The sequence below is a fragment of the Chitinivorax tropicus genome, from assembly GCF_014202905.1.
Taxonomy (GTDB): domain Bacteria; phylum Pseudomonadota; class Gammaproteobacteria; order Burkholderiales; family SCOH01; genus Chitinivorax; species Chitinivorax tropicus.
Map to the genome: position 1 here is coordinate 1 of NZ_JACHHY010000010.1, position 115343 is coordinate 115343.

The following is a 115343-nucleotide window of genomic DNA, read 5'->3' on the forward strand; positions in this document are numbered from 1 at the left end:
TGAGTACTTTATTTCTTTGATTAACCAGACATCAGTCCGGCAACCCATCCACAAGCACCCACGCTTATCGACTGTATTTTTTGTTAAAGATCATTCAGTTACAGCAGCTAAACTATCTTCCGTTCCGCTGTGTCGCTGCGAGAGAGGCCGAACTATACTCACTCACCCACTGGCCGTCAACTACTCATTGCAGATTTTTGAAAGAAAATTCATAACACGCTGTTTTTACACAATTGAAAATTCGTATGCATCGCCGCGTCATTCAACTCCAGGCACGGTATTTTTTGTGGCGCGGATGAATCCCCAATCAACTTTCGAGCAGCCGCACCAAAGCAAGGCAGCAGCGGAGGCCTATAGCGGTGATAGAATCAGTGTTGCCTTACATAATCAGAATTCATTACAGAGGACAACACCATGGCCGCTAGCGAAGCACTCTGGTCACCGACACCCAAGCAGATTGAGCAATCCAATATCCAGCGCTTCATCAAACATGTCAACAAGTCACGCTCATTGAAGCTTGATGGCTATCAAGCCCTCTATGATTGGTCAATTGAGCAAATTGAAGCATTTTGGGCGGAGCTGTGGGATTTCTGTGATGTCAAAGCCAGCAAACGCTGGGAAATCACTCTGAAAAATGAAGGCCGGATGCCTGGTGCAGAGTGGTTTGTCGGCGCACGTCTGAATTTTGCCGAAAACTTGCTGCGTTACCGCGACCATCGAGCAGCTTTGCTTTTTCGGGGCGAAGACAAGCTGCAAGCCGAGTACAGTTTTTCTGAGTTGCACGGAGAGGTAGCCAAGGTTGCCCATGCACTGAAACAATTAGGAATCAAGCCGGGGGATCGCGTTGCTGGCTTTCTGCCTAATTTGCCACAAACCGTCATCGCGATGTTGGCAGCGACCAGCCTGGGAGCCATCTGGTCATCATGCTCACCAGATTTTGGCGCAGAAGCGGTCATTGATCGCTTCGGACAGATCGAACCTAAGGTGCTGTTTGCCGTAGATGGCTACTTCTATGCAGGCAAAACTATTTCCACCTTGGATCGGGTTGCTGAGATTGCCGACAGGCTGCCGAGCCTTGACAGGTTGGTAGTGGTGCCATATCTAGACCCCACGCCAGACTTGGAAGATCTACCCAATGCAATCAATTGGCTTGATTTTGCGGACAATAACGCAAAGGACATCCATTTCGAACAGCTTCCGTTCGACCATCCGCTTTATATTATGTATTCGAGCGGCACCACTGGTGCGCCAAAATGCATTGTCCATTCCGCTGGTGGCACGCTACTGCAACACCTGAAGGAACACGTCTTACACGGTGATCTGACTCGCCAGGATCGCCTGTTCTACTTCACCACCTGCGGATGGATGATGTGGAATTGGCAAGTTTCCGCACTGGCCGTTGGCGCGACCATTGCACTTTATGATGGCTCACCCTTCCACCCCAACGCAAATGTGCTTTGGGACTATGCAGAAGACGAATGCTTCACTGTTTTTGGCACAAGTGCAAAATATCTATCAGCCCTGGAAAAGGCTGGCGGGCAGCCAGCCAAGACACATGAAATCGATGATCTGAAGGTTGTGCTCTCCACCGGGTCACCTTTACTGCCAGAAAGCTTCAATTACGTCTATCGCGCCATCAAATCAGATATCCGCTTAAGCTCCATTTCCGGGGGAACAGATATCATCTCCTGCTTTGCCCTGGGCAACCCGGTACTGCCCGTATACCGTGGGGAATTGCAATGTCGGGGGCTTGGCATGGCCGTCGCCATCTTCAATGACGATGGCAAACCAATTCAAGGAGAAAAAGGGGAGTTAGTCTGCACCAAGCCTTTCCCATCCATGCCCATCGGCTTCTGGAATGATGCGGACGGCAGCAAGTATCGAAGCGCCTACTTTGAGCGCTTTACCAACACATGGTGCCATGGTGATTATGCAGAGCTAACTTCGCACAATGGAATCATCATCCACGGGCGATCAGATACCGTACTCAACCCAGGCGGAGTACGCATTGGCACCGCCGAAATCTACCGTCAGGTTGAAACCTTTCCGGAAATCATGGAATCGATGGCAGTCGGCCAGGAATGGGAAGGAGATGTGCGGGTGATTCTATTTGTGCGCATGCAGCCCAAACAGTCACTCAGACAAGAACTGATTGAGCGCATCAAATCAAGGATTCGCGAAGGCACCAGCCCACGCCATGTTCCGGCCAAAATCATCGAGATTGCCGACATCCCGCGCACCATCAATGGCAAGATTGTCGAGCTCGCCGTTCGCAACGTCATTCACGGGCTGCCCGTGAAGAATAAAGACGCTTTGGCCAACCCAGAAGCACTGGCTCTTTTTGAAAAATTAGCTGATCTACAAAGCTGATCATACAAGCCAGCGCACCCGCTTGGCTTGTTCAGATGACTCATGCCTTATGGCATTCACCCCAAACCAAACGACGACCTGCCCGAGGCGGGCAGCTGAGAATCTCAGCTTGATCAAAAAAACAAAAACGCCGGATTGATCCGGCGTTTTATATTTGGTGGGCCCTCCGGGACTCGAACCCGGGACCAAAGGATTATGAGTCCTCTGCTCTAACCGACTGAGCTAAAGGCCCGAAGCCCGCCATTATAGCAGGTTTTGCGGCAAATCCAAGCCGGATACGCCGCACAGGCCAAATTACTGCGAGCTCTCATTGTTATCCAAGAAACTCTTCAAGCGCTCGGAACGGGTTGGGTGGCGCAACTTCCGTAAGGCTTTGGCTTCGATCTGTCGAATTCGCTCACGCGTCACATCAAACTGCTTACCCACTTCCTCCAAGGTATGATCGGTATTCATTTCAATACCGAAACGCATGCGGAGAACTTTGGCCTCGCGTGGGGTGAGCGTATCCAAGACCTCTTTCGTCGCCTCGCGCAAGCCTGCGTAGACTGCCGCATCGCTCGGCGCCAACGTCACCGCATCCTCGATGAAATCGCCCAGGTGTGAATCATCATCATCACCAATTGGCGTCTCCATCGAAATGGGCTCCTTGGAGATTTTCATGATCTTACGGATCTTCTCCTCTGGCATTTCCATCTTGACCGCCAACAAGGCCGGATCGGGCTCCAAACCCGTTTCCTGCAGAATCTGCCGGGAAATACGGTTCATCTTGTTGATCGTTTCGATCATATGCACCGGAATACGGATGGTGCGGGCCTGATCCGCAATTGAGCGGGTGATCGCCTGCCTGATCCACCAGGTCGCATAGGTCGAGAATTTATAACCACGGCGATATTCGAACTTATCCACCGCTTTCATCAGGCCGATATTGCCCTCTTGGATCAAGTCCAGGAACTGCAGACCCCGGTTGGTATACTTCTTGGCAATGGAGATCACCAGTCGCAAGTTGGCCTCGATCATCTCACGCTTGGCGCGACGGGCACGGGCCTCACCCGTGGACATCTGACGATTGATTTCCTTGAGGTCTTTGATCGGGATCATCGCCTGCTCTTGAATCACAGCCAGTTTCTTCTGCGCCTCAAAAATGGCGTGTTTCTGCCGCTCGATTGATTCGCTATAGGGCTTGGCCAAGCCGATTTGATCCAATACCCAGTCGTGATCGACCTCATGCCCAGGAAAGCTCTTGATGAACATTTCTCTCGGCATGCCAGCTCGATTCACACAGATCTCCATGATTTCGCGCTCGAAACCACGAATTTCCTCAACCTGCCTGCGTAGCGCGTCGCACATGGCCTCAATCTGCTTGACCGTGAAGCGGATATTCAGCAGCTCAGCGGAAATAGCCACCTGAGCTTCGGTATACTGCTTACTGGCCGGGCCGGACTTCTGTAGCGCCTTGATCATCTTGTCATACAGCGGGCGAATGATCGCAAACTTGGCGAGCATATCGGCCTTCAGCTGTTCAAGGTTGGCGCTCATGGCGCCGCCGCCACCGCCCTCCTCGTCTTCCTCTTCTTCTTCGCCCGCGACCAGTTCTTCCTCTTCGCTAGGCTCTTTGAATTCCGCTTCTTCTTCCTCGACAGCATTCGGATCGACAATACCATCGATGAATTCGTCAACCCGCAGCTCATCCTTTTCCACTGCATCCGCCAAGCGCAGCATCTCGGCAATGGTCATCGGGCAGGCAGAGATCGCCTGAATCATGTGCTTCAGGCCCTCCTCAATGCGCTTGGCGATTTCGATTTCGCCTTCACGCGTCAGGAGCTCAACCGTCCCCATTTCCCGCATGTACATCCGGACAGGGTCGGTGGTTCGGCCAAATTCAGAATCGACAGTAGAAAGCGCAGCTTCGGCCTCTTCCACCGCATCATCATCAGCAACAGGCGGCGTTGCGTCCGACATCAACAGTTGTTCGGCATCGGGCGCTTCGTCATACACCTGAATGCCCATATCTGCGATCATACTGATGATGCCTTCGATCTGCTCGGCATCCAGCATGTCTTCTGGCAGATGGTCATTGATTTCGGCAAAGGTCAGGTAACCACGCTCTTTGCCCAGCACAATCAATGTCTTGAGGCGCGCACGACGTGCCTCGGCGTCAGCCGGCGACATCGGGCGACCACTCGGGGTGCTTTCCTTCTCGGGCTGAGGGATGTCAGGCTTGTCGAATTCTTGATCTGCCGCCATAGGTTCCGTTCCTGATTTCCAAACTGAAAAAGCTGTTGATTATACCCAAGTTATAGACCGATTTGTTAGCCATTGATTCAATGTACGCCAATATTTCAGCCCAACTTTGACAAAACATGTATCGATTTGCATCGATTACCGCTCTTTGCATGATGGGAAATACACGTTCATGCATCTCCACCACAGATTCACACCCTCCACCGACTCGATTTCAAGGCGGAATCAGGGGCAAAGCACCTCTCTTAATCAAGGTGGATGCAGAGGAGGACAGTCCACCGCACCCAACGGTGATCGGCTCGATCTCGTCAATGCGTGAAAGCTTATAGCGGAACAGTGACCCGCACCTACTCGCCTCAGTCGCTTGCAGGTTGCGATTTTGCCAAAGCAAGTTGTCGCAACAATTCTTTCTCTTCTTCGGACAGGCTGCTAGGCGAGAAATTCTTGTCGGTCATGACATGCGTCATCTGGCCACGCCATTGCTGCTTGGACACATACTCTATCAATCTGGTGACGGCATCGTTCAATTCAACCCACGCCTCTTCATCAGAAAACTCTTCATGCTCCTCCATAGCCGTGCTCAGCACCCGCCGAAGCACCCCTTCATGTTCGGACTCGCGAAAGCATTCCAAGACCTGTGCGGCAGTGGCCAGCCCTGGGTGTTCAATCAAATATTCATAAAGCGCATATAGCGCAGCCATCTCCGGATGCTCACCCGCCCATGCAGGCAGAGCAATATGCTGCGCCCATCCGGGCGCGCGCAAAAACCATTCAATGACTTTACGCTCGATTGAAGGCGCTTGCCGCCGCCCAGTGCGAAATGGCACAGGTTTGGATCTGGACTTGCCATAGCGGGACTGCGCAACGCGGATACCCAACAGACGATCGAGCTCATCGGATTCGATCCCCAGTATTTCCGCAAGCCGCTTTCTCAGCATCAAACTGAGCGCCTGCGCCGGAATCTGGGTGATCAACGGTTGAGCAAGTTTGATCATCCTTGCCCGACCCTCATCAGTCTGCAAGTCCACTTTTGCGGACAGCTCGCGCAGCATGAATGCCGTCAGGGGCAGCGCATCCCTGGCCATCACGTCTTCGAATGCCTCTTTGCCAAAATGCCTGACATAGCTATCTGGGTCTTCATCTTCCGGCAAAAACAGGAAATCCAGGCGCTTATCATCCTGCAGTTGGGGAAGCGCGTTTTCCAAAGCACGCCAGGCCGCTTTTCGCCCCGCCTTATCGCCGTCAAAACAGAACACCAGGTGATCGGTATGCCGCATCAGCTTTTGCAGGTGAATGGCTGTCGTAGCCGTCCCCAAGGTTGCTACTGCATAGCCAACACCATATTGGGCAAGGGATACCACATCCATATACCCCTCGACCACCAGCACCTTGCCAGCATCACGGATGGCCTGTCGGGCCTGATACAAGCCGTAAAGCTCTCGCCCCTTTTCAAACAACACGGTTTCTGGGGAGTTCAGATATTTGGGCTCCCCCTTATCCATCACCCGACCACCAAAGCCGATGATGGCCCCACGCTGATTCACAATTGGGAACATCACCCGATCATTGAAGAAATCGTAGCGGCGGCCATCTTTTTCCTTCACCAGACCTGACTCGATCAAAGCCGGGTTGGTGTCATAATCTGTAAACGCACCCTTCAATCCGCTCCAGCCATCTGGCGCAAAGCCCAAGCCAAAGCGCGCTGCGATTTCGCCCGACACACCACGCCTTTTCAAGTACTGGATTGCATGCGGTGCTTGCTTCAGCTGATTGCGGTAGTAGATGCAAGCCGCCCGCATCACGCCCGGCAAATCCAGCGCCTCTACTTCAGCACGCTTCTGTGCCGCTTGACGCGCCTCCGGCGTCCGCTCTTCTGCTGGAACCTGCATCCCCACCGACTGCGCCAATTCGGTGACCGCCTCAATAAAGTTGAGGCCCGCGTGCTCCATGACAAATGTGATGACCGTGCCATTTGCACCACAGCCAAAGCAGTGATAGAACTGCTTGACCGGGCTGACATAGAAGGAAGGTGTTTTTTCGTTATGAAAAGGACAGCAGGCTTTGTATTCGCTGCCAGATTTTTTGAGCGGGACGTAACGATCCACCACGTCGACAATGTCAACACGGTTGAGCAAATCCTGAATAAAACTATCGGGGATACGAGACACGTCAAGCCACACAGGTAAAGACAAGAAAATTGCGCAGCCATTATGCTGCGCAATTCATGGGCCAACTATGACACCGCTTGCCGAGCACCGCCACAGGCACCCTAAGCGACCCATACCATCTCATGACATGGGTCAGGCTCTATCACTAACAGCCGGAAAGGATATGAGCGAGCCGGGCCGAACCACCATCAGCCAGCCAGCTTGACCTTGACCAATTGCGACACCTTGGTCATATCCGCACGGCCCGCCAACTTGGGTTTCAACACCCCCATCAGCTTACCCATATCCTGCGGCCCGGCAGCGCCAACCTGCGCAATGGCGGAAACCACTTCAGCCTCGATCTCTACATCGGATAACTGCGTTGGCATGTAGGCTTGCAACACTGTCATTTCGAATTTCTCATTATCTGCCAGGTCCTGACGGCCAGCAGCTTCATACTGAGTGATCGAGTCCCGGCGTTGTTTGAGCATCTTGTCAATGATGGCAACAATATGCTCATCTGTCAGCTCGACGCGCTCATCGACCTCTTTTTGCTTCATCGCCGCAGTCAACAGACGAATAGCAGAGAGACGTTGGGCATTTTTTTCCCGCATCGCGTTCTTCATGTCATCTTGAATGCGTTGCTTCAAACTCATCGGTTTTCTCTCCATTTCCTAAAAACGAAAAAGGCCGCTAACAACTAGCGGCCTTTCCTGTGCCTTCAAGCGGCTGATCAGTACAGCTTCGGCGGCAGTTGTTGGCTGCGCAGGCGCTTGTAATGACGCTTGACGGCCGCAGCAAGTTTGCGCTTACGTTCAGCGGTCGGCTTCTCGTAGAACTCACGAGCACGCAACTCGGTCAACAGACCGGTTTTCTCGACAGTACGCTTGAAACGACGCAGAGCCACTTCGAAAGGCTCGTTTTCCTTGACGCGGACGCTAGGCATTGATATCGACCTCAATTCTAAAGGTATGGTTAATCGGGGGTAAAACGGCATTATGCCAGCTTGCTCAAGCTTTTCAAAGCAAAACTTGCGCGCCATTGCAAGCTCATCCAGAAAGTGTTGTTTGTGCGCCATGCGCTCAGCACGGTAAAATCGACGGTTAGCCATGACACAGTGAATTGGATGACAGCATGTTGGTTTTGGGTATTGAGACTTCTTGTGATGAGAGCGGCGTTGCGTTATATGACTCAGAGCAAGGGTTGCTCGCACATCAGTTACACACCCAGATGGCCATGCATGCCGAATATGGCGGCGTCGTACCTGAGTTGGCATCACGCGACCACATCCGTCGAATCCTTCCACTAACCGAGGCCTGCCTGAAGTCTGCAGGAAAGACACTGCGGGACATCGATGCCATTGCCTACACCGAAGGCCCAGGACTGGCGGGGGCTTTGCTGGTTGGGGCCAGTGTCGCCAACGCCCTGGCTTTTGCACTCGACAAACCTGTTATTGGCATTCATCACCTGGAAGGTCATTTGTTATCCCCCTTGCTCGCCACGCCTGCGCCGACATTTCCATTCATTGCTCTATTGGTTTCTGGCGGCCACAGCCAACTGATGGAGGTCACCGGGGTAGGCCAATACACACTGCTTGGCGAAACATTGGATGACGCGGCGGGTGAGGCTTTTGATAAAACAGCCAAGCTGCTGGGCTTGGGCTACCCTGGCGGTCCAGCTCTGTCCAGATTGGCGGAGCAAGGCAATCCAAAGCGGTTTTCACTGCCACGCCCCATGTTGCACTCTCCTGACCTGGATTTCAGCTTCTCAGGTCTGAAAACGGCTGTATTGACATTGGTACGCGAACAGAAACAGCTGGATGACTCAACGCGAGCAGATATCTGCGCCGCCTTCCAGGAGGCGATGGTGGAAGTGCTGGTTGCCAAATCACTGAAGGCGCTGAAGCAAACTGGGCACCGCCAGCTGGTCATCGCCGGTGGTGTAGGTGCAAACAAGCAACTGCGACAGCACCTGGATGCCGCTGCCAGCAGGAAAAGGTTCTCCGTGTTCTATCCACCATTGGAATTTTGTACCGACAATGGTGCCATGATCGCCTTTGCTGGCGCGCTACGGCTGAGCCAGGCGCAGAGAGGATCGGGAAGCTTTGGCGTCCGGCCCCGGTGGGATCTTGGCAGCCTGTGCGCTGTCGATCCAACCTGAATACAGGCTACCGATACACAGCCATCTGGGCTGGCCAGCACACATCTGCCGGTGCGCCGACATTGGTGGCTGGTTGATTCCTACATGGGCCTCACACCGGCGCCTCGGCGCAGGCTGGGAGAAGCTGCTATTCAGCCGTGCCACCCAGCCATATCGAGTGGAAGCTGATCACTCAGCCACGCGTGTTCATCATACATTCTGGCAGTCGGGGTTCTTCCCGGTGATCCCTTTGTAAAATGCCTGAATCTCCGCCATATCCTTTTCAATATTGCCAGTTGGATAAAAAACCGGCCCAAATCCGCCTATTTTTTTCTTGAAATCCAGAAAGGCCAAGACAATCGGTACCTGCGCCCCGACTGCGATATGGTAGAAGCCGGTTTTCCAGTATCGCACCTTGCTACGGGTACCTTCTGGTGGGATGGTAATGACCAAGCGTTCAGACTGGTTATATACATCCACAATCTGCTGAACCAAGTTATTGGATTTAGAACGATCCACCGCGATGCCGCCCAGCCAACGCATGATCGGCCCCATTGGCCCGCGGAACAGGCTGCTCTTGCCCATCCAATAGATCTTGGCACGTGCAGCAAAGCAAATCCCCAGCGTCACCGGAAAATCCCAATTACTGGTGTGTGGCGCGGCAATCATCACGTATTTGGGCAAAGCCGGAAACGAACCTTCAAGGCGCCAACCCGTCATCTTGAGCATGATGATGGAGATCCAGGCAAATACCGAGCGGACAATAGGGGTATCGAAAATGGTGTAATGCATATCAATGAGTTGGTGGTTAATGAGGTGCAGGCAATCGCCATGCCTGCGGAGAGTTGCCTTCGGCATTTGCAACCATGTACTTCAGTCTACAAATCAGCCCAAGGAAAACATCGGAGGGAAATCAAGGCGTTGGACTATAACCGAAAAACCCTTGCCGGTAAATGCTTGTCTTGTAACCTTCATCATAGGAAATCGGCGCCCTCCATAACAAGAAAATGGTTCGCACTTTTCAAATCATGGATTGCATGGGATAAACGGATTGCAAGCTACAAATCCACACCACCGCACACCAACTGGCAATTCACCGAGACAGGGCTATATCCATCAGCCGGCTTGACCTTGTATCGGGCAGCGGTGGATTACTGGCAGCGCGATAAGTGAACACCAGTGAATATTTGACTTGTTGGGTTTGATTACGACCAGCAGCGTGAAACAGATTGCTGTGGAATAACAGTAGATCCCCCCGCTTCAGCTCAACAGGTACAACTGTTTTCAGCAAACGATCTGACGCAGGGTGGTCGATACGCAGGAATAGACGCTCATCCAGCTGATCGGTGGCAAGCTGTAATTGATGTGAGCCCGGCATCACCAGCAAACACCCGTTTTGCTCTCGTTCATCCCCCAGTGCCAGCCACGCGGAAATCAACTCCGGCCTGGGGTAATGCCAGTAGCGAATATCTCGATGCCAGCCCGTTTCACTGCTGAAACGCGGCTGTTTGGTCATCATGCAGTTATGGTGCGCCTGAACCAGCAGCGCATCTGTGCCGAGCAATTGCCGGATCGGCTCTGCCACCACTTCGCCTATGGCCCACTCTGCAAAAAGGTGATGCCGCTGATATGCCTGCAATAGGCGTCGGGCGGTTCTCCCACCCTCAACGTCCAATGAAGCGGGTGCACCCGGATAATGCGTCTCTGCTTCAAATTCGATGGGCATCACTTCTTGCGCCAACTCAGATTTGGCCAGCTCGACCATGGCCTGACATATCGCTGGTGACGCAGCCGCGTTCAGCACCAAGTAACCTTGTGTTGTGAATTCACTCAACTGCTGCGTAGTCAGCATCTCCAGCGCGCTCCCGTACATCGTTGTTTTTTGTTTCAGACTTGGTGAGGCATTTCAGTGAATCCCGTCCCACCTCACCGACAAGACCCTGGGTCATTTCAAACAAGTGGATCTTAGGCCGTTGTTTGATTTGGCGTGCCCACTCCAAATTCATGAAGCCCGTATAGTGAGCGACGCTCAATCGCGCCGCCTCAGATAACGTGCATCATCAAAAGTAACAGTCCACTGTGGGTAGTAAACCACGATCAAAGTCATCGCAATGCCAGTCGTAAATGCCTCTGCCCACCCCAACAAAACAAAATACAACATCGTTTCGCCAAAACGAAGGCCTGACGGCTCAATACCCAGCACTTGATACAAAGATGCTGTCACCAACCCGACCATCAACATGGACAATGCCGCACCGACAAAGGCATTGATGAAGATATACACGAAATAGTGAGCAGGGAGCCGCTGGCTGAATACAAGGAGCAGCTGACTGATGCAGACTGGCAGAACTGCCAATAGCAGCCAATGCAGACCCAAACAACCCCAATCCAACACACCCAAAGCACCCAGCGCCAAGATCACGATCAGCAATCCCAGCATCGCGAACCATGGGCCAACCATCAAAGTCAGGGCAGTGGCGCCCAGCAAATGCAGCGATAAGCCATCTTGTATGACAGCGCGAAGCACCCAAAGCATGGCCACTATGATACTACCCCCGAGCCAGGCATTGACTTTGGCACCCTCTCCCAGCACCCCCCAGGGCGCGGATCGATACGCTTTGACCAATACTGCGATTGCCAGCAGATTGATCAGCATCAAGTAGTCTGAGTGGAATGACAGGGCAGAGAAATGCATGGATTGATAGCGGATAAGATGGCAGAGATTACCATATTCAGGCGCTGATCGATTCCAGTCGCCTATCGTGGAAGTAAAAAAAACGGCATGGAAACCATGCCGTTTTTTCGCCAGACAGGCCGCAGATTGATCAATGTATCTTCATACCTTGACCAAACCGACACTCATTAAGATTCAGAGTCGACGCGCTCACGCAATTCTTTGCCTGCTTTAAAGTGAGGTACATATTTTTCAGGTACCTGAACCTTATCACCAGACTTGGGATTGCGGCCAACACGTGGCGGGCGGTAGTTCAAATCGAAACTACCAAAACCACGAATCTCGATACGCTGTCCACTAGCCAGCCCGGTCGCCATTGCATCAAGAATAGCCTTCACAGCCAATTCTGCATCTTTGACAACCAATTGTGGGTAGCGAGCAGCCAGTCTCGCAATCAGCTCCGACTTCGTCATGTTGCCTCTTACTCTGCAGACTTGTTGTCCAACTTAGCCTTCAACAACGCGCCCAGGTTGGTTGTACCTGCGCTGGCATCAGATTGAATGGAGCGCATCGCTTCATTCTCGTCGGCCATGTCCTTCGCTTTGATGGACAGGTTGATGCTACGATTCTTGCGATCGATGTTGATGATCATGGCTTCAACTTCGTCGCCTTCCTTCAACATGGCAGCAATGTTTTCAACGCGGTCACGAGAAACCTCTGTTGCGCGCAGGTAGCCCTCAACATCATCAGCCAGCAATACGGTTGCGCCCTTGGCATCGATTGCCTTCACTGTACCCTTGACGATGCTGTTCTTATCGTGAGTGGACACGTAGTTGCTGAACGGATCCCCTTCCAGCTGCTTGATGCCCATGGAAATACGCTCACGTTCGGTGTCGATCGACAAGACGACCGCCTCAACTTCATCGCCCTTCTTGTAGTTGCGAACAGCATCTTCGCCAGCCACATTCCAGGACAGGTCGGACAAGTGCACCAGACCATCGATACCGCCAGGCAGGCCGATGAACACGCCAAAGTCAGTGATCGACTTGATTGTGCCGCGCAGCTTGTCACCCTTCTTGAAGTTCTGGCTGAACTCTTCCCAAGGATTGGCTTGGCATTGCTTCATGCCCAGGCTGATACGACGACGATCTTCATCAATTTCGAGGATCATCACTTCGACCTCATCACCCAGTGCAACCACCTTCGATGGGTGGACGTTCTTGTTGGTCCAGTCCATTTCGGAAACGTGAACCAGACCTTCGATGCCTTGTTCGATTTCCACGAACGCACCGTAATCGGTCAGGTTGGTCACCTTGCCGAACAGGCGGGTGCCTTGCGGGTAGCGACGTGACAGACCCACCCACGGATCTTCGCCCAGCTGCTTCATGCCCAGGGATACACGGTTCTTCTCTTGATCGAACTTCAGAACCTTCGCTTCCACCTCATCACCCACAGCCAACACTTCGCTTGGGTGCTTGACACGACGCCAAGCCAGATCGGTAATGTGCAGCAGGCCATCGATGCCACCCAGGTCAACGAATGCACCGTAATCGGTGATGTTCTTGACGATACCCTTGACGACAGCGCCTTCTTGCAGTGTTTCCAGCAGTTTCTGACGCTCTTCGCCCAGGCTGGCTTCGAGCACAGCGCGGCGAGATACCACCACGTTGTTGCGCTTACGATCCAGTTTGATGACTTTGAATTCGATGGACTTGCCTTCGAACGGAGAAGTATCTTTGATCGGACGGACATCGACCAGCGAACCAGGCAGGAACGCGCGGATGCTGTTGACCATAACAGTCAAACCACCCTTGACCTTGCCATTGATCACGCCGGACAGCACGGTACCCTTCTCCAATGCTTCTTCCAGCTCAATCCAGGCAGCCAGACGCTTCGCTTTGTCGCGAGACAGCTTGGTTTCACCGTAGCCGTTTTCGAGGGTATCGATGGCAACAGTAACAAAGTCGCCGATTTTGATTTCGATCTCGCCGCGATCATTGCGGAATTCTTCGACCGGAATCAGGGACTCGGATTTGAGGCCTGCATTGACGGTAACGAAGTTCTGATCGACGCCAACCACCTCAGCGGTGATTACCTCGCCGGAACGCATTTCCTGACGCGTGAGGCTTTCTTCGAAGAGGGCGGCAAAACTTTCCATGGAAGCGGTAGTCATTGGATAAAGACCTTAGTGTGCTTAAGGCAGCACGGTAAGTTAATAAAACCGAACGGCCGGCTGAACAGCCCGGCCGTGTCGACCCTAATATTTTCGGGATGATTTACGGATTGCGGTGATGGAGGGCGAGTACCTGATTGACTGCTTCATCAATGCCAAGCTCGGTCGTATCGAGCAATGCAGCATCCGTAGACTGTTGCAAGGGAGCTACGGTGCGCGCCGAATCTCGCGCATCACGGTCGCGAATATCCTGCAAAATCCTGTCGAATATAGCATTATCCGCCTGTTCCAGCAAGCCTTTTTCCAATAATTGGCGATATCTCCGTTGAGCACGGATTTCCGCTGTCGCAGTCAGGTAGATTTTGGTTTTCGCATCAGTGAACACCACCGAGGCCATATCACGGCCATCAGCAACCAAACCAGGTGCTTGCCGGAAAGCGCGCTGGCGATCCAGCAGTGCTGCTCGCAATGCCGGCAAGGTTGCGATGGCGGAAGCCGCGTTGCCGGTTTCTTCTGCACGCACAGCATCATCGACAGTTTCACCATCGAGATAGATATGGTTGTGCGCGAAACTTATGTCGAGGTGACGCGCCAGCTTGGCCAACGCCGGCTCATCGGTCAGCGCCACGCCTTTCTGGATTGCAGCCAGTGCCGCCAGCCGATAGATGGCCCCACTGTCCAGATAGTGCCAACCCAGACGTTGGGCTACCCGCTGGGCCACTGTGCCTTTACCCGAGGCAGACGGGCCATCAATTGCGATGACCGGTACGGTATTCAATTACAGTCCTTCCTATTCGATCCTATTTCGAACTACCCCTGCAGCCCGATCCAAACACATCTATCGGCCAACAGATCAACCGGCTATGATACCGGTTTTCGCATGCCAATAGCCTTTTATCAAGACTGACATTATCAATGGAAACCCTACTGCTGCACCCGATTTCGCGAATTCAAGGATCTGTCGAACTGCCCGGCTCCAAAAGTATTTCCAATCGTACCCTGCTGCTTGCGGCACTGGCCGAGGGTCGTACCGAAGTGAAGGGCCTGCTGGATTCAGATGACGTACAACGTATGCTAGAGGCATTGACCACGCTGGGCATTCAATGGGAGCAACGCCCTGGAACACGTGATTTTGTTGTGCATGGCGCGGCAGGCCGGATTCCCGTCAATGAGGCCAAATTGTTCCTGGGCAATGCCGGCACTGCATTTCGCCCGTTGACTGCGGCACTGGCGCTGGCTGGTGGGCACTATGAGCTGTCTGGCGTTCCCCGCATGCATGAGCGACCCATTGGGGACTTGGTCGATGCGCTTCGACAGCTGGGTGGGCAGATCGATTACCTGGGTAATGATGGCTTTCCCCCGCTGGCCATCCACCCTGCCAAGGTCGGTGATCCAGTGGATGTGTCGGTGAAGGGCAATGTCTCCAGTCAATTTCTGACTGCTTTGTTGATGGCGTTGCCTTTGCTGGGTAAAGCAGCCACCGTCCGGGTGGTGGGGGAACTGATTTCGAAACCGTATATCGAAATCACCTTGAATCTGATGCGCCGCTTTGGGGTTGAGGTGACACGCCAGGATTGGGCGAGCTTTCATATTGCTGGCAATCAACGCTATGCCTCGCCCGGCACGGTGCATGTCGAGGGGGATGCAAGCTCCGCATCGTATTTCCTGGCAGCAGGTGCCATTGGCCGTGGCCCGGTTCGCGTGCTGGGGGTGGGTAACGACAGCATCCAAGGTGATGTGAAATTTGCAGACACGCTGGCCTTGATGGGCGCCACCATCACCAAAGGGGACAATTGGATCGAAGCCAGCGGCAACGGGCGGCTGCGCGCCATCGATGTGGATTTGAACCATATCCCGGATGCCGCCATGACCATTGCGGTGGCTGCGCTGTTTGCAGATGGCACGACGACGATCCGGAACATCGCCAGCTGGCGGGTCAAAGAAACCGATCGCTTGGCAGCCATGGCAACCGAGCTTCGCAAGGTGGGGGCGCAGGTCGAGGAAGGCGCGGACTATATCAGCGTCACGCCGCCTGACAGCTTGACACCCAACGCAGTCATCGATACCTATGATGATCATCGGATGGCCATGTGTTTCTCGCTGGTTGCGCTGGGCGGCATACCGGTTGTCATCAATGATCCGAAATGCGTCGGAAAAACCTTCCCGAACTATTTCTCTGTATTGGATAGTGTCAGCCTTCGCTGACCGAAGGCCCCAGAAGGGCCTTTAGGATTGTCTCTTCCTGACCGGGCCTGGCAGATGTCAGACCCGGCTCAGCCGGTCTGGTGGGACATACAGACCGCGTACCGTTTGAATTGAGCAGCAACACCATGCCTGGATATCAATGCAATACCTGTGGCGCCTACCACGCCACGCTCCCGACAAGCTATGGCGCCGTCGCACCCGATGTGTGGCTGGCGCTTCCCGAGGCCGAGCGAGAGGAACGCGCGGTGCTGTCCTCGGACCAATGCATTGTCGATGGACACTACTTCTTCATTCTCGGTCGGCTTGAAATCCCCTTGAATGGCGAAGCCGAACCCTTTTCCTGGCTGGTCTGGGTGTCATTGAGCAAAGCTGACTTTGGCAGGGCCAACGAGCTGTGGGAGACCGCAGGCCGCGAGGTCGAGCCCCCTTATGACGGCTGGCTGTGCACATCCCTGCCCTGCTACCCCAGTACCCTACGGCTGAAGGTCAAGGTGCACACCCGCCCTGTCGGGCACCGACCTTTTGTCGAATTGTTACCCTGCGATCATCCGTTGTATCTGGAACAACGTGATGGCGTTGACCTGACCAGGGTGCAAGCCCTGGCCGAAGCCTTGATGCATGCCGAAGGTGAAATGCCGTAGACCGGCGATGGTGCCCTGGCGATCTCCGTCCACGCTGTGTGGATGACCTCACGGGGCAACGCGTGCACCCACCGCACCAGGCAAGGTCAGGTTGATACGCAGCCCTGGCTGGGCATCGTCCAGCGACAGCTGCCCACCATGACTTTCCACAATGGCACGCACCAGTGTCAACCCAAGACCCGAGCCCGGCATGCTGCGGCTGTCATCCAGCCTGACAAAAGGCTGCAGCACCCGCTCACGATCCGCCTCGGGTATCCCCTCGCCATGATCGCGAACGCTGATATTGTGATGCGCCACGCTGACTTCAACGTCACCAGCGCCATAACGTAGGGCATTGTCGATCAGATTGGCCACGGCCTGGAAAATCAGATCCCGATCCACTGCGGTCCTGCCGGCCAAGGTCTGCAGCAGGATGGCACGCCCCTGCGCCTCGGCAATGGGCTCATAGAGCGAGACAGCATCGCTGACCAACTCTGCCAGATCGGTGTCCTCGAATTGCAAGGCGTAGGCACCCGCCTCCAGGCGACCCAGGCGCAATACGGCCTGAAAGACCTTCAAGATATGATCGATATCACCTTGCAACGACTCCAGCCGATCCCGCATTGGCGTCTCGCCCGCCTCGTCCGCCAATAGCTCCAGCTCGTTCCGCAGGCGGCTGATCGGGTGGCGCAGATCGTGTGCTATGGCACTGGATGTGGTCCTGGCATGTTGCATCAGGCTCTCGACCTGATCCAGCATGCGGTTCAACTGGCGTACCAGCCGTTCGATCTCATCATCGCTTCGAGTTTCGGGAATCCGCTCATTCATGTGCCCATGACGAATCCGCTCAGCGGTGGCGCTGATACGCCCCAGGCGCTGTCGCAAGCCGCTGGTAAAGGCCCAGCCACTCAATAACGACACCACCAGCGCAGAGGCCACCAGCAGCGCATAGTTTTCCCACAAATGGCGCCCCACATGCTCGAACAAGGCCCGCCGCCCCACCAACAGTCGCTGGTCGGCGTACAACAGGAACACCACGGCAACAACCGTATCGCCCGTCAACGGATCAACGAATTGCAAAGAGCTCTCATCCTGCGCCTGCGCCGTGGCGGGCCATGCAGCCAGATTGCCGGCCAGTTTCCTGCCTTTGGCATCCGTCAGCAGATACACCGCCACCGTCTCGTTGGGTGACTCGCCAGTATTGGCTTTGGCACGCGCCGTCACCACTTCGATCAAGGCTTTGTGGCCTTGTTGTTGGTAGATGGTTTCCAGCGCGGTGATCTCTTCACGCAAGGCCGCCTGGAATTCCGCAATCATCGCGTTGCGCGTCTCGCGGTAGCTCACCGACGCAAACAATGTCACACCAAGCAACAAAGTGGTCGGCAGCAGAATCACAAACCGGGTGAAAGGATTGATTCGAATCATGACCTGCCAGGGCGCAAAGGCATTATGGAGACAGCCATCGGATGCAGGAGATGGTGTCAGTGATCGGCCAACGCCAAGCGATAACCTGCGCCGCGTACCGTCTGCAGCAGGCTGGGCAGGCCCGCTTGATCGATCTTGGCGCGCAGCTTGCTGACGTGGACATCGATGACATTGGTGCCTGGGTCGAAATGGTAATCCCACACCGACTCCAGCAGCATGGTGCGGGTCACCACCTGCCCAGCATGGCGCATCAGGTACTCCAACAGCTGATATTCACGCTGTTGCAGCTCGATGACGCGACTCCCCCGCTTGACCACACGCGACAGGCGGTTCAGCTCAAGATCGGCCACCCGCAGCATGTGGCTGTCCGGCTCACCGGCAGGCGTCTGGCGACGGGTGATGGCATCCAGGCGCGCGATCAGCTCGATGGTGGAGAAAGGTTTGACCAGATAGTCATCACTACCAGCGCGTAAACCTTCCACCCGATCATCGATCTCGCCCAGCGCGGACAGGATCAAGACCGGCACGCCGATACCCGAGGCGCGCAGGGTGCGCAACACGGTCAGGCCGTCCACCTTGGGCAGCATGCGATCCAGAATGATGGCGTCGTAGGGCTCGGTCGTGGCCAGAAACAGACCCTCTTTGCCATCCTGCGCACAATCCGCAGCATGGCCTGCCTCGCGCAACGCCTTCAACACGAATTCAGCCGTGTCTGCTTGATCTTCGACCAGTAACAGCCGCATCGACTATTTGGACCCTTTCTGGTCGGCAGGGCTCTCGACGAACAAGGTGGCCATATACCCTTTTTTGGGTGTCGGGCGCTTTTTGTGCTCAGGGAAGTCCGGAAAGGCCAGCTCACGGATCAGGCACTCCTGGTCTTCAATCTGTACCCGATCCCGCCCCACCTTGATATGCCGACGATCAGCGGTGACAGTGATATGGCGGGCCCGCTCCAATGGTGGGCAGGGCGGCATCACAGCCAAGCGCCAGACCTCTTCCTTGCCCGTCCACAACAGCAGATGCTCACTGTCGATCGGTCGCCAGCCATATAGCTGCGCAGCACGGATCTGCGTCCGCTGGACGCCTTCGTCCGGGGCGGGCGGCTGGTCGGCCCAAGTCAGGCCCTGCACACTCATCATCAAGAATATCAGACGTTGTTTTACTTTCATGTACAACCATCTCGTGAACCACAAACAGGCAACAGGCTGCCAAAACCCGAGCATATGGCACAATCCTGCATGATTGTTCCAGCACTCCGATGCTTTATGCAATAGCTGATGCCGCAAGAACCGTCAATCGGGACAGCGCAGCCCAGGCGGATTCCGGACGAAAAAATGGGTGCTGGAACCCCAGACACCCAAAAAATATCGGACCTCGCTCTAGACTCCGACAGACTGAAGCCGCCACACACATAAATAGGCTGACGGCGGAATTCGATAGCTGTGCGGCCCGCTCCTCGGTGTCGCACAGCACCAACCCGGTCGCCCAAGATGGGGTTGATGGTTGGCAGTATGCCGCCGGGCAGATTGCCAAACGGTCAACGCAACATTAACAAATATTAACCATCCACCTCTTGACAGGCTGTCGCACGCACCAAAACCAAGCATCCCGCATCAGCACAACGTCATTTCATATGGCTGTCATCTGAAATCCGTTACCCTTGTATCAGCATCTTCACCACCCATCACGATAAAAATGAGCGAAATCCGCGCCAGCCGGCCTGCCGGCACACCGCTTTGGATCAGTATCGAAGCGGCATTGAATGACGATATCCTGCAAGGCCGACTTCAAGGGCGGCTGCCGAATGAGCAACAGCTGGCCGATCGTTTCCATGTCAACCGCCATACCGTCCGCCAGGCCGTGCAGTCGCTACAGGCCAAAGGCTTGGTGCGGGTCGAGCATGGGCGGGGCACTTTTGTGCAGGAGGACATGATCGACTATCGGCTGGGTCGCTCAAGCCGCTTTTCACACAGCCTGGCCCGTCAACATATGTTGGGCGATGTGGCCATCCAATCTTGCGCAACCGAGTTGGCCAGCGCCGATGTGGCTCACTTGCTTGACTTGCCGGTGGCGTCCCCGGTGCTGCGGGTGGAGTCACTGGATCTGGCCGATGACAAGGTGGTCAGCGTCTGCACACAGTATTTCCCGCTGCCTCGCTTTGAGGGTTTTGCCGACAACTACCGCACCCACACCAGCACAGCTGCGGCCTTTGCCGCCATCGGCATCGACCGTTTCTCCAGGGTATTGAGCCGGATCAGCGCCCGCCTGCCTTCCAGCCGCGTCGCCAAGGCGCTGCAACAGCCCAAGACCCAGCCGGTTCTCTATGTTGAAAGCGTTTACGCGGATGCCGATGGCGTACGCATCGAGTATGGCATCACACGATTCAATGGCCATGCGGTTCAGGTGGTGATTGAGCCGGACTGAGCGACCCTGCCCGACGATGTATATGTGATGGCCCACCCCGCCTGGGCCATCTGCTACCATTTCTATATACATCTGATTTTAAAATGAATTTAAAAGACATCTAGATGTCACAAAGCCGTCATCTTCGATCGATATACTGCCCACCATCCACTACCGATCAAGGATGACCGACATGCGCCTCTTGGCCCGCCTGTGTTCCGCTGCTGTCGCATTACTGGCCGCCGCCAGCCATGCCAACACCACGCTGACTGTATACACCGCATTGGAAGCCGATCAGATCAAGGCTTACCAACAGAAATTCGAAGAAACCTATCCGGACATCAAGCTGAAGTTTGTCCGCGAATCGACTGGCATCATCACCGCCAAGCTGCTGGCCGAAAAAGCCAACCCGCAAGCCGACGTGGTGATGGGTGTGGCAGCCTCATCGTTGCTGGTGTTGGAAAAGGAAGGCATGCTGCAAGGCTATTCGCCCAAAGATCTGGAAAAGCTCAGCAGTGGCTATGTGGATGATAGCCAGCCCCCTGCCTGGGTCGGCATGAATGTCTGGGCCAGTGCCATCTGCTTCAACACCGCTGAGGCAGCCAAGCTGGGCCTGAAAAAGCCGGAGAGCTGGCGGGATCTGCTCAAGCCTGAATACAAGGGCAAAATCGTGATGCCCAACCCGGCATCGAGCGGCACCGGTTATTTTGATGTCACTGCTTGGCTGAAGCTGTTTGGTGAAAAAGAGGGCTGGACCTATATGGACAAGCTGCATGAGAACATCGCGCAGTACACCCATTCTGGCTCCAAGCCATGCAAACAGGCTGCGGCGGGTGAGTTCCCGATCGGCATCTCTTTTGAATACCGGGCAGCCAAGCTGAAGGAAGGCGGCGCGCCGATCGATGTGATCTTCCCCAAGGAAGGGCTGGGGTGGGATGTAGAAGCCACCGCGATCATGAAAGGCAGCCGCAACATCGATGCCGCCAGGAAGTTGGCTGACTGGGCCGCGTCGCGCCCGGCCAATGAGCTATATGAGAAGAACTTTGCTGTGGTCGCCATGCCTGGCGTGGCCAAGCCCAACCCGCACATTCCCGCCAATTATGAACAACTGCTGATCAAGCAGGACCTGCGCTGGTCTGCCGGTCAACGCGACCGCATTCTGGCAGAGTGGGCCAAGCGTTACGACAGCAAATCCGAGCCCAAGAAGTAATTCAGACCTGCCCAGGCAGCATGGGGCCAGGTTCGACAGCCCGCCCCAGCTGTCCGGTCTTCATCATCCGCCGGAATTCGAATCATGTCAGACGCCAGTAGCATGACCACCACACCATCCTTTGTCTTCACCGACCTCGATGCCATCCGTACCTGCCTGATCACCCAGGGCAGCACAGCCTATGGCGGCGAAGCCATCAGCCAACTCGAACATGCCTTGCAGGCGGCCCATGCAGCGGAACAGGCGGATGCATCGCCAGAGGTGATCATCGCCGCCTTGTTGCACGACATCGGCCACCTGGTGGCAGGGCAGCAGGATGACGATCTGGCGAATGGCATCGATGACCATCATGAAGCCATCGGCGCCAATGCATTGAAGGCGTTGTTCGGCCCGGCGGTCTGGCAGCCGATTGCGCTGCATGTGGCCGCTAAGCGCTATCTGTGTGCGACCGAGCCAGGCTATCTGGCCGGGCTGTCATTGGCCTCGCAACAGTCGCTGGCACTGCAAGGCGGGCCGATGGATGACGAGGCGGCAAGCCGATTCCGCCAGCGCCCCCATGCTGAAGCGGCCATCCTGGTGCGCCGGTTCGATGATGAGGCCAAAGTGCCCAACCTGCCCACCCCCACATTGAAGCATTTCCTGGCCCTCGCCAAGCCCTTGTGCGCGGCTGATTCGATGTCATGACCCCATCCAGCCTGTTGCCACCCACCAGCCCTGTACCAAGACGCGATCCGGCACGCCCCCTGAAACATGTCAATGAAATCTGGTGATTCACCCATGAAAAATGATCTACTTGCCTGGATGAAACCTGCCCACAGCCAGGAAGCGGAAACACCACAAGCCCCGTTCCTGGCCATCGATCAGCTTTCCAAACGGTTTGGTGCGCTGACGGTGCTGGCCGGTATCGATCTGGTCGTCCACAAAGGGGAATTCGTCTGCCTGCTGGGCCCGTCCGGTTGCGGCAAGACCACGCTGCTGCGCCAGGTCGCCGGTCTGGATCGCCCCGACAGCGGGCGAATCGTCATGAATGGCCGTGATGTCACCCAGCTGCCACCTGGGCAGCGTGATTACGGAATCGTGTTCCAGTCCTATGCGCTGTTCCCGAATCTGACGGTGGCGGACAACATCGGCTATGGCCTGCAGGGGCCACGGGCCACCCGCCAGCAACGAATCCGCTCGCTGCTGTCACTGATCAATCTGGATGCCATAGCCGACCGCTACCCGGCGCAGCTATCCGGCGGCCAGCAGCAGCGCGTGGCCCTGGCCCGTGCGCTTGCCACTTCCCCCAGCCTGCTGTTGCTGGATGAACCGCTGTCAGCACTCGATGCGCAGGTTCGCCAGCACCTGCGGCAGGAAATCAAGGCCCTGCAACACACCTTGAACATCACCACCATCATGGTGACCCATGATCAGGAAGAAGCGTTGACCATGGCGGATCGTATCGTCGTCATGCATCAAGGCCGTATCGAACAGATCGGCACGCCAGCCGAGATTTATCACCAGCCCGCCACCCGCTTCGTGGCCAGCTTTGTCGGACAGGGGAATTGGCTGCACGCCCGGCCTGTCGGCAACGATCAGTTGCAGCTGGGTGAATTGACCTTGCCCCGCCCAGCGGTGCTGCCACCAATCAACGCGCAAGGGCAGATCGAGCTGTTCTGCCGCCCTGAGCATATCGTGCTGCACCCGAATTGGCCTGCCGCCGGCGTCGCGACCGCCCTTGCCGACATCCAGCGCATCGAGCTGCTGGGGCCGATCTACCGCCTGCACCTGCACGTACCGGCCTGGGGCCAACAGACGGTGCTGGCCGATATCGGGCACCAGACCTTTTTCACGCAGGCAATCGCCCGCCAGCAACGCGTCACCATCTCGCTGCCGGATGCCAGCCAACTGCTGTTCGAAAGCGAGCCACGGCCATGACCACCACGCTTTCACTGCCCGCCCCCCACAAGGCGCCGCGCTGGGATGGCGCCATGCTGGCCGCCCAAGGCACCAGCTGGCTGTGGGTCGGCTTGCTGGCGGTGGCAATCGGTCTGCCATTGGCCGCTATCCTCGGGCAGGCGTTCTTACCGCAGGATCAAGTCAGCCTGGCCGTATTCCAGTCGTTGTTCGAGCAACCTGGATTCGCCCAGGCCGCCCGCCAGAGCTTGATTGCAGCCACGGCCACCACGCTGGTGGTGATCCCGATCGCATTCGCCTTTGCAGCCTGTCTGCAGCGGGTGGCACTGCCCGGCAAAGCAGGCTTCCGCCTGGTCATGTTGCTGCCATTGCTGGCGCCATCGCTGCTGCCGGGCATCGCGCTGGTCTATCTGTTTGGTCATCAAGGCCTGCTGAAGAGCTGGTTGCCTGATGGCCAGGTCTACGGCCTGCCCGGCATCGTGCTGGGAGAGGTGTTCTACACCCTGCCCCATGCGCTGATGGTGCTGATGACCACGCTGGCCATCGGTGATCGGCGCCTGTACGAAGCGGCCACCACCCTCGGCGCGGGGCCGATCCGGCGCTTTCTGACCATCACCTTGCCCAGCGCCCGCTATGGCCTGATCTCGGCCAGCCTGCTGGTGTTCACGCTGGCCATCACCGATTTTGGCGTGCCCAAGGTAATTGGCGGGCAGTATGCGGTGCTGTCGGTCGATATCTACAAGCAGGTGGTTGGGCAACAGAATTTCCCACGTGGTGCAGCCATCGGCTTGTTGCTGTTGCTACCTGCCCTGCTGTCGTTTGTGATCGATCGGCTGGTGGCTCGCCGCCAACAGCTTGCCCTGGCCAATCGGGCCGAGCCGTTGCAAGCGATCCGCCATCCTGCACTGGTGGCCTTGGCCACGGGCTTTTGCCTGCTGGTCAGCCTGGCACTGTGCAGCATGCTGGGCACTGCCATTGGGGCGGCATTCATCAAGAGCTGGCCGTATCAGCTGACCCCGACCCTGGCGCATTTCGACTTCGACAATGTGGATGGCGAGGGCTGGCTGGCCTTCACCCAAAGCCTGACGCTGGCTGGCGTGGCCGCCGTGGTGGGCACCATGGTGGTCCTGATCGGCGCTTGGCTCACCGAGCGCCTGCCATTACCCCGCTTTGCCCGCCAGAGCATCCAGGCCCTGGCCATGTTGCCGATGGCGGTACCGGGCCTGGTGTTGGGGCTGGGGTACATCTTTTTCTTCAACGCCCCTGGCAACCCCCTGCATGGCCTGTATGGCACGCTGCCCTTGCTGGTGATCTGTACCATCGCCCATTTCTATACCACCGCCCACCTCACTGCTGTCACCAGCCTGAAGCAGCTGAATGGTGAGCTGGAAGCCGTGGCGGCATCGCTTGGCGTCAGCTGCTGGCGGACATTGTGGCGGGTCACACTACCAGCCTCTTTGCCCGCGTTGCTGGACATGGCCCGCTACTTCTTTGTATCCGCCATGACCACGGTGTCCGCCGTCGTGCTGCTGTATACCCCTGAGCACCCGCTGGCGGCCATTGCCGTGGTGCAGATGGATGACGCTGGCGATACCGCTGCCGCTGCCGCCATGGCGACCTTGATCGTGGCAGCCAACCTACTGGCCTGCCTGGTGTTCAACCTGCTGACACGCGGCGTTGCCCGCCGCTCGATGCGCTGGCGGCAGGCTGGCTGATCGATACCCATTGTTTACACAGGCCGGGCCTTGCCCGGTTTTTTTGAAAACCAAAACACATCTAGATGACTGGACGCATGATGAGAGAACCGATTCTGCTGACCCCCGGCCCGCTGACGACGAGCCTGACCACCAAAACAGCCATGCTGCATGATTGGGGATCATGGGATACCAGCTTCAACCAGCTCACCGCTTCGGTCTGCCACGATCTGCTGGCCATTGTGCATGGCGAAGCCAGCCATGTCTGCGTCCCCCTGCAGGGCTCGGGCACGTTTGCGGTCGAAGCGGCCATCGGCAATCTGGTGCCGCGCACCGGCAAGCTGCTGGTCTTGGTCAATGGCGCATATGGCAAACGCATGGCTCAAGCTGCAGAGGTGATTGGCCGCCAGGTGTGCGTGCTGGAGACAGCGGACGACACCCCCCCCAGCCCTGCCGATGTTGCCGGGAGGCTCGCTGCCGACCCGGCCATCACCCATGTCGGGCTGATCCATTGTGAAACCAGCACCGGCCTGCTGAACCCCTTGACCGAGATCGCCGAGGTGGTCGCCCAGGCTGGCAGACAGCTGATCGTCGATGCCATGTCCTCCTTCGGTGCACTGCCGATCGACCTGCGTAGCTTGTCCATCCAGGCGATCATCGCCTCCAGCAACAAATGCCTGGAAGGCGTGCCCGGCATGGGGTTCGTAATCGCCAACCGGGCGGCCTTGCTGGCCAGCAAGGGGCAGTCGCATTCGCTGGCGATGGATCTGTGTGATCAATATGAATACATGCAACGGACCGGCCAATGGCGCTACACCCCACCGACCCATGTGGTGGCGGCGCTGCGTGCCGCGTTGGATCAATACCTGCAGGCAGGCGGCCAGGCCGCGCGCCTGGCACGTTACCAGCACAATGCCGACTGCCTGCGCAATGGCCTGCGCAAGCTGGGCTTGCGCCCATTTCTGCCAGAGGCCGCCCAGGCGCCGATCATTTTGACCTTTCACGCCCCTGCACACCCAGGCTACCAATTCCGCCCATTCTATGAAGCCGTGCGTGCGCAAGGCTTCATTCTCTACCCTGGGAAGCTGACCCAGATCGAAACCTTCCGTGTCGGCTGCATCGGCGCCATCGACCAGGCGGAGATCGAACAGGCGGTGGCCGCCATCGGCCGCATTTTGCAACAGTTGGGCTGGATCAATCAGGAGACCACAGCATGAGCACACGTTATCAACAATTGGAAGCAGTGATTTTCGACTGGGCAGGAACCGTCGTGGATTTCGGCTCATTCGCGCCCACGCGCGTCTTGTTGGATGTCTTCGCCAGCGTCGGCGTGCCAGTCACCCTGGAGGAAGCACGGGTTCCGATGGGGCTGGCCAAGTGGGATCACATCCAGGCATTGGGCCAGCTGCCGACGGTTGCTGAACGCTGGCAGCAGCAGATGGGCCGCCCCATGACCGATGCCGATGTCGATCGGCTCTACCACCAATTCCTGCCGTTGCAGGTCAAGCAGGTCGGGGACTACTCCCAGCTGATCCCCGGTGCATTGGAAACCATCCAGACCTTGCGGCGTGAGGGCCTGAAGATCGGCAGTTGCTCGGGTTACCCACGTGTGGTGATGGATGCGCTGCTGCCCATTGCCGCCGCTCGTGGTTACCAGCCCGACCATACCGTCGCCACCGACGACCTGCCCGCCGGTGGCCGGCCTGGGCCATGGATGGCACTGGCGAACGTACTGGCGCTGGGCATCGGTGACGTCCGACACTGCGTGAAGGTGGATGACACCGTCCCCGGCATTGAAGAGGGGCTACGCGCCGGCATGTGGACAGTCGGGCTCGCGGCCAGCGGCAATGCGGTCGGGCTCACTGCCGAGGCATGGTTTGCGCTGACCCCGGCACAGCAGGCCGAGCGACGTGCCCCAGCAGTGGCGCAGTTGAAACAGGCGGGCGCTCATTTTGTGATCGACACACTGAATGACCTGCCCGAGGTGCTGGACTGGATCGACCAGCAGCTGCGCAAAGGTGCTGTCGTCACGGGCGCGTAGCCCACGCTGAATCAGGCGCTGGGGCAAGACCTGCATTGCACACGCCGCATGGCGCGCCATGCGGGCGGGGGCCGTACAGATTGCCCCAGAGTCGGCGCGGCCCAGCAGGGGCCTGCTTTGCCGGGCGCGTTGGCAGCCCATCCAGAGCCCCCACGATAGGAACCGTTTTTCACGAGGCACCCCCATGCAACGACCCTTCTGGCTCGCTGAGGCCCTGGCCATCCACCCCGGTGAAGCATGCCCGCCCCTACAAGGCGAATCCCACACCGACCTCTGCATCGTCGGTGGCGGCTTCACCGGGTTGTGGACGGCCATCCTGACCAAACAGGCCCGGCCTGATCTGCGTATCGTCATCATCGAACAGGACATCTGCGGTGGCGGAGCATCGGGCCGTAACGGCGGCTGCCTGCTGACCTGGTCCACCAAATACCCTTCACTGGCCGATCATGTCGGTGCCGCCGAGGCACGCAGGCTGATCTCGGCCTCTGAACAAGCAGTGTTCGACATCGCGCAATTCTGTGCCAGGCACCAGATCGATGCGGAGTTACGGCTGGGCGGGGCTATCTATGCCGCGAGCAACCCTGCGCAGACCGGTCGGCTGGACGAGGTGATGGCCAGCCTGAGTCGGCTGGATCTCAGTCATTGGCAGGCGCTGGATGACGCCCGCTGCCACCAGCTGACCGGCAGCACCCGCCTGCACCAGGGCTGGTATAGCGCCGCCGCCGGCAGCGTCCAACCGGCCAAGCTGGTGCGCGGGCTGCGGCGGGTTGCGCTGGCGATGGGCATCCGTATCCACGAGCACACACCGCTGAGGCGCTTGCATCGTGGCGACCCGATCCGGCTCGAAATCGGGCAGGGACAGATCACTGCACGGCAGGTGGTGCTGGCCGTCAACGCCCACCTGCCGAACCTGGTTCCCGGCTTGGCCCGCAGCATGGTGCTGGTGTCCTCCGACATGATCATCACCGAACCAGTACCAGATCTGATCACCAAGCTAGGCCTGCAGCATGGCCAGTCAGTCTGTGACCTGCGCACCTTTGTCCATTACTGGCGCAGCACGGCGGATGGTCGATTGATGCTGGGCAAAGGGGGCAATCGCATCGCATTTGGCAACCGCTATCTGGCTGCATTCGATCAACCCAGCCAATATCAACACCCGCTGCGCCAGCGCCTGCACCACTTTTTCCCTGAGCTGGCCCACACCACGGTGGCCGCCAGCTGGACAGGCGCGTCGGATCGCTCGGTCAGCGGCTTTCCCTTCTTCGGGCACCTGCCGGATCAGCCGAATGTGCTATATGGCGCTGGTTACTCGGGCAATGGCGTAGTGCAGAGCTATCTGGGCGGCACCCTGCTCAGCGCACGACTGCTAGGGCTGGACAATGCCTGGACACGCTCACCGCTGTTCGGGGGGCCGATTCGCCAGTATCCACCCGAGCCGATCCGCTGGGCTGGCGCCATGCTGATTCGCCAAGCCATCCGCCGTAAGGAGCGGGCAGAGGACAGGCAGCACCCGGTGGCATGGCTGGATGAACGCCTCTCTCGGCTGGCAGCCAGCGCGGGCAAGTCGGGCTGAACAGGCTCCCGCTGCCAGTAGCAATGATGTAGATGGCAAGCCGCGCTGATGGGTGCGGCACGCCCCCCAAGACCATCCTTGAAGGATGCAATGATCGGTGGGATCGGCATCCCTTGATTGGGGTCAAATCTGCATTTCAAATTTTTCTAGACGACCGGTCTAATTTTACGTATAGTGCCTCCCATCGCCACTTGCTGCAAGCCGGCGCAGATGCAATCGACTTGCCAGGGCCTATCACTTTCCGGTGTTGTCTGGGGTGCTGATCAGCATCGACATGAGCTACCACGCCATGTCAAACCACTCTAGACGACCGGTCTAATCAGGGAGTTGTATGATGCAGAATTTTGTGTTTCACAATCCGACCAAAGTTGTGTTTGGCCAAGACACCATTCAACAACTCGACCAGCTGATCCCAACCAATGCCCGGGTGCTGGTGCTGCTGGGCGGCCAAAGCGCCAAGACCAATGGCACGCTCGATCTGGTGCGCCAGGCGTTGGGCAACCGTCAGGTCAGTGAGTTCAATGGCATCGAGCCCAACCCGACCTATGAGACGTTGATGGAGGCTGTTGCGCAGGTCAAACGTGAGCAGATCGACTATCTGCTGGCCGTGGGCGGTGGCTCGGTGATCGATGGCACCAAATTCGTGGCAGCAGCAGCGGTGTTCGATGGTGATCCATGGGACATCCTCACCAGCTGGGGCAAAGCAGTCACCCGCGCCCTGCCGCTGGGGGTCGTGCTGACCCTGCCCGCCACGGGCTCGGAAACCAACTGCAACGCCGTGGTTACCCGTCGCGCCACGCATAGCAAGCGGCCCTTCAACAGCCCGCATGTCTATGCCCAATTCGCCGTTCTGGACCCGACCCGGACATACACCCTGCCCAAACGGCAGATCGCCAATGGCCTGGCCGATGCCTTTGTCCATATCATCGAGCAGTATCTGACCTATCCCGTGCAGGCCATGGCGCAGGACCGCTTCGCGGAAGGCCTGTTGCAGACCTTGATCGAGCTGGCACCAGGCGCACTGGCTGACCAGCCGGATTATCAACAGCGGGCCAATCTGATGTGGACGGCATCGCTGGCGCTGAATGGCCTGTTGGCCACCGGTGTCCCGCAGGACTGGGCGACCCATATGATCGGCCATGAGCTGACCGCACGCTATGGCATCGACCACGCCCGCACCTTGGCCATGGTGCTGCCCGCGCTGATGCAAGTGCAGCGCCATACCAAGCACGCCAAGCTGCTGCAGTATGCAGAGCGGGTCTGGCACATCACCACGGGTGACGATGCCGAGCGCATTGACGAAGCCATTGCCCGTACTCGCCAGTTCTTCGAATCATTGGGCATTGGCACTACGCTGCGGGACTATGACCTCGATGAGCGGGCCATCGACGAAGTCGTCGCCCAATTGATCCAGCACGGCATGGTGGCGCTGGGCGAACATCAGGACATCACACCCGACGTCAGCCGTCGCATTCTGAGCCTGGCGCTAGGCGCCGCAAACCAGGCTGCATGAGCTGACCCACAGGACAAACAGCGCCGATGGCAGGGTATGCCCACCCATCGGCCCACACCGACTCATTTGACAGGAACACCCGAATCATGACTGCCCTCGTAAACTACCAGATCGTATTGAACCGTCGCCCCGTGGGTGAGCCCACACCAGAAGATTTCCGCATGGTCGAACAGCCGATGCCCACCCCTGGGCCGGATGAAGTCCTGCTCAAAGTGCTGTACCTGTCGATCGACCCTTATATGCGTGGCCGCATGAGTGATGCAGAGTCGTATGCCACACCGGTTCCGCTGAATGGCGTGATGGTCGGCGGCACCGTAGCGCGGGTAGAGGTTTCCAATCACCCGAATTTCCAGGCAGGCGACCTGGTGCTGTCGATGAGCGGCTGGCAAAGCTACGCCGTTGCCCACGGCAGCCACCTGACCAAGCTCGGCAATACCCTGCCCCGCCCATCCTACGCGCTGGGCCTGCTGGGCATGCCCGGCATCACCGCCTATATGGGCTTGCTGGATATCGGCCAGCCCAAGGCTGGTGAGACAGTGGTCGTGGCTTCCGCCAGCGGCGCGGTGGGCTCCATGGTTGGCCAGATCGCCAAGCTGCAAGGCTGCCGCGTGGTAGGCATCGCGGGTGGCGACAAAAAGTGCCGCTATGTCACTGAAGAGCTGGGTTTCGATGTCTGCCTGGATCATCGCGCACCTGACTTTGCACAACAGCTGGCCCAAGCCTGCCCGGACGGGATCGATGTGTACTTCGAGAACGTCGGCGGGGCCGTATTCGATGCAGTGATGCCCCTGCTCAACCCCAAAGCGCGGATTCCAGTCTGCGGCCTGATCTCTCAATACAATGCCACCTCGCTGCCAGGCGGCCCGGACCGCCTGAGCCTGCTGGCCAGGACCATCCTGGTCAAACGCATCAGAATGCAAGGCTTCATCGTGTTCGATGATTACTGGCATCGCTATGGTGAATTCTTCCAACAGATGAGCCAATGGGTTGCCGAAGGCAAGGTCAAGTTGCTGGAAGACTGCGTGGAGGGCCTGGAGAACGCGCCACAAGCGCTGATCGGCCTGCTGAGAGGCGACAACTTCGGTAAGGTGGTGGTACAAGTCGCACGCGACCTGTAACCGATGACGACAAGGCTGGCGGCCCACAGGCCACCAGCCGTTTTCACTTAGGCAACACCTGCCAGCCAGGAAAGGTATCCAACTCGAAGCTGTTTGTGTAGAACAGCCCCAGATCGGCCTCTGGCGAGGGCAAGCCAGAATCCACCTCGATACGCTCGACCCGTCGCCCTGCCAACAACGAATTCGGCTTCCAACCCACAACCCAGCCGGTAGATGCCGCCCGACCCAACACCACGCCCACCTGTGGGCTGCGATCCAGCACCGCCCAGCGGGCTGCCGCTGCCGCCATCAACTGCTCCTGCAACGCGTCCGTCAGCTGATGCTGGAAGGGCGACTGCGCCAACCAGCGTCCCACCCATAGATAGAAATGCCACCCCATGCTCAGGTGCTGCTCGGCAGCCCAGGCCATGAATCCGTCAAAGATCTGCTCACCAGCCGGGTCGGCCATGTCCAGCAGATCCGGGCATACATCGAACAGCGTATGCCAATAGTTGCGCAGGCTCATGTCCACCCGCACGAAAGCACGACTGTCGCGGGGGAGCCGTTGCCGCGCCGTCGGGTCGATCAGTTGATCCAACAGCTCACGATCGCGGATCATCCGATCCGGCAAGGCGGTCAGGGAAGGGAAGCGCATGTCGGCACCTCGGCATAGATTTCACGTAGTTTCAACAGGTCTTCCAGCACGCTGTCGTAGTGGATGTTCTCATCCCGCTCATAGGTAAGCGTGGCCCCCGGCTTGTCCATCAGGTCGCGGTATGCCCGCAGACCGGCCAGCGTATCGGCAGCCATCAGGCCATCATGCGAATCCACAGTCACCCGGTCATCGGCAAAGGCCGTGTTGTAACTGGACACATGGAAGTGCCGAGCCTGTTTCATGACCTCGCGCCAGGCATGCAGCGAAGGCCCGCCATTGCGCCACGCACAGACGGCGTTGGACAGATCGAACAAGGTGCCGCAGCCGGTGTCGGCCATCAGCCGCTCGAAAAACATGGGCGCATCGTCGCTGCCATCCACAATCGACGGGTAGTTCTCGACATGCATCTGACACCCCAGTAGCGCCTGCCACTTCAGAATCCGCTCCCGCACCCGCTCGAAATCAGCCTGATAGTCGATCTCGCCCAGGTGGAACAAAGCCCGCCCCTGGTGGGTGAAATAGGCGATATGGTCGGACACATACAAGGGCTGCAAAGTGTCGATGAACGGCTTGAGCTGGGCGGCGAAGGTATCGAGCGTGGCATCGTCCACCTCGATGAAGCGCGAGAACATGATGTGAAACCCCACCGGCACATCAAAGGCGGCGGCCATCTCTGCCACCGGAACGTGCAGGAAGTTGTCGATCAACAACTCGACATAGTCGATGGCCCCCTCCCTTGCCAATTGCTGCACCATGGGGGTGGTTTCACCCAACGTAAAATTGAAGCCGATCTGCATGATATTTGAACACCCAAGTGTGGAAAGACTGTCGGAACCCCATCAGCCACCCCGGCATGTGGCCAGCATGCCAGGGCACTACCTTACATCTTGCTTACTGCTTGGTGCGGCACAAGCTGGCGCAACGGGCGCCGACGCGACCCAATACAGTGATTTCCTGCTTACGGACGATGACGATCTTCATGGTGTGCTCCTTGTTATCAGATTGAGAAAACAACACAAACAGCGGATACAGCGACCAACTGGTCATATCTATCGGGCGGCATGCTCCTTTCTCTTTGATGATTCAACAGCTTGAGTCGCAACAGACTGATCGATGAATCGCTGATCAGTCAGGCTTTCCAGAAAGGCCACCAGATCCGCCACCTCCTCATCGGTAATCTGGAACCCTTGAATGAACTGGCTGCGCAACGGGTTGGGCCCCGCCCCAGACTGCCCTGCCCGTCCCTTTTGTGCGTAATGCAGACGGACCACCGCCTGTAGCGTCGGCAACGAGCCGTCGTGCATATAAGGCGCAGTCAGGGCGATATTGCGCAGGCCCGGCGTGCGGAATTTGCCTTCGTCAGCCGCTTTCTGGGTGAACTCGCGCAGGCCGCTGGCCCCAGGTGGGTAGGCCCCCTGGCCGTCTTCGTTATACAAACCCGTGTTGTGAAACCCACGCTCGCCCAACGGCTGCATACGATGGATCTGGTTATCGGTGAAATTGATACCGCCATGGCAGTGATAACACTCCAACCGCTCGCCAAAAAACAATTGCTCACCCCGCTTGGCAGAGGGCGATATCGCATCCCGTTGCCCGCCATAGCGATAACGATCGTAAGGTGAGTCAAATGACAGCAGGCTGCGCTCGAAGCTGGCGATGGCGCGAGTGAGGGTCTTGAGTGAGATCTCCCCTTTCTGCGCCGGAAAAGCCTGCTTGAACAGTCTTGGATAGTCCGGATCGGCACGCAGCCGCTCGAACAGCAGCTGCTCCTTCCCGGCCATGCCCATCTCGATCGGGTGCTCACCGAACAAGGGGTTCAGGATCTGCTGTTCCAGCGAGGTGATGTTCGGATTGGCCCAGGTCAGCGTGGGCAGGTATGCGACATTCACCAGGGCCATCGCATTGCGCTTGCCCAGCTCGCCGGTGCTGCCTTTGGCCAACGACAGGCCATCGCTGAAAGACTTGTCCGGCAGGTGGCAACCCGCGCAGGCTTGTGTCTGATTGGCTGACAGGCGCTTGTCGTAGAACAACGCCCGCCCCAATGCCACTTTGGCAGGCGTCATCGGGTTGTCCTTGGGCACCAGCGGAGTGGGCGCCCAGGCCGGAATCGGCCAGTCATAACGCGTGCCCGCCACCGCAGCCAGCGCCATGCCCAGCCCCATGATCACGACCGGCCAGCGCTTCATCTGGGCCACACCTTGAATACCATCTGGCCAGCCGTACCCCGCAGGCCCAGCGCCGACAGGACGCCCTCGCAGTCCGGGTCATCCACAGCAGCCATGCAGCCTGGCGCGGTATGGGGTGCCTGGGTTTGCAAGCGGGTCTGCGCCAGCAGGGCAGACAGGTCGATCTGCACTTGATCCAGACGCGGGTCGAATCGTGCCAGCTTGACCGACACCCGGTTCGGCTGCAGGCAGTGTGTTGGTGGGGTGGTGGTGCTGTCCGACTGGCACCCCGTGCTGCCGATGTGGATGGGGAATCCATCTGCCTGTCCGGTTTTGTTCACATCCAGCTCCAGCTTGATGAAGCGGTACCCTGCCTGCCAGCTCCAGAACATCGCGGTCTGATTGAAAGGCGATGGCGCCAGGGTGGCATCCTGATGATTGATGCGGGCGGGCAGGCCGACTGTGAATTGCAGCCCCCTGTACCGCCCGGCGGGCACACGCCCCACGACGGCCCGATGCTGGGGCACAGTGCCATTGGCACAGTTGCCGGTGGCGTCTTCAAAATCCAGCATGGCGGCAGAGTCGGCCTGCCAGACTCCATCCGCCACCAGCTGCACCGGCACGGCCTTCCCTTTGTTATCGATCAAGGCCATATCGGACACGAACATGCGCAGATCGGCCAGGGTGATGACGGACTGATCCAGGCCCTGCCCCTCGACAGGGGCACCACAACTGGCGGGTTGACCTGCCAGTGTCGGCAGGAAACGGATGTTGACTGTCTGCAAGGCGGGGGCCGCCCCGCTGCACATGCCCCACCCCAAACCCCACCCCATCAATAGCCATCTGGCCATGTGCATCTGGTTCACCTTGTCCCTCCTGATTCAGAAACGATAACCCGCTGACAGCTTCCAGGCCCGCCCCGCCTCGACCGCGCGGGCGCTGGGGTTGTCGGTCTCATACACCACATAGCGCTTGTCACCCAGATTGGTAACACCCAGCGACAGGCTGGTGCCTGGCAGAGCCCCAGGCTGCCATTGCAGCCAGGCATCGTGCGTGCTGTACCCTGCTGTTCGACGCGCCACGGTGCTGTCGTAAGACTGTGCCGCCACCATGCGCGTGCGCCAATGCCCTTGCCAGTCGCCTTGTTGCCAGCCCAGGTTGGCGATCAGCTTGTCCGGCGGGGCGTACAGCTGCGCACCGGTGTTGGGGTTTTTCACCCGCAACCGCCCATATGCCACATCGATCTGCCACGGCGCATAACGCCAGGAGGCCTCCAGCTCGACCCCTTGCCGCTTGGCACGCGATTGGTTCTGGTACTGGAAGATCAGCCCTTCGCCATCAAACGGAAAGGCGCGATCATAGAACCCGACGATTTCGCTACTGATCAGATCCTGAGTGCGAGACTGGAACCAATTGGCCCGCAACAGCAGCCGATCACCGGTCGTCAGCCAATTACGCCCCCAATAATTGGCCCCCCATTCCATGCTGCGATCGGTTTCCGGCTTCAGATCGGGGTTGGCGGCGAAATTGAACAAGCAGTTATTGCAGCGCAGATGCTGATAGGTCTCGCTCAAAGTCGGGGCGCGATAGGCCTCGCCCACACTGGCCCACAGCCGCCAAGCCGGGCTGAGTTGCGCACCCAGCGTCAGCTTGGGCGACCAGTGATGATGGCTGACCGCCGCCTGCTGACCGCCCTGCACCTCAGTCTGATAGCGGTCATAGCGCACGCTGGGGGTCAGCGACCAGGTCGGGTCAAGCTGCCACTCGTCTTGCCAGAACAGCCCTGTCACTGTCTGCCGCCCTTTGGGCATCACTGGATTGGCCTGCCCGGCAAAGCTGGCCCGTTGCTGTTCACGATGGCCATCCACCCCCAGGCTGACCCGGTGACCGCCCCATAGCCAGACCTGCTGCACGCCCCCCCCTTGGGTCTGGACACGGCTGTCCGACGCTGGCAGGAACTGGTCTGGATTGGGTTCCGCCGCCTGCTCCAGGTAGGTTTGATACCACTGTGCCGACAAACCCGCCCCGCCCGCCAGCTGTTGCTGCAAACCGATACGGGTCTGCACCTGATCCACCTGCTGCCGCTGCACCGGCGCACCGGCATCCAGCGCGGTATCCACCTGCGGGTTGTTGGTGCGGGTTGCCCGCTCGTGATAGCGACGATGATTCAGCGAGATATGCCAGTCCGGCAGCAGCTGATAACCGATCTTCAGCAGGCTTTGCTGCGAGCGGTTGTCATTGGGTGCAAGACGCGTCCCCCCACCCTGACGGATATCCGAGCCATCCCGCCCACTGAACGCAGCCAGCACATCCCATTGCGCATGGCGTCCATAGCCTCTGACCTGTAGCTGTCGCCCACTGTCTGCCTGATCGCGCGCCAACCTTGCTTCGGCTCCCAATGCCTTGCCCGATGGCAGCAAGCTGGCCGCACTGGCCGTGCCAAGCGAAATCACCCCGCCTAACCCACCACTGCCGTATAGCGATGAACTGTTCCCCCGCAGCACTTCCGCCTGATCGAGCAACCAGGGGTCGATATAAGCCGGCGTGGTCAGATCCGACGCCGCCGTCATGCGCACACCATCCACCAGCAACGTCACCTCCCGGCCACTGAACCCGCGCAGGCTGGGCGTGCGCCCTGCCACCCGTGGCCCCCCGCCAAACGTGACATTCGGGACATCCTGCAGCGCATCCCCAATCGACTGCGCCTGCCGTGCCAACAGGTCATCGGCGTCAAAGCGGCTCAAGGCCGCAGCGGTGTTGTTGAGCGGCACGCGGGTGCGGGTCGCAGTCACCACGATCGATTCCCCCGCATCGGCGGCCCACCCCACTGGGGCCATCACCAGCATGGCCAGCACCAAGGGACGCAGGGAAAAGACAGGACGTACATGGCAGCAAGCTGCCGGTGGATTCAAAACAGATTTCATGATCAAACAACCAGTAAAACGGCCCAAGCCAGATAGCAGGCGCACAGGAAGGGGTTGCAATCAGCCCCGGCAACGGCACCACGCCATTCCGTCAACCGACCGCACACCGGCCCCGCGCCGGCAATAGCCCAGACACGACAGCCCATACGCGGGCTGCTGACCACCCGCCCGGCAGTTGTCTGCAGATCGCGGGGCAACCGTGACCTGGCAGCGGCCAGCATCCGGTCGCCGGAGCACGAGCCTATTGAACAACCACGCAGGAGCCGTCAGCACGCCCGCTCAGGCGCAACAACCACACAAGGAAACCAACAGGCGCACCCAAGCAAGGCACGCACCACCTATTTCAATGGAGGGAACAAAGATTCAAATCAATGACAGGAAGGCAGGCGGCGCCCGGGGTTGGCTGACAACCCAGGCTGACAAGGTGGCCGGTGCGGCCAAAAACAGGAAAGGTGTGATCGTTTGCGATGTCATCGCCTGCACCAACACCATGTCGGCAGCAGGCAACGCGGGCTGATCCGTGTGAAACTGACAGAAGGGACAATGCTTGACATGGTGATCCAAGCCCTGCGGCACATCAGGTTGATCGACCACCACCCCATCAGCACCCAACCATTTCATGCCTGTAGCCGTGCAGATCTCTACCCACCCAGTCTGGGCTGGCGAAGGCTGCATAGCCTGTGACAGGCTCGGCAACAATGCCCCCAGCAGGAAAGCCATCAGGGCGATCCAGCATGTGGCAAGCTGCGGAGGGCGACGATTGAGCATCATGTTTTCATGATACCGCGAGCCACATCATTTAAAAAGCCCCAGGATTTGATCATTCTCAAATCATGCACATTAAATATGCATTGTGGCATGACATAAAATCAATCAAGCAGATATGACAAGGCATTTGATCAGACCAGCCGCAAACCATTACCTGACGGACAGGGCCTGAAAAAGACATTTATGGAATCATTCATGCGCAATATTGAACATTATTGCTGCATATTCAATGCTGATATTCTCCAGTTTTGAACATTGTTATTTGCAGCCACATTCAAACAGAATAGAACACAGGCGCATTCGATGAGCCAGGCGCCCCCGCCAGCCACTCATCTCCCCCTCCCTTGCCGCCAGGCGTCATCAGCTTGACATATGAAGCTGTTTGAATAACGCCCCGTTGGGTCAGCACAGGGTAAACCCGTTGACTGTACATATAAACAGCCTTAACATAACGCCAAGACGCCGGGCCACATCCCACCCCAACCGACGCACCGCACCAGCCGTGGGCTCTGGCCACATCAACCGTGCAGACCCCGCTGCCACTTCACCGTACGTCAGGAGACCGTATGACCGCGATCGTTCCTTTCGCCAATGAAACCGACAGCTTACAGATCGGGGAATTGATCATCGAAAATCGCAAAGATCGGCTGGAATGCTATGGCAGTGTGATCATCACCCGGGACCAAATCGGCCTGGAGCTGGCACGGGCGTTGAAACGCCAACTGGATGCCACCATCCAGGCGCTGGAGGCTGAGCCGCTCCCTACACAGGTCATGACCGGTGCACGGGAGCGCGCATTACAGCCCCATCCCTGACTCAACCAGACCGGACCACCCGTGTTGCACCGGCTGCTGGCCTGTTTTCTCGGAGCTTCGCCCGGGGCAGGCCCGCACGCCCCCATGGTGGATTCGTGCGCAATGCCTCACGGCCTGCCCGGGTCAGGTTTGACAGCAGTCCATCATCGCTGCTCAATGCCTCGGCATCCCCACGGCGGATACCGTCGATCTCGCAGTCGGCTTGGCTGACGACTTGTCGCCAGAGAGATGCTGATGCAGAAAATGCTCGCGCAATTTGCGACGCAGAATCTTGCCGCTCGCGCTGCGAGGCCAGGTTTTCATATCGGCCAGCTGATTGATGATCACCACATGGCTGGGTTGCTTGAACCTCGCCAGGTGGGTGATCAGGTACTGCCGGATATCGGCCTCCATCCAGGTGGCGCCAGGCTGCAGCTCAACGTAGACGCAGATCTCCTGCCCGAGTATCGGGTCTGGCACCCCCAGCGCCACACAAGTCACCACCTGCTCGCAGGCGTGCAGAACATTTTCGATCTCAGCCGGATAGAAATGCTCGCCGCCACGCTCGATCAGATCGTCCAGCCGCATCGCGAAATAGAAATGACCGTCGCTGTTGCGGCAGCCATAGTCGCCAGTGTGCAGCCAGCCATCCCGGAATCGTTGCTCGGTAAGGGCGGGCTCATGGTGATAATGACTGGCCACATTGTCACCCCGCACCAGAATCTGCCCGGTCTGCCCATCCGGCAGCTCGTTCCCCTCCTCATCCACAACCCGCATTTCGCAGCCTGGCAAGGGCACCCCCATCGAGCCCGACTGCCGCAGGCCCGCCGGGTAGCGATTGATGCAGGCAAATGCGCAGGTTTCCGCCAACCCATAGGCTTGATAGACCGGCACCTGATACTCCGTCTCGAATTTCAGGCGGACGTCGTCGGGCAGCGCCTGGCCGGTGCTGATGATGCCCTTCAGGCTACGATCAAATCTTGGCAGGCGGAACGACTGTAACGCGGACAACATGGCCGGCTGCACGCTGGTCCAGTGCACTTGATAGACATCGATCATCTTCCAGAACGATGTCAACGCAGATTTGCTGTCCAAGACCACGGTACTGCCACCTGCAACCATCGGGGCCAACAGATTGGCCACCTGCGCATTGCCATGAAACAGCGGCAGCATACACAGCGTCCGGGACTGCCCGGTCAAGCCAAACCAGTTGACCAGGGCGCTGGCCGTCTGCAATAGATTGTGATGCGTCAACACCACCCCACGCGGGTAGCCCCCGCTGCCCGAAGTGTATTGCAGCACCGCACCGTCACCCTCTCGGGCCTTGGCTGTCGTCGGCAAGGTGGCCTCCCGCTGCTCGCGCAGCGCCTCGATCCCAAAGCCGGACACCACCCCGGCCAGCAGCATCTGCACATTGGGCAGCTGTTGTTGCAGTTGGGTATGCAGATAGACCAGCTGCCGGTCGAACAAGGTCAATCTGGGCTCGGCATGCGTGATCAAGTCAGCGATTTCACGTGGTGCCAGCGTCGGATTGATCGGCACCACTGCCACCCCCAGCAGCTGCGCCGCCAGAAAGCATGCGATCCACTCCGGGCCATTGGGCGCCAGCAGGCCAAGTCGATCCCCCGCGACCAATCCGCGTGCGGCCAGCTGCTGTGCCGCCGCGCAGACGATGGCATAGAACGATTGGTAGGTTTCGCTGGTGCCATCGCGCGGAAAGATCAGAAAGGGCGCCCCTGGCTGCCGTGCCACCTGATGCTGGAACAACTTGCCGATGGTGTCTGGCAGCATCGACGAGCCCGCCGCCGTGGCCACACCCACTTGCTGCCGAACCAAAGCCAGCAGGCGATGATAGGAGTCAAAGCGATAGGCATCCTCCAAAGGGATGTTGACCCCGAATTCGCGTGCCATCTCGTTCAACAGTTGAACATGCTTGAGGGAGCTCCACTCAGGCAAGCTGTCGATTGTGGCATCCGGGCCAAATCGTGTGCTTTCCAACACTGCATTTCCAAGTCTGATCAGCCTGTCCTGCAATGCATCCACACCGCTCTCCTTTTCAAAATCGGAAATAGGACATCCGCCAGCCGGTACGACACCGACTGCCAGATGACCACCATCAATAGATGAAACCTGTCGAAATATGAGAAATCACCTGACGCCCAGCAAGGCGGACATGCCTTGTGGCTTGGCACAGAGCCAGTCGCGGGAAATCGGCAAGGCCATGCCGACCAGCACATCCGGCGCCATGGACTGTGCCAACAGCGCATCCATCCACGCTGTCGGCGGCATGCCGATCAAACGCATGCCGCTGCCCACATCACACCGCAACCCGCCACTCATCGCATAGAGCGCATCGATCAGGCTGATCATTTCACGATTCGCACCATGATCGACGTATGACAATGACAGGCTTTCGAGCCCAGCCTGCCGGGCCGTCGCGGCCAAGGCGTACAATAGGCAATGCTCGATCTGCTTACCCAATACCGCTGTCTGCAACACCCATTCACTGATACAAGGCTCGGCGCCATGTCTGATCAGGATGAAACCACACTGCGGATAACGCCCGAAACGATCGGATGCATCGATCAACAGCCCGGTCAACCCACCCTCGGCCAAGCGCCGCGCCAAGGTGCTGGTCGCATGACCTCTTCCTGACAAGTGACAATGCGCCTGATGGCTCAATCGGGATGCCGCTTCGAAATGCGCGATCTCCTTCATTTCAGTACAACGGATCTGCAAATTCAAATATCGATAGAAGCGAGACTCGGCATCCGGCCTGAGCGTCGTCACCGGGTGAGGTGCCGGGGCGGGCCCGGCGATGGACGTGCGTTTCTGCTGCATCAGCCATGCGCCCAGTGCGGCAAAACCCTCCAGCGTGATGGGGACATGCCCCAGCCGATCCGCCATACTGTCGAACAGGCGCAGATCTCCGGTGGTCGCGATGAACGCCGACCATTTCAGGAGGTGAACGCAAGGCAGGGCGCGCAGCTTGCGTGCCAACGCATTGCAGGTGGCGGCAAGCTGCCCGCCTTGACGGGTGCAGGCCGGGGAAGGCACCACCACCAGGTAAGGGCGACGCGGCAACTGCGCACAATAGGTAGTGATGGCATCCAGCCAGATCGGCCCTTGCCGCCGCAGGGAGTGAGCAAGCTCACCCGCCGTGCCTTTTTCATCACGGATCAGATCTTCAAGACGGATCAACAGGATCAAGGTCAGGTCCGGGTTGATCGGGGCGGCCTGGCTCAGGAAGGATAACAAGGCGGAAGGCTGGACAAAGCTGACCTGTTCCGCACCATGTGCTTGCAACTGGTGTGCAAGTGGCTCTGCAGAAAAAGTGGCACCGACCAGGATGTCACGAGATGGCATGAGATGGCTCCTCTCCGAAATCAGCCACACATCACGTGCATGAATCCACACAATCAAAACAACACGATCCAGCTCAGTCGTTTTGATCGGTCGATTTGATTTTGCTACGTCTGCATATACTCCGCCAATCAACTGGAAACCACCGACCGACGAGTACTGCTGGATCAATTATGCAACACAAAATTTCGAACCCGCAACCATGACAACACCATTTCCATCGACATCTTGATGCGGCGCAACGTTCCACTTGAAAAATATTCAAAATATCGAATATTGAATGTTGAAATCAACTGATTGTTCCGGCAGGCAAGCAAGCCTTGCCAATGGCATCCGTGCGACACAGAAGGGAAATTCAAGGCACATATCGAGCAGATGACGCCCTGTAGCGGAAAACGCAACATTTGGCTTTTGACATACCAAGCCAAGGCCAATCCATCGTGATCAGCTGCACCATCCAGTCAAAATCCTCAATGCAAGACACCGCACATTTCATTGGTGCGAACCGCCCGGAGCCGATGAATGAATCATGATGCAATTCGCGCTGCAGCCTGTATATTCGCGCCCAGATGGCAGAGGGGAAAAATGTTATTTTCCGAAACATTATCGGCGCGAAATCGATTCCAGCCTGCCATCTGGCCAATGCGTTTCATCACTATATTCAAAAAAGACCCACCGGGCATGCCCAGCCAATTGGGCACTCCATGTCACCCAGGGCAGATAGGAATGGCCATCCTCAACAATCAGACCAATTCAACACCAATTTGCTCCGTGCGCTAGTTGGGGTTGCGCGTGAATTGGCATCGACCAGGCCTACTCCGTCACGGTGAAGCCAGCTTCCTCGATGGCATGGCGGATATCTTCCCTGGCCACCCGGGGCTGGTGATGAACCAGCAGCTGGCCCAGCGCCGCATCGAATTCGGCATGATCAATACAGGGCAGATCCTGGACGGCGTTCATCAGCAGACGCTCGTCGTGCACATTGCTGATGCCATTCACTTTCAACAGGGTTTCCATACCATGCCTTTCTGCCAGACCTGGTCGCGTGGCCATTAAGAATTGGAAGGGAGTGGTCGTCACTCACATGGCACATCCGCCATGATGGATGGCTGCTCCAAGAACCGGCCAGGCTCCCAGCAATGCCCATGTGGAAACCAATAGGCGGCGAACAGAAAAGGTGTCGTCACCAACGCCAGCACCAGCAGCAGCCAAATCCAGCGCCAACGTGGCCGGTAATACCAAACCAGTGCCGGCACCGCAATGGCGCTCAATAAAAAAGCCCTGCGCTGCCAATTGAACACCAGACGCTCGGTAAACGTATTCGGCACCCACTGGGCCAGCGCATAAAGCACGTCATGCAATGTGATCCATGTCAAGATAGGCAACAGGATGCAAATCGTCAGGGCCAAAGACCGCCAGACAGTGGCAGGACGCCGACTCATGAGTCACCCCGCCCGGTACGTCCAGCCGAGCCCCGAGTCAACCAGTGAACGGCCTGTGTCACCCCCCTCCAGCCATCTGCCGCAGGGGGGTCAATTCGGAACATATCGCTGTCCCATCTTGTCAAGTTACGCATGCTAAGATCAAACACCGCTGAAAAGCCATATCTTAACGCTTCATGACAAGGTGACGTCAAACCACTCCGCACTGCCCCAAGGCGGGTCAATGCAGAGCCAAATGGAGCCTAGTGCCGCCCCATCACATTGCCCGGCTGCAGGCGGCGAAGCGCCAGGCCATTTTTGTCAAAGACATGAAAAGCCTGGGGCGGTGCAGAGACTTGTACCCTGGCACCACGCCGGATGTCGCGATCACCCTGCCCTCTGACCACCATTTCCGCCCCGGAGTCGAGCGTCAGATACAGATAATTTGCCTCGCCCAGGTGCTCGACAATATTCACCACGCCATTGAACACCTCGCTATGCAGCGCCGCCTCGGCCAGCTGTTCGGCGCGAACACCCAATTTGATCTGCTCGCCCGGCAAATGCTGGCTGCCGTCCACGTCGGCCCGCACCTGTTGCCCATCCTGCAGACCCACGATGATATGGTCTTCCGCGACCCGGACAATCTGCCCATCGAGCAGATTCATGGTCGGAGAGCCGATGAAGGTGGCCACAAACAGGTTGGCAGGCTGTTGATACAAAGCCAGGGGTCTACCTGCCTGTTGGATCTGGCCATCATGCATGACGACGATCTTATCGCCCAGGGTCATCGCCTCGACCTGATCATGTGTGACATAGACAATGGTTGCGCCCAGATCACGATGTAGCTTGGCTATCTCCAGGCGGGTCTGCACTCGCAGGGCCGCATCCAGATTGGACAGTGGCTCATCGAACAGGAACAGCTTGGGCTCACGCACAATGGCACGGCCAATCGCCACGCGCTGCCGCTGGCCACCGGACAAAGCACGCGGCAGCCGATCCAGCAAGTGGTCGATCTTCAGGATCTGCGCGGCATGGCGGATACGCTGATCAATTTCGGTCTTGTCTGCCCCGGCCACCCGCAGGCCGAATGCCATGTTTTTATAGACCGTCATGTGCGGGTACAAGGCATAGCTTTGAAATACCATCGCAATGCCACGTTCAGCGGGGGCTAACTCGTTCACGCGACGTGCATCGATCTGCATCTCGCCGCCCGAGATCTCCTCCAACCCGCACAGCATGCGCAGCAAGGTGGATTTACCACAGCCAGATGGCCCCACCAGCACCACGAATTCGCCATGCTGGATGTCAAGATCGATGCCCGACAGCACCTGGTGTTTGCCGTCATAGGATTTGCTGAGATTGTTCAGGGTGACACTTGCCATGATTACGTCCTTCGGATTCGAACAGGAACGCGGCTTGGCGCCCTGCTATCTGGTTCTGCCGTGTAGCCGACTGCGGAAGTGATCATTTCACCGCTCCGGATGTCAGCCCTTTGATGAGTTGCCGCGAGAAGGCCATATACAGCACCAGCACCGGTAGCACCGCGAGCGACAGGGCAGCCAATACGGCATTCCAATCGGTGACGAACTGCCCCAGGAACTGCTGCACGCCCAGGGTAATGGTCTGGGTCTGATCACTGGGCGCCAGGATCAAGGGGAACCACAGGTCGTTCCAGACTGGGATCATAGTGAACACAGCCACGGTTGCCACCGCTGGCCGGATCAGGGGTAGGATGATCTGGAAGAAGATGCGGAATTCCCCCACGCCGTCACAGCGCGCGGCTTCTTTCAGCTCTTTAGGGATCTGCTGGATGAATTCGGACAGGATCATCACCGCCAAGGGCAGGCTCTGGGCGGTATACACCAGCACCAGCGCCGTCAGGGTATTGACCAGCTCCAGCTTGACCATCAGTGACAGGATGCTGACCGTCCCCAGGCGGATCGGCACCATGATGCCAAAAGCCAGGTACAGCATCAGCCAGCGGTTGATGCGCAGCTTGTATTCCGTCAGCGCCCAGGCCGCCATCGCGCCGAACAGCACGATGCAGAACAACGACACCACCGTGACGGTGGAGCTATTGCCGAAATACAGCCAGACATTGGCCTTGGACAGCACCTTGTCGTAACCGATCCAAGACAGCGTCTGGGCAGTGGGCAGAGCCAGCGGATCGTCGAAGATGGCCTCGCGGCTTTTCAACGAATTCATAATCACCAACGCAATCGGAAACAGCGCCAGTATGGTGTAGGCAATGAGCACGGCATGCAACAGGCCTGCCGACATCGGCTGGCGCACCTTGCCCAGCCAGGCGCGATGCGATTCGCTCGTGTGAGAGGCAGCGGGATTGGGCATGGCAGAATAGACCGTATGATTCATGTTCACTTCACAGCGCGTAACGCTGCAACTTGCGCTGCACCGCATAGAAATAGATGGCCACGCCACACAGGATGACCAGGAACATCATGGTGGCCACGGCAGCGCCCATGGTCGGGCTGCCGATCTGTGACTGATAGCCAAAGAAGGTGCGGTAGAAATAGCTGCCCAGAATGTCGGTGCTGTAGTTAGGCCCGGCCAGTGCCCCTTTGACTGAATAGATCAGATCAAAGGCGTTGAAATTGCCAACAAAGGTGAGAATGGTCACCAAGCCCAAGGTCGGGTAGATCAAGGGCAATTTGATCTCCCAGAAGATCCGCCAGCTGCTGGCCCCCTCCACCACCGCAGCATCGATCACCTCCTCCGGCACCGCCAGTAGAGCGGCATAGATCAGCATCATCGGCACCCCGATGAACTGCCACACGGAAATCAGCGACAACGTGATCAATGCTGAGCTTTCCTCCCCCAACCAAGGCTGGAAATGCTCAGCCAGGCCGACCCAATCCATCAGCCGTTCACCCACGCCCCATAACGGCGACAGGATCAACTGCCAGATGAAGCCGACGATGACCACTGACAACAAGGTCGGCAGGAAGATCAAGGTACGATAGGTACGGGCCCACTTCAGCCCTCGTACACTCAACAATGTCGCCAGCAACAGACCGATCGGGTTTTGCACCAACATGTGGATTCCGAAGAATTTCAGGTTGTTCCACATCGCGTTCCAGAACCCATCCGACCATTGCGGATCGAGTAACAGCAGTTTGAAATTGGCCAGACCGGCAAAGTGCTGGGCACCTGTTTCATCTGTGGCAAACAGGCCCAGCCGGAGGGTGTCCAGCAACGGAAACGCACTGAACACGGAATAGATCAGCAAAGCGGGGAGCAGAAACACCACCGCCTGCCAGGGTATCGCACGCTTCATGGTCATCTCGCAAACAGAAGCTTCAATCTGGCAAGGCACCCAGTTGGCGCCCTGCCACGTCAAGCCGGTCAGGATTTCTGCTGCGGCTTATACCACTTGGCGAAACCGGATTGCAGACGGCCTGCGGCATCCTTGGGTGCCAGCTTGCCGTTCAGCACCTGGCTGCCCACCGTCCACAGCTCGGTTTCCATATTGGGCTCGCCACGATTGAGCACCTGCGCATTGAGGCGGATCGTCGATTCGCAACGTTTGCGCCAATCCAGCATCTGCTTGGCAACCGGGTCTTTGACTGCGATCAGGTGATTGGACAGCGAGAAGAACCCTGTGACCTTATTGGTGTAGAGATCAGCGAACTCCTGCGAGCCCACCCAGGCCAGGAACTTATATGCATCATCCTTATTCTTCGATTTTGGGTTCACCCCCATGCCGATATCGGTGTGATCCGAGATATAGCACTTGTCACCCGCCTTCTGCACAGGGGGGGGGAAGGCACCGAATTCAAATTTGGCATTCTGGTTGAAATAGGCGATTTCCCAGGAGCCCGTCGGGAAGATCGCAGCGCGGCCCATTGCGAACAGGTTCTGGCTGTCTGCATAGGTCTGCGAGCTGAAGCCCTTGCCCAGATAAGGCGTCCACTTCGACATCTGTTCCAGCGCGGCGACAAACTGGGGGTCGGTGAATTTGGCCTGACCGGCAATCAATGCCTTGCGCCCTGTCTCACCATGCCAATAGTTGGGGCCGATACCAGTGAACACGATCTGGTTGGTTTCCCATTGATCATTGGTGCCCAGTGCAAGCGGGGTGATCTTGCCTGTCTGTTTGATCGTACCCAGCACTTTGAAGAATTCATCAACAGTATTGGGTGGGGTCAGGTTCAGCTCTTTGAAGATCTTCTTGTTATACAGAAAGCCGTGCATGACCGAAGCCATCGGCATGCAATAGGCATCCTTGCCATCGTCGGTCTGCCATGCCACTTTGGCTGCGGCGGGGAAATGTTCCATGCCAGGCTTGCCATCCAGCTTTTCGAGGTGTCCTTTTTTGAACAGATCCAATGATTTATCAAAGGGACGGCAGGTGATCAGATCGCCTGCCGTGCCGCCAGTCAGGCGAGCCGTCAGGCTGGAGTCGTATTCAGTCGGGGTGGTGGGCGAAAATTTCACGGTGATGCCAGGGTTGCGCTTCTGGAAGGCTGGGATCAAGACATCTTCCCATAGTGTCTTGTCATCCACCCGCCAACTCTCGATCGTCACAGTACCGGCTTGGGCGGCACCCCAGGCGCCGGCCAACAGCATGGCCAACAGGGTTTGGTTACGGCGTTGCATCTGTGTCTCCTCATGTGTTGCTTGACTCACGCCGCCTGCTCCCCCACAGAGCAGGCGCATGAAGCCAAGCTGGTATTTGATTTGAATCATCTCAAGTACAAATCCAACACCTGCACCTTATCACTCAACCCTCTGTGACACACGTTTACCCCAATACCACGTCAAAATCAATCAACTATTTGTTTTGTTTGATTTTTTTGAAAATAACAATTTTTCAGCTGTTACATTTCCTTACATAAGCCCTACCACCTTGACGACAAGGCCTTGTGACACAGCGCTCATGGGGCGTACATTCGCCACCCGCCTCGTTATCAGACGTGATAATTTGTTACAAATCCGTAGAAATGCTTACGTTATGCTTCGCACCCAGATCATGTGTCCTCTTCGCGCCATTGCACTTTCCGCCCTCCTGTCATGGATACCTTGCAGTCACGCCAGCGATGAATCGTTGGACGTCCTGCACTGGTGGACATCGCAAAGCGAGCGACGGGCGGCAGACTGGCTGGCCCGGCAAGCCATCGAGCAAGGCATTCCCTGGCAGGATGCCGTGATCCCCGGCGGTGGCGGTGGCGGTGCGATGCGGGTCTTGAAAAGCCGGGTGCTGTCCGGCAGGCCCCCCGCCAGTGCTCAGTTGAATGGCTACCCAGTCAGCGAATGGGCTGATCTGGGCTTACTGCTGGAGCTGAACACCCCCGCTCAGGACAATATGTGGCAAGACCATCTGTTCCCGGCGGTCATCGACACCATCCGTTTTCGGGATCATTGGGTGGCCGCGCCGCTCGGCGTCCATCGCATCAATACCATGCTGCTGAATCGCAAGCTGTTTGAGCGCGCCAAAGTCTCCCCACCCAAGACCTGGGACGCTTTTGAACAGGCCGCCACCGCACTCCAGCAGGCCGGCATCCGCCCCCTGGCCCAGAGCAGCGAACCTTGGCAGGTGGCGACCTTATTCGAAAGCCTGGTGCTGGCGGAAGGTGGCGCCCAGTTCTATGGTCAGGTATTCGTCAAACAAGCCCCCACAGCCTTTCAGGCCCCTCAATTCGCCCAGGCACTGACCAGACTGCGTAAATTGAAACAATGGATGGGGCCGATCAGCGATCAGCCATGGGATGTGCTGGCCAAGCGATTCGCCCGGGGCGAAGCCGCCATGTTCATCATGGGGGACTGGGCCAAAGGCGAAGTAATGGCCATGGGGCTGGAGCCGGAGCAGGACTTCTGGTGCCAGGCGGTGCCTGGGAGTGAATCCGCCCACCTGTACAGCATCGACACCCTGGTCATGTTCAACGGCAACTACGCCCGCCAATCCACGCAATGGGCGCTGGCCAGCCTGCTCACCACGCTGCCGGTGCAGCTTGGATTCAACCGTATCAAGGGGTCGGTGCCAGTGCTGCGCAATCTGAATGCCAATCTACTGGACAGCTGCGCCAGGCAATCGTGGATTGCATTCGGCAAAGGGCCACTGGCGCCCAGCCTGACCCACCGCATGGCCGCAGACGAGCAATTCAAGGCAACCGTCATCAACCAGATCCACCGCTTTTTCATCGATGATCGTGTCACCATCAGCGAAGTGCAACGCAAGCTGGCCGCCACGACCCGCTATTTGAGGCAGAACAGCCATGACACGCAGCATACTCGTCGTTGACGACGACCAGAAGACCCGTCAGCTTCTGAAGACCTATCTGGAAAAGAACCACTATATTGTCCGACTGGCGCAGGATGGCGCGACCTTCATGGCGGAATTCGAACGCCACCACGACGAGCTGTCGCTGGTGATTCTGGACGTGATGCTCCCGGACACCGACGGCTTTGCCCTATGTCAGACAGTGCGCCGCCGCTCCAAGGTACCGATCATCATGCTGACCGCCAGCTCGGACGACACCGACCGCATCGTCGGGCTGGAGCTGGGTGCCGATGACTACATCGCCAAGCCCTACAACCCGCGTGAGCTATTGGCCCGTATCAAGGCCATCCACCGCCGCACCGGCCTCGACCAGGCTGCACCGATCCGCCACTACCGCTTCAATGGCTATACCTTGGACACCCTTGAGCGCACCGTCATCGCGGCGGATGGCGAGCTGATCCGCCTGACAGGCATGGATTTCCAGCTGCTGCGTTTTCTGGTGGAACATGCAGGAGAGATCCTCGACCGCAGCCTGCTGGCCGAACAGACCCGAGGCCGTGACCTGGGCCCGCTGGATCGCTCCCTGGACGTGCAGATCAGCCGACTGCGGCAACGGCTGGGTGACGATGGCAAAGAGCCAGCCCTGATCAAGACAGTACGCGGGGCCGGGTATGTATTCGCTGCCGAGGTCGCAGTCATCAGCGACCCGGCTCAACCATAGCCGCCACGGAAAGCACCGATCAATGCCCTTCTCACTCCGCCCCCCCCGCTCTCTGCGTCATCGTCTGCTGCTGACCATGGCGGTAGGCGTGCTCGCCGTGCAATTGATCGGCAATCTGATCTGGGCTGTGCAGCTGCAACACCAGGCCCGGCAGGAGCTGACCGAAGCCGCCACCCAGATAGCCGGCAGCGCGGCAGAAGCCATCCGATTCTTCCGGGCACTGCCCCCCAATTACCGCCCGATCCTGTTGGAGCAACTGCGGGAAATGGGCGGCACCCGCTTTTTTGTGACGGTCAACCAACACCCCGTCACCCTCCGCCCGATTCAACACGAGCCGCTGCTTGATCTAGTCACTGAAACCGTGACCCACACCATTCAGCGTCAGTCCCCAGAGCGACTACAGGTCGCCTTTGCCTGGCCCGAGCGCCTGCCCGTCTCGGATGAAGGCGCCACCGTGGAAGACCTGCCAGAGAACTGGGTGGCCCACACCTTGCTGCTGCAGCCCCGCCCCGCCCCAGTGCTGGTGATCCAGACCGAAATCGAAAGTGGTGACTGGCTCTATCTCGCCAGCGTGATGCCCGACCCCTATTTTCTGGACAGCCACAACCCCTTCCCACCTGATCGACTATTGCTGCAAGTCCTGACACTGGTAGTGGTGCTGTTACTCTCTGCCTGGGTGGTTCGATGGCTGACCCAGCCCCTGGCCCAGCTGGCCGCGCATGCCGATGCATTCGGCAAAGGCGTCGGCATGGGGCCCCTGCCGGAGAACAGCAGCCAGGAGTTCCTGAAGACCGCTGCCGTGTTTCGGGAAATGCAAGAACGCATCCAACGCTTTCTCGATGACCGGGAACGGCTGTTCGCCTCGATCTCACACGACCTACGCACGCCGATCACCCGCCTGAAGCTGCGCACCGAGTTGCTGGACGACGAAACCCTGAAGGCGGACTATCACGAAGATCTGGACGAATTGGACATGATGGTCAAAGGTGCGCTGCAAAGCGTCAAGGATACGGATATCCACGAGAACCAGACCACTGTCCGGCTCGACACCCTGCTGGAACGCATGGCGCATGTGGCCAGACTGGCGGGCCATGAAGTCACGCTCGACCTGGCACCCACCACGCTGATCGCCCGTCCACTGGCCATCAAACGAGCCATTGGCAACCTGTTGGACAACGCATTACGCTACGGCGACCAAGTGGAAATCAGCCTATGTCGCCAAGCCGATCTTTTCCACCTTCAGCTACGCGACCATGGCCCTGGCATTCCCGAAGCCCAGCTGAATCAGTTGTTCAGCCCCTATACACGTTTGCCGCATGGTAAAGCACGTAACCAGCAGGGCATGGGACTGGGTCTGAGCATCGCCAAGAACATCATTCATGCGCATGGTGGCAAATTGGTATTACGCAATCACCCAGCAGGGGGCCTGATTGCGCATATCGAACTACCCGTACCGACAGATCACACGCTGACTGCGGCTTCCCAGGGTGGCGCATAACGCTCGCCAGGACAGATATATAGCCGACCCGCCCGCCGAAATCCCTTTCAATCCCGTGCCCCAATTTAATGTAAGCATATTAGACAATACCAATTTACGGAAAAGTATCAAAGTGGTATTTACATGGTTTTTCTTTGGTGTTACCGTTGTAACAACTTGATAACCAATTCAGGCCCACATGCTGTAGATGGGCTTGACGTGGGCAAACCCAGATATTGCGAGATATGGATAATTCAATCAAATTTCTAGCAGGGGTCGACGGGGGTGGAACCCGAACCCGTATCCGGATTGCCGATACCAATGGTCATGAATTGGGTTACGCAGAATCCGGCCCCTCAGCCCTCGGGCAAGGCATCGAACAGGCGTGGCGCCATATCAGCCAAGCGTTGTCGGATGCCTTCGCCCAAGCGGGCCACACAGCCGTGCCCTATGCCAATCTGGCACTGGCTGCCGGTCTGTCAGGCATCAACAATCCCAACTGGGCGAGACACTTCACGCAATCCGCCCCACCCTTGGCCAAGCTGGTCACCGAAACCGATTCCTTTACTGCCTTATTGGGCGCTCACGGTGGGTGCGCGGGTGCCATCATCATCATCGGCACCGGCAGCGTCGGCGTTGCGCATCGAGGCGACGGCCAACGGCAGGAAGTCGGCGGCTGGGGGTTCCCCTCTGGTGATGAGGCCAGCGGTGCATGGTTGGGTCTGCAGGCCATTCCCATCGCCCAGCAGGCATTGGATGGCCGTGGCGCGATGACGGATTTCGCCAGGGATCTGCTGGATTTCTGCGGCGGCTCGGCACCTTTGTTGCTGAGCTGGCTTGGTGGCGCCAATCAGGCTGCCTATGCGCAGCTGGCCCCCATCGTTGTGAAACATGCGGATACGGACCCTCAGGCTGCGGCGCTGATTCGACGCGCGGGCCTGGAGGTATCACGGATGATTGATGCATTGGACAAGAGCCAGACTCTACCACTGACCTTGTGCGGAGGTCTGGCGCGTCACATGCTACCCTATCTGACAGAAGCGCAGAGTCGTCGCGTCCGCGACGCGCGATTCGATGCCGCTATCGGCGCGCTATTGTTGATAGGACACACCATACATGATCAAAGACATGAAAAGCTTGCTGGTACTGAAACCGGACGATAACAACCCAACCCCGTTGTATCTGCAATTCAGCCGCAAGCTGGAAGAAGCGATCAACACCGGGTTCTGGAAGACAGACGAAGCTCTGCCCTCTGAGCGAGCCTTCTGCGAAGTCCTTGGTATCTCGCGGGTCACCGCCCGTAAAGCGATGGACTTGCTGCTCGACCAAGGTCTGATCGTACGCAAACAAGGCTCGGGGACTTATATCGCACCCAAGCTGGAACAGCCTCTGTCGCGCCTGTCCAGCTTCAGCGAAGAATTGAAGCAACGAGGTTATGAGCCCGGCTCACGTTGGGTTGGTCGCTCGATCGGCACCGCAACCCAAGAAGAGATGTTCCGGCTGGGGTTGTCGCCTGACAGCCAGGTTGCACGCCTGAAACGGCTGCGCACGGCGGATGGCGTGGTGATGGCTGTCGAGTCCAGCTCGCTGCCGGTGGATATCCTGCCCGATCCGGCGTTGGTGACCGACTCGCTGTATCGCTATCTGGATGAGCGTGGTACGCCGGTGATCCGCGCGTTGCAGCATATTAAGGCAGTCAACGCGTCACCGACCATCGCAGAGCTGGCAGGCATCCGCCCAGGGGACGCCATCCTGCTGATCACGCGGATCGGCTATCTGGAAAACAATGTGGCTGTCGAGCTGACTTACTCGTACTGCCGAAGTGATTATTACGATTTCGTAGCAGAGCTGCGACGCTGACCCGACAGTCAATCAGCGCCCGGCGTCTTGACGGGTGGCTGACAGGCCAGATCCGACGCAAACGATTGCAAAGGGTGGCCACTGTAGTGGAAAGCAAGTCCAGCCAGTGTGGACGAACGAGCAAAAACTGATGCAAAGATTGAATGGCAATATCCTCACGCCGCAGGGCTGGGTCAAAGGCAGTATCGACTTCAAAGCACGTATCACCGAGCTGAAAGGCGATCTGCTGCCCGAGGAATCAACAGACGGTGACCTGATCCTGCCGGGGTTTGTGGACTTACACATCCATGGTGGTGGTGGCATGGACATCATGCAGGGGGGTGAAGCCGGGACGGTGGTTTCGCGCATGCACGCCTCGCATGGCACCACCTCGTTTCTGGCCACCACCATGACGGCTCCCACCGAGGATATTGCCAGAGCATTGCTGGATCTGCGCTGCATCCACCCGACCAGGGCCAACGGCGGCGCAAGGATGCTGGGCATCCACCTGGAAGGGCCTTATATCAACTCTGGCAAGCTGGGCGCACAACCAAATTATGCGCGCAGTGGTGCCATGACCGAGGTGCAGGCTTATCACGACATCGTGCCGATACGGCTGGTGACGGTTGCACCCGAGCTGGTTGGCCACCAGGAATTGATTGCCCGACTGGTGCAACGTGGTATCAGGGTGCAGCTGGGACATACCCTGGGGAGCTATGAGGATGGCGTCGAGGCCATGGAACACGGTGCGAGCAGTTTCACCCACTTGTTCAATGCCATGACCGGCCTGCATCACCGTGAGCCGGGCATGGTCGGTGCCGCGCTGGCGCATGCTGAGTTCTCGGAGATCATTCCGGACTTGCTGCATGTCCACCCTGGCGCCATCCGGACAGCACTGCGCTGCATACCGCACCTGTATTGCGTGACAGACTCCACTGCCGCTGCCGGCATGCCGGACGGCAACTACAAACTGGGACGACACACCGTCACCAAATGCCTCGGCGGGGTACGCCTGCCGGATGGCACCTTGGCGGGCAGCACGCTGACCATGGATCAGGCTTTACGCAACCTGGTCAGCCTGGGTCTGACGATTGCGGATGCATCCAATCGCCTGTCAGCCAACCCGACGCGTTATTTGGGCATTGCCGACCGAGGCACGCTGGCCACAGATCACTGGGCCGACATCGTGGTACTCGACCGGCAATTGCAACTGAAAGCTGTATTCGTGGAAGGAGAATCCATTGACCTCGCTGATGCTTGACGAGGCCCGCGCTGCGGGAAGAGCCGTCGCAGGACAACTCAACGCCAACCGTGACAAGCTGGCTCAGCTTGGGCAGGCGTTACGCAACCACCAGCCCCGCTCGGTCGTGACCGTTGCCCGTGGCAGCTCGGATCATGCCTCATCTTATTTCGGTTACCTGGTGATGGCACGCCTGGGCAAGCTCGTCACCTCGCTGCCCATGTCGCTGATCACGCTGTACCGTTCTCCGATCGAAGCACAGGATGTCCTGGCGGTCGCGGTCTCACAGTCTGGTCAAAGCCCTGACCTGATTGGCCCGCTGCACTATCTGCGTGAGGGTGGCGCCACCACCGTGGCCTTGGTCAATGATGCCAACTCCCCACTGGCCGAGGGCGCAGAATGGGTTCTGCCGCTATGCGCAGGCGAGGAAAGAAGCGTAGCCGCCACCAAAAGCTTCATCACCAGCCTGACCGCAGGTGCCGAGCTGGTGGCGCACTGGGGCGCAGATCAAGCCCTGCTGGATGCGCTGGCCACCCTACCCGCCCAGCTGGAACAAGCAGCCACACAAGATTGGCAGAAAGCCATCCCAGTCTTGCAACATGCTGATCGTATCATGGTGCTGGGCCGCGGCCTGAGCCATGCGATAGCAATGGAAGCTGCCCTGAAATTCAAGGAAACCTGCGCCATTCAGGCTGAGGCCTTCTCAAGCGCCGAAGTCAAACACGGCCCGATGGCGCTGGTGGACGAAGGCTATCCGATGCTGATCTTCGCCACTCGTGGGCCAGCGCAGGAAAGCCTGTTGCAGACCGCACGCGAAATGCGTGCAAGGGGGGCCAGCGTGTTGCTGGCGGCGCCGGCGGACATCGCGGAACGCGACCTGACGCTGGTGACGGCGGCCATACCGGAGCTGGACCCGATCCTGGCCATCCAGAGTTTTTACCCAATGGTGGAGGCACTCGCGCGTGCCCGGGGCTTTGACCCGGACAAACCACGCCATCTGTCCAAAGTCACCAAGACCAACTGAACCACCAAGCGCCTGCCTTGGCAGGCCGGATACAAGAGACAAGACGGTGCATGACACCGCCAGGGTGTCGTTGCGCCCAAAGTTTGTCGTAACCCGGAAAGACGTTGCACCAACAGGAGGATGGAAAATGAAGATGAAGCACATCGCGCTGGCCACCTTGGCAGCTTGTGGCTTGGCTATGGGCAGTATGGCACATGCAGAAAAGGCCAAACTCGAATTCTGGACGATGAGCCTGTCGCCCAAATTCAACGGCTACTTTGAAGATCTGGTCAAGAAATACAACGCACAGAGTGCAGACGTGGAATGGGTGTGGGTTGATTACCCATGGGATGTGATCCAGTCCAAATTCACCTCGGCCATCGCCGCTGGCAAGCCGCCCGCACTGGTCAACCTGAATGTACCCTGGGCCTATGACTACTTCCAGGATGGTCTGTTGCAACCCGTCGATGCATTGATCAAGAAGGATCAGTACGCTGCTGGTGCGATTGCTGACGTCACCTTCAACGGCAAAGTCTACGCGTTCCCGCACTACAACGGTGCCAACGTGATCATCTACAACAAGGAGCTGTTCAAGAAGGCCGGCCTCGATCCGAACAAGCCTCCCCGCACTACAGATGAGATGTTCGCCGCAGCCAAGCAGATCAAGGCCAAGACAGGTGTAGCAGGCTACGCGCCCGCCATCGGCCCGACCAAGATCGAAGGCTACTTCATGCAAAACGGCCTGGACATCGTCAAGGATGGCAAGGCTGCCGTGAATTCACCCGCCCATGCGGCATTCATCAAGAAGATCGCGGATGTCTACAAGGCTGGCGGCTTCATGAAGGACAACCTGTTCTCGCAGGATAACTTCCAGGCTTCGCTGGCAGCATTCAACCAAGGGCGGATGGCCATGCTGGTGTCCACACCCACCACCCTGACCCGTATCCGTGATGATGCGCCTGATCTGTACAAGAAGCTGGACGTGGCCGCTGCACCGGTCGGCCCCACCGGCATCGTGGATGGCGGCTGGATGTTCAACTTCGGCGTGGCCAAGAACGTGGATGCCAAATACCTGGCTGAAATCGGCAAATTCGGCACCTATCTGACCAACACCGACAACCAGCTGACCTTCTCCAAGGCTGCCGGCACATTGCCGACCTCCAAGGCTGCTGCACTGGACCCATTCTTCCAGCAATACGAGAAGGATGATCTCTTGAAGAAGGGGATCGCCACTGCCGCGAAGAACCTCGACAAGACCCGCACCATCTACCTGGCCAACGTGAAGGATTCCGAGCAGGTTTCCAACCGCTTGGCATCCAGTGTCGAGAAGGCTGTGAATGGTCGCGAGGACATCCAGAAAGCATTGAACGACGCTGCAGAGTTCCTCGACAAGAAGATCGTGCGCAAGTGATGCCTATGCCCACCCGTGGGCATGACACATGACCCTGACAACCGTCAGGATCGGGATCGGGCTGGCCTGCAGGCGCTGCAGGCAGGTCAGCCGCCCCATCAACTTCAGGTGAGATGATGAAACGCAAATCGACCTCCGTACAATCAACCGTGCAGGCCTATCTGTTTCTGGCCCCGGCATTGATCCTGCTGGCTGTGTTCTCGTTCTGGCCAGTCGGCTACGGCACCTACCTGTCGTTTACCAAATACAATCTGATATCCGCCCCAGAGTGGGTTGGACTCGACAATTATCGAGAGCTGTTCGATGACGAGTTGTTTCTCAACAGCTTGAAAAACTCGCTGCTCTATCTGCTGTGTGTACCGATCATCCAGGTGCTCTCGATTGCCCTGGCCGTGTTGGTCAACAACAACCTGAAGGGCATCAAGCTGTTCCGCGCTGCTTATTACGTGCCGGTGGTGACTTCGGTATCGGTCATCGGCTTGATGTGGAACTTCATGTACAACGATGAGGGCATTCTGAATTCGGTGCTGCAGGCGCTGCACATGATCAATGAGCCGATCGGTTTTCTGTCCGATGACCGTATCGCCCTGTTCTCGGTCATGTTCGTCACCATCTGGCGCGGCCTCGGCTGGTACATGGTGATGTATCTGGCTGGTCTGCAGGCCATCCCACAGGATGTCTATGAAGCCGCCACATTGGATGGCGCCAATGGCTGGCAAAAGTTCTGGAAGATCACTGTCCCCCTGCTGATGCCGACCATCCTGTTGTGCTCTGTGCTCTCCACGCTGGCCGCCCTGAAGGCGTTCGAGGAAGTCCAGATCATGACCCAGGGTGGCCCGTCGGAATCGACCTATACCGCTTTGTTCTATGCCTACCAGTTCGGTATCAAGTCACTTGATTTCGGTCGCGGGCTGGCTGCCAGCACCATCGTGGCACTGGTCTGCATGGCACTGGCCTGGGTCAACTTCCGTTATCTGCAACCTCGTCAGAAGTGAGGCGCAACATGTCCAGTCAAACACTCACCGTCAATCCTGCCTCTGCGCAGAAACCCAGCCTGGAAAGCATGTTGCGCGGCAAATTCGGGCAGCGCGCGATCCAGTACTTGGTGCTGTCGGCCATTGCCATAATCTGCCTGTACCCGATGTGGTGGACGTTGGTGGTGTCATTATCGACAACCGGCAATGTGTATGAATTCCCCCCCCCGCTGCTGCCCAAGGGGGCGTCGATCGACAACTATGCCGAGGTGTTCAAGACCATCAACGTCATGACGTTCTTCAAGAACTCATTGGCCATCACCATCCTGACCTTGATCGGCACCATCGTTGTCTCCAGCCTGGCCGCCTACCCGCTGGCCCGCATGCGGTTCCCGGGTCGCAACCTGGTTTTCAGCGCCATTCTGGCAACGATGATCCTGCCTTCCGAAGTGAACTTCCTGGTCAACTTCATCACTGTCAGCAAGCTGCACCTCACCGACAGTTACCTGGGCGTGGCGTTGCCCAATATTGTCACGGCAGTGAACATCTTCATCATGAAGGTGGCTTTTGAGCAGGTACCAGGCGATCTGATCGATGCGGCCCGGGTGGACGGTGCTTCTGAGATGCAGATCTTCTGGAAGATCATGATGCCGCTGGCCCTGCCTGCCCTGGGTGCGATCACTATCCTGACCACCGTGACCGCGTGGAACCAGTACATCTGGCCGGCGATCGTGATGCAAAGCCCTGACAACTTCCCGCTGTCGGTAGGGGTGCTGTATCTGTCTGGTGCATTCAGCTTCAAGACACGGGTGGTGGCAGCCGGTGCGATTCTCACCATTCTGCCGATCCTGATCGTATTCATCTTCACTCAACGTTACTTCCTGCGCGGCTTCGACGGCGCAGTCAAATGATGAGAGGACTTTCCAACATGGGTAAACCGCTCCACCCAGGCCAATTGGTGATGTGCGACATCGCCGACACCGTGCTGACCCCGGCGACGGCAGATTTCCTGCGACGCAATCACATCCGGGCCATCTGCCTGTTTGCCCGCAATTTTCAGGACATGAAACAGATCCGCCGCCTTTGTGCCGACCTGCGTGATGTCATGGGGTCAGACGCCCTGATTGCCGTCGATCAGGAAGGGGGTGCGGTGCTCCGCTCGCTGTTCGTCCCGCAAGCCCCCAGCGCCATGGGCCTGGGTGCCGCCAATGATACTCAATTGGCACAGGATGTCGGCGCGGCCATCGGGCGCGGGCTCAAGGCGATGGGTATCAATATCAACCTGGGCCCGGTGCTGGATCTGAACAACAATCCGCACAATCCAGTGATCGGTGAACGTTCGTTCGGCGCCGAGCCGAGCCGCGCCATCGAGCTGGCCCGTGCCTGGATGACAGGCAGCCATGCCAGCGGCGTGGCGTGCTGTATCAAGCATTTCCCCGGCCACGGCGATACCCATGTCGACTCCCATCTCGACCTGCCGACAGTGGACAAACCGCTGGCAGCCATCGAGGCGCTCGAACTCAAGCCTTTCCATGCGCTGCGCGATGCGCCAATGCTGATGTCTGCGCACATCATCTACCCCGCGCTGGATGCCGAATGGCCAGCCACCTTGTCACGCCGCATCCTGACGGATCTGCTGCGCACGCAGTGGGGCTACAAGGGCGTTGTCATCACCGACGGCCTCAATATGAAGGCCATCGATGACCGTTATCGCCAGACCAAGGCCGCCGCCCGCGCCCTGGTCGCCGGTGCAGACCTAGCCTTGGTGCTGGGGCACCCCAGTGAAATCGAAGGTGCAATCCAGGAAATCCAGGCCGTCATGGACAGTGGCGAGCTGCCAGCTGAGCAAGCGCTGACCAGCGTGGCGCGGATCAATGTGATGGCGGGCCTCTACCCCATCCTGTTGCCGGACTACTCCACCGCTCAGGAGCAACACGATCGCGGCATCATGCAACAAGCGTGGATGCGCGCCCTGTCGGTGATCGGCAACCCGACCATTCCCGCCATTGGCAGCAGGGTCCGGCTGATTGCACAGCAGGACGTGCCATGCGACGGCATCTCTGAGCCCGGTATTCGCGCCACGGTGCTGGCAGAGCGGCTGCGGACGCTATACGACGTCGATCTGTGGACATTTGACAGCCCAGAGCAGTTCGACTGGGCCAGCCTGCCTGCCGATGGCCGGGTCAACATCCTGGCCTCGACCACGCGCAAACGTTATGGCCCACGCGAGCAGGCCACCTTTCATCCGGACCTGCACCTGGTATTGTGGAACCCCTTCGTGGTCATGGACATCGCCGCTCCAGCTCTGGTGACCTTCGGCTTCCGTGATGCGGCGCTGAATGCGCTGCTGGAAACGCTGAATGGCCATCACCAGCCACTTGGCATTCCCCCTGTCGCCCTGACTTTGCCCAGCAACAATTTGACCGAACAGGAGTGCCTGTCATGAGCCGCGTCACCCTGCGCAACCTGCAAAAGACCTACGAAGGCACCAACACCGCCACCTTGCACGGTGTCGACCTCACCATCGAACATGGCGAATTCATGGTTTTTGTCGGCCCCTCCGGCTGCGGCAAGACCACCCTGATGCGGATGATCGCCGGCCTGGAGGACATCACTGCTGGCGATCTGTATATCGGTGACCAACTGTCCAACGACATCCCGCCTGCCAAACGCGGCGTCGCCATGGTGTTCCAGAGCTATGCGCTCTACCCGCACCTGAGCGTGTTCGAAAACATGGCATTCGGGCTGCGCTTGTCCCAACAACCAGAGCGGGACATCAAAGAGCGGGTGAACTGGGCCGCCGAAGTGTTGCAGATCACCCACCTGCTCGACCGTAAGCCCAAAGCCTTGTCGGGCGGGCAGCGCCAGCGGGTTGCCATTGGGCGTGCCATCGTCCGTCAACCCAAGGTGTTCCTGTTTGACGAGCCGCTGTCCAACCTCGATGCCTCCCTGCGCGTCCAGATGCGGGTAGAGCTGTCCAAGCTGCATCGCAAACTGAAGACCACCATGATCTACGTCACCCATGATCAGGTGGAGGCCATGACCCTGGGTGATCGCATCTGTGTCTTCAACCAAGGGCGGATCGAACAGATCGGCACCCCGCTTGAGCTGTATGATCGGCCACGTAATCTGTTCGTGGCAAGCTTTCTGGGCTCGCCCAAGATGAACCTGCTGAGCAGCACCGTGGACACGGTTCATGCCAGCGGCGTCACCTTGCGGCTGCCGGACAACACCTTGTTCAAAGTCCCGCTGGACGGCCAGAAGCTGAAACTGGGCCAGCAAGTCACCCTGGGGCTGCGCCCCGAGCATGTGCACGAGTGCACCACAGGCAAGGGGATCGAGGTCAGGGTCGATCTGCTGGAACACGTTGGGGATGCTCTGTTTGCCTATGTGCAGTTGCCGGGCATGAAGGAATTCTTGATCGTGAAACTGGCGCCTGAAGCGCATCACCACCGCGTCGGCGACAAGATCAAGATCGAATTGAACACTCGTTGCTGCCATCTGTTCGACCGCGAAGGCCGCGCCCTGCCCCCGCTACCGGGGTCGGCATGGCATGTGGATGATGGCAAAAAGAACGTTGCCGCCTGAAGGGAGCGACTCACCACGCACCCATATTAGTCGGCAGACAGGGTTGGATTTCAGGATCTGGAGGGGCATTGCGATACCTGAAGTCTGCCGACCAGTGCGAATGAAACGGCATTCGGGCCTCTGGGCCCGTAGCGGCGCCGTCAAGCCGCTGAAGAAGGAGTCAGTTTGAGTCTCACCACGATAAGAGAGGGAAAACCATGCGTCACTTGAAGATGATTGCTGCTGCCGTTGCGACTGCTTGCCTGTCGATGGGCGCGCATGCTGACATCAAAAATGTAGATATCTACGGCGTAGTTGCGTTCGGCCTGATGTCCACCGAAGGTGCAGATGGGCACAAGAACAATGAGGTGCTCAACGAAAGCCGGATCGGCTTCAAAGGCAGCAAAGAACTGAAAAGCGGCCCCAAATTCATTTGGCAGATCGAAACCGGTTTCATTGGCCCCAACGGCCTGACCGCCCGCACCTATGAATCCGGTACCTTTGGTACACGTGACACCTGGGCAGGCTTCGAAGGCAGTATGGGTAAAGTACGGGTAGGCCGTCTGGTCACACCTTTCGGCGAAACCCTCGACTGGCCCTATGCCAACGGCGGGGTTGGCCCGATTGTCGAAGCCACGACCGTACCCGGTGGCGGCAGCTTTGTCCGCCTGTCTGACCAGATCCGTTATGACTCACCCCAATTGGGCCCGTTCACCGGCTCCATCTCGGTAGGCCGTGGCGACCGCGTCATCCCTGTGGGCCAGCAGAGCAACGTCTGGAACGACTTTGAAGTACGTAACTCATCCGTCGTCAGCGGCATGGGCCACTTGGCACTGGGCCCGGTCACCCTGCACGCTGGTTTGGAATCCAACCGCAAGCGTAGCGCTGTGTCCGACAGCACCAACTACCTGGTCGGTTTTGAGACCCCAATCGTAGGCGGCCTGTCAGCCTATGGTGTATGGATGCGCGGCAAATCCGAGCTGCGTTCCGACCTGGGCACCGCCACCAAGGGCGACTACACCCGTAACACCTATCAGCTGGCTGCGGTCTACAAAATGGAAGACTGGATTTTCAAAGTCACCCATGCCAAGAACGCTGATCTGAAGGGCCCGGTCACCGACAAGGGCGGCTCGTTGACTGCCGTACAAGCACTGACCTTCCTTGACCCATCACTGGTGGTATTCGGTCGTTATGTGAAAAACCATGACATCAAGAATACCGGCTGGTGGAACAAGTCCCGTGTATTGCTGGGCCTTGAGTACTATTTCTAAGCACACTGCTTGCTGAGGCTGGTCAACACCAGCCATAACGTTTGTCACCCTCGCCGGTCCCCGGTGAGTTGCGCGGAGGGCACAGCCATGGCCCTCCGCTTTTTTTATTGTCCCAGGCCCCCAGATCCGGCCACTGCCCCGCCGGACAACAAGGCCGCAAACATACAGGGGCTCGACAAGCCGTGACGGGTTTGTTATAGTCGCGCCTCTCTTGCTTCACCCCATCTGCGCCGGTGGTGAAATTGGTAGACACAACAGGTTTAGGTCCTGTCGGCCGCAAGGCTGTGGAGGTTCGAGTCCTCTCCGGCGCACCATCTGGCAACCTCGCCAATCTACTTCAGCACAACCGACACCACCCAGATTGCAGGCGATGCCGGTCATCTACTTTATTCTTCCAACAAGCTGCGTAGCATCCATGCATTCTTTTCATGCAGATTCAGGCGCTGGGTCAGCAGATCGGCAGTGGCTTCATCACTGGCGGCATCGACCACCGCAAAAATACTGCGGGCAGTTCTGACCACAGCTTCATTACCCGCCACCAACAAGCCGATCATCTCTTTTGCCTTGGGCACCCCTTCCACTTCCTTGATCGAGGTGAGCTTGGCATACGCCGCATACGTACCTGGTGCAGGCATGCCCAGCGCGCGGATGCGCTCGGCAATCAGGTCCACCGCCAGTGCCAGCTCGTTGTATTGCGCCTCGAACATCAGGTGCAGTGTCTGAAACATTGGGCCGGTGACATTCCAGTGAAAATTGTGGGTTTGCAGATACAGCGTATAAGTATCCGCCAGCAGGCGGGATAGCCCTTCCGCAATCTGCTTGCGTTGGGTTTCGGGAATACCGAGATTGATATCCATGATGGACCTCCGATCAGTTGAATGAGGCGACGGTCACCTCATCTTATGCTATGCAATGGGCCTAGCCTTACAGCCCTGATTTCAAACCGCCCGCCGAGACTCCGCACTGGTTAGACGACCGCGCGGAGCCCAGCAGGGCATCGCCGCTGCTTAATCAGTGTGGCAAGTGATTGGACAAATCCGCCATCATCTGGGCCGCGCCCAGCAATACCACCGCCAGCCCAATCCAATGGCGCATCTGCAGACGCAGCGTCATGTGTATATGCGCAGGGTTTTGCATGGTCATCCTCCTGTTGATCGACCGGGCCGATTTCTGGCCCGGCCACATTCATGGACTAGGCGATCTCGCCTTCCGCGATACCCAATGCCTTGGCCACCCCCTTGCCATAAGCCGGGTCGGCCTTCAGACAGTTGGCGATGTGCCGCAGCTGGATCGCCTTGGGCGCCCCACCCAGCGAGCGCGCCGTGTTGTCGAACAATGCCTGTTGCTGGCTAGGGGACATCAGCCGGAACAACGCGCCGGGCTGCGAGTAGTAATCATCGTCCACTCGATGATCCCAATGCCCTGCCGCACCCTGAATCGCCAGTGGAGGCTCGGCATATGCAGGCTGCTGCGCCCACTGCCCTTGGTCGTTTGGCTCATAGCCAAGTATCCCGCCATGATTACCATCCACCCGCATCTGGCCATCGCGGTGATAGCTGTGGAATGGGCAGCGCGGCGCATTCACCGGAATCTGGTGATGATTGACACCCAGGCGATAGCGTTGCGCATCACCGTAGGCAAACAAACGGCCCTGCAACATCTTGTCGGGTGAAAAACCGATGCCTGGTACCACATTCGCCGGATTGAAGGCCGACTGCTCAACCTCAGCATGGAAATTCTCCGGGTTACGGTTCAGCTCCATCACGCCCACCTCGATCAGTGGGTAGTCCCGGTGCGACCACACCTTGGTCAGATCAAACGGGTTATAGGCCACCTGGTTGGCGTCCGCCTCTGGCATCACTTGCACGAACAGCGTCCAGCGCGGCCACTCACCCCGCTCGATCGACTCATACAGATCACGCTGATGGCTTTCGCGATCCTTGCCGATCAGCGTCTCAGCCTCCGCATCGGTCAAGCACTGAATACCTTGCTGGGTCTTGAAATGGAACTTCACCCAGAAACGCTCTTTCTGTGCATTGATGAAACTGAAAGTGTGCGAACCATAGCCGTTCATATGCCGATACGACGCCGGAATGCCGCGCTCAGACATGGTGATGGTGATCTGGTGCAATGCCTCCGGCAGCGACGTCCAGAAGTCCCAATTGTTCTTGGCACTGCGCATATTGGTGCGCGGGTCGCGCTTCACCGCATGATTCAGATCCGGAAACTTCAGCGGATCACGCAGGAAAAACACCGGCGTGTTATTCCCCACCAGGTCCCAATTGCCCTCATCGGTGTAGAACTTCACTGCAAAGCCCCGGATATCGCGCTCCGCATCCGCCGCACCCCGCTCGCCCGCCACCGTCGTAAAGCGCGCAAACAACTCCGTCTTCTTGCCGACCTCAGAGAAAATACGGGCACAGGTGAAACGAGTGATGTCATGCGTCACCGTGAACGTACCATACGCCCCCGAGCCCTTGGCATGCATACGGCGCTCCGGGATCACCTCACGGTTGAAATGCGACAGCTTCTCCAGAAACCAGACATCCTGCAACAACTGTGGGCCACGCGGCCCTGCCGTCATCACATTTTGATTGTCCACAACCGGCGCACCTGCCGCCGTCGTCAATTTTTTGCTGTCACTCATCTTCTTTCCTTTCATCATGATCAGTGGATGCGATGGGAAACCCTTGGAGATACCGCCGCCGTAGCAGTTCACCGACAGATGAAGATTAGTCCAAATTTGATCATTGTAAAAATATAATGATTTTTAATTATTAATAGTTACTGACTATCAAAAAGCAATGCCCCACCGCCCACCGCCTCATAGGTCGTAGCGGATACCGTATCGAACGTGTTCAGTGTGCTGAAAAAAAGAAAGGGTCAGGCGAGCTGTGTGTCGGCGGGTGGCGGCCCCCCAGCGCGGGCGTAGGCCACCAAGTCTTTCGGGTAGTACATCGAATCAATGGTCGTATCATCGATGCCATGCAGGTAAGCAATCGCCCCGGCCTCCCATGCCCAATAGCCATCGTAACCACCACCACCTTCGTCAGTCATGCCTTTATGGGCGTTGTACCAGCCCGTGCCTTTCATGCCGCCATACCATTTCTTCAAATAGGTCTTCAGATCCGCCAGCCGCTCTTCTGCCGTATCACCAGCCGTCGCATCCAGCAGTGGCTCGTAGGGCTCGTCGTGATAGAAGGTATCCAGATAAGGGCGCCCAGGCAGGTAACGGCTCAGCAGCTCCTCCACCAAGGCATCGTCCTGGTCATACTCCGAGCCCACGATCAGGCCATGCAGGCGCGGGATCAGGTCTTCCCGGTGCAGCAGGATCGCCAGCGAGAGCAAGCCGACATAGCGGACATAATCATCCAGATAGGCCAGATCGAATGCCGGATAGGTCGGGTCGGCCTTGGCCTCCCGCTCGAACAAGGCTTTCTTCTCGTAGAGATCCATGACCTGATCGATTTCCTGACGCAGCACTACAATGCTCTCTCCACCGGTATAGCGCAATTGCCAGTAATTGAAGAGATCAAAGGCGTAGGTGGCATATACATCAGCCATCCAAGCAGGGTTGCCTTGGTTATCAATCAGATTTTGCTTATGAACAGGCAAAAGCTGTGATATGAAAAATTGTTGATAATTTTTGTAATAGGCCTCGAAGAGAAATACTTGGCGCTTCCTCTCCATAAAACCAGTCAGATAGTTGGAAGGTAATGGTGGTTGGGTCATATCAACCCTCTTGACTCAGCTGTATGAACTGCACCACCTCGCCCATCATTGCCCTGTCTCCTCCCAGTACCAGATGGTCGCGCCCCAGGCGTTGCCTTCGATCACCGGCATCACCTCTCCCTGTTGGAACTGACGCCCGCCCCCTTTGCAGGCCGGGGATGTCCAGTACCCGCTGCGCGGGCAAGGCTGTCCAGCTTCGCAGCGCAGCCGTAATACAGGCTCAGCAGCGGATAGGTCGGCGGGTGGCGGCCCCCCAGCGCGGGCGTAGGCCACCAAGTCTTTCGGGTAGTACATCGAATCAATGGTCGTATCATTGATGCCATGCAGGTAAGCAATCGCCCCGGCCTCCCATGCCCAATAACCGAAATACCCACCCATGCCTTCGTCAGTCATGCCTTTATGGGCGTTGTACCAGCCCGTGCCCTTCATGCCGCCATACCACTTCTTCAAATAGGTCTTCAGATCCGCCAGCCGCTCTTCTGCTGTATCACCAGCCGTCGCATCCAACAGTGGCTCGTAGGGCTCGTCGTGATAGAAGGTATCCAGATAAGGGCGCCCAGGCAGGTAACGGCTCAGCAGCTCCTCCACCAAGGCATCGTCCTGGTCATACTCCGAGCCCACGATCAGGCCATGCAGGCGCGGGATCAGGTCTTCCCGATGCAGCAGGATCGCCAGCGACAGCAAGCCGACATAGCGGACATAATCATCCAGATAGGCCAGATCGAATGCCGGGTAGGTCGGGTCCGCGTACTGTAGACGCACATGCTTACCGCCCTCCTCGTAGCACTGGATGATCTCATCAAGCATCACAGGCAGGTCATTGATTGACTCCCCAGCTGTATAACGTAGATACAGGGCGTCCAGGAGCATATTGCCGTGTGTATGCCAAGCAAGTGCCAAACGATCAGGTGACGTCAGCTCAGGAATATCTTCTTTAAAATCGATAACTATCCCTTCTTGAAACCACTGCATATAGTTTCGGTAATAGTTTTCGAAGAGGAAGGGCTGCCGCTTACGTTTTTCAAAATCAGAGGGCAGGTTGAAAAGAGATGGTGGTTGGGTCATGTTGATCCTCTTTTGGCCTTTTCACTTCGGGCTACCTTCCTACGGCGCTCCTCAGCATCCAATTTAGCATCATCAAAAATACACGTCGCCTTATGTATGGCGTGTTCACTGTCTTTGGGTGCCTGCCCTTCTCCTTGTAAATATTTGAACCAATTAAATACCGCCACAGTATGCTCAAATATCTCCTCTATGCTGAACAGCAAAACGTGCCGTGTATATGGCATAACTTTGGAATTGCGAAGTAAATCACGTAGTGCTAAAGGATCTCCTGTGGCCTTGACAAGACGATCCCGAATCCACACATGACTCATCTGCATCACCTGCGGATCAGGCTTCCGAGGAGGTGGAGTGGATGGGGTCTGGCGGGTAGGTTGCTCCAGGCGTTTGTCCCCACGCTTTGTGCTGCGCCCTTTGCTGCTCGGTTGTTGCTTTTTCCAATCCCGGGTCAACTGTTTATAAGCTTCAAATTCCTGCTTGTCCTGAACGTCGCTGAGCATTGCGCTCAAGGGTGTTTTCGGGTCGGTGTAGGCTTTGGCCTCGATCACCGCATATGGCTTGCCATTTTGGCGGTTGGTGCGCCATACGGCGTCGATCCCACGGCCACGCGTGGTCAGGGGCCACAATGGCGTCATTGCGCCATTGTCATTGAGCTTACGGGGTGCCTTGGGGTCTTGGTTCGTCCATCTGCCGTCCTGGCCTCGGTCGTGTGCCACCCAGCCTGCGGCCCAGCCTTGCTCGACCACCCAGTAATCCGCCATGTGCTCGCCCAGCACGCCTTTGAAGTACAGGCTATGCTGGGCCAGTGTCGAGGTGGCGGCGGTAAAGGCATTGTATCGGTCAGCATGGGCGACACTGCTGTGCTCTTTCGACTGGCTGGCGGTGCCGCCTTTGGCGTTGGGCTTGTCCGCCTGCCTGGGTGCGCTCTTGCTGACATAGTCGGGCTCGGCGGCGTTGTTTGGCTGTTTTTTGAGCCAGCCCCGCACTTCAGCAGAAAATTTGCTGAATTGGTGGTTCAGGCTGTGCTGCAGGTTGTTGACGGTGGTGGTGATCCGTTGCCGGGTATGGGCATCCAGCGCCTCTACCAGTCGATTGCTCTTCAGGGTGTCGGTCAATGTCTTGATGTGAGGCTGCAGCTTTGACACATCGAGCATATCGAGCACGGCCTGCTCAGGGTTGCCACGGCCCAGTCGGCGCAGCATGGACAACAGCTCGCTCGCCGGCGCATGCCCTTTCCTGATGGTGCGCAGAGCGCGTTTGATGGCGTCGCCCCCGCCTGGCACCACGCCGATCAAGGCGGTGATGAAGTTGAACCAGGCTTCGTACCCGTCAGGCTGATCTGCGATGTCAATCAAGCCAAGGATGATGTCTCGTGCATCGATGGCCTGCCCGACCACCGGCACCATGCCCAATACCACGTCCAACAACATGGCCGCTGGGCCGTCGTATTCGCCTTTGACGAATTGCTTGGCGGCAGACCAGGCCTCGTCAAACCAGGAGCTCGGAGAGGAGGAACTGCTGGCCGCTTGGCCGACGTGCCGCATGCTGCTGGAAAAGGCAACGGTACCTGGGCCACTCATGTTTTATCTGCCTGGCTGTCCAGAAAGCCCTCGGGAAGCCAAAGGGCGAGGTCATCACCGGCACTGTCCCCAAGGGCCAGTTGGGCACAATAGTCGAGCTGCTCCGCTGTGACCTGCTCGGTCCAGAACGACTCGAATGCGGCGTAATGCCGCTGCAGATTGGTGAATGCCTCTTCATAGCTCGATGCTTTGCTACCCAACAGCGGGTTGGCGGGAAGTTCGACAAGCGGTCGATATGGCGCGGGGTCTTCACCAAAATGCACCACACATCCACCGGGTGGAATCTGCATACCACGTTGCTCCCTTGATCGTTGTCATGATCTGAGGTGCCGCCAATGCACAAGCACCGGTGCTTCTGCAGACCGCAGCGGGCGGGCAATCCAGCCCAAGCCCGCTGCGTTACTTCGAGTGATGGAATCAGCTCAATACCATGATCGCATCGGCCTCGACCACGCCGCCGCGCGGCAGGCTGGCCACGCCGATGGCCGCACGGGCGGGATAGGGCTCGGCAAAGTATTGCGACATGATTTCGTTGAATTTGCTGAAATTGCCCAGGTCGGTCAGGTAGGCGTTCAGCTTGACGATGTCACGGGTGGTGCCCCCGGCTGCTTCGCACACGGCGCGCAGGTTCTTGAACATCTGATGGGTCTGGGCTTCGAAGCCTTCCGCCATCTGCATGGTCTGCGGGTCCAGGCCGATCTGGCCGGACAGGTAGACGGTGCTGCCCGCCACGACAGCTTGCGAATAAGTGCCGATGGCCTTGGGGGCGTGTTCGGTAGCGATGATTTCTTTTTTCATGGTGTCTCCTCGATCAGGAAAAGTTGGAGTAAATCATTGAGATAACGCTGGCCAGCCAGCGTGGGGCGAATGCTGGTGTGGTCGCGTGTGATCAGGCCCTTTTGCTCGGCAACCTGCAAAGCGGCCTCGATGCTGGTCAACTGCAGGCCGGTGCGCTCGGCAAACAGTTGGGGCTCGAACCCACCGGTCAGCCGTAGCAGATTCATCATGAATTCGAAGGGCAGCTCATCCAGCGTGACATGTCGCTGTTCCTGGATAGGCGTGCCCGCCGCGATCTGCTGCAGATATTGGGCGGGTTGCTTGTAACGCATTTCGCGCACGATACGGTCATGAAACGACAGTTTGGAGTGCGCCCCGGCACCGATGCCCAGGTAATCACCAAACTGCCAATAGTTCAGATTGTGCCGACAATGCCGGCCAGGCTTGGCAAAGCCCGATGTTTCGTAGTGATCGAAACCAGCCTCGGCCAGCGTCTGTTCGACCATCTCCTGCATGTCCGCCGACAATTCATCGTCGGGCAGCGCTGGCGGGTAACGATAGAACAGGGTGTTGGGCTCCAGGGTCAGGTGATAGGCCGACAGGTGGGTGGAGCCCATGGCGATGGCGGCGCGCAAATCCTGTTCAGCTTCGTCCAGGGTCTGCGCTGGCAAGGCATACATCAGGTCGAGGTTGAAATTGTCGAAGTGCTGGTGGGCGATCTCGATGGCACGACGTGCCTCGCGATCATCATGGATGCGCCCCAATGCCTGGAGATGCCGGGGGTTGAAGCTCTGGATGCCGATCGACAGACGGTTGATGCCCGCCGCACGGTAGTCGCGGAACTTGGCGGCCTCGAAGGTGCCTGGGTTGGCCTCCAGGGTGATCTCGGCGTCGGCGTGCAGCTGCACCCTCGCCCGGATGTCGCATAGCAGGCGATCCAGCCCAGCAGCCGAGAACAGGCTGGGGGTGCCGCCCCCGAAAAAGATCGAAACCACCCGCCGCCCCCAGATCGAGGGCAAGGCCAGCTCCAGATCACGCACCAGCGCATCCAGATAGCTGGCTTCGGGCAGCTCGCCACGTGACTCGTGCGAGTTGAAGTCGCAATAGGGGCATTTGCGTACACACCAGGGCAGGTGGATATACAAAGCCAAGGGCGGCAGCGCCTGTAGCTGCCAATGACGGCGCCCGCTAGGCATGGCGATACCGCTCATGCTGCTTGCAACCGCTTGACCAGGGCCTGCAGGGCCTGGCCACGATGTGACAGGCTGTTCTTGATGTCGGCACCCAGCTCCGCCACGGTGGCCTGCTCGGCAGCCACCCAGAACAAGGGATCATAGCCGAAGCCCCCCTCCCCTTGCGCCGTGGTCAGGATCTCACCCTGCCATTCACCCTCGGCAATGATGGGTTGCGGGTCATCGGCATGGCGCACAAAGACCAGCACACAGTAGTAGTGGGCACGCCGGTTGGGCTGGCCCGCCAATTCGGCCAGCAGTTTTGCGTTGTTGCGGGCATCGGCTTTGGGCTCGCCCGCGTAACGTGCGGAATGGACGCCCGGTGCGCCACCCAGCGCATCAACACAGATGCCCGAGTCATCCGCCAGGGCGGGCAGGCCAGTCAGGCGAGCGGCATGGCGGGCTTTGGCCAAGGCGTTTTCCACAAAGGTGCAATGTGGCTCCTCGGCTTCGGGCACATTCAGCGCGCCTTGTGGAATAGGCTCGTAACCCAAGGGGGACAACAAGGCGTGGAATTCACGTAACTTGCCCGCATTGTTGCTGGCAATGACGATTTTGTTCATAGGGAAATCCTGAAAACAGCTTGGACAGTCGGCCCGCCCGAATACACGGGTACCGCATGCTGACCACCCGCCAGACGACAGGGCAACACGCCCGCCATCCGGTTGGCGCTTGGTGGTGCAGGCCAATCGGCTATACACTCGCCAATCGATCAAGCCCGAAGGTTACCGCAACTCTGTGTCGGCTACCAGCGGGCGAAACGCTGATGCGGGCGGCGCCAGGAGAGAATCAGGCTGGCCGCCCGCCACCCGATTCCAACGAGATGATTCACCATGCCCGCACTGTACGATAAAGCCATTCTTGTCGATCTGCTCAGCAGTGGTCTGCTGGCCTTGCTGCTGCTACTGCTGCGGATCTTGATCCGCCGTGCCGTACAGGCCCGCGAGGATCTGTCGATCGAGGTGCGTCGCCGCTGGCTGGTCAGTTTACGGAATGCAGGGCTGTTGCTGTTCGTATTCGGGCTGGTTTTCATCTGGGGCAGCGAGATCCGCACTTTTGCCGTGTCCGTGGTGGCAGTGGCGGCAGCCCTGGTAGTAGCCACCCGCGAGCTGATCATGTGCTTGGTGGGCGCGGTCTATCGCACCAGCTCACGCGCCTTTGATGTGGGGGACATGGTGGAGCTGAACGGCGTCAAGGGCAAAGTCGTGGATCTCAACCTGCTGTCCACCACCTTGCTGGTCAGCAAGCAGGCCAGCGGGCAAAGCTCCGTCGCCCGCCTGGCGACCATTCCCAACAGCCTGCTGTTCGGCCAACCCGCATTCAACGACGCCCTGCTGGGTGAGCACACCTTGCATCTGATCACCGTTCCGCTGTCGGTGACAGATGATTGGCAGCGGGCAGAACGCTTACTGCTGGAAGCAGCCAACGCTGAGTGCCAGCCTTATCTGGAACAGGTGAACCTGCATGTGGAGATGCTGGAACGCAGCCGCTCATTTGATATGCCAGGGGTGGGGCCGTGGGTGCGCATACGTTGGCATGACCATGAGCAGCTCGATCTGGAGCTGCAGGTGCCGTTGCCACTACAAGGCCGCAGCCATGCCGAGCAGCGCATTCTGAAAGCCTTCCTGAAGGCCTGGCAGGCACCCGCCCAGCCCCCCACTGAAACATGCGGGTCAGCACCCTGATGGGCTTGGGGCTTGGAGGTGGTGCAGTGTCACCACCTAGTCGAATTTCCAGTCCAGATAGATACCGCGCCTGCGGATACGTACTTTCATCCGCTCACCACCCAGCTGCACCTCGATCCGCCGCGCCATGGCTTTTCGCAGCTCCTGATCTTTTGCCTGGGCGATCGGGTCTGGCGGGGAGTCGATCAAAAAACCCGGCTTGGGCTGTAAGGACAAGGGTAAGGCTGGCATCAGGTCAGGATCAACCAGGCGGATCTTCAGAGGGATGGCGATCGGGTTGGGTGGCGGGTCAACGATGACATGCGGACTATCATTCAGCTGCACCGCCTCAGCGTCGATTTCAGCGGCAGCGAGCTGGCAGCAAGGTTGCACCACAACCCAGCCACAGACCAGCATCATGATTCGCCAGCGCATCACAACCTCCTTGACAGGTTGAACCGCCCCTATCTGTACTTAATATTAGTATTCCCTGATCCACCTGCCAATATGTCTATTTACGTATCATTCAATCATTTCGAACCTACAACAGAACACCCTCCACCCTGGCCAGACATGGACAGGACAAATACAACCATAGCATCAAAACATTTCATTGACAGGCAATGGCCGAACACCGGGCCTAGAGCTGTTTCGATCTGAATTCAAGGCTATACTGGATACAACGGACGTGATCGTCGATATCGCGGTTTGATTGACATGACTTCACGGCGCTGTGCCGGAACCATGGCAGCAGCGCCCGCAGCGGCCCGCTCATGATCCACACCAGCCTTGCCTCACCGGCCATTTCATTTGCCACCTCAGCCAGCCTGCACAGCCCAGGCTGCAGCTGCGCCATGTGCGCCGCGTCATTGGCCACCCCGCCCTTGCAGATCGGCACCCAGGCTGACCCCGCCAAGCAAGAGCGTGCCGAGCAACAAGCCATCCGGCGCCTACAGCAGCGGGATCAGCAAGTGAAAGCTCATGAACTGGCGCATATCGCCGCCAGCGGTGGCTTGGCGCAAGGCGGGCCGAGCTATGTCTATCAACGTGGGCCGGACGGCCAGAACTATGCTATCGGCGGCGAGGTCAGCATCGATACGGCGGAGGGCAAGACGCCCGAGCAGACAATCGAAAAGGCGCAGCTGATCCGCCGAGCCGCATTGGCGCCTGCAGATCCCTCGTCACAGGATCGATCCATCGCTGCCCTGGCCACCCAGATGGAGTGGCAAGCCCGCGCTGAGCAAACACAGCAGCGGCAGCAGGAAAATGCCGTCAGCAAGGCGCTGAATGGCGAACGCAATGCAGCCATCCGCAGCTACACTGGCGAGCCGAACGCGCCGCTGTTTGACATCTCTGCATGATCAGGCAATCAGGTTCCGGTGCCGCTATGGCAACAGAACCTGCACGCTCACCGATTTCGCATGAAGTCGGCGGTTTTCCAGAATGACACCTCCAGATGCTCACGTAGCGCGTCATCCATCGGGACTTCTGCCATGGCCTGCAGCATGCACAATATCCATTGATCCCGTGCTTCCTCATCCACCGGGAAGGGCATGTGGCGAGCACGCAGCATAGGGTGGCCGAATTTCTGGATGAACAGATCCGGGCCGCCCAGCCAGCCAGACAGAAACATGAACAGCTTTTCGCGTGAGCTGGTCAGGTCTTCCGGGTGCATGTCCCGCAGCGGCTTGACGCGTGGGTCGGTTTCCATATGGTCATAGAAGCGATCCACCAGCTGCCGCACCACGGCCTCGCCGCCCAGCAGTTCATAGGGGGTCAACTCTGCCATCATTTCACCTCGACCGGTGCGACACGGGACGCCGCCAGCTTGGCCCGCTCACGGGCGATGTCGATGGTCTCGCCATTGGCCAAGGCCACCCCCATCCGCCGACGGGTAAACGACTCTGGCTTGCCGAACAGGCGCAGGTCAGATTCCGGCACCGATAACGCGTCAGCCACGCCATCAAAGGCAATGCCTGCTGCATCCACGCCACCATAGATCACCGCCGAGGCGCCAGGCTGTTGCATGCGGGTATCAACAGGCAAGCCCAGAATGGCCCGTGCATGTAACTCGAATTCCGAGTAGCGTTGCGAGCACAGTGTGACCAGGCCGGTATCATGCGGGCGCGGGCTGACCTCTGAGAACCAGACCTGATCGCCCTTCACAAACAATTCAACACCGAACAGGCCCCGACCACCCAGGTTATCCGTCACCGCCTTGGCGATCTCCCGCGCCTTTAACAAGGCAGTCTGGCTCATCGGCTGGGGTTGCCAGCTTTCGACATAATCCCCCTTGACCTGCACATGGCCGACCGGCTCGCAGAAATGGGTTTCGATGCCACCCGCCGCGTCACTGGCCCTTACTGTCAACTGGGTGATTTCATAGTCGAAATCGATGAAACCTTCTACGATCACGCGCCCTTGGTTCACCCGGCCACCGGATGCCGCGTAGTCCCACGCCGCAGCCACCTCGTCCGGGCCATACACAGTGGATTGGCCCTTGCCCGATGAAGACATGACCGGCTTGACCAGGCAGGGGTAGCCGATCCCTTGATCAATGGCGGCCTGCAAGGCGGCCAGGCTATCTGCAAACGCATAAGGCGAGGTCGGCAGGCCCAGGGTTTCCGCCGCCAGCCGGCGAATACCTTCCCGATTCATCGTCAACTGTGCTGCGCGGGCGGTTGGGATGACCTCGGCCAAGCCAGCTTGTTCGATCTCCAGCAACATGTCGGTGGCAATGGCTTCAATCTCCGGCACGATCAGGTGCGGGCGCTCTTGCTCCACCAGCTGCCGCAATGCGAGCGGATCAGCCATATTGATGGCGTGCCAGCGATGGGCCACCTGATGTCCCGGCGCGTGCGGGTAGCGATCCACTGCGATGACCTCCACACCTAGGCGCTGCAGCGCAATGATCACCTCTTTGCCCAATTCGCCACTGCCCAGCAGCATGACACGGGTCGCTCCACTCGTCAGTGGGGTTCCAATTCGCATAACCTTCTCCGGATATTGATATACAATGCCCACCCCCAAGCTGGGTGGCGCTCTGGCGGGCTGTTTTCATTCGAGGGCGATTCTAGGCGCTGTCGCTGATGTTTCATAGCCTTTCCGTCAACGGGGCCTGAATCAGATCAACACGAGCCACGCGACCATGCCAACGTAATCCAACGACCGCCAGCCTGAAAGCTCGGCTGCGCTTGCCCAAAAAGCAGCTATAACAAGAGAACTCATTATCCGTCATCGGAGTCCTTCGGAATGATTGCAAATCTTCGCATCGGCGGGCGCATTGCGCTCGGATTCGGTTTATTGATCGCGTTACTGATCATCACGTCTGTACTGAGTTTCATGGCGGGTGTTCGACAACGTAGTGACATTGAACAATTGGTCAACAAACAGATCGCTGCCGGTCTGGGTGCATCTGACATGCTGTATCGATCCATGCTGCTGCGGCGCTTCGAGAAAGACCTGATCATCAATCTGCAAGATGCCGCCAAGGTGGAAGAGTACAAGCAGAAATGGGACAAAGCACTGGCGCAGTTCAAAGAGTCCGAATCGAAGATCGCCACCTTGGTGGGTGATGATGGTAAGGACATAATGAAGCAGTTCGACGAATCGATGGCGGCTTATAGCACCGGCTTCAGCAAGGTCCACGAAGGCGTCAAGAGCAACAGTTACCCCAGCCCGGAGGAAGCGAACAAGGCCATGTCCGCTTTCAAGAAGCCCATCCATGAGATGGAAGAAGGCATTGGCAAATTCCAGGCATTGCAGCTGCAACAGGCCCAAGACAAAGCCGACAGCACCTTGATCGCCGCCAAGATCTCGACCCAGACAGCATTGACTATCAGCTTCGTGGCGATTGCTTTGGGTTTGGTGGCTGCCTGGCTGATCGCCCGCTCGATCACGAAACCATTGGGTGATCTGCAGGTTATCATGGCCGATATCGAACAGAGCGGCGATCTGACCCGCAAGATCCCATCGATAGGTAATGATGAGATCAGCCACACCTCCCACGCCTTCAACAATCTGATCGAAAGCCTGCGGCTGGCATTGAATGAGGCTCAGCGTAGCGCAGCCGAGCTGCGTGATGCCTCGCTGAATCTGAATAACGCTTCGGAACAGGTTTCCAAGGCTTCCGGCATGCAGGTCGAGGCGGCTTCCTCGACAGCTGCGGCAGTTGAACAGATGACAGTCAGCATCGGCCTGGTGGCCAGCAATTCGCGCGATGTGGAGTACGACGCCAAGATGGGCCTGGATCTGAGCCGGAAAAGCACAGACATTGCCAATACCACATCAAAGGAAATCAAGCTCATTGCCGATGTCATCTCGCAATCCACCCAGGTCATCGGCTCACTCAGTCAACGCTCCCAGGAAATCGGCGGCATTGCACAGGTTATCAAGGACATTGCCGACCAGACCAATCTGCTGGCCCTGAATGCAGCCATCGAGGCCGCCCGGGCCGGGGAACAAGGGCGTGGTTTCGCCGTGGTTGCCGATGAAGTCCGCAAGCTGGCGGAGCGCACCAGCCAGGCCACTGCGGAAATCTCCCGGGTGATTGATGCGGTGCAACAAGATACACACTCTGCCGTGCGCAGCATGAGCGATGCCAGCGAACGGGTGAACAAAGGGGTCACCCTTACTGAGCAGGTCAGCAGCTCGCTGGATGAAATCAGCCATTTCTCATCCGCCACCACCAGCAAGATGGCAGAGATCTCGACCGCCATTGCCGAGCAAAGTGCCGCGAGCACGCAAATTGCACAGAACATCGAGCAAATTGCGCAGATGAGCGATGAAAACAGCAATGCCATCCGTCAAACCACCCACTTGGCAAGCAGATTGCGGGAGACAGCAGAGACACTGGATTCGCTGGTTAGACGCTTCCGCATTCACACAAGCTGAGGTAGGCTTGCGCCTTTTCACCCGAACACAGAAGGATTGCCATGAGTTTGACCGAACACCCGTCCGGCCTGATCACCGAAGATTTGCTCGTGGGCGAAGGCGCCACCGCCAACCCCGGCCAGTTGGTGACCGTTCATTACACCGGCTGGTTGACCGATGGCAGCAAGTTTGATTCCAGCCTGGATCGCAACGACCCTTTCCGCTTCCAGCTTGGCGGCGGCCAAGTGATCAAGGGCTGGGACGAAGGCGTCGCTGGCATGAAGATCGGCGGCAAGCGCAAGCTGACCATCCCGCCCGAATTGGGCTATGGCCAGTACGGCGCGGGCGGCGTGATTCCACCCAATGCCACGCTGGTCTTCGAGGTAGAGCTATTGGCCGTTCGCTGAGGCAGGACACAAGCCACACCGCGATGAAAAAAGGTGCCGATCGGCACCTTTTTCTTTTTCACTTCAACTGAAGCGGTCATCCAGCCTGTTGCTGATTGCTCAACTCAATCAACCGCTGCAACCGGTACTTGGCTTCGCCACTCTCCAGCGCATCTTTGGCCCGCTCAATGCCTGTCTCCAGAGTGTGCGCCACACCAGCCGTGTAGATCGCCGCACCCGCATTCAGCAACACAATGTCCCGGGCCGGGCCGGGCTCGTTGTCGAGCACACTCAATAACATGGCCGCGGATTGCTCTGCATCGACGGTGCGGATGGCATCCAGCTCGGTGGTTTGAATGCCGAATTGGCCAGGGTGGATCTGATACTGGCGGATCTCACCTTGCTTCAGCTCAGCCACCCATGTCTCACCATTCAACGTGATTTCATCCAGCCCATCACTGCCGTGCACAACCATCACATGACGGCTGCCCAGCTGTTGCAAAACACGCGCCTGGATACCGACCAGATCCGGGTGAAATACCCCCATCACCTGATTCTCAGCCCCGGCAGGGTTGGTCAGGGGCCCCAGGATGTTGAAAATGGTACGCACCCCCAGCTCCTTGCGCACTGGCGCGACATATTTCATGGCACTGTGATAATTGGGGGCAAACATGAAACCGACCCCAACCTCATCAATGCAATGCCCAACTTGCTCAGGAGTGAGGTTGAGATTGACGCCAAGCGCTTCCAACACATCCGCGCTGCCTGACTTGGATGATACCGAGCGACCACCATGCTTGGCCACCCGCGCGCCCGCCCCCGCCGCAACAAACGCCGATGTCGTGGAGATATTGAAGGTATGGGCCTTGTCACCACCTGTGCCGCAGGTATCCACCAGATGAAAACGATCACGTACCGGCACCTTGGTTGAGAATTCGCGCATGACCGAGGCCGAAGCTGCAATCTCGGAAACCGACTCGACCTTGACCCGCAACCCGATCAGAATCGCTGCAACCTGCGTCGGCGCCACTTGCCCGGACATGATCTGCCGCATCAGCGACACCATCTCGTCATAAAACAGCTCATTGCCATCAATCAGCCGGTTCAACGCGGCCTGAGGGGTGATCATGCTTTTACTCCCAACTAGAATGCGCAAGGACTGCGCCAATGTGTCAGCTCAACCCCGTTGAGCCACTATCAAAACCGGGCTTGCCTGGAAGGCGCGAACCCGGCACGCCCGCCCGATTCATACCACGCCAATACCCCCACAGCAGGAGATGCGCAGCCGACTCGGCATACAGCGCGCAGATGGCTCGGGCACTGGTCAGATACCGACGCTTGCACCAGAAGCGGATCATCGACCAGACATCAGCCGTCACCCCGCCCACATCAAATCACAGTGATTGGCCTGTATGCGATGATCACGAACCAAGCTGGCAGGCCGGATGCCCCGCCTCGCGCCAGTTCACCACCAACCCGAAACCATGTGATTCATCTCTAGGCAAAGGCTTCCAGAAAGTTCCTCAGCATCTGGTGACCTTGTTCAGTCAAAATGGATTCAGGGTGAAACTGCACCCCCTCGATCGGCAATGTCTTGTGCCGCACGCCCATGATCTCGCCATCTTCCGTCCAAGCGGTGATCTCCAGGCAATCAGGCAGGCTTTCACGCTCAATCACTAGGCTATGATAGCGGGTGCAAGTCACCGGATTCGGCAATCCCTTGAACACCCCTACATCCAGATGATGAACTGGCGACACCTTGCCATGCATCAATTGCTGCGCATGCACAATCTTGCCGCCAAATGCCTGACCTATGCTCTGATGGCCCAGGCACACCCCCAGAATCGGCAGCTTACCTTGAAAGCGATGAATGGCCGGCACCGACACACCTGCCTCATTGGGGGTACACGGCCCTGGGGACAAGACCAGATACTTAGGTTGCAGTGCAGCAATCTCATCCAATGAGATCTCATCATTGCGATGCACCACCACCTCCTGCCCTAGCTCACCAAAATACTGAACCAAGTTATAGGTGAAGGAATCATAGTTATCGATCATCAGCAGCATAATTATTCTAATCCTTTGATTTATCAGGCCATCGCCTATTTTGCCGCCGATCGATACCCGCTTTTCCTTCGCTGGGGTGGGTGGGCGGCGCTGTGGCACCCGAAAGGGCACATTATTACAGCCGCCGCCATCATTGGTCTAGGCTCTGTTGGCAGAGCTTCATGCTGCGTGCCAACCCCATTTTCAGGCAAGGTCGGGCGGCAAACATGTTTCATACCTGGCGGAGCATATAGGAGCGGCTGACCCGATTGCGGCAAGATCCAAGTACAACGGCCTATATCAGCCAAGACAGTACTGGTCTTGCAATGTCATCTGGGCGACCGGGTCGCTCATTGAATCGCCGGTCAAACCAGCCGTTCGCTGGCTTCGGCGCGTGTGGCAATCGGAAAGACTATGACAAGCGGCTTGCAGAACAGCATCTGCCGCTGAATTGACAACTTGTTGGCAGGGTATTGGATCTACAGCTTACTGTCCGCCACTCGACCGACGATCACGCTGATATTGCGCATGATGGCGTTACATTTGACGCAACGAACGTCGCCGGAGGCATGCAGGTAGAATTGCTCGCACGCACAGCGGGTACAATAAAATGCAGGTCCAAAATCCTCGTGGCGAACCGTCTTGGGACGATAACTTGCCAGCTCGACTACACTACCCATCTTGGGCTTCTCCAGTTACAACGTCATTCCAATCTTATCCAGGCCAATCCATCCAGCAGCTCGGCCCTTTGGCTGACTCTCCAAGCGGTGTATCAGCACTTAATAATACTGTAGCAAAATTCAAACGACATGAATATATGTAAAAACCACTATTTTCTCGAAAATCAAATCGCGTCAGACAAACGGTTAATCTTCATTATGTTGCGTCGCACAAAATACAATGAATGTGACTGACTTCATATTCAGATCAGAACCTGTCGTCAGCCACATTACTTCCTGACCAACCCTACAGAAAATACAATCGTTGAAATTCATATTCCCTTTATTCTTTCCAAGCAATTTTCCATGAAAACTGCGTTCTTATTCGCAACAAATACCCACAATTCTTTCCAGGTCACATGATTCATGCCTTCACAGCTAGGCCAGCCGCCTACTCTGAATTCTTTTTGTATTGATCAGATAGCGTGGTGATATATGTCTATGCTGCGCCACTTCCAAACTATTGCATCGAAGCCAGATATTATTCCAACTCAATAATACGCACTGGCATTCATCATTCATTCAGATATCTCCGGATCAACCAGGGCGATATACGTGCTCAGGCGCCATGGTTATACTGAAAACCCCTTTTTCTATTGCACCGCACCTAAATATGCCCACACCACCCCTCGCCAATCGCCTGCACCACATTGAACCCTTCCGCGTGATGGCATTGCTGGCCCGTGCCAAAGCACTGGAAGCGGCGGGTAGAGATGTCATACACATGGAAATTGGCGAGCCGGACTTCCCTACTCCCCCTGCCATCGTCGAGGCAGGTATCCGAGCGCTGCAAGCCGGGCACACCTCTTACACCCCAGCGCTTGGCATTCCGCTGCTGCGGCAAGCAATTGCTGATTTCTATGCAGATCACTATGGGGTAGCGATTCCTGCTGCCCAAGTTGCAGTCACCCCTGGCGCCTCTGGTGCGCTGCAGCTGGCCCTGAGCGCACTGCTTTCTCCTGGGGATGAGGTCATCCTGAGCAATCCAACTTACCCATGCAATCGCCACTTCATTCAGATGTTTGAAGGGGTGCCGATCATGGTGGATGTCGGCCCAGCGGAGAATTACCAATTGACCGCCGCCAAGGTGGCAGCCCACTGGAGTGCGCGTACCAAGGCTGTCATGGTGGCAAGCCCGGCCAACCCGACAGGCACATTGATCGCACCAGATGAGCTGGACAGGATCGGGCAGCTCTGCCAGGAGCGTGGTGCAGTATTGATTGTTGATGAAATCTATCAGGGACTGGTCTACGACGGGCCTGATCGGAGCGTGCTGAGCAGCCATGCTGGTGCGCTGGTCATCAACAGCTTCTCCAAATATTTTCAGATGACAGGCTGGCGACTAGGCTGGATGGTGGCACCCGAGTACATGATGCCTGCCATCGAAAAGCTGGCCATGAACGCCTTTCTGTCACCCTCTGCGCCTTCGCAATATGCCGCCTTGGCAGCTTTCGAGCCAGATACGCTGCGGCTGGTGGAATCCCGCCGCCAAGCGCTCCGGGCGCGGCGTGACTATTTGACTCATGCCTTGTTGGCGCTGGGCTTTGACATCCCTGCACCACCGCAAGGCGCCTTCTATGTCTACGCCGATGCGCGACGGCACACCCGGCATGCCGAGCAGTTTGCCGCCGACCTACTGGAGGCCCACTATGTGGCCGTTACACCCGGCATCGATTTTGGCGGGCCAGGCGCCGATCAGGCATTACGCTTCGCTTACACCACCAGCCTGCCCAGGCTGCAAGAGGCAATTCAGAGAATCAAGACATTCATTGATAGTTAAATAATGATTTACAGTTAAACCCATAAATGACAAGGAAATATCTTGTTTTTTTCCCATGACTGGCGCATCGAAAAGATTGAAAATCAGTGTTTATTCAGTTTACCATTGCATAATCAGAACAATAACCCTGCTCCAGCATATTAAATAAGACAGAATCAGGTGCGGGCAGGAACAGGGAACCTAGAAAGGCTTACGATGTTTGATTTCAAGGGGCTGATTTCTGCCCTGTTGCGCCGCCCCCCGTCTGACGGCGTGCACAACCTCAAATCTGCTACCATTTGGGTTCAAGAATTACCTCAAGGTGATATCCACCAGGCCCAGATCGAGATCGTCAAGACCATCAGTGCACTGAATGCCAATCCCAAATTGGGTGCCAAAGAGCGATTCAAGACCATTCTCTACCTCGATGAAAAAGCGCAGGCGCTACAAACTTCACTCTGCGACGATTACATTGCCGACACTGGGTTTGGTAGACATTATCTGCCGACGATCATGGCATTCTGGTCGGAAATGGCGAATGCCTATAAAACCTGCCTGCGACAATATGTCGAAAAGCCAATACGCAGCTTGAGTGCAGATCTGCCTTTGATCACCGTGCGCGGCCTTTATCATTTCAGCATGATCGCCAGGTGGCACCACCTCCGCTATCTTCCCGTGGATGCACGAATCTGGCGCAACCTGCACCGCCTTTACCTGTTTTCCGAGACAGAAGGGTTTGCCAACGAGCCGATCAAACGCTTTCCAGATCAACTACCCACCACCACCAGCCAAACCTATCTGGCGGCATTGATGCTGGACCTGGCAGCGCCGACTTCCTTGCTTCCCACCCAGATCCTGCAAGTCTCGACGTGGCTTGAAAGCTGGGCTCAACACCTGACGCTGGATAGTCAGGTTCGTCCATACCGCCAACTGTTCGCCGTGAATCTGGAGGAGTCCAAACCCGCCAGAAAACTACGGCGCAACATGGTCGATACCAAGTACCGCTACTGGAGCACCGACACGCTGATCGAGCATATCGAGCACGTCATCGAACAGATCCGTCAGGGGGAATTGCCAGCCAGACTGGGACTGGGTGAGAGTTTCCGCTTGCCTGGGGGGTTGGATCTACTGGAGACCATTGCCAACCGCTGGTCACGCGAGGGGGCCAGCGCAACACGGAAACATGAACGCCAGCCGGAGAAAAAGAACATACAGGTCATTCATGGCTTTCAGGAAACGCTGGAACAGCTACGCCACCCTGAGCGCTTCAAGCCTGCACGGCACGCAGGCAAAAGTAACGCAGGTTTTGAAATCGTTGCCAGCACGATGCCCGCCATGCCAGAACGCGAAGCGGTGCAGCTGGATATCGAGGTGCGCGAATGGAAATTGGAGAATGCCAGCCCTTATGGCATCGGTGCCAGCTTCACTTCTGAATTCGATGACGATCTGGTGGTGGGCGACTTGATTGGACTCAAGCCAGAGGAACAAACCCGCTTTGCAATCGGTATTGTGCGACGCATTCAAAAAGACAAATCGGGAAATGTATACGCTGGCATCGAAACCATCAACCACACACCGATTCTGGTTGAATTGCATGCAGAGCAGCTGGACGATGCTGTATCGGTCGCCCACAGCACCGGCCATTCACAAGCCATTTATCTGCCGGAGGCAGACGGCGGCGCTATCCCACGTTGCCTATTGCTCCCTGCAGATCATTTTGCATCAGGCAAGATCGTACAGATGCGGGCTCAGGGCAAGGCATTCACCATCAAGCTCAAACCTGCCATCGAACAAACCACGGACTACGCTCGTGCACCCTTTGCTGTGCTTGCCAAACATGTGGTTGCACTGGCTGTTTGAAGCCACCAGAGCCAGCCCAAAAGCACAAAAGCCGTGGCATCAGCCACGGCTTTTGTGCTTTTTACCGCCATTTCACGGCCCATCGGCGGACAGAGCTTGGCGCTTCATGTAGCAAGCATCCCGCCTACCCAATCAAGCCGCCTACCCGATGCCTGCAAGATGCACCATGCCGTGTCGGATAGGTAATACAATCACCCTTCCAGCAGGGCTTTCTTCAATTCATCCTGCACAGGCTTTTTACCCAGCCAGATACGCAGCAGCGCTGCTTGGAAATCCGCGCCTGAGATGACCTCTTTCGCTTGATTGCGGACTGTGATGCGCGTTCCACCATCTGAGCCGAAATCAAGCAGTATCACATCCCCTTCCTTGACCTCCCGAACTGCCTTGAAGATCTTTTCCATCTCAGCGATCTTCGGTTGGATGGCAGCCAGCTCCGGGCCAGTCGTATTCGCTACGATTCCCTCTTTGAAGGCATCCAGCATTTTGTCCGCCTCGACATCTCGCTTCATGACGAGCACCACACGCCGGGTTTGCTTGCTGGCGATGATTGCTTCGGCATCTTTACTCTTTCCAGTCAGATACAGACCGGCCACGTACACCTTGGCCAATCCGAATCGACTACGCACGCCCGCGCCATTCAGCGCCAGCTCCGTGCCCGTCACATTGACCTTGTCATCCAACTTGACGCCCGCCACCTCTGCCGCCATGGCAGGTAAAGATGCCACGCTGAGCAGCAACACAGCCAACCATTGTTTCACCGTCATCCCCTTTATCTTTATCTCGATTTCATAATCATCATTGAAGCTCATCCGTCAAACGGATGGCGTATTCAGCCGTGGAACGGGGCCTATCATGCAATGAACCCGGTCATTTCTTGACCAATGGGCAAGTGCTTTGAGCCAACGGCTTGAACACATTGTCTGCCTTGAGCGCACGCTTGATCCGCAACAGATCCCATTGTGCTTCGCCCTTTGATTCGAGCGGCTTTTTCACTTCCATCAGATACATATCATGCATCATGCGACCGTCCTCGCGGATATAGCCATCCTTCGCGAAAAAGTCATTGATCTTGGTGGCGCGCATCTTATCCATCACAGCATTGCCTTCATCCGTTCCCGCTGCCTGCACCCCCCGCAGATAATGCAAGACGCCGGAATACACCCCAGCCTGGGATGAAGTCGGCATTTTCTTTGTCAGGGCAAAGAAACGCTTGGCAAATTCACGTGTTTCATTGTCACGATCCCAATAGAAGCCTGCAATGAACTTCATCCCCTGCGCCACATCCAGACCAAGCGCCTTGACATCACTATCGAAAACCACCATGCCGATCAGCTCCTGCTCTGGGCCGAACAGCCCGAATTCGCGTGCCTGCTTGACGGCATTCACAAAATCACCACCTGCCACGGCGAACACCATGCCTTGCGCACCGCTCTCCTGCATCTTGAGCAGATAAGGCGTGAAGTCAACATTGGAGGGGGGTGTCTTGACAAATGGCGCGTAGACTTTACCACCCGCCTTTCTGGCAGCCATGGCGGCCAGAAAGATATCGTTGGCCGTAGCTTTATCAGTCTTGTCGCCATAGTCGGTCGCCATGACCGAGAAACTCTTGACGCCATCGGCAATCAACTCTTTCAGCAGGCCATGTGATGCAGCATAAGCATCGTATACCCAGTCCACCGCCAGACGGCTGCAGGCATCGTTGGTCAAGGCAGAGGTCGACGCACCCGTCTTGATCGACACCACGCCACGTTCGGAAAAATACTTCGAGACACCAATTGCCACCTGTGAATTCATCAACTCCGTCACCATATCGACGCGGGGGCGCTGTAGATCCCAGGTCTTGGCGATGGCCATGGCATCATCCAGTTCATTTTTATGATCTGCACTGATGATTTCGATCCGCTTGCCCAGCACCTTGCCGCCAAAATCCTTGGCCGCCATCTGCGCTGCGGTGACGGCCCCTTTACCGCCCACATCGGCATAGACACCGGACATGTCCGTCAGAACGCCTATGCGGACTACGTCGTCTGAAATGCCAGCCCCACATGTCCAAGTACTCATCAACGCGACACCCGTGGCTACAACCAGCTTCTTCAGATGCATGATGGCCATTCCCGACTCCCTTCACAATGCAAATCAAATAAGATTATGCCAATAGAAGAATTTATACCCATCAAAAAGCAAAACTCTAATACAGCAGTACAACACACCCATAAGACTTTCTATGCCTGATCGCATGGAAGGTCAAACTGTCATTTTGGTGAAATACTCTAAATTTTACCAACAAAAAGGGGAAGGTGCACACCCTCCCCACAACAAACTTCCGTAATTATTAATTTAATAATATATCAAAGCACTTGGATGATACCTGCCGCGCCCATGCCGGTACCGATACACATGGTCACCATGCCGTACTTACCCTGCATACCGCGCCGACGCATGCCATGGATCAACGTCGCGGTGCGGATTGCCCCGGTTGCACCCAGCGGGTGACCCAACGCAATCGCGCCGCCTAGCGGGTTGATTTTGCTGGTGTCGAGGTCCAGATCGCGGATCACCGCCAATGCTTGCGCGGCAAATGCTTCGTTCAGCTCCATCCAGGCGATGTCTTCCTTGGTCAGACCCGCAATACGCAATGCAGCTGGAATCGCCTCTTTGGGGCCGATCCCCATGATGGAGGGCGGCACACCCTTCACCGCAAAGCTGACGAAACGTGCCAGTGGTGTCAGATTGAATTGCTTCAGGATCTTTTCTGACACCAGAATCACCGCTCCCGCACCATCCGACATCTGCGACGAGTTACCGGCGGTGACAGTTCCCTTGGCATCGAATACGGTCTTCAACCGGGCCAGTCCCTCAGGGCTGGTGTCCCCGCGCGGGCCTTCATCGGTGTCCAGCAGCTTTTTGACGATATCGACCTCGCCTGTTGCCAGATTCGGTGTGCGATAGATGGCTTCCAGCGGGGTGATTTCATCTTTGAATTCACCCGCCTGAATGGCGGCGATGGCGCGACGGTGGGACTCCACAGCAAAGGCATCTTGATCTTCGCGAGACACTTGCCATTGCTGGGCAACTTTTTCCGCGGTCAAGCCCATGCCGTAGGCAATGGCAATGTTCTCATCCTTGGCGAAGACTTCCGGGTTCAGGGAAATCTTGTTACCCATCATCGGCACCATGGACATCGACTCAGAGCCCGCGGCAATCACCACATCGGCTTCGCCTGTGCGGATGCGGTCTGCCGCCATCTGCACCGCATTGATGCCCGACGAGCAGTAACGGTTGATGGTCACACCACCTACGGTGTCTGGCAGGCCGGCCAACAACACGCCGATCCGGGCCATGTTCAGGCCTTGCTCTGCCTCTGGGAAGGCACAACCCACCACGCAGTCTTCGATCAGATTGACATCCAACGCCGGCACTTGGGCCAATGCGCCTTTAATGACATGGGCCAACATATCGTCGGGGCGGACATTGCGCATCATGCCACGAGGGGCTTTGCCGACCGGGGTACGGGTCGTGGCTACGATGTAAGCTTCTTGAACTTGCTTCGTCATTTCAACATTCTCCAATTGAATTCTTTTGACCTGCCGGGATGGCCCATCTAACTGGGCCTCCGGGCACAACAGGGCTCGCCAGTGGCGCCCCTGTGGTGGGCCTGATCAGTTACGCAGCGGCTTGTTGTTCTGCAGCATGTAGAAGATCCGCTCTTGCGACTTCGGATGCTTCAACAAGCTGATGAAAGCCTTGCGCTCCAGATCGAGAATCCATTGCTCATCCACCAGCGTACCAGCTTCGACATCACCACCGGTCATCACATCCGCGATGGTGGCAGCGATGTGGTAGTCATGTTCGCTGATGAAGTTACCTTCTTTCATATTGGTCAGCTGACCACGGATCGAAGCAGCACCCGCCCGCCCTGCCACAGTAAAGCCTTTCACCTTCAGCGGTGCGCGATATCCAGTCTCATACATGGCCAATACCTGCTGTTTGGCCACATGCAGCAGCTCATATTCATTGAACACCACTACATCGGTCTTACGCAGATAACCAAACTCCTGGCCCTCCTGCGCAGAGGTGCCGACCTTGGCCGTGGCAATGGCCATGAAATAATCGGTCAACGACTTGAATACGTCACCCTTGGCCTCTTGTGCCGCACGCAACGCAAATTCCTTACACCCGCCGCCGCCGGGCAGCAGACCGACACCCACCTCGACCAGGCCGATATAGGTTTCGAGATGAGCGACCACCTTGTCGCAGTGCATGGCGAATTCACATCCACCGCCAAAGACATAATTCTTGGTGGCAGCAACGGTGGGTACTTGGCTGTAGCGCAGACGCATGGAGGTGTTCTGGAACTGACGCACCATATCGTCGATCTGCTCCCACTGGCCAGCCATGAATGCAGGGCCCATGGACATCAGGTCAGCACCGACCGAGAACGGATCTTCGGTCTGCCAGATCACCAAGCCCTTGTAGCCAGCCTCGGCCAAATCAACGGCCTTGTTGACAGCGGCAACGACATCCGGGCCGATGGCATGTGCTTTGGATTTGAAGGAGATGATCAATACGCCATCACCTTGCGTCCAGACACGTGCTCCATCATTTTCAAACACAGTTTCACCATAGACTGGCGCCGACTCGCCCACCAGTCGTGCCGGGAACAGCTGTCGCTGATAGACCGGCAGCGTGGAGCGGGGCACCAGCGCATTCTTGGATGGGCTGTATGAGCCTGCATCGCTATGCAACGTATCACGCTCAAATGCCCAGGCTGGCAGCTCGGCACCTGCGATGCCTTTGCCTGCAGCGATGTCTTCTTTGATCCATTCAGCCACCTGTTTGAGCCCTGCAGCCTGCCAGGTCTCGAATGGACCTTCTGACCAGCCAAAGCCCCAGCGAATGGCGAAATCCACGTCACGGGCGTTATCAGCAATATCAGCCAAGTGGTAGGCAATGTAATGGAACACGTCACGGAAGCAAGCCCACAGGAACTGAGCCTGAGGCAGCTCGGACTCACGCAACGCCTTCAGTTTGGCCGTCACGTCCTGATTTTTCAGGATTTCCTTGACGCGATCGTCGCCCTTTTGACCAGCCTCAACATAGTTGCCCGCTTTGGGATCCAACACCAGCTTCAGCTTACCGTCTTTTTTGTAGATACCGGCCTTGGTTTTCTGACCCAGCGCACCCGCCTCGATCAGCTTGGTCAGCCACTCGGGCGACTTGAACAGTGGGTGCCATGGGTCATTCGGCAACGTGTCCTGCATGGTCTTGACCACGTGCGCGAAGGTATCCAGGCCGACCACGTCTGCTGTACGGAAGGTGGCCGACTTAGGGCGCCCCAGACGCGGGCCGGTCAGGTCATCAACGACATCGAAACGGATGCCGAATTTGTCTGCGTTATGGATACACGCCAGCATCGAGAAGACGCCGATACGGTTGGCGACAAAGTTCGGTGTATCTTTGGCACGTACCACGCCTTTACCCAGGGTGGTCACCAGGAATTCTTCCAGTTGATCCAGCTTGCTGGCGTCAGTATTGACGCAAGGAATGATCTCCACCAGATGCATATAGCGTGGCGGATTGAAGAAGTGAATGCCGCAGAAGCGTGAGCGCATGCTGTCTGGGCAACCTTCAGCCAGCTTGTTGATGCTCAAGCCTGAGGTATTGGTGGCGAAAATCGCATGCTCATTCAGGAACGGCGCGACCTTCTTGTACAAATCCAGTTTCCAATCCATGCGCTCAGCGATCGCCTCGATGACGACATCACATTCGCGCAGCAACTCGAGGTGCTGGTCATAATTCGCCGGGGTGATGAAATCGGCCTTTTCCTTGCGGCCCACTGGCGAAGGCTTCAGCTTCTTAAGATTGTCGATGGCTTTCAGTACGATACCATTCGGATTGCCTTCCTTGGCCGGCAAATCGAACAGAACGGCCTCCACATTGGCATTGGCGAGGTGTGCAGCAATCTGTGCGCCCATCACACCGGCGCCAAGCACAGCCACCTTGCGTACCACGAATTTAGAAGTCTGAGACATAGCTTCCTCGAGGGTTGGACATTGATCATCGGGGCTGGGGTCGGCCATCGGCCCACCACCAGACCCACATTCATCGGGCTAGAAGATGCCCTGATTCAGCCTGTCGGACTGCTTAGAAGACATGGTTGACTTGCAACCCGACAATATTGGCTTTCACATCGAAGTTCCCGCGAACGGTCGCATTGCTGCAGTTGCAGTTGCGATCAGCTGGCCATTTGCCATCGTTGTTGTCGGTCGCATTGATGGAGCCGACATCGACTTTGACCAGACTATAGGCGAGATCAATCGAGGTATTCTTGTTGAAACGATAGTTTGCACCCATCGAATACCAGGTCCGGTTGCCATCCGGAATGCTGGGGGTTCTGTTGGCATCAGTCACAGGTGAGCGATCCAGCTGCCAGCCAAAGCGCAGCATCCAGCTCTCATTCAGGCGAACATTGGTGCCCAGCGCAAACTTGTTGGTGTCTTTCCAGTTTTCGGGGGTGATGCTGTCAGGCGTCGTGGAATCGAAATCGATCCGCAGCTCCTTGAAGCGGGAATGACGGGAACGGGTGTAGTCTGCCATCACTGCCCATGTATCATTGATCTGCTTGAAGAAGCCGATCGACAGCGATTCTGGGGTATCCACTGCCACGTTGGCACCTGAATCTGCATGACCCAGGGTGCCGGTTGCCGGGTTGAACGGTGCCTCGATGGCTTGTGCTACCGCGGCGCCGACCTGACTGGTCACCCCACCGAAAGTGTAAGTATAGTTACGGACGGAGTCGGGTGTTGACCAATCGCCATTCCCCTTCAGCTTGTGAGAGACCTTGGAGCGATAGGACAAGCCCAGACGGGTATTCGGGTCGAATTCAAACATCACCCCGAAGTTGTAGCCATAGCCCCAGTCATCACCTTCCACTGAGATATAGCCGTCGTAATCGGGGTTGCCGAAAGCGGCTGACGCCTTGGCCAACATATCGCTCTGTACAGCTGCTGCTGCTGCGCGGCCAGCTTGGGCAGCCTGTGCGGGTGTGCCACCAGCGGCAAGGACACGTTGCCCGGCTGCACTTGCAGCGCTCTGCGCCGCACCAGGCACGCTCTTCGCAAGAGCGCCGGCGATCATGCCGCCATAGTTCACCTTCCGGCCCAGTTTCCCCTTGGCGTATTGCATGGTCACGCCCCCACCCACCGAGATCATCGGGTTGATGCGATAGGCGAACGATGGGTTGATGGCAAAGGTTTTCACTTCGGTCTCAACGACGTTGTAGCGACCAACCCAGCCAGCATCGTAAGTCGTCTTGGAGCCAAATGGTACAAAGGCCCCCACGCCAAAGCTCATCTGGTCATTGATTTTGTGCGAGAAGTAGAAATGTGGCACGGCAGTGCGATCCGCGAACTTGCCACCCTCATTGGTGCCGGTGGATCTCGGCGCGCCAAAGACAGATGGCACCGCAGCCGCCAGATCAGGGGATGATATGGTGGAACCCTGGTCATGGAATGCGACTTTCGGGTCTACGATATTCAACACGCCGGATACCTGAGTACCCTCCAGCTTGGTCAGACCAGCTGGGTTATGGAAAATGGTCGAAGCGTCTGCCGCTTCTGCACTGTTGGCGTTGGCTACGCCTTGGCCCGCAGCACTCTGCGTACCAAAATGATAGCCAGAGGCCAGTGCAGCTTGTGCACCAACCACACCGATAGCCATCAGGGATAAGCGGATTACGTTACGTTTCATATTGTGTCTCCTTCATACTGGTTCTCTCGCGATCGTCTCTCGAGTGTAAGCAAGCATACATCAATTCAGGGTCATGTTTAGAGCAAAACACCAAATTTTTAACGCCGTTTAGAAACTCGCGCGGCCCCTATTTTCATAAGACTTTGTTAATAAACGAAACCTAATCCGACTTAGCCAAAACCGTATTTAACCCTTGTACTACCTTACTCTACGATCTCTGGCGGCAACTCTCTGGCATGGCCTGCGGCATCCACTGCCACATATGTCAGCATGGCCTCGGTGACCTTCACCACGTTCGCCAAATCGGGGTGTCTTTGAGCAAATACTTCAACTTTGACGGTCACCGATGTCTTGCCAACCCGCAGACGCTCGACATAGAAGCTCACCAAATCACCCACATGAACAGGTTGATGAAATTGGAAGGCATTGACCGCCACCGTTGTCACCGCGCCCTGGGCACAGCGTTGCGCCTCGATCGAGCCGGCAATATCCACCTGCATCATCATCCAGCCACCAAAAATGGCGCCCTGGGCATTCGCATCAGCCGGCATCGGCATGATGCGCATGATGGGCTGCACCTCGGGCAGGCTGGTGTGATGTTCCTGTTGATTGGTCATAAGCTTCTCCAGTCAGTGCAGCCGGCGTATCGGCCAGTCAAAGTGTCTGTGGTCAGACAGGCTGCCGCTCGAACAATTGAGTGTCGTGTTGATTGAGCTGCATGTCGAAGTCATCCACCATGATCACCTGCCGTTTCAACCAACGTGCCCGCTTGACCGCTTCGAATTCGACCTGCGTGATGACACCCTTGTTCAGTGCCTCTTGCAGGCGGGCTGCTGTTGGCGCTTCTTTGAGCTTGCCTTCACGTTGCGCCTTGCGGAGCTTGTTCTCGATGGCATCAGTCTCGATCGTGGCCAACAAGGCCGGGGCCAACACACCAACGGGATCGCTTTCTTCCTGGGGCACATAGATGCCCTTGGTGAGACGATCACGGGCGTGGCCTGGCTGCATCATCAGTGCAGCGACCTGGGTGCCGGTCTTGTCAGATGGCTGCTTGAAATGCATACCCAGCGGGAAGATGGCACGGCGCAACACCCACGCCAATGGGCGACTGGGCAGGTTGGCCAGGAAACCATCAATGGCTTGCTGCACATCGTACAGCGCTGATTCGACGGCCCATTTCAACAATGGCAGATCTTCCGGTTGATTGCCTTCATCGGCATAACGCTTCAGGGCTGCCGTTGCCAGATACAAACCAGACAGCATGTCACCTAATCGGGCCGACAGCTTTTCGCGGAATTTCAGTGCGCCGCCCAGTGAGAACATGGCCATGTCAGACAACAGGGCAAAGGCACTGGAGAAACGTGTGATATCACGGTAATACCCGGCATGTGGGCCGCTGACCGGGCTACCCGCCACCTTGCTGCCAGTCAGGCCCAGCACCAACGACCGGATCAGATTACTGCCGACAAAGCCCAGGTGGCCAATGAATGCTTCGTCAAAATCGACCGCATCGTTCGCCATGGCCGCCCGCATTTCACGCAACACAAATGGATGGCATCGGATCGCCCCTTGCCCATAGATGATCATGCTACGGGTCAGGATGTTGGCACCTTCCACGGTGATGGCAATGGGGATGGCCTGATAGGCGCGCGCCAGGTAGTTACGTGGCCCAACGACCACCGCCTTGCCGCCATGGACATCCATAGCGTCATTCAGCGTTTTGCGCATGCGCTCAGTGTTGTGATACTTCAATACCGCTGACAGCACCGATGGCTTTTCGCCTATGTCCAGCCCTACCAAGGCCAGACGCTGGGCGGCATCCATTTGATAGGTGTAGCCACCGATACGGGCCATGGCTTCATCCACGCCTTCAAACTTGCCGATTGCCAAGCCGAACTGATCACGGATACGGGCAAACGCCCCTGTCACATAGCTGGCCAGCTGGCCTGATGCAACCGACATGGCAGGCAATGAAATGCAGCGACCGACCGACAGGCACTCGACCAGCATGCGCCAGCCTTGTCCAGCGAATTCGCGACCACCGATGATCCAATCCAGCGGAATGAATACATCTTTGCCCCAGGTTGGGCCATTCATGAAAACCGCGCCACCCGGCCAATGACGGCGGCCAATGTGGACACCCACATGTTCGGTCGGCACCAGGGCACAGGTGATGCCGACATCTTCCTTTTCGCCCAACAGGTGATCCGGGTCATACAGCTTGAACGCCAAGCCCAGAATGGTCGAGATCGGTGCCAAAGTGATCCAGCGCTTTTCCCAGCTGACACGAATTCCCAGCACATTTTCATGATGCTCGCCGGTGCGAGGGTCGGTGTAGGCGCCTTTGCAGACGATCCCATAGTCAGGGATGCCCCCTGCATCCGAGCCAGCATAGGGGCTGGTCAATGCAAAGCATGGAATCTCCAGGCCCTTGGCCAGACGCGGCAGATAGTAGTTTTTCTGTGCTTCTGTGCCGTAGTGCTGCAACAGCTCACCCGGTCCCAATGAGTTGGGCACCATGACTGATACGGCTGCAGAGCCGCCACGGCTGGCAATTTTGGTCACAACCTTGGCATGGCCGTAATTGGAGAACTCCAGACCGCCATATTGCTTCTTGATGATCATGCCCAGAAAACCGTGATCCTTGATGAACTGCCAGACTTCAGGCGGCAGGTCCTTCAATTCATGAGTGATCTTCCAATCATCAATCATCTTGCAGAGTTGCTCTGTCGGGCCGTCCAGGAATGCCTGTTCCTCTGCGCTCAACTTGGGTGCAGGAAAGGCATGGAGCTTCGCGAAGTCCGGCTTGCCCGAGAACAGGTCACGATCCCACCAGACGGTACCGGCGTTGATTGCCTCTTGTTCGGTCTGCGACATAGCGGGGGTGATTTTCTTGAAAACCCCGAAAATAGGGCCTGTCACCAACAGACGACGCAACGGTTTGATGTTCAACAGTACCGACAGCGACAGCGCCACCGCAAACCAAGCGAGGCCTGCAGTCTGGCCGAATGACAAATAGGCCGCACCTGCCAAGAGCGCTGCAGACCACGCCATCAATGGCGCCCGCAGATAACCCAAGACCAGCACGACAACGACAGGAATCAATACATACCAAAGCAACATGACTATCTTTCCTACGCAAACAACTGACTATCGCATCACCGGCGAAACCACGCCCACGTCTGACTGACGCTGGCCGGGTGCTGTCAAACCAGCCACCACATAAGGCAGCAAATGACTCACCACCTGCTGCGGATCTCTCGCACCAGGCACATGACTTTTCATGAACAATTTCACGACATCGTTACCGGCAAAGGCATAGAACACCGTACCCAATGCAAAATGCAGACGCCACAGCACCTCTTCCGTGCTCAGATGCGGCAAGGCCCGCTTCAGCGAGGTGCTATACGCCTCCAGCACGGCCTGGTAATGCCGTGGCAGCATTTCCCGCAAGGCCTGGTGGGGCTCGGAAAACACCCTGGACATCAGGCGGATGAACATCAGACCGCCTTTTGCCGGGTCCTTGGCCATCCGCAATGCCGGACGTAGAAATGCCGACACGATACCCATCACATCCAAGGCGGTCTCGCCCTGCTCCTGCTGGGCTCGCTCAAGCTCTTGGACGCATTCCTGGTTATAGGGCGCCAACCGGCGTCCCACCACGCCCTGGAACAACACTTCCTTGGAGCCGAAGTGATAGTTGACTGCGGCAAGGTTGACCTCGGCCCGCTGGGTGATCATGCGTAGCGAAGTAGCTTCGAAACCATGTTCGACAAACAGCACCTCAGCCGCATCCAGAATGCGGGTGGCCGTATCTTTATTGGTATCAGTGACAGACATCGCGGGTAATGGAACAGAATATTGATCAAACGATTGTTTGAAACATACGTTTGCGTCACCACTTTGTCAACCCGAATCTTTTACCATTGGCCCCCTGCATGCATTTTCCCAGGCTTCCCCAGCTTTCCGCCCGCCATTCAGCCGCATCAGATACCGGGTGGTGGCAAACTGGTCTTTATCCACCAATAACAACCACTTGCCTAAAAATCACACCCCACACCTGCAACTTACCTACCCAGCTGCTATGCTAGGTTCAGTTGATACGGTTTCCTGACATGGACAATGAAGCCGCACAACAGCATCAGCAACGACATTGCATGACTTCCGATCACACCATGGCTGACAACCCCAACGCGGAATACATCACGCCGGATCAGTTATGTGCCGGGTTATATATCCATCTGGATCTGGGATGGATGGATCATCCCTTCCCTCTGGGCAGTTTCAAGATCAAGAACGGCGAGCAGATCGCGACGATCCAATCGCTGGGTCTGAGCCGTATCCGCTTCGATCCCAAAAAAAGCGATACCAAACCCTTGCCACGCCAAGCCCAATCAGCGCCTGCGCAAGTTGCGCCGCTGGCGATACAGGACAATCCCGCCATTCTGGCCAAACGTGCCCGGCTGGAGAAATTGAACCAGCAACGTGCCGCCATTGCAGAGTGTGAAAAAAAATTCCATCGGGCGGCCACTGCCATCAAGAACATTACCAAGAACCTGTTCGCCCGCCCGGCAGAAGCCTTGAAGGAGGCCAGCACGCTGGTTGAGGGCATGGTGGATTCACTGCTGCTCGACCGTGAGATCGCCATACACCTGATGAATGACAAGGTTGCAGGCGAGGAGGTTTATTTCCACTCACTCAACGTCGCTGTTCTGGCCATGATGTTGGCAAAAGAGATCAATATGCCCGCTGAGGACATCCGGGAGCTGGGGATGGGGGCCATGTTTCACGACATCGGCAAGGTGGAGATCCCTGACAAGATTCTGTTGAAGTCAGACCCCCTTTCTTTTGTCGAGCAGGAGCTGTTCAATCAGCACACCGTATTTGGCTTGAAGATCGCAGCCAAGGTGGGCCTGAGCAAGCGAGCAGCCGAGGTGGTGCTTCAACACCATGAATATATCGACGGAACGGGCTACCCTGGCCATCTACAGGGTGACCAGATTTCACCGCTGGCCAAGCTGCTGGCCATCGTCAATCTCTATGACAACCTGTGCAACTGCCCTAACCCAGCCAACTCCCTCACCCCGCACGAGGCGTTGTCCCAGCTGTTCGCACAGCACCGAAACCATTTCGACACCACCATGATGAAGACTTTCATACGCTGCCTGGGGGTATATCCCCCTGGTTCCGTGGTCAAATTGTCCAATGATGTGATCGGCATGATCGTTTCGGTGAATTCGGCCAATCCACTCAAGCCATGCGCCGTGGTGTTCGATCCCAATGTCCCCAAGACCGAGGCCATCATTGTCGATCTAGCCCAGGAGAGCGATCTCTCGATCGTCGCCAGCATCCGCCCCGGCCAGCTGCCACGACCAATCTACGACTACCTCAGCCCTCGAAAGCGGGTGAATTATTACTTCGACAGCGCATCCGGCAACACCAAACCCTCGTGAGCATACTGTGAACACGTCGATACGATCGATCCAACACGCCTTGTTCGACATCGCCAGTGATCTGCTGCTCGCGGTCGATACCAACAGCCTGCAAGTGGTGGCGGCCAATCAGACGGCCCTGCAATCGTTGAGCTACTCGCTCGATGACATCACCCAGCTATCAATTACCGATATCGAGGCATCACTACAAGATGTGTTCTATTGGGATGCGGTCAGCACCGGCATCGTGCAATCGATCCACCATGTCGAAGGCCAGTACAGACGAGCCGATGGGCAGCTGATCGACGTTGAAAAAAGCATTGTGCCCATGCCTGGCCACCCTCGCCTACTCTTGATCTGTGCGCGGGACACCAGCGCCCGCCAACAAACGGCACAAGCGCTCGAACACTACACATCCATGCTGCAGGCAACACTGGAAGCCACTGCGGACGGCATTCTGGTGACCGACACCACCGGCAGGATCGTCAACATCAACCATCGCTTTGCCCGCATGTGGCAGCTTGGCGATGACCTGCTGGCAAGACAGGATGACAGCGAGATACTGGATGCCATGACCGAGCAGGTGTCGCAACCAGATGAGTACCTGGCTCGATTGGTGGAAATCACCGAAGATCTTCACAATGAAAGCGATGATCTCATCGAGTTCAAGGATGGCCGGGTATTCGAACGGCACTCAATGCCGCAGAGCATCCGCGAGCATGTGGTGGGCCGGGTGTTCAGCTTTGCAGACATCACCCACCGAATCCAGACCGAAGCGGCATTGAGAGTAGCCCGCGACGAGGCTGAACAAGCCAATCGTGTCAAAGCGGAATTCCTCTCACAGATCAGCCATGAGCTACGCACCCCGCTGAACGCGATCATCGGTTTTTCGCAGATGCTGGCAGATGACCTGCCCGCCACTCAGCGGGACACCGTGCAGCACATCACCAAGGCAGGCTGGCACCTGCTGGAGCTGATCAATGAAATCCTGGACTTCGCCAAACTCGAAGCAGGCAAGCTGTCCGTCACGCTGGAATCCGTCGATATACAAGCCCTGATCAATGACTGCCTGATGTTGATCCAACCGATTGCGCAGCGTCATCGGGTGACAGTACACCTGGAGCCCAGCCCGGCACAGCTGGTTCGGGCTGATCCGACCCGACTCAAGCAGATGATTCTGAATCTGCTGTCAAATGGCTGCAAATACAACCGACCGCATGGCAAAGTCACGGTTCAGGTCACCGGCAACGAAAAGCAGACGCGGATCTTCATCAAGGACAACGGCATCGGCATCAGCGAGACAGATTTGACAAAGCTGTTTCAGGCCTTTACCCGTGTCGGCAAAGAGCAACACAAAGTGGAAGGAACCGGCATCGGCCTGGCATTCACCCAGCGCCTGGCCCAATTGATGGGGGGCGATGTCGGGGTCAGCTCTGCAGAAGGCGTCGGCAGCACGTTCTGGATCGACCTGCCCACTGCAACCCAGCCCACCACCCCGCATCTGGACAACCCACCACAAGCCAAGTCGGCAGACCATGCCCACCATACCGTGTTATGCGTCGAAGACGATCGAAGCAGTATGCTGCTCCTGAAAAGCATCCTGCAGAAACATCGCCCCAATCTTCACCTGTTGACGGCCAGCTCAGGTTTACAAGCCCTGCAGCAAGCCACCGCGCATACACCCGATCTGCTCATCTCGGATATGAATCTACCCGATATGAAAGGCAGTGAGATCCTGGCCAAGCTCCGCACCATACCCAATCTGACCACCCTCCCGGCCCTGGCCCTATCTGCAGACGCTCAAGCTGGCGACATCTCAGCTGGGCTGGCTGCAGGCTTCAATCGCTACCTGACCAAACCCATCAACTTCAATAGCCTGGTCAGCGAGATCGATGAGCTTCTGAACAAACCAAACCAATGAAAAAAGCCGACCCAGGTCGGCTTTCCGAATCCTCCGCGCACCGAGTGGCACTAGTCCAGCGTCACCCGCGCAAACTTGTGCTTGCCTACTTGCAACACAACCGTCACCCCCTTGGACAAGGTCAATGATTTGTCACTCACCTTTTCACCATCGATCTTCACGCCACCCTGTTCGATCATCCGAACCCCCTCTTTTGAGGAAGTCACCAAGCCCGCCTGCTTGAGCACATTCAAAAGACCGGCACCCGCCGCCTCGACAGCAATGGTCAACTCCGGCATATCCTCCGGCAATGCCCCACGCTGGAACCGCGCCTCGAACTCAGCCAATGCACCCTCTGCCGCAGCCTGGCCATGGAAGCGGGCCACCAGCTCCTGTGCCAGCATCACTTTGATATCACGAGGATTACGGCCACCCGCAACCTCCTGCTTAAGCCCCGCGATCTCGCTGATCGGACGGAAACTCAGCAAATCATACCAACGCCACATCAATTCATCGGAAATCGACATCACCTTACCGAAGATCTCGTTGGCTGGCTCATTGATACCAATATAGTTGCCCAATGATTTGGACATCTTATTGACACCATCCAACCCTTCCAGCAAAGGCATCATCAACACCACCTGCGGCGACTGCCCGTGCTGCTTCTGCAGCTCACGCCCCATCAACAGGTTGAACTTCTGGTCTGTGCCACCCAATTCGACATCCGACTTCAACGCAACCGAGTCATATCCCTGCATCAACGGATAGAGGAACTCATGGATCGCAATGGGCTGATTACCCTTGAAACGCTTGTCGAAATCATCACGCTCCAACATGCGCGCCACCGTATGGCTGGCGGCCAGCTTCAACATACCTGCAGCCCCCAGCTGCTCCATCCATTCCGAATTGAAGCGTACTTCCGTCTGCTCCGGCTTCAGAATCTTGAATACCTGTTCAGCATAAGTTTTCGCATTATCAGCAATCTGCTCCCTTGTCAGCGGGGGCCGCGTCGTATTTTTTCCGCTGGGGTCGCCAATCATGCCGGTAAAATCGCCAATCAGGAAAATCACCTGATGACCCAGCTCCTGAAAATGGCGCATCTTGTTGAGCAGTACGGTATGCCCCAAGTGCAGGTCAGGCGCTGTCGGATCAAAGCCAGCCTTGATCCGCAACGGACGGCCACTTTTCAGTTTTTCCAACAACTCCGCTTCGATCAGCAACTCTTCGCAGCCACGCTTGATTTCGTTGAGTGCTTGTTGACTATCCAAGGACATGAGGAACTCTTTCTTTAAGATGAACTCTAACGCACTCGCTGTGTTGTCATGAATGATAACAACCAATAATCTCGCATCAGGAACCGCCCCACAGCAATTTCCATGATCTAAGTCATTGCCTGGATAACTATTTTCCTTTGCATGCCGGCGCGTTTTGGGGTACTCTCACGCCTGTTTTGAGGATCGAATACAACGAATGACGTTTCAAAAACCAATAAATCTAACACAAAATTCCATGCAGAAGCCAAAGCATCACAAGTTGCGCTGGCTGATCGGGCTCTCCAGCCTTCCGCTCTTTGCCACCATCGGTGCATTTGCCATCGCGCCAATGAGTGAATCAGAGCCCATCGAAACAGCCATGGTGAGTGAATCCCTACAATTGACGCTACCGGAAAGCCATCCGGACACAGCCGAGACTGAGAGCTATTGGCGAGAAGAACGCGTTCGGGCCGGCGATACCCTCCCGGCCTTGCTGGGGCGCATGCAGGTGTCCGACAAGGACGCCGAGACCTTCATCCGCAATGATGAAAGCGCCAAACCATTCTTCAAACTCCGTGCTGGACGCAACCTCAGCACCCACAGCGCAGCAGATGGCAAGCTGTTGGAATTGCGATACATCGACACCGATGGAAACGTGATTTCCCTACAACGAGATGGCGACAGCTTCCGCGTGCATAACACCGAGCCACAATATTCATCCGTCACAGTGATGAAATCCGGCGTCATTTCCAGCTCACTGTTCGCCGCCACTGACAAGGCCAATCTACCAGATGCAGTGGCCGCACAGATGGTCGAAATCTTCGGTGCCAGCATCGACTTTCACAAAGACCTGCAAAAAGGCGATCGCTTTACCGTTGTGTATGACATGATGACCCAGAACGGCGAGCAGGTGAAACCCGGCAAAATCCTGGCCGCAGAGTTCACCAATGCGGGTAAAACCTATCGCATGGTGTATTTCATCGATCGCGAAGGTAAAGCCGGATACTATTCTGCCGACGGCAAAAATCTGAAAAAAGCCTTCTTGCGTTCACCATTGGAATTTTCTCGCATCAGCTCCGGCTTCACAATCGCACGATTCCATCCCGTCCTGCAGAAGTGGCGGGCACACAAAGGCGTGGATTATGCAGCGCCCAGCGGCACCAAGGTCAAGGCCACTGCCGATGCGACTGTTGAGACAATTGGCAAAATGGGCGGTTATGGAAACGTCATCATCCTCAAACACAATGGCAAATACAGCACTCTCTACGGCCACCTGAGCGGGTTTGCGCAAGGACTGCGCAAGGGCAGTAAAGTCAGCCAAGGCGAAGTGATTGGATACGTTGGCCAGACCGGCTGGGCTACCGGGCCGCATCTGCATTATGAATTCCGGGTCGAAGGGGAGCCGAAAGACCCGCTGACCAACGTCGTGCCTGTTGCCAGCCAGCTCGCCCAGACCGATGCCATCGCGTTCAAGAAACTCTCAGCCGAGCGCAGCCATATGTTGGATCTGCTGCATGGCACCAACCTCGCCAAATTCGAGTAGTCATCCGGGCCAGGCGTCTTCACCTTCGGCCTTCATTCAAAGCCCTGCCGCTCGCGCAGGGCTTTGTTCTTCCATTTATCGCCAACCGATCAAACCGGCACTCGCCCCACTTGCCACCTTTGCTTATATTGGTAAGCCACTCTGATCTGGATCAATATAAATTGATTTTGATTCGTATCAGCACTGCCGTTATAATGCACGCCTCATGCAACTATGTTGCAATAACCTCAAACGTATTCATGAATCTGTCCGTACGCCTTGCCCTACTGCTCGGATTGCTGAGCATGCTGACCGTCAATCCGGTGATCGCCAAAATAAGTGTTTTCGCAAGTATTCCGCCGCAAAAACAACTGATCGAGCGTATTGGCGGCGAGAAAGTCCTGGTGGAGTCACTGGTAGGCGCGAATCGAGATGCCCACACCTTCGAACCGACACCCAGCCAGCTCGCCAAACTCAGCCAAGCAACGCTTTACTTTCATATTGGCATGCCGTTTGAACACAGCCTGCTCAAACGCATTGCAGCAACCAATCCTAAGCTGCGCATGCTTGATCACAAACAGGGCGTCAGCTTGCGCAAGCAGGACCCCGTGCTAGAGCTTGAGACACACCCTGGCCACGCCCATTCTTCCAATGGTGCAGATCCACATATCTGGACCTCTCCGGTGCTGATGAAGAAAATGGCCGCAACGGTACGTGATGCCTTGACCCAGCTGGATGCGGAAAGCGGCCCCTACTACCAACGAAACTATCAAAAGCTGGCTGAAGATCTAGACCAACTGGATCATGAAATTCGCCAGACCCTGCAGCAAGCCAAGGTTGCTCGCTTCATGGTCTTTCACCCTTCCTGGGGATATTTTGCGGAACAATATGGCCTGACCCAGATTGCCATCGAGTACGAGGGCAAAGAGCCTGGTGCCAAAACCGTGGCCCGCATTGTCAACCTCGCCAAGCAGCAGCAGATCCGGGCCATTTTCGTACAGCCACAATTCAGCAGACGGGCTGCCGAGAGCATTGCCCAATCCATCGGCGCGCGAATTTTGATCATGGATGACCTGTCAGAGGATATGATTGGCAATCTTCGGCACATTGCCCACACATTGGCGACACAATCATGACCCCAGCCATCTCCGCTCAGGATGTGTGCTTCCAATATGGCGCCAGCACCGTGCTCGACAAGGTCTGTTTGGATATCCATGAGCGGGACTTCATCGGCATTGTCGGCCCCAATGGTGGCGGCAAGAGCACCTTACTGAAGATGATGCTCGGGCTGCTACAGCCTGACACTGGCACAATCTCCGTGCTTGGCCAAACCCCTGCCAGGGCTGCTCAGCAGATAGGTTATGTGCCGCAATATGCCGGCTTTGCCAGAGACTTTCCCATTACCGTTGAACATGTTGTCTTGCAGGGCCGCCTCAAACCCCAGCGCTGGTTCCAACGTTTCAACGCATCAGACCGGCGTATCGCTGAGCAGGCCATGCAGGAAACCGATGTCTACACGCTACGCAAACGGGCAGTTGATGCGCTGTCTGGCGGGCAACTGCAACGGGTCATGATAGCCCGCGCATTGGCCACCGAGCCCAAACTGCTATTGCTGGATGAGCCCACCGCCAGCATTGATATGCGCGCCGAGAAAAACATCTTCGACCTACTCAAGCAGCTCAATGAACGCTTGACCATCGTTGTGGTGTCGCACGACATCGGATTTATCTCAGATTACGTCAATCGCATTGCCTGCCTCAATCGGGAACTGATCTGCCACGATACAGCCGCCATCGATGCCGCCACCCTTGAGCGCATTTATGGCAAACATGTCCATGCCATCGCCCACCACCATCATTGATCATCATGGCCGGCTTCATTGACGCACTCTTACATCAATCCTTCATGCAATATGCTTTGCTGGGTGGCTTGCTGGCCAGTATCTGCTGTGGCCTGGTCGGCAGCTATGTGGTTGTCAAGCGTATCAGCTATCTGGCTGGGGGCATCTCGCACACCATTCTCGGGGGCATGGGGATAGCCTATTTCTTTGGCAGCCACCCCATCAATGGCGCATTGGTTGCCGCACTGGCCGCCGCACTGCTGATCGGGTGGATCAACCTCCAGCTCAAGCAGCATGAAGACACACTGATCGGAGCGCTCTGGTCGATTGGCATGGCTGTCGGGGTCATCTTTGTGGCCAAAACACCAGGCTACAGCGTTGACCTGATGAGCTATCTGTTTGGCAACATTTTGATGATTTCCCCGCAGGACTTATGGCTGATGGCGGCACTGGATGCCATCGTGATCTTGCTGGTCTGGCTTTTCCGTGAACAGTTTCTGGCTGTCTGCTTTGATGAAGAATTTGCCCGCCTGCGCGGCATACCCGTCACTTTTTACTACCTGTTGCTGCTGTGCATGGTGGCCGTCACAGTGGTCGTACTGATTCAGGTGGTCGGCCTGATCCTGGTGATCGCCCTCCTGACCTTGCCAGCAGCCATTGCCAGCCAATGGGTCCGAACCCTGTCCAAAATCATGCTACTCGCCACCTTACTAGGCGGCCTGTTTACGCTGGGCGGGCTGGCGATCTCTTATGAGCCTGACCTACCGTCTGGCGCAACCATCATCCTACTGGCCGGCCTCAGCTACATCGCAAGCCTGCTTATCAATCAGCTACGCCGCGTCAAGCGCAAAACACCATGATGAAAGCCCGTATCTATCACAATCCACGTTGTTCAAAATCACGCCAGGCAATCGATATATTGACCCAGGCTGGCTGCCAGATCGAAACCATCGAATATCTGGTCACCCCACCTTCCATCGAAGAGCTGGACAACCTACTGACGCTGCTTGGCCTCCCCCCACAAGAGCTGATGCGGCAGGACGAAGCCCCTTATCAAGCACTTGGGCTGGGTGATGCCAGCCTCAGCCGTGAAACATTGATTACAGCCATGGCAGCCAATCCCATCCTGATTCAGCGACCGATCGTTGTGATTGGCAACCAAGCCATCATCGCCCGCCCACCAGAGCGGCTGGCGACGTGGCTGACCAGCATTGATGCCACAGCGGGCGAAAGCTGAGTGGAACGCGGTACCGCCATTCAAACAAAAAGGGGCATCCGCCCCTTTTTGTTTGTCGCTGATAAGCACCTGTCAGCGCAGCTGATCAACAACCGCCAAAAATGCCTGTAGCATGCTAGCGCCCAGCTTTTGGCTACGCTCACCACTCCAGCCATACTCCTCATCGGGCAGATTGGCATTGTCTTTGAAAGGCATCTCCAGCGTGTAGGCCAGACAATTGAAGTGCTGCCCGACGTAATTGGTGGCCAATGTCAGATTCGCCTCACCCGGCTTGTCCCGTTCGTAGCCAAACTGGTCCTGAAAATCCGGATTGGCCAGCGCAAGATGGTGTTTGAATGCATTCTCCAGTGCATTCAGGCGCGTATCGTAATTAGGGTTCCCCTCACAACCCGCGACAAACACATAAGGGAGGGCCTCATCACCGTGCGCATCCAGGAACAGATCCACACCAACCTCATGCATTTTCTGGCGAACCAGGTACACCTCCGGGCTCCGCGCCATGGTGGGCTCCAGCCATTCCCGGTTGAGATTGGCCCCTGCTGCGTTGGTGCGCAAGTTGCCGCGCACCGCGCCATCTGGATTCATACTGGGAACGATATAGAAATTGGCTTTGGCCAATAAGCTGCGCGACGTGGCGTCATCTTCATCCAACAAACGTGTCAACAGGCCCTCGACAAACCACTCTGCCATGGTCTCGCCCGGGTGTTGGCGAGCTGTCACCCAGATCTTCCGTTTGGTCGGGTCTTGATCACCCACGACAATCATTTCCAGATCACGGCCATCAACCGTACTGCCCAGATCCTCGACCTCGCACCAGGGGTTATCTGTCGCCAATCCGATCAAATTGAGATGACGCTCGTGTGAATACGGCTCGAAATAAGCATAGTAGATGCTACCAGCCTGCGGGGTATGCTCGATGACCAACTCCTTGCCATCGAACCGGGTCGGCACCCGGAACCAATGCTGGCGATCATACGATGCCACCGCACGATAACCTTCCCATCCCTTTGGATAGGATGTCTCACCCGCATTCAGAAATCGCATGGTACAAGGCTGATTGGCCGCACCCTGCAGACGGAAATAGAACCATTGCAAAAAGTCCGAGTGGGAATCCTTACGGATTTTCAACTGGATATCTTCTGCACGATCGAGGTTGATCACCTCGACACTTCCTGCATCGAATTGAGTGCTGATTTTCATGTAATAGCGTATCTGGAAGGAATGTCGGCCACACCGACGACTTGGTAATTATCCCGCAAACCTGCCAGAGATGCACCTCGGCTTCTCCACAAAAAAAAGGACGGCCAAGGCCGTCCCAAGGGATCGAGGTAAGACTGCTAAAACAACAACAACGAACTACCAACAACAAACTGCAAGGGCCAGGGGCCTCAGCAGGTTACGCCTGCATGGCGGCGTTTGCACGCGCCACCATCAGCGTCTGGGTACGCCAACATCGCAGGCAAAAGCGACTGGCCGAATTCTGAAAATGCAACTCGCCACATTCAACACAAGGAATCCTCACATCCTTGACTGGCGTTTCCGGTACAACAGGTTCTTGCTTGAACATATATAACCCATCCCTGATACGAGCTTCGCTGAAAGTTCTCATGCGACTTCTGCAGCGCGGAATCAACTCACAAACCACTCAGACAAATGCAGATACGGCTTACTCCGACGGGGTCGCCGGTTTGCACGCTGAGGCAGGTGAGCGCTCAGGTCAAGAGACGGGCCAAGGACGGTGGCGGTTAGTCGTGCCACGGTGACACGCCTGCTAAGCAGGTAGGGCTCCGTCTGTCATGTGCAAACGGATACCTCTTGGATTCATTGTACGGAAATTTAATGGGCGTGCAATAGTCCGGCGCAATTTTCTTGTATTTTTTTATTGCCAATCACAAATATAATGCACAAATATCGTATCAAACCAAATACACAATTGCGAGCGCTTGCTACTACCCTGCCACGCCTATCACCAACGCTCCAAGTATTTGGATTGTTTGAATTAATTCACCGGCCTCACACATGCTTCGACTCGTTGACAGGCCATCTCGGTCTCTTCAACGATACGCTCCATCAGTGCCGCCACAGTCGGCACATCATCAATCAGCCCCTGTATCTGCCCAATCATCTGCACCCCCTGCTCCAGATTGCCTTGCTCCGTGGCCAGCTTGAAACGAGGTGTTGCCGCACCAAAATACGCAATTTGTAACATAGTAGCAGGGCCTTTCAACAATGTCCCCAACAATAGCTTCGGGATTGGCACCTGCATGGACTTGGCGACTGACAACGCTGTAAATAGGGCCTTCAACAGCCCCATTGGTTTCTTCTGCAATGCGTCGGTGCGGGGCGTCTTCATCACCCGGCAAGGTATCCCATCAAATCGGGTGGAATAAAGTGTGTCCGCCACCTGCTTGCCGGTGATGGCGGTCTTGGTATTGGCGTGCAGCGGGCTTTCCTGAGTCATCGCAAATCGCGTTCCCATCGCCACTCCCTCCGCCCCTAGCGCCAACGCAGCCAATAGTCCGCCGCCATTGCCAAAGCCACCCGTTGCGATGATCGGTATCTGAACCAATCGTGCAATGGCGGGCACCAGCACCAGCGAAGTCACTTCCCCGCCGTGGGCTGCGGCTTCATGGCCGGTGACCAACAACGCATCGCAGCCAATCCGCTCTGCAGCTTGAGCATGCTTCTCGGTCACGACGGTTGCAATCACTTTGCCACCATAGGCATGCGCTCGGGTCACGATCCAGTCCCCTTTGCCCAGTGAGAAATTGATGACTGGCACTTGCTCTGCCAAAGCCACTTCCGCATTTTCTTTGGCACCGGGCATCATCAAGGTGCAACCGATGCCGAATGGCTTATTGGTCAACTCACGGATACGCCGAATGGCGCTCCGCGTCTGCTCTGGGCTCAGTGGGCCGGTGGCGAGGATTCCCAGCCCACCGGCTTCACTGACGGCGGCCACCAGCTCAGGCACGGCAATCCAGCTCATTCCTGGGCAGACAATGGGGTGCTCGATGCCAAGCAGCTCGGTCAGACGGGTTTTCATGGCGGGACTCGATGGCTGGGTGATTGATCTGCACAAGTTTAAAACAAGCGTTTGATAGAAACAACCGCCAATAAAAAAGCCGCAGCAGGTTGCGGCTTTTCCGGAAAAGATGGACGAGGCGGGATCAGGCAGTCCCGCCGACAGTCAACCCGCCATCGATGCGCAAGGTGGGCTGCCCCACTCCTACCGGCACGCTTTGCCCTTCCTTGCCACAGGTGCCTACGCCTGGATCGAGCGCCATATCATTGCCGATCATGGTGACACGGTTCAGCACATCCGGGCCATTGCCGATCAAGGTGGCGCCTTTGACTGGATAGGTGATCTTGCCATCTTCGATCATGTAGGCTTCGGCAGCCGAAAACACGAACTTGCCGCTGGTGATGTCCACCTGCCCGCCACCGAAGTTGGCGGCATAGATGCCATGCTTGACCGAGGCGATGATCTCATCGTGCGTTTTGTCGCCCGAGAGCATGTAGGTATTGGTCATGCGAGGCATGGGGATATGCGCATAGCTCTCGCGCCGGCCATTGCCCGTCACTGGCACGCCCATCAAGCGGGCGTTCATCGCATCTTGTAGATAGCCTTTGAGCACACCATTTTCAATCAGTGTCGTGCACTGGGTCGGGTTGCCTTCATCGTCCACATTCAATGAGCCACGACGCTGAAACAGCGTGCCATCATCGACCACGGTCACGCCTGTTGCGGCGACTTTCTCACCGATACGGTCCGAGAACGCGCTGGACCCTTTCCGATTGAAATCACCCTCCAGGCCATGGCCAATTGCCTCATGCAGCAGGATGCCCGGCCAACCCGCTCCCAGCACCACAGTCATCTCGCCCGCCGGGGCTGGGCGCGCAGACAGATTGATCACCGCCTGATGAACCGCCTTGGCTGCGTAGTCACGCAGTACGCCATCATTGAAATAGGCATAGTCGAAACGCCCACCTCCCCCTGCGCTGCCTTGCTCACGGTGGCCGCCCTCCTCGACGATCACCTGGATCGACAAGCGCACCAAGGGGCGGATATCTGCAGCACGGACACCGTCGTGACGGGCGACCATGATGACTTCGTACTCGGCGGCCAGATTGGCAATGACTTGCGTGACGCGAGGATCTTCGGCGCGTGCGTAGCGCTCGATCCGCTCCAGCAGCTCGATCTTATCAGCATCACTCAGGCTGGCGATCGGGTCATGGGGTAGATACAAACCACGGCCTTGATGGCGTTGCACCATGCCGACCTGACGATTGCCACCCTGACGGGCAATGGCCCGCGTGGCGTCTGCAGCCTGTTTCAGGGCAGGCAGACTGATGTCGTCGGAATAGGCAAATGCCGTCTTCTCTCCCGACACAGCCCGGACACCCACGCCCTGATCGATGTTGAAGCTGCCGGACTTGACGATCCCTTCTTCCAGTGTCCACCCCTCTGAACGGCTGTATTGAAAATACAGGTCAGCGTAGTCCACGTCATGCGTCATGATCTCGCTGAATACGCGGTCGAGGGCGTGATCATCCAACGCATAAGGCGCCAACAGCGTATCGCGGGCGGTGTCGAACAAGGTGGATGGATTGGGCTGATAAATCGCGCTTGTAGCTTGTGTCTGCATATGATTTCTCTTCATTCTGACGGTGGGTGCCGACGTACGCTGATACGCCGCACCCAACCGGGTTCGCTTTCTTCGGCGGCTTGCCGCTGCCCTTCCAGCTGAGTTGTTAGGCTCGATTGTAACGCAATCAGCTCAAGACGACCGACCCGCGCACAGATTCCCCACATGGCGAAAACGCAACCCAGATATTGCACCGTGCCAGACAGATGCAATGTGGACGACCACGCAGCCGCGCCGCCCAGCCATTTGGCCACCGGCATCAGGAAGAAGATGGCCAGCCCGAACACCATGCTCAACGAACCTCGCGAGTGCAAATCGACCCGGATCAAGGCCCGGTAGCTGACTATGCCGACCAGGGCGCTCGCGCACCAGAACATTGGGCCGGTTGGCAGCACAGGCTGGACATAACCAGCCACCAGCAGGCCCAATACCACCCACAGCCACCAAGTCCGGACAAGTGAATTGGCCAGGCGTAACTGGCTGACAGTCAGCGACATCGGATCACGCTGTAGCCTGCTCACAATGTGCGGTGGGACAGGGCTGGGAGGCTGCCACGCAGCCGCTGTTGATAGGCAGGATTGATGTTTGCCACCACGATACCCGATCCCCGTGACAGGCGATCCAACACCACCCCCCATGGGTCGATGATCATGCTGTCACCATGTGTCTCCCGCCCATTGCGGTGATAGCCACCTTGCGCAGCGGCAATCACATAGGTCAGGTTTTCGATGGCCCGCGCCCGCAGCAATGTTTCCCAATGGGCCTTGCCGGTTGTTTCGGTGAAGGCTGCCGGCACCACGATCATATCGACCGGATGCATGGCACGATACAACTCGGGGAATCGCAAATCGTAGCATATCGACAGACCGATCCGCCCAAATGGGGTGTCCACCACCACGACATCCTTGCCGGGCTCGATGGTCCGCTCTTCCGAATAGTGCTCGGCGCCCATCTGCAGACCAAACAAGTGGATCTTGTCATAACGGGCCACCTGCTTGCCTTTGTCGTCATAGACCAGACAAGCATTACGCACCTTGTCGGGCTGATCACTGGCCAGCGGCACCGAGCCCCCGATGATCCACATCTTGTGCTTCTTTGCCATTTTCGCCAGAAAACGCTGGATCGGACCTTTGCCCTCTTCTTCACGCGCATCGACCTTATCCGTTTCCTTCATGCCCATGATCGCGAAATACTCGGGCAGCACCGCCAACCTGGCACCTTCCTTGGCAGCCATGTCCAACAACATTTCGGCTTCGGTCAGATTGGCGGATACAGTCGGGCCGGACGCCATCTGGATGGCGGCAACCCGGGCTGCGCCATTCACAGCAGGTTGCGAAATGATCTTTTTGGTCTTGTTTGAGCTATGTGCTTTGGTAGACATGATTTGTTCTCATCATTGCATGCTACGATTGTTCAGGACTGCCTCTGCGGTGGCCGGTCAATCATGGCCAACCGGCGAAATGGCATGACCGATCGCGCCGGCCCAGCCAAGCCCATGGCTGATCCTTCAACAAACCGGCACGTCTGCTTTCAGCATAGTGTGTCATTGTGGGTTTGTGTGCTGGTCAACCCTGAGCCCTACCGGCCCGATGTCAGCGCGTGTGACGCAGCCAGGGAACCAAGTGGTCGATCACTTGGCTTGTCATGCCCCAGCCAACCGTGCTGGCTACCGGTGGTCAACGTGCGCTTTGGGGCTCACGCTTGGGCTTGGGCGGTGCCCCTTTTTCCACCTTGGGATCACGCCAATCACCGCTGATTTGATATTCATAGGCAATCAGCTGCCCGATCGGCTCTTGCATCAGCTTCTGCAACACCAGCGCCCCCACGCCGGCCAAGGGGTTGGCCAGGGCCGCCCAGGCAGCGATGGATACGCCCTCACCTACCTTCGGGACGACTCGCACCGACAGGTTCTGCGTCTCCTTGGCAATATCCACCTCCCCTTTCATATTGATCAAGGCTGCCGGGCTGATGATGACGCCATTGTCTGTCGTCAATATGCCCTTGTTGATCTGCGCTTTGCCTGTGACCGCGTCAAAAGCCAACCCTTCACTGAAGACATCACCGAAATCCAGCGACATCCGCCGTGGCAGCGACTGCAGTGACAGAATCCCCAACAATCGCCCGATGCCGGGGTCGATCTTCTCGAACTGGCCATTTTTCGCATCCAAGGCCAAGTGTCCGGTCAAGGTCGGGTAGGCAGGATCATAGGGGCTGCCCTGCCAGCTCAATTGCCCCTCCAGCTTGGCGGTGCCTTTGCGAACCGTATCGGCATAGCCAAAACGGGCAAGGTATTTACCAACGTCGTCGCTTTCGATCTGGACATTGAATTGCGACACCTCGGGCCGGGCACGGAATGCCCACTGCCCATCTGCCTTCAATGTACCCTCAGGGGATTGCAGCACCAGCTTTTCAAAACGCAGAGAATCCCCGCGTGGCTGGGCTCGCAGCTCGACTTTGCCCAAGGTGTGATCCTTGTAGACCAGGTTATCGATACCGATATCCAGCCAGGGCAATGCGTTGCCCTGCGTATTGGTCAAGCTGTCCGGGCCACGCTCTGCGGCGATCAATGGCAGCTGCAGCCGCTTCAGACGGGCGGTCACCCGACCGCTCTGCTGGCTGTTCCAGCTCACCACGCCTTGTAGCTCCTGGCTGTTCACATTGAACAACCAGGAGCTACCCTCATGCTGGGCACTCAGTTTGACCTCTTTGATAGTCTTGTCGAGGATGGTCAGGCTGCCTGCACGCACATCGGAAATGGTCAAGGATGACAGCTCGCTGCTGCCACCTGGGCCTGCCAACAAGGGCAACCAGCGGTCCGCGTCGAACGCCGATAGCGTACCCGCCACGTTGACGCCATTTTTGATCGCACCCACCACCGGAATGGCGTCGCTCACCCCTCCGGCCTGCTCCACACTGGGGGTCAGGGTCACATTGCCCGCCATGGGCTGGCCTGGGCGCTCCAACATGTCCAGCATCAGTTGTCTATCCACCCGCAGCTGCCAGCGGGTCTGCCCGGCTGAGTCCGCAAGCTGCAGCCGCATGGGGCGCTGCTCACCGGCGGCCTTGGCAAAGGGTGGCGGCAGATCAGCTGCCATCCCTTGCAGGTTGGATTCCACCAACAGATCCGTCCCATTCCTGCGGATCGACAACCCCAGCTGGAACGGCGTCTCACCTTTCAATTGCTTATACAGCGGGCGATTCAGCCAAGCATGCAGGCCCACGCCAGTCACGCGCCCTCGGCCATTGATTCGGACCGTGCCATCTGCCAGCGTATCGGCATTGGCCACAAATCGCCCACCCAGGCCATCGCCCGCCAGGTTGTTGAAGGCAATGCCCCGCTCAGTGAATTGCAGGTTACCGCTCACGTTATCGAGTGTCGGGATGGTTTTGCCAAAATCCAAGCGGTTGCCGGCAAATCGCACCGTGCCATTCACCTTGGTATCGTCCGCATGCTCCAACGGGATGTCCAGCTTCAGCGATAGCTTGGCATTGCCCTGTGCTTTGATCGTGCGGGTGAACCCATCCAGCGACCGATCAACCGGACTGTTGTCCACATAACGCAGCAGATCATCAGCCTTCCCCTCGACTTCGCCATCGATCAGGAGTTGCTCGCCCTTGTCCAGGCTGGGTATATCGCCGGTCACTTTGATGATCCGCGAGCCCATGATGGTGCCGCTCTTGCTTTCGATACGCAGCTTGTCGCCCACGAAAGCCAGCTTGGCGTTCAATTTGTCGATCTGCGGCCACCCGGGCGCAAACTGCAGGTCGATGTCTCGCGTATCGACATCGACACGGAACACGCCCGTATTGGGTTTATCGAAGGGAAAGTGATCCAGCTCGCCTTGCAGCACCATATGCGCACGCTCTGCCGTGCCGCTTTTGAGCGCTGTCTTCAGCCAATCCCGCAAATCCGCAGAAGTCACCAAAGGCAGGTATTGCCACACCACATTGGCTTTGACCCGGCTGAGATCGGCTTTGAGATCGGCTCTGCCCGCCCCTTTTCCGGTGTATTGATACTCACCGCCCAAGTCCAGGTTCAAGTCCCCATTACTGACTTTGAACCGGCGCACCTGTGCCCGCCACTGCGCCTGATCACGCCGCCAATCAATGGCCGCATCCAGCCGACCCAATGCCAAAGGTGCTGCAAATACGCCGGGCATCGACAGGCTGGCATCTTCACCATCCAATGTCACCGTACCACCTTGCTCACTCGCCAACACCGCACCGCTCAGATTGCTGACGCCCGGCAGATCATCCACTGGGGCAAAGCCGACCTGTTCAAACGCACCGCTGAATCGATAACGCTGGGCAGGGGGGGCAGACCACTCGAACCGGACATCCTTCAACCGGCCATGCGGACTGGATTGCAGCAAGGCCTGATTGACCTTGGCCGGCAACGGCAAGGCACCTGCCAGCTCAGCCAATGGCGCCAGATCCAGCGCGGGGGCGTTGAGCTTGGTCAGCTGCCACCCAGTCGCACCGGTATCGGTCAGCTCTACCTGCAATTGTCGTTGGCGAATCGGCGCTGCGGGTTTGCGGTCCAGATCGAAGCGACTGAGCTGCAGATCGTACTGCGCGCCATTCACCGCCAAGGCAAATTCGGTGTCCAATCGCTGCACGATCAAGGGGGCCAGCTGTTGCCCAAACCGTAGGTTGACATCATTCAGCATCAACGCCATCTGCAGCTGCTTGAGCCTACCCTTATCCAGCTGCAGCGTGCCGCTGACGCCGCCCTTACCTTTTTCGATTGTGATCGGGTAGCGAATCCACTGCCGCCAGGCCGCCAGATCGGCATATGACAGATTGAACTGCGTGCGCCC

Annotated in this window: 102 protein-coding genes and 2 tRNA genes (1 of these 104 running past the window's edge); 43 read left to right on the top strand and 61 right to left on the bottom strand. The window is 57.3% G+C overall.

The window, feature by feature from the left end; all coding sequences use genetic code 11:
- Both HNQ59_RS19500 and HNQ59_RS09085 read left to right on the top strand, forming a co-directional pair.
- On the top strand, positions 1-514 hold a 514-nt coding region (locus HNQ59_RS19500), incomplete at its 5' end, for a hypothetical protein (protein ID WP_221320215.1).
- Positions 415-2370, top strand: coding sequence for an acetoacetate--CoA ligase (locus HNQ59_RS09085; RefSeq protein ID WP_184038077.1), 1956 nt, complete (start codon positions 415-417; stop codon positions 2368-2370). The genes HNQ59_RS19500 and HNQ59_RS09085, both read left to right, overlap by 100 nt.
- 155 nt (positions 2371-2525) lie before the next feature.
- On the opposite strand, the gene HNQ59_RS09090 is transcribed toward HNQ59_RS09085, so the two are convergent.
- The 5 genes from HNQ59_RS09090 to rpsU form a co-directional block, all read right to left on the bottom strand.
- A tRNA-Ile gene (locus HNQ59_RS09090) sits at positions 2526-2602 on the bottom strand.
- Positions 2603-2664: 62 nt separating this feature from the next.
- The gene (rpoD, locus tag HNQ59_RS09095) at positions 2665-4614 is read right to left on the bottom strand and encodes an RNA polymerase sigma factor RpoD (protein ID WP_184038080.1); all 1950 of its coding nucleotides are present in this window, start codon (positions 4612-4614) and stop codon (positions 2665-2667) included.
- Between the two features lie 353 nt (positions 4615-4967).
- Positions 4968-6779 (bottom strand): DNA primase, encoded by a 1812-nt coding sequence (dnaG, locus tag HNQ59_RS09100; protein ID WP_343074229.1) that lies wholly within the window; start codon positions 6777-6779, stop codon positions 4968-4970.
- Positions 6780-6967: 188 nt separating this feature from the next.
- Positions 6968-7414 (bottom strand): GatB/YqeY domain-containing protein, encoded by a 447-nt coding sequence (locus HNQ59_RS09105; protein WP_184038083.1) that lies wholly within the window; start codon positions 7412-7414, stop codon positions 6968-6970.
- Between the two features lie 77 nt (positions 7415-7491).
- Positions 7492-7704, bottom strand: a complete 213-nt coding sequence (gene rpsU / locus HNQ59_RS09110) for a 30S ribosomal protein S21 (protein WP_184038086.1) — start codon at positions 7702-7704, stop codon at positions 7492-7494.
- Positions 7705-7892: 188 nt separating this feature from the next.
- Here rpsU and tsaD point away from each other — a divergent pair, with 188 nt between their 5' ends.
- Positions 7893-8918, top strand: a complete 1026-nt coding sequence (tsaD, locus tag HNQ59_RS09115; protein ID WP_184038089.1) for a tRNA (adenosine(37)-N6)-threonylcarbamoyltransferase complex transferase subunit TsaD — start codon at positions 7893-7895, stop codon at positions 8916-8918.
- 189 nt (positions 8919-9107) lie between these two features.
- Here tsaD and HNQ59_RS09120 read toward each other — a convergent pair whose 3' ends face one another.
- From HNQ59_RS09120 to cmk, 6 genes are all read right to left on the bottom strand, one after another.
- Positions 9108-9689 carry a lysophospholipid acyltransferase family protein gene (locus tag HNQ59_RS09120; RefSeq protein ID WP_184038092.1) on the bottom strand — a complete coding sequence of 194 codons (582 nt, stop codon included), beginning with the start codon at positions 9687-9689 and terminating at the stop codon, positions 9108-9110.
- 301 nt (positions 9690-9990) lie between these two features.
- Positions 9991-10749 carry a phytanoyl-CoA dioxygenase family protein gene (locus HNQ59_RS09125; RefSeq protein WP_184038095.1) on the bottom strand — a complete coding sequence of 253 codons (759 nt, stop codon included), beginning with the start codon at positions 10747-10749 and terminating at the stop codon, positions 9991-9993.
- A 177-nt stretch (positions 10750-10926) separates the two neighbouring features.
- Positions 10927-11592: an energy-coupling factor ABC transporter permease gene (locus HNQ59_RS09130; protein ID WP_184038098.1), complete on the bottom strand. Its 666-nt coding sequence runs from the start codon at positions 11590-11592 to the stop codon at positions 10927-10929.
- Positions 11593-11759: 167 nt separating this feature from the next.
- Positions 11760-12044, bottom strand: coding sequence for an integration host factor subunit beta (locus tag HNQ59_RS09135; protein ID WP_184038101.1), 285 nt, complete (start codon positions 12042-12044; stop codon positions 11760-11762).
- A gap of 8 nt (positions 12045-12052) precedes the next feature.
- The gene (gene rpsA / locus HNQ59_RS09140) at positions 12053-13744 is read right to left on the bottom strand and encodes a 30S ribosomal protein S1 (protein ID WP_246490928.1); all 1692 of its coding nucleotides are present in this window, start codon (positions 13742-13744) and stop codon (positions 12053-12055) included.
- A 103-nt stretch (positions 13745-13847) separates the two neighbouring features.
- Entirely contained in the window at positions 13848-14522 is a 675-nt protein-coding gene (gene cmk, locus HNQ59_RS09145; protein ID WP_184038104.1) for a (d)CMP kinase, read from the bottom strand.
- Positions 14523-14659: 137 nt separating this feature from the next.
- Here cmk and aroA point away from each other — a divergent pair, with 137 nt between their 5' ends.
- Both aroA and HNQ59_RS09155 read left to right on the top strand, forming a co-directional pair.
- Positions 14660-15949, top strand: coding sequence for a 3-phosphoshikimate 1-carboxyvinyltransferase (gene aroA / locus HNQ59_RS09150; RefSeq protein WP_184038107.1), 1290 nt, complete (start codon positions 14660-14662; stop codon positions 15947-15949).
- A gap of 125 nt (positions 15950-16074) precedes the next feature.
- The gene (locus HNQ59_RS09155; RefSeq protein WP_184038109.1) at positions 16075-16590 is read left to right on the top strand and encodes a DUF2199 domain-containing protein; all 516 of its coding nucleotides are present in this window, start codon (positions 16075-16077) and stop codon (positions 16588-16590) included.
- A 48-nt stretch (positions 16591-16638) separates the two neighbouring features.
- Here HNQ59_RS09155 and HNQ59_RS09160 read toward each other — a convergent pair whose 3' ends face one another.
- Genes HNQ59_RS09160 through HNQ59_RS09170 form a run of 3 tightly spaced genes read right to left on the bottom strand, consistent with a single transcriptional unit; the run spans position 16639 to position 19163 of the window.
- Positions 16639-17994, bottom strand: a complete 1356-nt coding sequence (locus HNQ59_RS09160; RefSeq protein WP_184038112.1) for a HAMP domain-containing sensor histidine kinase — start codon at positions 17992-17994, stop codon at positions 16639-16641.
- A gap of 56 nt (positions 17995-18050) precedes the next feature.
- The gene (locus HNQ59_RS09165; protein ID WP_184038115.1) at positions 18051-18737 is read right to left on the bottom strand and encodes a response regulator transcription factor; all 687 of its coding nucleotides are present in this window, start codon (positions 18735-18737) and stop codon (positions 18051-18053) included.
- A 3-nt stretch (positions 18738-18740) separates the two neighbouring features.
- Complete coding sequence (locus HNQ59_RS09170) at positions 18741-19163, bottom strand: DUF6491 family protein (protein ID WP_184038118.1); 423 nt, start codon at positions 19161-19163, stop codon at positions 18741-18743.
- A 526-nt stretch (positions 19164-19689) separates the two neighbouring features.
- Between HNQ59_RS09170 and phnF the strand changes: the two genes are divergently transcribed.
- The 10 genes from phnF to HNQ59_RS09220 all read left to right on the top strand — a co-directional run bounded on the left by phnF (position 19690) and on the right by HNQ59_RS09220 (position 31442).
- Complete coding sequence (phnF, locus tag HNQ59_RS09175) at positions 19690-20418, top strand: phosphonate metabolism transcriptional regulator PhnF (RefSeq protein WP_184038121.1); 729 nt, start codon at positions 19690-19692, stop codon at positions 20416-20418.
- Between the two features lie 172 nt (positions 20419-20590).
- A complete protein-coding gene (locus tag HNQ59_RS09180; RefSeq protein WP_425491376.1) occupies positions 20591-21607 on the top strand; it encodes a putative 2-aminoethylphosphonate ABC transporter substrate-binding protein in 1017 nt (338 codons plus the stop codon).
- 84 nt (positions 21608-21691) lie between these two features.
- Positions 21692-22291: a phosphonate degradation HD-domain oxygenase gene (locus HNQ59_RS09185; RefSeq protein WP_246490929.1), complete on the top strand. Its 600-nt coding sequence runs from the start codon at positions 21692-21694 to the stop codon at positions 22289-22291.
- Between the two features lie 117 nt (positions 22292-22408).
- Positions 22409-23524: a putative 2-aminoethylphosphonate ABC transporter ATP-binding protein gene (locus tag HNQ59_RS09190; RefSeq protein WP_184038408.1), complete on the top strand. Its 1116-nt coding sequence runs from the start codon at positions 22409-22411 to the stop codon at positions 23522-23524.
- Positions 23521-25218, top strand: coding sequence for a putative 2-aminoethylphosphonate ABC transporter permease subunit (locus HNQ59_RS09195; protein ID WP_246490930.1), 1698 nt, complete (start codon positions 23521-23523; stop codon positions 25216-25218). The genes HNQ59_RS09190 and HNQ59_RS09195 overlap by 4 nt, the downstream gene beginning before the upstream one ends.
- Positions 25219-25298: 80 nt before the next feature.
- Positions 25299-26414 carry a 2-aminoethylphosphonate--pyruvate transaminase gene (locus tag HNQ59_RS09200; protein WP_184038412.1) on the top strand — a complete coding sequence of 372 codons (1116 nt, stop codon included), beginning with the start codon at positions 25299-25301 and terminating at the stop codon, positions 26412-26414.
- Positions 26411-27238 carry a phosphonoacetaldehyde hydrolase gene (gene phnX, locus HNQ59_RS09205; RefSeq protein WP_184038126.1) on the top strand — a complete coding sequence of 276 codons (828 nt, stop codon included), beginning with the start codon at positions 26411-26413 and terminating at the stop codon, positions 27236-27238. Before HNQ59_RS09200 ends, phnX begins: the two co-directional genes overlap by 4 nt.
- Before the next feature lie 184 nt (positions 27239-27422).
- Positions 27423-28811 (top strand): FAD-dependent oxidoreductase, encoded by a 1389-nt coding sequence (locus tag HNQ59_RS09210; RefSeq protein ID WP_184038129.1) that lies wholly within the window; start codon positions 27423-27425, stop codon positions 28809-28811.
- Positions 28812-29145: 334 nt separating this feature from the next.
- Complete coding sequence (locus HNQ59_RS09215) at positions 29146-30324, top strand: iron-containing alcohol dehydrogenase (protein WP_184038414.1); 1179 nt, start codon at positions 29146-29148, stop codon at positions 30322-30324.
- An 86-nt stretch (positions 30325-30410) separates the two neighbouring features.
- Positions 30411-31442, top strand: a complete 1032-nt coding sequence (locus HNQ59_RS09220; protein ID WP_184038132.1) for an NADP-dependent oxidoreductase — start codon at positions 30411-30413, stop codon at positions 31440-31442.
- Positions 31443-31485: 43 nt separating this feature from the next.
- On the opposite strand, the gene mbnC is transcribed toward HNQ59_RS09220, so the two are convergent.
- The 7 genes from mbnC to HNQ59_RS09255 all read right to left on the bottom strand — a co-directional run bounded on the left by mbnC (position 31486) and on the right by HNQ59_RS09255 (position 37936).
- A complete protein-coding gene (mbnC, locus tag HNQ59_RS09225) occupies positions 31486-32076 on the bottom strand; it encodes a methanobactin biosynthesis protein MbnC (protein WP_246490931.1) in 591 nt (196 codons plus the stop codon).
- Complete coding sequence (gene mbnB / locus HNQ59_RS09230) at positions 32058-32873, bottom strand: methanobactin biosynthesis protein MbnB (RefSeq protein WP_184038135.1); 816 nt, start codon at positions 32871-32873, stop codon at positions 32058-32060. Before mbnB ends, mbnC begins: the two co-directional genes overlap by 19 nt.
- 94 nt (positions 32874-32967) lie before the next feature.
- Entirely contained in the window at positions 32968-33057 is a 90-nt protein-coding gene (gene mbnA, locus HNQ59_RS09235) for a methanobactin (protein WP_184038137.1), read from the bottom strand.
- Between the two features lie 68 nt (positions 33058-33125).
- Entirely contained in the window at positions 33126-34262 is a 1137-nt protein-coding gene (locus HNQ59_RS09240; RefSeq protein ID WP_184038140.1) for a methanobactin export MATE transporter MbnM, read from the bottom strand.
- Positions 34259-35098, bottom strand: a complete 840-nt coding sequence (locus tag HNQ59_RS09245) for an MbnP family copper-binding protein (RefSeq protein WP_246490938.1) — start codon at positions 35096-35098, stop codon at positions 34259-34261. The genes HNQ59_RS09240 and HNQ59_RS09245 overlap by 4 nt, the downstream gene beginning before the upstream one ends.
- Positions 35099-35122: 24 nt before the next feature.
- Entirely contained in the window at positions 35123-37165 is a 2043-nt protein-coding gene (locus HNQ59_RS09250) for a TonB-dependent receptor domain-containing protein (protein WP_184038145.1), read from the bottom strand.
- A gap of 363 nt (positions 37166-37528) precedes the next feature.
- On the bottom strand, positions 37529-37936 hold the full coding sequence (locus HNQ59_RS09255) for a DUF2946 domain-containing protein (RefSeq protein WP_221320212.1): 408 nt from the start codon (positions 37934-37936) through the stop codon (positions 37529-37531).
- A 563-nt stretch (positions 37937-38499) separates the two neighbouring features.
- Between HNQ59_RS09255 and HNQ59_RS09260 the strand changes: the two genes are divergently transcribed.
- Entirely contained in the window at positions 38500-38748 is a 249-nt protein-coding gene (locus tag HNQ59_RS09260; protein ID WP_184038151.1) for a hypothetical protein, read from the top strand.
- A gap of 153 nt (positions 38749-38901) precedes the next feature.
- Here the strand turns inward: HNQ59_RS09260 and HNQ59_RS09265 are convergent, their stop codons facing one another.
- The 8 genes from HNQ59_RS09265 to HNQ59_RS09300 all read right to left on the bottom strand — a co-directional run bounded on the left by HNQ59_RS09265 (position 38902) and on the right by HNQ59_RS09300 (position 48128).
- The gene (locus HNQ59_RS09265; protein ID WP_184038154.1) at positions 38902-40770 is read right to left on the bottom strand and encodes an AMP-binding protein; all 1869 of its coding nucleotides are present in this window, start codon (positions 40768-40770) and stop codon (positions 38902-38904) included.
- A 105-nt stretch (positions 40771-40875) separates the two neighbouring features.
- Positions 40876-42093 (bottom strand): hypothetical protein, encoded by a 1218-nt coding sequence (locus HNQ59_RS09270; protein WP_184038157.1) that lies wholly within the window; start codon positions 42091-42093, stop codon positions 40876-40878.
- Between the two features lie 810 nt (positions 42094-42903).
- Positions 42904-43107 (bottom strand): heavy-metal-associated domain-containing protein, encoded by a 204-nt coding sequence (locus HNQ59_RS09275; protein WP_184038159.1) that lies wholly within the window; start codon positions 43105-43107, stop codon positions 42904-42906.
- Positions 43108-43166: 59 nt separating this feature from the next.
- The gene (locus HNQ59_RS09280; RefSeq protein ID WP_184038162.1) at positions 43167-43532 is read right to left on the bottom strand and encodes a hypothetical protein; all 366 of its coding nucleotides are present in this window, start codon (positions 43530-43532) and stop codon (positions 43167-43169) included.
- 242 nt (positions 43533-43774) lie between these two features.
- A complete protein-coding gene (locus HNQ59_RS09285; RefSeq protein ID WP_184038165.1) occupies positions 43775-44893 on the bottom strand; it encodes an ABC transporter ATP-binding protein in 1119 nt (372 codons plus the stop codon).
- A gap of 82 nt (positions 44894-44975) precedes the next feature.
- A complete protein-coding gene (locus HNQ59_RS09290) occupies positions 44976-45791 on the bottom strand; it encodes a carbohydrate ABC transporter permease (protein ID WP_246490939.1) in 816 nt (271 codons plus the stop codon).
- Positions 45792-45891: 100 nt separating this feature from the next.
- On the bottom strand, positions 45892-46806 hold the full coding sequence (locus HNQ59_RS09295) for a carbohydrate ABC transporter permease (RefSeq protein ID WP_184038168.1): 915 nt from the start codon (positions 46804-46806) through the stop codon (positions 45892-45894).
- Positions 46807-46874: 68 nt separating this feature from the next.
- Positions 46875-48128, bottom strand: coding sequence for an ABC transporter substrate-binding protein (locus tag HNQ59_RS09300; protein ID WP_184038171.1), 1254 nt, complete (start codon positions 48126-48128; stop codon positions 46875-46877).
- Between the two features lie 373 nt (positions 48129-48501).
- Here HNQ59_RS09300 and HNQ59_RS09305 point away from each other — a divergent pair, with 373 nt between their 5' ends.
- From HNQ59_RS09305 to HNQ59_RS09370, 14 genes are all read left to right on the top strand, one after another.
- Positions 48502-49770 carry an ABC transporter substrate-binding protein gene (locus tag HNQ59_RS09305; protein WP_184038419.1) on the top strand — a complete coding sequence of 423 codons (1269 nt, stop codon included), beginning with the start codon at positions 48502-48504 and terminating at the stop codon, positions 49768-49770.
- Positions 49745-50470: a response regulator gene (locus HNQ59_RS09310; RefSeq protein WP_184038174.1), complete on the top strand. Its 726-nt coding sequence runs from the start codon at positions 49745-49747 to the stop codon at positions 50468-50470. Before HNQ59_RS09305 ends, HNQ59_RS09310 begins: the two co-directional genes overlap by 26 nt.
- 22 nt (positions 50471-50492) lie before the next feature.
- Entirely contained in the window at positions 50493-51968 is a 1476-nt protein-coding gene (locus HNQ59_RS09315; protein WP_184038177.1) for an ATP-binding protein, read from the top strand.
- Positions 51969-52192: 224 nt separating this feature from the next.
- Entirely contained in the window at positions 52193-53110 is a 918-nt protein-coding gene (locus HNQ59_RS09320; protein ID WP_184038180.1) for a glucosamine kinase nucleotide-binding domain-containing protein, read from the top strand.
- Positions 53076-53807 carry a GntR family transcriptional regulator gene (locus tag HNQ59_RS09325; protein ID WP_184038184.1) on the top strand — a complete coding sequence of 244 codons (732 nt, stop codon included), beginning with the start codon at positions 53076-53078 and terminating at the stop codon, positions 53805-53807. Before HNQ59_RS09320 ends, HNQ59_RS09325 begins: the two co-directional genes overlap by 35 nt.
- A 130-nt stretch (positions 53808-53937) precedes the next feature.
- Positions 53938-55047, top strand: a complete 1110-nt coding sequence (nagA, locus tag HNQ59_RS09330) for an N-acetylglucosamine-6-phosphate deacetylase (protein ID WP_184038185.1) — start codon at positions 53938-53940, stop codon at positions 55045-55047.
- Positions 55028-56050, top strand: a complete 1023-nt coding sequence (locus HNQ59_RS09335) for an SIS domain-containing protein (protein ID WP_246490932.1) — start codon at positions 55028-55030, stop codon at positions 56048-56050. Before nagA ends, HNQ59_RS09335 begins: the two co-directional genes overlap by 20 nt.
- A gap of 127 nt (positions 56051-56177) precedes the next feature.
- Entirely contained in the window at positions 56178-57440 is a 1263-nt protein-coding gene (locus HNQ59_RS09340; RefSeq protein ID WP_184038187.1) for an ABC transporter substrate-binding protein, read from the top strand.
- A 116-nt stretch (positions 57441-57556) separates the two neighbouring features.
- Entirely contained in the window at positions 57557-58435 is an 879-nt protein-coding gene (locus HNQ59_RS09345; RefSeq protein ID WP_184038189.1) for a carbohydrate ABC transporter permease, read from the top strand.
- An 8-nt stretch (positions 58436-58443) separates the two neighbouring features.
- On the top strand, positions 58444-59325 hold the full coding sequence (locus HNQ59_RS09350) for a carbohydrate ABC transporter permease (RefSeq protein WP_343074230.1): 882 nt from the start codon (positions 58444-58446) through the stop codon (positions 59323-59325).
- Between the two features lie 17 nt (positions 59326-59342).
- Complete coding sequence (gene nagZ, locus HNQ59_RS09355) at positions 59343-60860, top strand: beta-N-acetylhexosaminidase (RefSeq protein ID WP_184038191.1); 1518 nt, start codon at positions 59343-59345, stop codon at positions 60858-60860.
- Complete coding sequence (locus tag HNQ59_RS09360) at positions 60857-62002, top strand: ABC transporter ATP-binding protein (protein ID WP_184038193.1); 1146 nt, start codon at positions 60857-60859, stop codon at positions 62000-62002. The genes nagZ and HNQ59_RS09360 overlap by 4 nt, the downstream gene beginning before the upstream one ends.
- 197 nt (positions 62003-62199) lie before the next feature.
- On the top strand, positions 62200-63252 hold the full coding sequence (locus HNQ59_RS09365; protein WP_184038196.1) for a porin: 1053 nt from the start codon (positions 62200-62202) through the stop codon (positions 63250-63252).
- Between the two features lie 227 nt (positions 63253-63479).
- A tRNA-Leu gene (locus tag HNQ59_RS09370) sits at positions 63480-63566 on the top strand.
- Positions 63567-63638: 72 nt separating this feature from the next.
- Here HNQ59_RS09370 and HNQ59_RS09375 read toward each other — a convergent pair.
- The 10 genes from HNQ59_RS09375 to rdgB form a co-directional block, all read right to left on the bottom strand.
- Positions 63639-64109 (bottom strand): Dps family protein, encoded by a 471-nt coding sequence (locus tag HNQ59_RS09375; protein ID WP_184038199.1) that lies wholly within the window; start codon positions 64107-64109, stop codon positions 63639-63641.
- Between the two features lie 154 nt (positions 64110-64263).
- Positions 64264-64389 carry a hypothetical protein gene (locus tag HNQ59_RS19810; protein ID WP_281397199.1) on the bottom strand — a complete coding sequence of 42 codons (126 nt, stop codon included), beginning with the start codon at positions 64387-64389 and terminating at the stop codon, positions 64264-64266.
- 55 nt (positions 64390-64444) lie between these two features.
- On the bottom strand, positions 64445-65899 hold the full coding sequence (locus tag HNQ59_RS09380) for a catalase (RefSeq protein WP_184038201.1): 1455 nt from the start codon (positions 65897-65899) through the stop codon (positions 64445-64447).
- A gap of 236 nt (positions 65900-66135) precedes the next feature.
- Entirely contained in the window at positions 66136-66816 is a 681-nt protein-coding gene (locus tag HNQ59_RS09385; protein WP_484484292.1) for a PoNe immunity protein domain-containing protein, read from the bottom strand.
- A gap of 213 nt (positions 66817-67029) precedes the next feature.
- On the bottom strand, positions 67030-68049 hold the full coding sequence (locus tag HNQ59_RS09390; RefSeq protein WP_184038207.1) for a PoNe immunity protein domain-containing protein: 1020 nt from the start codon (positions 68047-68049) through the stop codon (positions 67030-67032).
- Positions 68046-69626 (bottom strand): hypothetical protein, encoded by a 1581-nt coding sequence (locus HNQ59_RS09395; RefSeq protein ID WP_184038210.1) that lies wholly within the window; start codon positions 69624-69626, stop codon positions 68046-68048. Before HNQ59_RS09395 ends, HNQ59_RS09390 begins: the two co-directional genes overlap by 4 nt.
- Entirely contained in the window at positions 69623-69916 is a 294-nt protein-coding gene (locus tag HNQ59_RS09400) for a hypothetical protein (protein ID WP_184038213.1), read from the bottom strand. The genes HNQ59_RS09395 and HNQ59_RS09400 overlap by 4 nt, the downstream gene beginning before the upstream one ends.
- Before the next feature lie 127 nt (positions 69917-70043).
- Entirely contained in the window at positions 70044-70424 is a 381-nt protein-coding gene (locus HNQ59_RS09405) for a RidA family protein (RefSeq protein WP_184038216.1), read from the bottom strand.
- Positions 70421-71614: a radical SAM family heme chaperone HemW gene (hemW, locus tag HNQ59_RS09410; protein ID WP_184038219.1), complete on the bottom strand. Its 1194-nt coding sequence runs from the start codon at positions 71612-71614 to the stop codon at positions 70421-70423. The genes HNQ59_RS09405 and hemW overlap by 4 nt, the downstream gene beginning before the upstream one ends.
- Positions 71611-72198: an RdgB/HAM1 family non-canonical purine NTP pyrophosphatase gene (gene rdgB / locus HNQ59_RS09415; RefSeq protein WP_184038223.1), complete on the bottom strand. Its 588-nt coding sequence runs from the start codon at positions 72196-72198 to the stop codon at positions 71611-71613. Before rdgB ends, hemW begins: the two co-directional genes overlap by 4 nt.
- 270 nt (positions 72199-72468) lie before the next feature.
- Between rdgB and HNQ59_RS09420 the strand changes: the two genes are divergently transcribed.
- A complete protein-coding gene (locus HNQ59_RS09420; protein ID WP_184038226.1) occupies positions 72469-73320 on the top strand; it encodes a mechanosensitive ion channel family protein in 852 nt (283 codons plus the stop codon).
- Between the two features lie 36 nt (positions 73321-73356).
- Here HNQ59_RS09420 and HNQ59_RS09425 read toward each other — a convergent pair whose 3' ends face one another.
- Positions 73357-73734 carry a hypothetical protein gene (locus HNQ59_RS09425; RefSeq protein WP_184038229.1) on the bottom strand — a complete coding sequence of 126 codons (378 nt, stop codon included), beginning with the start codon at positions 73732-73734 and terminating at the stop codon, positions 73357-73359.
- Between the two features lie 338 nt (positions 73735-74072).
- Here HNQ59_RS09425 and HNQ59_RS09430 point away from each other — a divergent pair, with 338 nt between their 5' ends.
- Positions 74073-74660, top strand: coding sequence for a putative metalloprotease CJM1_0395 family protein (locus tag HNQ59_RS09430; protein WP_246490933.1), 588 nt, complete (start codon positions 74073-74075; stop codon positions 74658-74660).
- Between the two features lie 47 nt (positions 74661-74707).
- Here HNQ59_RS09430 and HNQ59_RS09435 read toward each other — a convergent pair whose 3' ends face one another.
- Positions 74708-75088, bottom strand: a complete 381-nt coding sequence (locus HNQ59_RS09435) for a group II truncated hemoglobin (protein ID WP_184038231.1) — start codon at positions 75086-75088, stop codon at positions 74708-74710.
- Positions 75088-76290, bottom strand: coding sequence for a formate-dependent phosphoribosylglycinamide formyltransferase (purT, locus tag HNQ59_RS09440; RefSeq protein ID WP_184038234.1), 1203 nt, complete (start codon positions 76288-76290; stop codon positions 75088-75090). Before purT ends, HNQ59_RS09435 begins: the two co-directional genes overlap by 1 nt.
- A 261-nt stretch (positions 76291-76551) precedes the next feature.
- Between purT and HNQ59_RS09445 the strand changes: the two genes are divergently transcribed.
- Positions 76552-78192, top strand: coding sequence for a methyl-accepting chemotaxis protein (locus tag HNQ59_RS09445; RefSeq protein ID WP_184038237.1), 1641 nt, complete (start codon positions 76552-76554; stop codon positions 78190-78192).
- Positions 78193-78233: 41 nt separating this feature from the next.
- Entirely contained in the window at positions 78234-78578 is a 345-nt protein-coding gene (locus tag HNQ59_RS09450; protein WP_184038240.1) for an FKBP-type peptidyl-prolyl cis-trans isomerase, read from the top strand.
- A gap of 76 nt (positions 78579-78654) precedes the next feature.
- Here HNQ59_RS09450 and trpD read toward each other — a convergent pair whose 3' ends face one another.
- The 4 genes from trpD to HNQ59_RS09470 all read right to left on the bottom strand — a co-directional run bounded on the left by trpD (position 78655) and on the right by HNQ59_RS09470 (position 81283).
- Positions 78655-79686 carry an anthranilate phosphoribosyltransferase gene (trpD, locus tag HNQ59_RS09455; protein ID WP_184038243.1) on the bottom strand — a complete coding sequence of 344 codons (1032 nt, stop codon included), beginning with the start codon at positions 79684-79686 and terminating at the stop codon, positions 78655-78657.
- A gap of 43 nt (positions 79687-79729) precedes the next feature.
- Positions 79730-79936 carry a hypothetical protein gene (locus HNQ59_RS09460; protein WP_184038246.1) on the bottom strand — a complete coding sequence of 69 codons (207 nt, stop codon included), beginning with the start codon at positions 79934-79936 and terminating at the stop codon, positions 79730-79732.
- A 118-nt stretch (positions 79937-80054) separates the two neighbouring features.
- Positions 80055-80624, bottom strand: coding sequence for an aminodeoxychorismate/anthranilate synthase component II (locus HNQ59_RS09465; protein WP_184038249.1), 570 nt, complete (start codon positions 80622-80624; stop codon positions 80055-80057).
- 458 nt (positions 80625-81082) lie between these two features.
- Complete coding sequence (locus HNQ59_RS09470) at positions 81083-81283, bottom strand: hypothetical protein (RefSeq protein WP_184038251.1); 201 nt, start codon at positions 81281-81283, stop codon at positions 81083-81085.
- Between the two features lie 652 nt (positions 81284-81935).
- On the opposite strand from HNQ59_RS09470, the gene HNQ59_RS09475 reads away from it, so the two are divergent.
- Positions 81936-83102 (top strand): aminotransferase class I/II-fold pyridoxal phosphate-dependent enzyme, encoded by a 1167-nt coding sequence (locus HNQ59_RS09475; RefSeq protein ID WP_184038254.1) that lies wholly within the window; start codon positions 81936-81938, stop codon positions 83100-83102.
- A gap of 195 nt (positions 83103-83297) precedes the next feature.
- Positions 83298-84941, top strand: a complete 1644-nt coding sequence (locus HNQ59_RS09480; protein WP_184038257.1) for a hypothetical protein — start codon at positions 83298-83300, stop codon at positions 84939-84941.
- Positions 84942-85132: 191 nt separating this feature from the next.
- On the opposite strand, the gene HNQ59_RS09485 is transcribed toward HNQ59_RS09480, so the two are convergent.
- The 8 genes from HNQ59_RS09485 to HNQ59_RS09520 form a co-directional block, all read right to left on the bottom strand.
- The gene (locus tag HNQ59_RS09485) at positions 85133-85705 is read right to left on the bottom strand and encodes a chalcone isomerase family protein (protein ID WP_184038260.1); all 573 of its coding nucleotides are present in this window, start codon (positions 85703-85705) and stop codon (positions 85133-85135) included.
- 103 nt (positions 85706-85808) lie between these two features.
- Entirely contained in the window at positions 85809-87053 is a 1245-nt protein-coding gene (locus HNQ59_RS09490) for an ABC transporter substrate-binding protein (RefSeq protein WP_184038263.1), read from the bottom strand.
- 236 nt (positions 87054-87289) lie between these two features.
- Positions 87290-88495, bottom strand: coding sequence for an acetyl-CoA C-acyltransferase (locus tag HNQ59_RS09495; protein WP_184038266.1), 1206 nt, complete (start codon positions 88493-88495; stop codon positions 87290-87292).
- A gap of 105 nt (positions 88496-88600) precedes the next feature.
- Positions 88601-90973 carry a 3-hydroxyacyl-CoA dehydrogenase/enoyl-CoA hydratase family protein gene (locus HNQ59_RS09500; RefSeq protein ID WP_184038268.1) on the bottom strand — a complete coding sequence of 791 codons (2373 nt, stop codon included), beginning with the start codon at positions 90971-90973 and terminating at the stop codon, positions 88601-88603.
- A gap of 112 nt (positions 90974-91085) precedes the next feature.
- Positions 91086-92690 (bottom strand): OmpP1/FadL family transporter, encoded by a 1605-nt coding sequence (locus HNQ59_RS09505; RefSeq protein ID WP_184038271.1) that lies wholly within the window; start codon positions 92688-92690, stop codon positions 91086-91088.
- Positions 92691-92893: 203 nt separating this feature from the next.
- Positions 92894-93307: an acyl-CoA thioesterase gene (locus HNQ59_RS09510; protein WP_184038274.1), complete on the bottom strand. Its 414-nt coding sequence runs from the start codon at positions 93305-93307 to the stop codon at positions 92894-92896.
- A gap of 52 nt (positions 93308-93359) precedes the next feature.
- Entirely contained in the window at positions 93360-95813 is a 2454-nt protein-coding gene (locus HNQ59_RS09515; protein ID WP_184038276.1) for an acyl-CoA dehydrogenase, read from the bottom strand.
- 27 nt (positions 95814-95840) lie between these two features.
- Positions 95841-96530, bottom strand: coding sequence for a TetR/AcrR family transcriptional regulator (locus HNQ59_RS09520; RefSeq protein ID WP_184038279.1), 690 nt, complete (start codon positions 96528-96530; stop codon positions 95841-95843).
- Between the two features lie 317 nt (positions 96531-96847).
- Between HNQ59_RS09520 and HNQ59_RS09525 the strand changes: the two genes are divergently transcribed.
- Positions 96848-98143, top strand: a complete 1296-nt coding sequence (locus tag HNQ59_RS09525; RefSeq protein ID WP_246490934.1) for an HD-GYP domain-containing protein — start codon at positions 96848-96850, stop codon at positions 98141-98143.
- A 7-nt stretch (positions 98144-98150) separates the two neighbouring features.
- Positions 98151-100043: an ATP-binding protein gene (locus HNQ59_RS09530; RefSeq protein ID WP_184038282.1), complete on the top strand. Its 1893-nt coding sequence runs from the start codon at positions 98151-98153 to the stop codon at positions 100041-100043.
- 50 nt (positions 100044-100093) lie between these two features.
- Here HNQ59_RS09530 and tyrS read toward each other — a convergent pair whose 3' ends face one another.
- Positions 100094-101296 carry a tyrosine--tRNA ligase gene (gene tyrS / locus HNQ59_RS09535; RefSeq protein ID WP_184038285.1) on the bottom strand — a complete coding sequence of 401 codons (1203 nt, stop codon included), beginning with the start codon at positions 101294-101296 and terminating at the stop codon, positions 100094-100096.
- Positions 101297-101531: 235 nt separating this feature from the next.
- Between tyrS and HNQ59_RS09540 the strand changes: the two genes are divergently transcribed.
- The 5 genes from HNQ59_RS09540 (at position 101532) to arsC (ending at position 105874) form a co-directional block, all read left to right on the top strand.
- A complete protein-coding gene (locus HNQ59_RS09540; protein WP_184038288.1) occupies positions 101532-102818 on the top strand; it encodes a M23 family metallopeptidase in 1287 nt (428 codons plus the stop codon).
- A 239-nt stretch (positions 102819-103057) separates the two neighbouring features.
- Positions 103058-103933, top strand: coding sequence for a metal ABC transporter solute-binding protein, Zn/Mn family (locus tag HNQ59_RS09545; protein ID WP_184038290.1), 876 nt, complete (start codon positions 103058-103060; stop codon positions 103931-103933).
- Positions 103930-104658 carry a metal ABC transporter ATP-binding protein gene (locus tag HNQ59_RS09550; protein ID WP_184038293.1) on the top strand — a complete coding sequence of 243 codons (729 nt, stop codon included), beginning with the start codon at positions 103930-103932 and terminating at the stop codon, positions 104656-104658. Before HNQ59_RS09545 ends, HNQ59_RS09550 begins: the two co-directional genes overlap by 4 nt.
- A 5-nt stretch (positions 104659-104663) precedes the next feature.
- On the top strand, positions 104664-105497 hold the full coding sequence (locus tag HNQ59_RS09555; protein ID WP_184038296.1) for a metal ABC transporter permease: 834 nt from the start codon (positions 104664-104666) through the stop codon (positions 105495-105497).
- A complete protein-coding gene (gene arsC, locus HNQ59_RS09560; protein WP_184038299.1) occupies positions 105494-105874 on the top strand; it encodes an arsenate reductase (glutaredoxin) in 381 nt (126 codons plus the stop codon). The genes HNQ59_RS09555 and arsC overlap by 4 nt, the downstream gene beginning before the upstream one ends.
- Positions 105875-105946: 72 nt before the next feature.
- On the opposite strand, the gene HNQ59_RS09565 is transcribed toward arsC, so the two are convergent.
- The 6 genes from HNQ59_RS09565 to HNQ59_RS09590 form a co-directional block, all read right to left on the bottom strand.
- Positions 105947-107074: a M14 family metallopeptidase gene (locus HNQ59_RS09565; RefSeq protein WP_184038302.1), complete on the bottom strand. Its 1128-nt coding sequence runs from the start codon at positions 107072-107074 to the stop codon at positions 105947-105949.
- A gap of 799 nt (positions 107075-107873) precedes the next feature.
- Positions 107874-109064, bottom strand: coding sequence for an NAD(P)H-dependent flavin oxidoreductase (locus HNQ59_RS09570; RefSeq protein ID WP_343074231.1), 1191 nt, complete (start codon positions 109062-109064; stop codon positions 107874-107876).
- Positions 109045-110523, bottom strand: coding sequence for a metalloprotease TldD (tldD, locus tag HNQ59_RS09575; protein WP_184038307.1), 1479 nt, complete (start codon positions 110521-110523; stop codon positions 109045-109047). The genes HNQ59_RS09570 and tldD overlap by 20 nt, the downstream gene beginning before the upstream one ends.
- A gap of 11 nt (positions 110524-110534) precedes the next feature.
- Positions 110535-111020, bottom strand: a complete 486-nt coding sequence (locus HNQ59_RS09580; protein ID WP_184038310.1) for a hypothetical protein — start codon at positions 111018-111020, stop codon at positions 110535-110537.
- 20 nt (positions 111021-111040) lie between these two features.
- Positions 111041-111904: a carbon-nitrogen hydrolase family protein gene (locus tag HNQ59_RS09585; RefSeq protein WP_184038312.1), complete on the bottom strand. Its 864-nt coding sequence runs from the start codon at positions 111902-111904 to the stop codon at positions 111041-111043.
- Positions 111905-112199: 295 nt separating this feature from the next.
- Positions 112200-115343, bottom strand: the 3' portion of a protein-coding gene (locus tag HNQ59_RS09590; RefSeq protein WP_184038315.1) for a YhdP family protein. It continues 732 nt past the right edge of the window; the window shows 3144 of its 3876 coding nt (coding positions 733-3876); the start codon falls outside the window, past its right edge; its stop codon occupies positions 112200-112202.

Coding starts and splice junctions, on each gene's coding strand:
- HNQ59_RS09550 (WP_184038293.1), top strand. CDS start 103,930: ATGACCCCAGCCATCTCCGCTCAGGATGTGTGCTTCCAATATGGCGCC.
- HNQ59_RS09580 (WP_184038310.1), bottom strand. CDS start 111,020: ATGTCGCTGACTGTCAGCCAGTTACGCCTGGCCAATTCACTTGTCCGG.
- HNQ59_RS09500 (WP_184038268.1), bottom strand. CDS start 90,973: ATGTCTCAGACTTCTAAATTCGTGGTACGCAAGGTGGCTGTGCTTGGC.
- HNQ59_RS09165 (WP_184038115.1), bottom strand. CDS start 18,737: ATGCGGCTGTTACTGGTCGAAGATCAAGCAGACACGGCTGAATTCGTG.
- rpsA (WP_246490928.1), bottom strand. CDS start 13,744: ATGACTACCGCTTCCATGGAAAGTTTTGCCGCCCTCTTCGAAGAAAGC.
- HNQ59_RS09245 (WP_246490938.1), bottom strand. CDS start 35,098: ATGCACATGGCCAGATGGCTATTGATGGGGTGGGGTTTGGGGTGGGGC.
- mbnC (WP_246490931.1), bottom strand. CDS start 32,076: ATGCGCTTCCCTTCCCTGACCGCCTTGCCGGATCGGATGATCCGCGAT.
- HNQ59_RS09130 (WP_184038098.1), bottom strand. CDS start 11,592: ATGCATTTCTCTGCCCTGTCATTCCACTCAGACTACTTGATGCTGATC.
- HNQ59_RS09185 (WP_246490929.1), top strand. CDS start 21,692: ATGTCAGACGCCAGTAGCATGACCACCACACCATCCTTTGTCTTCACC.
- HNQ59_RS09190 (WP_184038408.1), top strand. CDS start 22,409: ATGAAACCTGCCCACAGCCAGGAAGCGGAAACACCACAAGCCCCGTTC.
- HNQ59_RS09475 (WP_184038254.1), top strand. CDS start 81,936: ATGCCCACACCACCCCTCGCCAATCGCCTGCACCACATTGAACCCTTC.
- HNQ59_RS09470 (WP_184038251.1), bottom strand. CDS start 81,283: ATGGGTAGTGTAGTCGAGCTGGCAAGTTATCGTCCCAAGACGGTTCGC.
- HNQ59_RS09490 (WP_184038263.1), bottom strand. CDS start 87,053: ATGGCCATCATGCATCTGAAGAAGCTGGTTGTAGCCACGGGTGTCGCG.
- HNQ59_RS09320 (WP_184038180.1), top strand. CDS start 52,193: ATGGATAATTCAATCAAATTTCTAGCAGGGGTCGACGGGGGTGGAACC.
- phnF (WP_184038121.1), top strand. CDS start 19,690: ATGAGCGAAATCCGCGCCAGCCGGCCTGCCGGCACACCGCTTTGGATC.
- HNQ59_RS19810 (WP_281397199.1), bottom strand. CDS start 64,389: ATGCAAAACCCTGCGCATATACACATGACGCTGCGTCTGCAGATGCGC.
- HNQ59_RS09565 (WP_184038302.1), bottom strand. CDS start 107,074: ATGAAAATCAGCACTCAATTCGATGCAGGAAGTGTCGAGGTGATCAAC.
- mbnB (WP_184038135.1), bottom strand. CDS start 32,873: ATGCAGATCGGCTTCAATTTTACGTTGGGTGAAACCACCCCCATGGTG.
- HNQ59_RS09420 (WP_184038226.1), top strand. CDS start 72,469: ATGCCCGCACTGTACGATAAAGCCATTCTTGTCGATCTGCTCAGCAGT.
- hemW (WP_184038219.1), bottom strand. CDS start 71,614: ATGAGCGGTATCGCCATGCCTAGCGGGCGCCGTCATTGGCAGCTACAG.
- HNQ59_RS09125 (WP_184038095.1), bottom strand. CDS start 10,749: ATGCTGACTACGCAGCAGTTGAGTGAATTCACAACACAAGGTTACTTG.
- HNQ59_RS09195 (WP_246490930.1), top strand. CDS start 23,521: ATGACCACCACGCTTTCACTGCCCGCCCCCCACAAGGCGCCGCGCTGG.
- HNQ59_RS09545 (WP_184038290.1), top strand. CDS start 103,058: ATGAATCTGTCCGTACGCCTTGCCCTACTGCTCGGATTGCTGAGCATG.
- HNQ59_RS09390 (WP_184038207.1), bottom strand. CDS start 68,049: ATGACCCAACCACCATCTCTTTTCAACCTGCCCTCTGATTTTGAAAAA.
- nagA (WP_184038185.1), top strand. CDS start 53,938: ATGCAAAGATTGAATGGCAATATCCTCACGCCGCAGGGCTGGGTCAAA.
- HNQ59_RS09445 (WP_184038237.1), top strand. CDS start 76,552: ATGATTGCAAATCTTCGCATCGGCGGGCGCATTGCGCTCGGATTCGGT.
- HNQ59_RS09525 (WP_246490934.1), top strand. CDS start 96,848: ATGACTTCCGATCACACCATGGCTGACAACCCCAACGCGGAATACATC.
- tyrS (WP_184038285.1), bottom strand. CDS start 101,296: ATGTCCTTGGATAGTCAACAAGCACTCAACGAAATCAAGCGTGGCTGC.
- HNQ59_RS09270 (WP_184038157.1), bottom strand. CDS start 42,093: ATGCCATCTCGTGACATCCTGGTCGGTGCCACTTTTTCTGCAGAGCCA.
- HNQ59_RS09135 (WP_184038101.1), bottom strand. CDS start 12,044: ATGACGAAGTCGGAGCTGATTGCGAGACTGGCTGCTCGCTACCCACAA.
- HNQ59_RS09160 (WP_184038112.1), bottom strand. CDS start 17,994: ATGATTCGAATCAATCCTTTCACCCGGTTTGTGATTCTGCTGCCGACC.
- HNQ59_RS09315 (WP_184038177.1), top strand. CDS start 50,493: ATGCCCTTCTCACTCCGCCCCCCCCGCTCTCTGCGTCATCGTCTGCTG.
- HNQ59_RS09430 (WP_246490933.1), top strand. CDS start 74,073: ATGATCCACACCAGCCTTGCCTCACCGGCCATTTCATTTGCCACCTCA.
- HNQ59_RS09180 (WP_425491376.1), top strand. CDS start 20,591: ATGCGCCTCTTGGCCCGCCTGTGTTCCGCTGCTGTCGCATTACTGGCC.
- HNQ59_RS09375 (WP_184038199.1), bottom strand. CDS start 64,109: ATGGATATCAATCTCGGTATTCCCGAAACCCAACGCAAGCAGATTGCG.
- HNQ59_RS09360 (WP_184038193.1), top strand. CDS start 60,857: ATGAGCCGCGTCACCCTGCGCAACCTGCAAAAGACCTACGAAGGCACC.
- HNQ59_RS09380 (WP_184038201.1), bottom strand. CDS start 65,899: ATGAGTGACAGCAAAAAATTGACGACGGCGGCAGGTGCGCCGGTTGTG.
- HNQ59_RS09585 (WP_184038312.1), bottom strand. CDS start 111,904: ATGTCTACCAAAGCACATAGCTCAAACAAGACCAAAAAGATCATTTCG.
- tsaD (WP_184038089.1), top strand. CDS start 7,893: ATGTTGGTTTTGGGTATTGAGACTTCTTGTGATGAGAGCGGCGTTGCG.
- HNQ59_RS09515 (WP_184038276.1), bottom strand. CDS start 95,813: ATGTTGCTTTGGTATGTATTGATTCCTGTCGTTGTCGTGCTGGTCTTG.
- HNQ59_RS09215 (WP_184038414.1), top strand. CDS start 29,146: ATGCAGAATTTTGTGTTTCACAATCCGACCAAAGTTGTGTTTGGCCAA.
- HNQ59_RS09300 (WP_184038171.1), bottom strand. CDS start 48,128: ATGCAACGCCGTAACCAAACCCTGTTGGCCATGCTGTTGGCCGGCGCC.
- HNQ59_RS09105 (WP_184038083.1), bottom strand. CDS start 7,414: ATGAGTTTGAAGCAACGCATTCAAGATGACATGAAGAACGCGATGCGG.
- mbnA (WP_184038137.1), bottom strand. CDS start 33,057: ATGAAGATCGTCATCGTCCGTAAGCAGGAAATCACTGTATTGGGTCGC.
- HNQ59_RS09350 (WP_343074230.1), top strand. CDS start 58,444: ATGTCCAGTCAAACACTCACCGTCAATCCTGCCTCTGCGCAGAAACCC.
- HNQ59_RS09540 (WP_184038288.1), top strand. CDS start 101,532: ATGCAGAAGCCAAAGCATCACAAGTTGCGCTGGCTGATCGGGCTCTCC.
- rpsU (WP_184038086.1), bottom strand. CDS start 7,704: ATGCCTAGCGTCCGCGTCAAGGAAAACGAGCCTTTCGAAGTGGCTCTG.
- HNQ59_RS09450 (WP_184038240.1), top strand. CDS start 78,234: ATGAGTTTGACCGAACACCCGTCCGGCCTGATCACCGAAGATTTGCTC.
- HNQ59_RS09200 (WP_184038412.1), top strand. CDS start 25,299: ATGAGAGAACCGATTCTGCTGACCCCCGGCCCGCTGACGACGAGCCTG.
- HNQ59_RS09155 (WP_184038109.1), top strand. CDS start 16,075: ATGCCTGGATATCAATGCAATACCTGTGGCGCCTACCACGCCACGCTC.
- tldD (WP_184038307.1), bottom strand. CDS start 110,523: ATGCAGACACAAGCTACAAGCGCGATTTATCAGCCCAATCCATCCACC.
- HNQ59_RS09210 (WP_184038129.1), top strand. CDS start 27,423: ATGCAACGACCCTTCTGGCTCGCTGAGGCCCTGGCCATCCACCCCGGT.
- HNQ59_RS09290 (WP_246490939.1), bottom strand. CDS start 45,791: ATGTCGGCAGGCCTGTTGCATGCCGTGCTCATTGCCTACACCATACTG.
- HNQ59_RS09510 (WP_184038274.1), bottom strand. CDS start 93,307: ATGACCAATCAACAGGAACATCACACCAGCCTGCCCGAGGTGCAGCCC.
- HNQ59_RS09275 (WP_184038159.1), bottom strand. CDS start 43,107: ATGGAAACCCTGTTGAAAGTGAATGGCATCAGCAATGTGCACGACGAG.
- arsC (WP_184038299.1), top strand. CDS start 105,494: ATGATGAAAGCCCGTATCTATCACAATCCACGTTGTTCAAAATCACGC.
- phnX (WP_184038126.1), top strand. CDS start 26,411: ATGAGCACACGTTATCAACAATTGGAAGCAGTGATTTTCGACTGGGCA.
- HNQ59_RS09305 (WP_184038419.1), top strand. CDS start 48,502: ATGTGTCCTCTTCGCGCCATTGCACTTTCCGCCCTCCTGTCATGGATA.
- HNQ59_RS09435 (WP_184038231.1), bottom strand. CDS start 75,088: ATGGCAGAGTTGACCCCCTATGAACTGCTGGGCGGCGAGGCCGTGGTG.
- rpoD (WP_184038080.1), bottom strand. CDS start 4,614: ATGGCGGCAGATCAAGAATTCGACAAGCCTGACATCCCTCAGCCCGAG.
- HNQ59_RS09310 (WP_184038174.1), top strand. CDS start 49,745: ATGACACGCAGCATACTCGTCGTTGACGACGACCAGAAGACCCGTCAG.
- HNQ59_RS09170 (WP_184038118.1), bottom strand. CDS start 19,163: ATGAAAGTAAAACAACGTCTGATATTCTTGATGATGAGTGTGCAGGGC.
- HNQ59_RS09480 (WP_184038257.1), top strand. CDS start 83,298: ATGTTTGATTTCAAGGGGCTGATTTCTGCCCTGTTGCGCCGCCCCCCG.
- HNQ59_RS09465 (WP_184038249.1), bottom strand. CDS start 80,624: ATGCTGCTGATGATCGATAACTATGATTCCTTCACCTATAACTTGGTT.
- HNQ59_RS09555 (WP_184038296.1), top strand. CDS start 104,664: ATGGCCGGCTTCATTGACGCACTCTTACATCAATCCTTCATGCAATAT.
- HNQ59_RS09365 (WP_184038196.1), top strand. CDS start 62,200: ATGCGTCACTTGAAGATGATTGCTGCTGCCGTTGCGACTGCTTGCCTG.
- HNQ59_RS09255 (WP_221320212.1), bottom strand. CDS start 37,936: ATGATGCTCAATCGTCGCCCTCCGCAGCTTGCCACATGCTGGATCGCC.
- HNQ59_RS09240 (WP_184038140.1), bottom strand. CDS start 34,262: ATGAAGCGCTGGCCGGTCGTGATCATGGGGCTGGGCATGGCGCTGGCT.
- HNQ59_RS09340 (WP_184038187.1), top strand. CDS start 56,178: ATGAAGATGAAGCACATCGCGCTGGCCACCTTGGCAGCTTGTGGCTTG.
- HNQ59_RS09280 (WP_184038162.1), bottom strand. CDS start 43,532: ATGAGTCGGCGTCCTGCCACTGTCTGGCGGTCTTTGGCCCTGACGATT.
- HNQ59_RS09385 (WP_484484292.1), bottom strand. CDS start 66,816: ATGGCTGATGTATATGCCACCTACGCCTTTGATCTCTTCAATTACTGG.
- HNQ59_RS09345 (WP_184038189.1), top strand. CDS start 57,557: ATGAAACGCAAATCGACCTCCGTACAATCAACCGTGCAGGCCTATCTG.
- HNQ59_RS09395 (WP_184038210.1), bottom strand. CDS start 69,626: ATGAGTGGCCCAGGTACCGTTGCCTTTTCCAGCAGCATGCGGCACGTC.
- HNQ59_RS09400 (WP_184038213.1), bottom strand. CDS start 69,916: ATGCAGATTCCACCCGGTGGATGTGTGGTGCATTTTGGTGAAGACCCC.
- HNQ59_RS09485 (WP_184038260.1), bottom strand. CDS start 85,705: ATGACGGTGAAACAATGGTTGGCTGTGTTGCTGCTCAGCGTGGCATCT.
- aroA (WP_184038107.1), top strand. CDS start 14,660: ATGGAAACCCTACTGCTGCACCCGATTTCGCGAATTCAAGGATCTGTC.
- HNQ59_RS09220 (WP_184038132.1), top strand. CDS start 30,411: ATGACTGCCCTCGTAAACTACCAGATCGTATTGAACCGTCGCCCCGTG.
- HNQ59_RS09505 (WP_184038271.1), bottom strand. CDS start 92,690: ATGAAACGTAACGTAATCCGCTTATCCCTGATGGCTATCGGTGTGGTT.
- HNQ59_RS09425 (WP_184038229.1), bottom strand. CDS start 73,734: ATGCGCTGGCGAATCATGATGCTGGTCTGTGGCTGGGTTGTGGTGCAA.
- trpD (WP_184038243.1), bottom strand. CDS start 79,686: ATGATCACCCCTCAGGCCGCGTTGAACCGGCTGATTGATGGCAATGAG.
- HNQ59_RS09250 (WP_184038145.1), bottom strand. CDS start 37,165: ATGAAATCTGTTTTGAATCCACCGGCAGCTTGCTGCCATGTACGTCCT.
- HNQ59_RS09520 (WP_184038279.1), bottom strand. CDS start 96,530: ATGTCTGTCACTGATACCAATAAAGATACGGCCACCCGCATTCTGGAT.
- HNQ59_RS09405 (WP_184038216.1), bottom strand. CDS start 70,424: ATGAAAAAAGAAATCATCGCTACCGAACACGCCCCCAAGGCCATCGGC.
- HNQ59_RS09260 (WP_184038151.1), top strand. CDS start 38,500: ATGACCGCGATCGTTCCTTTCGCCAATGAAACCGACAGCTTACAGATC.
- rdgB (WP_184038223.1), bottom strand. CDS start 72,198: ATGAACAAAATCGTCATTGCCAGCAACAATGCGGGCAAGTTACGTGAA.
- HNQ59_RS09085 (WP_184038077.1), top strand. CDS start 415: ATGGCCGCTAGCGAAGCACTCTGGTCACCGACACCCAAGCAGATTGAG.
- HNQ59_RS09495 (WP_184038266.1), bottom strand. CDS start 88,495: ATGACGAAGCAAGTTCAAGAAGCTTACATCGTAGCCACGACCCGTACC.
- HNQ59_RS09285 (WP_184038165.1), bottom strand. CDS start 44,893: ATGGCAAGTGTCACCCTGAACAATCTCAGCAAATCCTATGACGGCAAA.
- purT (WP_184038234.1), bottom strand. CDS start 76,290: ATGCGAATTGGAACCCCACTGACGAGTGGAGCGACCCGTGTCATGCTG.
- HNQ59_RS09325 (WP_184038184.1), top strand. CDS start 53,076: ATGAAAAGCTTGCTGGTACTGAAACCGGACGATAACAACCCAACCCCG.
- HNQ59_RS09120 (WP_184038092.1), bottom strand. CDS start 9,689: ATGCATTACACCATTTTCGATACCCCTATTGTCCGCTCGGTATTTGCC.
- HNQ59_RS09295 (WP_184038168.1), bottom strand. CDS start 46,806: ATGAAGCGTGCGATACCCTGGCAGGCGGTGGTGTTTCTGCTCCCCGCT.
- nagZ (WP_184038191.1), top strand. CDS start 59,343: ATGGGTAAACCGCTCCACCCAGGCCAATTGGTGATGTGCGACATCGCC.